The sequence below is a fragment of the Bacteroides sp. 1_1_30 genome, from assembly GCF_020982715.1.
Taxonomy (GTDB): Bacteria; Bacteroidota; Bacteroidia; order Bacteroidales; family Bacteroidaceae; genus Bacteroides; species Bacteroides xylanisolvens.
Window position 1 is genome coordinate 1 of sequence record NZ_JAJKHN010000020.1, and the last position, 84,190, is coordinate 84,190.

The window sequence follows — 84,190 nt, forward strand, 5'->3', positions numbered from 1 at the left end:
AGATGTGTATAAGAGACAGCTATTTTGCTTTATTTCTAACCCTTTTTGAATGATAATTATCCCCTCCTTTTTAGGTGAATCGCCTACCTTTGCCGTATACTATTAAAATTCTATTTTTGAATAAACCATGAAAAACAAAATCATTGCTTTACTGGTACTTTTTACAGTTATTCTCTTTAGTAGTGCACAGGCGCAAACCACTGCCCACAAATTTGAGGCGGGCAAGAACACATTCCTGCTTGATGGAAAACCATTTGTAGTGAAGGCGGCTGAATTGCATTACACCCGTATCCCACAGGCTTACTGGAGTCATCGCATAGAGATGTGCAAAGCATTGGGAATGAATACGATTTGCATTTATATTTTCTGGAATATCCACGAACAGGAAGAAGGAAAGTTCGACTTCTCCGGTCAGAATGATATTGCCGCTTTCTGTAAACTTGCGCAGCAACATGGAATGTATGTTATTGTCCGTCCCGGTCCGTATGTGTGTGCGGAATGGGAGATGGGAGGACTTCCCTGTGGCTGTTAAAGAAAAAAGACGTAGCCTTGCGCACGCTTGATCCTTATTATATGGAACGGGTAGGTATTTTTATGAAAGAAGTCGGCAAACAACTGGCTCCGTTGCAAGTGGATAAAGGAGGAAACATTATCATGGTTCAGGTGGAGAACGAGTATGGCTCTTACGGAACCGATAAACCATACGTTTCTGCCGTGCGTGATTTGGTTCGTGAATCCGGTTTCACCGATGTACCTCTGTTTCAATGTGACTGGATCAGTAACTTTACCAATAATGCACTCGACGATTTGATTTGGACTGTGAATTTCGGAACTGGGGCTAATATCGACCAGCAGTTTAAGAAACTGAAAGAGCTTCGTCCCGAAACTCCATTGATGTGTAGTGAGTTCTGGAGCGGGTGGTTCGACCATTGGGGACGGAAACACGAAACACGTCCTGCAAAAGATATGGTACAGGGCATCAAGGATATGCTCGACCGGAATATCTCTTTCAGTCTCTATATGACTCACGGAGGAACGACTTTCGGTCATTGGGGAGGTGCAAACAACCCTGCTTATTCCGCTATGTGCAGTTCGTACGATTATGACGCTCCGATCAGTGAAGCCGGATGGACCACCGAAAAGTTTTTCTTGCTTCGCGATTTATTGAAAAACTATCTTCCGGCCGGTGAATCATTGCCTGAAGTCCCCGCTGCTTTGCCTGTTATTGAGATTCCCGAAATTCATTTCAATAAAGTGGCTCCACTATTCTCGAATTTGCCGGAAGCCAAACAAACAGTGGATATTCACCCGATGGAACAATTCAATCAGGGATGGGGAACTATTCTGTATCGGACCACATTGCCTGAAGCAACCCCCGCAGGAACCGTTTTGAAGATTACGGAAGTGCACGACTGGGCGCAAATCTATGCCGACGGCAAACTTCTGGCGCGTTTGAACCGTCGTAAAGGAGAATTTACTACGACTTTGCCCGCACTGAAAAAAGGTACGCAACTGGATATTCTAGTGGAAGCAATGGGACGTGTCAACTTTGACAAATCCATCCACGACCGCAAAGGTATCACGGAAAAGGTGGAACTTGTTTCGGGCAATCAGGCTAAGGAATTGAAAAACTGGACTGTGTACAACTTCCCGGTAGATTATTCTTTTATTAAAGACAAGAAATATAACGATACAAAAATACTACCGGCTATGCCTGCTTACTACAAGAGCACCTTTAAACTGGATAAAGTAGGAGATACATTTCTGGATATGAGCACATGGGGTAAAGGTATGGTTTGGGTGAATGGTCATGCAATGGGGCGTTTCTGGGAAATCGGTCCGCAACAGACCCTCTTTATGCCGGGTTGCTGGCTCAAAGAAGGAGAGAATGAAATTCTCGTATTGGATTTGAAAGGTCCTGCCAAAGCCTCTATCAAAGGCTTGAAGAAACCTATTCTTGATGTGCTTCGTGAAAAAGCTCCCGAAACACACCGCAAGGATGGAGAAAAACTGAAACTGACAGGTGAGAAAGTAACACACGAAGGAGCTTTCACTCCGGGTAACGGCTGGCAGGAAGTGCGATTTGCCACTCCGGTGAAAGGACGTTATTTCTGTCTGGAAGCACTTTCTCCACAAGCAAATGATAACATCGCAGCTATAGCAGAGTTTGATGTCCTGGGAGCTGATAGTAAACCGGTATCCCGCGAACATTGGAAGATTCGTTATGCCGATAGTGAAGAAACACGTAGTGGCAACCGTACAGCTGACAAAATATTCGACTTGCAGGAATCCACTTTCTGGATGACAGTGGACAATGTTCCTTATCCTCATCAATTGGTAATTGACTTGAGCAAAGTGGAAAATGTGACCGGTTTCCGCTATCTGCCCCGCGCCGAAAAAGGGTATCCGGGTATGATTAAGGAATATCGTGTATATGTGAAACCTGCTGATTTCAACTACTAAACAGTGAATGGACAAGAATAAAACAATGGATGAAAAAGCATTGAAATGATGATGAATATGAAGAAAAATATAATTCTTTTCGCATTCCTATTTGTGGGAGTGTTGACTGGGTATTGCCAGCAATCTGCTTACCTGTTTGTTTACTTCACCGGCAATCGCATGAGTGAAGAAGCCGTCCGGATGGCTGTTAGCCTCGATGGATATAATTATAAAGCCTTGAATGGAAATCAGCCGGTACTTGATTCCCGTGTGATTAGTTCAACAGGTGGAGTGCGTGATCCCCATATCTTGCGTTGTGAAGATGGGAAGACATTTTATATGGTGGTGACAGATATGGTATCCGGCAATGGATGGAGTTCTAACCGTGCCATGATATTATTGAAATCAAAAGACCTTGTACACTGGACTTCCAATATCGTGAATATCCAGAAAAAATATCCCAATCAGGAGGATCTGAAACGTGTGTGGGCTCCACAAACTATTTATGATAGGGAAGCAGGAAAGTACATGGTTTACTGGTCCATGCAACATGGCAATGGTCCCGATATCATTTATTATGCTTATGCCGACAAAGATTTTACCGATATAGAAGGAGAACCGAAGCCACTGTTTCTTCCGGAAAACAAAAAATCATGTATTGACGGCGACATTATTTACAAAGATGGACTCTATCATTTGTTCTACAAAACGGAAGGGAATGGAAATGGAATTAAAAAGGCCACTACCTCCTCTCTAACCTCCGGCCAATGGACAGAATCGGATGACTATAAACAGCAGACGAAGGATCCGGTAGAAGGTTCGGGTATTTTCCCGCTGGTTGGTTCCGATAAGTATATTTTGATGTATGATGTATATACGAAAGGTAAATACCAGTTTACCGAAAGTTCCGATCTGGAACATTTCAAAGTGATTGACCATGCTATCAGTATGGATTTCCATCCGCGCCATGGCACTGTCATACCGATTACCCCAAAAGAGTTGAAACGCCTCTTCAAGGCCTATGGCAAACCCGAAGGTTTCTGAACTAAAATATCTCGTGGGACAGGAGAAAAACACCTGTCCCTGATTTGTTAAACCAATTGTTTTTCAGGCGGGTAATCTTCGCTTCCCAGTGAGTATTCCCATCCTTTTGTTTTCTTTTGAGTTATTCTGATAAGATGGATTCAACTAGTTGTAATCCAGGAAAACAGTATACGATATGGGGAAAAGTGTATATTTTACCCTTGTTTACTTGTTTCTTATATATTTTTAAGTGTATAATTACCAATTATTATATGAAACACGCTTGTTAGAATGATGAAAATCTTAACTTTGCGATTGATAATCTTAATGCAATATATACCATGAGAAAATTATTCCTCTTTTTAGTTGTCTTGTTTTTGTCGTTCCAGCAGCTCACTTTAGCTGCAATCAAAGAAATGACGAGTACACCCGATTCGGTTTATCTGTTTTCTTTTGCAACTTCCGGAGACGACGGACGCAGCGGACTCCGTTTTGCCTGGAGTACAGATAAAGAAAATTGGTTTGAAATTGGCCGGAACTACGGATATCTCCGGTGCGATTATAGCCGCTGGGGATCACAGAAGAAAATGCTCGATCCTTATTTGAAACAATCGTCCGATGGCGAATGGATTTGTACCTGGAAACTGAATGACCATGATGGATACGGCCAAGCTACTTCCAAGGATTTAATCAACTGGACCAGTCAGAAATATCCCCGTACTACGCCGGATTTTGACGGAGTGAGAGTGAAAGCTATTGTTGCCGGAGAAGAGCAGAAAGGAAATATCAACCGGGTAGTTTGGACCTTGGTGGATGGATTGGATAAAAATTATGGCTGGAATCAATATCGGAACTCATTACATGGAGAACGTCCGATACAGGATGGAGAACGTTTTGCCGGTTTGAAGCCTGTAAAAGCAACGGTCACTGTACAACCGGAAGGCGCAAAAGCCATTAGTGATGTATTGCTGGGCGCTTTTTTTGAAGACATCAATTATTCGGCAGACGGAGGACTCTATGCAGAACTTATCCAAAACCGCGACTTCGAGTACGACCCTTCGGACAGGGAAGGAGATAAGAACTGGAACAGCACTCATTCCTGGGCACTGAAAGGAGAGAAAACGACTTTCACTATTGATACTACCGACCCTATTCATATCAATAACCCACATTATGCCGTGCTGAATGTAGAACAACCGGGAGCTGCATTAGAAAATACAGGTTTTGATGGAATCGCACTGAACACCGGAGAGAAATATGATTTTTCCATCTTCGCCCGGGTTCTGCAGGGTAAATCAAATAAATTGCAGGTTCGTCTGGTAGATGGAAAAGGAAATGTGTGTGGAGAGACTTCTCTAACAGTGTCTTCCCGTCAATGGAAAACATATAAAGCGGTGATAATTGCTAAAGCTACTGCGGACACTCATCTCGAAATCATCCCTCAATCTGTTGGTGAATTGAATCTGGACATGATTTCCCTATTCCCGCAGAATACATTTAAAGGACGTAAGAACGGGCTTCGCAAAGATCTGGCTCAAGTGTTGGCTGATATTCATCCCCGTTTCATCCGTTTCCCCGGTGGCTGTGTGGCTCATGGTGATGGCTTGAAAAACATTTATCAATGGAAAAATACAGTAGGTCCGTTGGAAGCAAGAAAAGCACAGCGTAACCTTTGGGGATACCATCAAAGCATGGGATTGGGTTATTTTGAATATTTCCAGTTTTGCGAAGATATTGGTGCGGAACCGCTTCCAGTGCTGGCGGCCGGTGTTCCTTGCCAGAACTCTGCCTGTCACGGCGACTTGAGAGGAGGACAACAAGGTGGTATCCCGATGAGCGAAATGGGAGCTTATATTCAGGATATTCTTGATCTGATAGAATGGGCAAACGGTGACGCTAAGAAGACCAAATGGGGAAAGGTACGTGCCGAAGCCGGGCATCCGAAACCTTTCAATCTGAAATACATCGGTATCGGAAATGAAGATCTTATCACTGATATCTTCGAAGAACGCTTCACAATGATCTTCAATGCCATCAAAGAAAAATATCCTGAAATGATTGTTGTCGGTACAGTGGGACCGTTCAATGAGGGTACAGACTACGTGGAAGGATGGAAGCTGGCGGACAAACTGGGTATTCCGATGGTCGACGAACATTATTACCAGACTCCGGGATGGTTCCTGAACAACCAGGATTTCTACGACAAATACGATCGTTCGAAAAAGACAAAAGTATACTTGGGCGAATATGCAACTCACATACCGGGACGAAAGGCGAATATCGAAACAGCACTGACAGAAGCTCTTTATCTTGCTGCCTTGGAACGTAATGGAGATGTTGTACACATGACTTCCTATGCCCCTCTTCTCGCAAAAGAAGGACATACCCAGTGGAATCCGGATTTGATTTACTTCAATAACCGGGAAGTGAAACCTACCACCGGCTACTATGTTCAGAAACTCTACGGACAGAATGCCGGAAACGAATATCTGCCGTCAAAGATCACTCTTGATAATAGAGATGATCAAGTGCGGAAACGCATTGCCGCTTCTATTGTCCGTGACTCGGCAAGTGGCGACGTGATTGTGAAGCTGGTCAATTTACTTCCCGTAGAGGTGAATACGAATGTCGACCTTTCCGGAATCGGTGCTATACAGTCTTCTGCAAAAAGAACCGTACTGACCGGCAAACCGGCCGATACCCCGCTACCTGTTGAAGACACAATGGAAGTAGCAGAAAAGTTTGACTATCAATTACCTGCCTATTCTTTTACGGTGATCCGCATAAAGAAGGCAAATGAGAAATAACAGAAAAAAGTGAAGATAATAACGACATAAATAATATGAAGAAGATAATAAGTACCCTGCTGGCTAGTTGCTGTCTGACTTCTCTGATAGCACAGGAAGTGGTAGTGAAAGGGCCGGATGAAAAACTGCAATTGGTTGTATCTGCTTCTCCAGCCGAAAAGCCAAGTTATTCGATTACCTACAATGGAAAGACAATGTTGGAGAAATCTCCTTTGGGTATGAATACGAATATCGGTGAATTTGCAAAAGGAATGAAACTGACAGGACACGCTGTTACTCCGATTGACACTGTCTATCATCAGGATCGTATTAAAACCTCCAAAGTGCATTATCAGGCAAACGAACTGATTTGTAATTTTGAGAATCCGAAAGGGCAGAAAATAGATGTAGTCTTTCGTGTCAGCAATCACGATGTAGCTTTTCGCTATACTCTTCCGCGTCAGGATGGAAAAGGAAGTGTAACGGTAACTGCCGAAGAAACCGGCTTTCGCTTTCCGCAACAAACAACTACTTTCTTATGTCCGCAAAGCGATGCCATGATAGGTTGGAAGCGTACCAAACCCAGTTATGAGGAAGAGTATAAGGCAGATGCTCCCATGAGTGACCGTTCGCAGTACGGGCATGGCTACACGTTCCCTTGTCTGTTCCGTATCGGTGACGATGGTTGGGTATTAGTCAGCGAAACAGGTGTAGACAGTCGTTATTGCGGTTCTCGTTTGAGCGATGTAAGCGAAGGTAATCTGTATACGGTTGCTTTCCCGATGGCAGCAGAAAATAACGGTAACGGAACTTCTGCTCCGGCGTTTGCCCTTCCCGGGGCTACTCCCTGGCGTACCATAACTGTTGGCGAAACCTTGAAACCGATTGTGGAAACAACCGTTATCTGGGATGTCGTACGTCCTCTTTATGAAACGACGCATGACTACCGTTTCGGACGCGGCACATGGAGCTGGATTCTCTGGCAGGATGGTAGTATTAACTATGACGATCAGGTGCGCTATATTGATTTTGCAGCTGCAATGGGGTATGAGTATGCCTTGATCGATAACTGGTGGGATACGAACATCGGCCGTGACCGCATGAAATCTTTGATAGAATACGCACGAAGTAAAGGAGTTGAACTCTTCTTATGGTATAGCTCTTCCGGCTATTGGAATGATATTGAGCAGGGGCCGGTGAATCACATGGACAATGCTATTATCCGCAAACGTGAAATGAAATGGTTGCAAAGTCTTGGAGTGAAAGGAATCAAAGTTGATTTCTTTGGTGGCGACAAGCAGGAAACGATGCGCCTGTATGAAGATATTTTGAGTGATGCTGACGACCACGGTCTGATGGTAATCTTCCACGGTTGTACCATCCCTCGCGGATGGGAACGTATGTACCCGAACTATGTAGGCAGCGAGGCTGTACTGGCCTCCGAAAATATGGTTTTCGGCCAGCACTTCTGTGATGAAGAGGCTTTCAATGCCTGTCTGCATCCGTTTATCCGCAACGCGGTGGGTTGCATGGAATTCGGTGGTTGTTTCCTGAACAAACGGCTGAATCGCAACAATGACGGAGGAACTACCCGCCGTACTACTGATATATTTCAATTAGCCACTACCGTATTATTCCAGAATCCGGTACAGAATTTTGCGCTTGCTCCCAACAACCTGAAAGATGTTTCCCCTGTTTGTGTGGACTATATGAAAACGGTTCCTACCACGTGGGATGAAACACGTTTCATTGACGGATATCCGGGAAAATATGTAGTCTTGGCACGTCGCCACGGTGACACCTGGTATCTGGCTGCTGTGAATGCCGGGAAAGAAATCGTAAAGTTGAAACTGGATTTAGATATGTTTGCCGGAAAAACCGTTTCTCTGTATAAGGATGATAAAAAAGGAGAACCTCAACTTGTGACGTTGAAAGTAAAAGAAAGCGGAAAAGTGCAACTGGAAATCCTTCCACAGGGAGGTGTTGTATTGGTGAACAACTAGATGATATTTCTTTTGGATGTGAGTTCGGGATAAATACCCTTATCCCGAACTCACATTTTTATTTGTTATTTACTTGTGGCTTGGTGGCAACAGTATTTATTGTGCAATAAATAACTGCTGTGTATGAGGAAAATAAACGATTTTTTTGTTGCTCTTTTAGCGTAAAGATGTTATCTTCGTTTATTGTTCAACCTTAAAACGGAAAACCATGCATACAAAACTAGTAAGTCTTTTCATAGCGTTGTTTCTGTGTTTGCCATTGTTTGCACAGAAAGAGTCAGTCCCCAGAATAGATAGTGAGGGAGTTTATTTAATTCCCGATGAGATGCCGAAGTTTCCGGGAGGCATGCAAGCCATGATGAAATACTTGGCAACTAACGTAAAATACCCTGTCGAAGCCCAGAAGAAAGGAGTTTCCGGTCGGGTGATTATCCAGTTCGTAGTGATGGAAGATGGAACACCGGGACAGGGAAAGGTAGTGAGAGGAGTTGATCCCCTGTTGGATGAAGAGGCTTTGCGCGTGGTGAAAACAATGCCTAAATGGTCACCCGGAATGGCGGATGGCAAGGCTGTCAAAGTGCGTTTCACTATTCCTGTAATGTTCAGCCTGTCGAAAAAGCAAAATGGCAATACTCCGAATATGAATATTCCTGAACTTACTGTCCCTAGCGGTCAGGAAGTCACTAATAAGAGTCTGGAGGGAGTATGGCAAAGCTGTCTTGTGCAGCCCGGTGCACATGATTTTCGGATTGCATTATTACCGGTCTTAAAAGTAATTTCTGCCGATAAAACATTTATAAACATCATGACACGTGGCAGGGATGCGAAATCGAATGCCATTATATTTTCCCAGGGAGAGTATCGTTTGCCTTCAGACAGCGTGTATGTCGAGATATTGGGAAAATCGTCCGATCCTGTTTTCGTTCCGGGAACAGAGAATGAAATTAGTGTTGAACGTCTCCACGACAATCTGATTAAGTTATCGTTCTCAATGCCCGATAAAGAAAAACGATGGGTGGAGTATTGGTTCCGTGTTCCGTCGCCTGATGTGAAGATAATGGCTGATTGATAATTTCTCTCTGTATAGATTTGCCATTGTTGAAGGAAGAGTACATTCGTTTTAGAAGACTTATTTGAAACGATAGTTCCCGGAAAGTTCCGTTTTGAATCGTTGCGGGATCTTATGGAAATTCAAGAAAATACCCTTCACCTTTCACAATGCCCTATTCATCGGCATTAGCGGGTGAAGGGTAGGCTTTCACTTTCCTTTCACCTTTCTATCCGGGCTTTTACAGCTTGTCTAGTCTGCTAAATCTTTTATCTATAGTTGGCAGGAGAAGTATTAATAGATGGCTTCCGGACTATTATAGGAAAACTTTTTTTCTATAAGGGATAAACTTCCTTTGTATAGGACCTAAACTTTCTTTGCATTATAAGAAAACTATAAATGTAAGCTTTGATTATATAAATGAAACTTGCATTTATATAATCAAAGCTTTTGTTTTTATAAACGCAACTTGCAATTATAGATTGCATTTAATGAAAAACAAGTTTACATACTGGTAATAGGAAGTTTACCTATAATCAAAAGAAAGTTTGTTATTAATGAAAGAGAGGGTAGTTAGTAATGGATAAGGAAGCAGGTCAGGTATGTCTTCAGAAGCATAGATAGAGAAGTGCCATGTAGGATTAGGAAACCGATGGGTGAAAGACGGGTGAAAGTACAGCCTTCACCCACTAATGCCGATGAACAGGGCATTGTGAAAGGTGAAGGCTGTTCTTGTAAAATTGAGAAATAGGTGTTTGAGGAGATTTCTAGAAATAGCGAATACTCTGGGGAGTAATGATTCAAATAACGGGGAATAATGAATCAAAATCCCTCTGCTTCATTATTCCCCGTTTATTGGAACATATCTATGAATGTATTAATTTAGAATTTGCTTTTCTTTGTTGCAAAGAGATGAGCGGCCGTCATCCTTTTCAGAAGTAAAGAAATTGTTGATTTTAAACTTGATTTCATGAAAAACTATCATTTAAAGAACTTGTCTAAAAAAAGAATCTTTTCTATGATGATGATTTCAGCTCTTTGTACAGCTTATCCGTCATCATCTTTTGCAGATGTAAGTGAGGTACAGATAACTATGCAGACTGTTGCGCTGAAAGGGCAGGTCGTAACAGAAAGCGGAGAGCCGGTGATTGGGGCCAGTGTCATGCTGAAAGGTACATCCAACGGCACTATAACGGATCTGGACGGTAACTTTATCCTTAACGGAACGTCGAAAGGTACACTTGTTATCTCTTTCATCGGTTATATCACGCAAGAAATCCCGATGAACGGAAAAACATCATTGAAAGTCGTACTTAAAGAAGATACGAAAACGTTGGATGAAGTCGTGGTTATCGGCTATGGCACTCAACGTAAAGAAGAATTGACCAGCTCGGTTATGAGTGTGAAAGCGGAAAACTTCGTTCAGGTAACCACTCCCGATGCTGCCGGACTGATAAAAGGTAAAGTAGCCGGTTTATCCGTTATTAATCCCGATGCGAATCCTCTTTCCACTTCCGAAATCGTTCTGCGCGGTTCTACTACCCTGAAGTCGGGAACGAGCCCGTTGATATTGATTGACGGAGTTCCGGGAGAATTGAATTCAGTATCTCCTAATGACATTGAGCAGATAGACGTCTTGAAAGACGGGTCGGCAGCGGCTATTTACGGTACACGAGGTACGAACGGTGTTATTCTGATTACCACTAAAACCAGTAAGGGAGAGATGAAGCCCACGATAGAAGTGAATTCTTATGTCTCCTTTCAGAAGATTGCAAAGAAACTTCCGATGATGTCGGCAGACCAGTACTTGGAGAAGGTGAAGGAAGGATATACCGGAGCCGCTGATTATGGCAGTAAGACGGACTGGCTGGACGAAATAATGCAGACTCCTTTTAATCAGACTTATAGTATCAATTTGCGTGGTGGCTCGAAGAACACTAATTACATAGCCAGTTTTGACTATGCCTCTAACGAAGGACTTGTCAAACGCTCTAAAGTGGAGACTATATTTCCGCGTCTGAACGTAACGCACCGGATGTTTGATAACAGGTTGAAGATAGACGCGGGGTTGAGCGGGTACCAGCAAAGTTACGGTATTCCTTATAATACCAATGTATATCAGAGTGCCTTGATTTACAATCCGACAGAACCGATAAAAGATGAAAACGGTAAATGGACGGAAGTTGCACGTGATTTATACTATAATCCGCTTGCGTTGCTGAATGAGACACAAGGGAAAAACGATGCGACCAATCTACGGATGCACGCCACTGTTACGGTTACTCCGATTGAGGGGCTGGATATCAAATGGTTGCTTTCCAGAGAAGTCTATAACAAATTCTCCGGCTATTATGAAACAAAGAATCACCGCTCTACCACTATTCAGAATAAAAATGGTTACGCGTCCCGTGAAACACATAAGAATCAGGCGGATATGACAGAATTCACGATCCAATATAACAAAGCTTTCAAGGGGGGACACAGCCTGAACGCATTAGCCGGTTATAGCTGGAACAAGAATAACAACCAGGAAGCTTTCATGGATAATTATAATTTCCCGACAGATGACTACTCCTATAATAATATGGCAGCCGGTACAGCTTTGAAAGATGGAAAGGCTACAGAGAAAACTTATCAGGAAGAATACAAACTCGTAGGATACTTCGGAAGAATCAATTATAATTATCAGGGTAAATATTATTTGTCAGCAAGCATCCGTCATGAAGGTTCTTCCAAGTTTGGGGCAGATCACAAATGGGGAACATTCCCTGCCGTATCTATTGGTTGGAATTTGAAAGAAGAATCATTCTTGAAGAATGTAAACTTCTTGAGTTTTTTAAAGTTAAGAGCCGGTTACGGAATAACCGGAACGATCCCCGGGAATCCTTATCTGTCTTTAAATACGCTTGACTTGGGCGGATATGGTTATTATGGAGGACAGTGGACTACTTTGCTCCGTGCATCCTCCAATCCGAATCCCGACCTGCGCTGGGAAAAGAAGAAAGAAACGAATATCGGCCTTGATTTTGCATTCTTCAATGACCGGATTTCAGGAAGTATCGACTGGTATAACCGGGATACGGACGATTTGATTTGGGATTATACAGTATCGGTTCCTCCTTATGTGAAAAATACGATAACTGCCAATGCCGGTTCTATCCGGAACAGAGGATTGGAAGTATCCTTGAATTTCATTCCCGTAAAAACGAAATCTTTCACTTGGGATACGGGAATCAACTTCTCTACAAACACCAATGAACTGGTGTCTTTGTCCAACGGCAAGTACTCTTCCAACGGTTATACTGACTTGGGAGATACATACGCCCCCATTCAGCAGAAGACTCATCGTGTGCAGGAAGGTATGGCTATCGGTAATTTCTGGGGCTATAAGAGCATAGACATTGACGAAAACGGTCACTGGATTATCGAAGGGGCCGACGGAAAACCGAAACCGATTGCGGAGCAACAGGCGGATGATAAGAAAGTGCTTGGCAACGGACTTCCTGACTGGTATTTAAACTGGAATAATACTTTTAGATATAAACAGTTTGATTTGTCAATCACTATGCGTGGAGCTTTTGGTTTCCAGATACTGAATATGCCTGAAATGAATTATGCGGCTCCCGTGTCATTAGGGTTGGGAAATGTGATGGAAAAAGCATTTGACAATGTTTATGGCAAACGTCCGTTGGCTGCCGATCAGGAATTACAGTATGTAAGTTATTATGTGCAGGATGGCGATTACTGGAAAATAGACAATCTGACTATCGGGTACACCCCGGTTATCAAAGAAAACAAATGGATTAAAGGGGTGCGTGTTTACGGAAGTATATCTAATCTGGCTACCATTACCAAATATTCCGGCATCGACCCGGAGGTGAACGTGACCGGACTGACTCCCGGTGTGGACAATATGTACCGATATCCTTCTGCCCGTACGTTTTCAATCGGCGTTAACCTGAATTTCTAACTCTAATAAAAAATGACTTATATGAAAAAGAAAAATATACATATCTTATGGATGGCACTGACCGTATGTGTTTCCGGTTGCAATGACTTGGACGAAGTGGTATATTCAGGTGTGACTGAACAGACTTATAGTTACTCGGTCAATGACTTTATTCCTAATATAGCAGGTGCATACGAACCGTTGCACGGCGATTTTGTAGGTGGCTATTGGCAAACCCAAGAGCTGACGGGTTGTTGTGTGGTGACTCCGCCGAATTCTACCGGTTGGGATGACGGTGGTATTTATAAACGCCTGCATTTTCATAACTGGAATTCCGAACTGGGACAGATTTCCAGTCTTTGGAACAACTACTTTAAAGGAGTGATTTTATGTAACGGGGCTATTGAACGTCTGGAAAAAGATATTATTCCCTCGCCTTCGCCCGAAAAGAAGCAGCAGGGAATATCAGAATTAAGAACTCTTCGCGCTTATTATTACTGGATTCTGATGGATAATTTCGGTGATATTCCTTTGGTTACTACCATGTCGCAGGAATTGCCGGGAAAGACTGCGCGTGCGCAAGTTTATGACTTTATTGTGAAAGAACTGGGCGAAGCTATTCCCGATTTGGCGGAGGAACAGGATGCAAGTACTTACGGAAAACTCAATAAGTGGGCGGGAAAAGCGATATTGGCAAATGTATATTTGAATGCGGAGGTATATACAGGCACTCCCCGTTGGGAGGAATGTATTACACAATGCAATGACATAATCACGGAGAATAAGTGTGACTTGTCTCCTGACTACAAAGATTCGTTCCGTGCAAGCGGAGTAGAAGGTTCGAAAGAAGTCATGTTTACTATTGTTTACGATTATAGCCGTGGGATAACCGGGAATTACCTGTTTATGAATTCCTGGCATAGTGAATTACAGAAGAAATATCTGCTCAATGCCGCCCCCAATATGGCTGGTGGCCCGAAGGGGATTACACAGTTTATCAATACCTATCAGGCAGGTGATACACGTTTGGAAGATTCGTGGCTGATGGGACAGCAGTTTGACGCGGAAGGGAATCCTTTGTATGGCGTTTACGATATGGCGGGCGAGCCTCTTGTTTTTACCAAAGAGCTTCCTGACGGAAACTTTACGAGTGAAATGGCTGGTTACCGCATGAATAAGTATGAAGTAGCTGCCGGGTCGGAGTGGAGTTGCGATACGGATATTCCTCTCATCCGTTATTCCGAAGTGCTGTTGATGAAAGCGGAGTGCTTACTACGTACCGGCAAACCCGGAGCCGGAGCACTCGTGACGCAGGTTCGTCAGAGAAACTTTAAGAGTACGCCCGACAAAGCTACGGTGACGGACGAACAACTGAAAGAAAACTCTGCCTACCAATGGGGGTATGTCGAAGATTATAATGTTGCGGAACCGGGAGACCAGACTCCGGTACAATTCGGACGTATGTTTGATGAACTTTGTTGGGAATTTGCTTGGGAAGGGCATACGCGCAGGGATATGATACGGTTCGGACTTTTCACAAAGAAAAGCTGGCTGTCACATAAGCCTATGGGAGACTACAGGAAGGTATTCCCGATACCGGAATCTACCTTGATTGCTAATCCGGAACTGACGCAGAATCCGGACTATGTGAAATGATCATTTATTTTTAGACATAAGAACAAAAGAACATAAAGGCTGCGCTTTGAAACTTATTTCTGTTGCTTATTGAACTGCTATTTTATTTTTTGTTCTTATGTTCTTTTGTCTGAATTATATAACTATTTTAGAATATCACTTATGAAATTAAAAAGCTTTCTAACAATCTTATTAGCTGTTTCGACGGCTACTCACTCTCTTGCTGCCCGCAACCATGATAAAGTAGCGGCACTGGAAAACCCGGTTCCTGTTTCTTTGGTTAAAAATGTAACCGGCTTCTATGGAGAACGTATGAAACTGAATCGTGACGTTTACCTGAAGAATTTCCCTATAGACAAATATGTTGATTTTATCGTGGAACGCCAACATACAACATGGGACTGGACGAAAGCCGAGCAACATGGGAAATGGCTCGAATCCGCTTATTTGTCTGCCATTCAGAGCGGTGACAGTGAATTGATGTCGAAAGCCCGTACCGTACTCAAACGCATTGTTGAATCACAGGAAGAGAATGGTTATCTGGGTGCTACTGCCAGAAGTTATCGTTCGGACAAGAGACCAGTCAGGGGTATGGACGCTTATGAACTCTACTTTGTTTTCCATGCTTTTATTACGGTGTATGAGCAAACTGGAGATAAGGATGCTTTAGCAGCTGTTGAAAAACTGGCGGATTATTATCTGAAATACTTCGGACCCGGCAAATTGGAATTCTGGCCGTCTGACTTGAGAGATCCGGAGAACAAACATAAACAAGTGGATGCCTTGTCGGATTTTGCAGGACACGGAGTACACTATTCATGGGAAGGGACATTGCTCTGCGACCCTGTCGCACGGCTGTATGAACTTACAGGAAAGAAAAAATACCTGGAGTGGAGTGAATGGGTAGTCAGCAACATTGATAAATGGAGCGGTTGGGATGCTTTCTCACGGTTGGATTCTGTGGCCGATGGTACATTGGGAGTAGACAAACTCCAACCATACGTACATTCGCATACCTTCCAGATGAATTTTATGGGTTTTCTTCGTCTATATCGTATCACAGGAGACAAGTCGCTGTTCCGCAAAGTTGCCGGAGCATGGGATGACATTCACAAGCGTCAGATGTATATCACCGGTGGTGTCAGTGTAGCCGAGCATTATGAACACGATTATGTGAAACCAATTTCGGGTCATGTGGTTGAAACGTGTGCTACTATGTCATGGATGCAACTGACACAAATGCTGCTGGAACTGACCGGAGAGTCCAAGTATGCAGACGCAATGGAACGTTTGATGATTAATCACGTTTTTGCCGCGCAAGATTGTGAAACCGGTTCATGCCGTTATCATACCGCACCGAACGGTTCAAAACCTCATGGCTATTTTCATGGTCCCGACTGTTGCACGGCAAGCGGACATCGCATCATTTCCATGTTGCCCACTTTCATGTATGCGGAAAAAGGAAAAGAATTTTATGTGAACCAGTATGTTCCTTCCCAATATGCGGGAAAGGCTTTCTCATTTGAAATCTCCGGCAACTATCCGGAAGTGGAAAATATGGAATTGACCGTCACGTCGGAAAGGGTTGCAGACAGAGTGCTGAATTTGCGTATTCCCAGTTGGTGCGAGAAACCGCAAGTTTCTGTGAATGGAGAGAAAATGGCAGGCGTACAGCCCGGTACTTATCTGAAAATATCCCGGAAATGGGTGAAGGGAGACAAAGTCAGCATCGTTTTTCCTATGGTGGAAAAGTGGGTGATGCGCGAACATCATAGTAAATATACCACTTACACGCTGCCTAGAGGAGAGATTATGTATAGGGAAGAACCGACCGATAAAATACCATACGCTTTCTTACGTGGTCCTGTGGTTTATTGCCTGGATATGGTGTGGAATAAACAGCTTTGTAATGATGATGTAAATATGGAAAGGGATATTCAGGTGGATGTAGATGCAAAGCCTACGATTATGGACAAACCTTACCCCAAGATACTGGGACCTGCCTATCGGACAAAAGCCCTCTATAAGGGGAGTGATGTGGAAGTGGTTCTCACCCCGTTTGTAAATATTGGACAGTGGTTCCGTCCGGACGAACAGAAACCACAGAGAAATGCAGATATGTTTACTTATGGTATTTGGCAGTATAAGAAATAGGTAACTTTCAATAGGTATTAGTCATTAATAGAGAAAAGCTTCAACCTTGCACCTAGGTTGAAGCTTTTTTGATATATTTGCCGTATCAAATATTCAAGAATCAGACTATGAGCACCAGACATATCTATTATTTCCCACGGCTGAACCATATATTTCTTTTCTTATTACTTCGGACTTGGTTCATGAGCACCACTTGCGCGCAGGAAATCGTGGTGAAGGATATCCCCTCATTGGAGAAATTGCCGGTCAAGGCTATTCACCGCATATTTCAGGATAGCGATGGTTATATATGGTATGGCACTTTTAATGGGCTATGTCGGGATGATGGATATGATGTCCGTGTGTTTCGCTCCGACCTGTTTCATTACGGACTGCTGAAGGATAATTACATCACTTACATTAATGAAGACCATGAAAAACATATCTGGTTCGGAACATTCAAAGGGGCTTACATGCTGGATAAGGCAACATACCGGATTACTCCTGTCAATATGGAAGAACTGTCAGACAAAAATGTGTTCTCTATTAATGTAACCAAGGATGGCACGATTTGGGTAAGCGTGGCTGGGGCTTTATTCAGATATAAGGCTAATGGGGAAATGGTCAAACGGTATCCGATGACGTACAACCGTTCTCCACAGTTTGTTTATACCGTTTATGAAGATAAAAAGGATAATCTGCTGATATCCATTACACAGGGCGGAATGTATAAACTGAATAAGGCGACAGATAGTTTCGAACCTTATTTCCATAATGAAGAATATCGGGATATTGAGAAAATCATCTGGGACGAAACACATCAATGTTATTGGCTGGGGACTTGGGGAAAGGGTATTGTCCGTTTTAATCCGGAGGCACCATCTCCGGAACGCGCATATACTCCGCAACCGCTTCCTGTGGACGTGACAGGCGAAACCACGGGAGACACCTATCACATGGTACAGGACGACATCTACCATTATTTATGGGTTACTACCAAAAAAGACCTTTTCGCATTTTGCATCACAGAAGATAAGATGCTCGAACAGGTGGATACCTCTTCATTCCTTATTCCTGGCAATAAGATGCTTTATGAAATCTATAAAGACAGGGACGGAAAATTGTGGGTGTCGGCTTTTGATATGGAGAGTTTCATTATTGATATTCGTAAGCATTTTATAAAGAAATATACTTTACCGGCTTTAAGAGAACAGATAAAGGCAAATCCGGCTATCATCTCATTGTGTATGGATAGTAAAGGAGTGTTCTGGTTTTCGCAAGAACGTTATGGCTTGTATGTCTATGATGCGGGAACTGACCGGATGGGGTATTATTTAAGAAACGGGGGAACTAAGAATCTTCCTTTGTGGGAAGTGCGCAACCTGATTCCTTCTCATGTTCCGGGTATGGTATGGGCTATGCCTTATGGTTCTGTCATTTACGGACTAAGTCAGGAAAATATGGAAATGAAGGAGGAACTCTGCATACAAATCGGTGAGGTAACCGGAAATCCGGGAGAGACATCTTCTTTCTTCGAGGATTCGGCAAAGAATTTGTGGGTGGGTACCACGACCGGTCTATATGTATATCATATACCGACCGGAACGCTTGAAGTCATATCCGATGAACTTGGAAATGTGTCGGGGATTACGCAGACGAGTGACGGACGGATATGGGCGGCAGTCAGGGGAAAAGGAATATATAGAGTAGGACAGGATAAATATACGGAATTGTTTCCTTTGGAAAAGGACTTCACTTGTATGGATGCAACGACCGACGGCAAACTATGGTTGGGGACAAGCGAAGGAGAAATATTGATGTATGATGCCGGGCGCAAAGAAACTGCGGAGCATAGCATTGCTTGCGGCATGAAGGGGAATATCATTAATAATGTGATTGTGGACAACTATAATCATGTATGGATTGTAACGAATCAGGCTGTGAGAGAATATAATCCAAAGAATGGCGCTTATAGAAGTTACCGTACCGGTACTTCTGATTTTTTATTGAATCGTTTATTATCACATGCCTCTTATTATGACAGGAAAGGGGAACTCTATTTCGGAGGGATCTCCGGTATTATTTCTATTCCTTCCTCTCAACAGCTCGAAAGTATTCCGGAACAAGTGACTACTTATATTACAGATATTAAGATAAAGGGAAAGAGCATTTGGGATAACGACAGGAAGGAAAATCCATTGAGGCAGTCCGTTCGTATGAATCCCGATGACCAAAGCCTGGAAATTAATTTTTCTTCTCTTGATTACCATCATTTGCAGCAGGTGCGTTATGCTTATCGATTGGGAAGCGTCGATAATGACTGGGTATATTTGGAGGAAGGTAGAAACTCGGCCTTCTACACCAATTTGAGTAAGGGAGAGTATGTGTTTCAAGTAAAAGCTACTGATAAGAATGGATTATGGAGCGATAAAGTGACGGAATTTACCATTCATCGTTTACCTGCTTTTTATGAGACATGGTGGGCATATACATTATATGTCCTCATTGCTATTGGTATTTTATGGACCATGCTGCATCTCTATCTTCAGCGGATCAAACAGGAAAATAACCGGATGCTGGTAGAAAGGGAACGTATGCAGATACGACCGGAAATCAGTAAAGTTCAAGCGAAGGCCGGTTCGATATCGGATATTGGTTTTGTTTCGTCGGATGAACAGCTTATAGAGAAAGCTTTAAGAATCGTAGAGGAACACATGTCCGACCCTAAACTCGATGTCGTGATGTTGGCGGATAAACTGAATGTGTCACGTTCTACTTTGTCGAGAAAGATAAAAGCGATGACCGGACAGACACCGTTGGATTTTATCAAAGATATCAAGATGAGACATGCCTGCCGGATGTTGGAGAATAAAACGGTTACTATCGCCGAAGTGGTCATGGCGCTGGGATATAGTGATCACAAGCATTTTACGACTTCATTTAAAGAAGTGTTTGGCATTACGCCAAGTGAGTATCAAAAGAAAATGAAAACGCAATAACAAAGTACATTTACCGATAAAGCATCTTATTGGGGAAAGGGTATAAGGTTATGGATTGAGTACTATCCTGTAGATACATTTGTTATTTCCCCGCTGGATAGAAGAAATGACAGTTGCATTTACAGGATGGTTGCATACGATAGTGAACATTCTTTCAGCAAATCCTTCCGAACAATAACATAAGGCCGGGAACTTCTTTTCCTTCTCTTTTTGTAATAATGGACATACACAAAATGGCTTGTCCTCGTCAACAATAAGCACTTGCTTGTTACTGTCTTCATAACTGACTTTCCACCCCCATTTTTCTTCTATAAATTCAATAAAGTTATCCAGATGGCCTTTGAAGGGAGTTAACATAGTGTCCATTTCCAGATTGTGATGGTGCGCGATGGATGATGATTTGACAATTTGGCGCAACTGTGCCTCTGTCAAATGGCTATTCTCCAGATTCTCCAATAATTCAGTGATCCACTTTAGGAACATTATTTCGTTCTTATTGGGTGTTTCACTTGAGGGAGTCTTTGGTGTGAATGTTTCACTTCCAAGTATGGTACTGAATCCACAAAGGCAAATTCCACTTATACAGGCCTTTTTCAAAAAGTTTCTTCTTGTTGTAGTCATAGTTCGACATTTTGTTTGATTCTGTCAAGTACCGTGCATAAGCAAAGGTACTTGACAGAATGGAGTTATATTCATGTCTGGTTTGTAGTCTTTAGTTCTTGAAGAATCCGTTATCTTCCCATTTCTGAACTTCCTGCGGGAGTGCGGAAGCGGCACTTACGTCAATCGGTAGCCATACTTTCATATCGCCTTCGCCACGGTGAGCCCAGGCATAATAAGGAATAAGTGTAAGTTCTGTATCTTTGGTGATTAATTTACCGTTCTTGTCGTAACTTAAAGCCTGCGCGTCAGTTTTTAGTTGGCTGATACCATAGAGAAGTTCCGGTTTCTCAACGACCTTAAATTGGGGATGCTGATTTAAAAGTACGGTATGTACATTGCATTTGTTGTCCGGCCATTCTGCACAATATACAATCGGTCCACGTTCGACGGAGACTCTCCCTTTGTCATCAACTACCTTCTCATTTGCCTTTACGATACGGGGAAGCATATCAAAATGAATTTTCACCACATCTCCCTTTTTCCATTTGCGTTCAATACTTAAATAACCGTTATTTAGCGTGTTTGCAGTCTCTTGTCCGTTCACGATTATTCGATAAGTCGGCTTCTGATTGTCTGCATAGCTATACAAGCCGCTTGGAAGAACTTCGTTGCGTACCCATCCCGGGATACGGAGCTTCAGGGCAAACTCTTGATTGCCTTGTGCCACTTTTACACGGATGTCGCCATTCCAGGGATATCCTGTTTCCTGCTCCAACACGACTTTCTTCTTATTGACTATCAATTCGGCTTTGTTGGAAAGATATAGATTGACATATACCTGATTGTCTTTGACTGCATACACATAGCCGGGAAGTGACGGGATGAAACGGCTGACATTGGAAGGGCAACAGGCGCAACCGAACCACGGCTTGCGACTATATTTACCATTGGAAGCCAGCGGATTAGGATAGAAGAAGGAACCACCGTCCAATGATACTCCGGAAATTAAGCCATTATATAATGTACGTTCCAATACATCGAAATACTTCGCATCGCCGTGCAGCAGGAAAAGGCGATAGTTCATATATACGTTACCGATGGCTGCGCAGGTTTCACAATAGGCAGAAGAATTAGGGAGTTCGTAATTGTTGCCAAAAGCTTCTCCGGCGTGTCGTGCGCCGATGCCGCCTGTGACGTAGATCTTCTTGGAGACGATGTTATCCCAAATCTTGTCAATGGCTTTGATATAGCTACTATCACCTGTAATGGCCGCCACATCTGCCATGCCGGAATACATATAGGCGGCACGGACTGCGTGCCCGACAGCTTCATCTTGTTCTACAACCGGTTTGTGCGCTTGGCTATAGGCATCTTTCCGACTGGTATATCCGCGCGCATCCAAAAAGAACTTGGCTTGGTCGAGATATTTCTTGTCACCTGTCACGAGATACAGTTTAACCAGTGCCATTTCTGCTATTTGATGTCCGGGAACCAGCTTTTTCTGTTGTGCTCCGTCTCCGATTTCCCGGCAGACGCAGTCAGCATATTTGATAGCAATATCAAGAAAATTACGTTTTCCCGTAGCTTGATAATGTGCAACCGCACCTTCTATCATGTGTCCTAAGTTGTAAAATTCGTGACTAAGGTTTTCCACGGCTACCCAACGTTCTTTTCCCGCCCAATTATGCGGGTGTTTGGGATTCATCGTACGGGCAGTATATAGATATCCGTCCGGTTCTTGTGCAGCAGCAACGATCACAAGTACGCTGTCAATGTACTTTTGCAATTTCTTGTCCGGGTAAGTCTGCAACGAGTAACTGGCTCCCTCGATGGTTTTGTAGACATCCGTGTCGTCAAAGGAGAGTCCTTCCACTTTGTATGTATCGCTTGGATGGGCTGCTTTCACGAAATTCTCATATCTTCCGGTTTCTTCACATTTGCTGAATGCCAGAGGTATGGTCACTTCACGGCTTGCTTTGAGGCGTTGTCCCCAAAAACTGTCTGTCACTGTCACGGAAGTGAAGGATACCGGGTCTATCGGATAACCATGATTAAGTTGCGCATTCCCTACCATATTGGTAGAAATAAGTAATGCGATAGTCAGAACATTTTTCATCTGATATTATTTTAGGATTAATATAGTATGATGATTTTAACTTTGCAAATAAAAGGAATATCTATGGAAACGCCGTCTTGTGCTTTTGTCAGATACGGGAGAAGATTTATTCATTTAAAATTTGACTGAATCTTCCCCGCGTTTTGGGCCAAATCCCCCTATTCCTTTTACCATAAAGCTAAATAACGGGATTAGGGTGTAGGAACTACCTGTCTGATTGTTCCGTCTTCATTAAATTCCATCCAATCCATGCACACTTCTCGGTGCCATCCCGGTCCATGTTTCAGATACTCCTTATTAATACGGTGATAGACGATAATCCACCTGTCTTTCTTGTTAGGAATTTGAAGAACCGAGCAATGTGCCGGACCATAAACTTCTTCTTTAGGAGATTGGATCAGGATAATCGGTTCTTTGGCAACTTGGATAGGTCCTAATGGAGAGTCGCTTGTACCGTAAGCTACATGATAATTTGGGGAACCTGTGTCATCCACAGACCATAAGAAATAATAAACTCCTTTTCTGAAGAATACATAAGGAGCTTCCCGGAATGCATACGTTTCTAAAGTCCCGCCTTTGGGAGTCATCACCGTGATGGTTTCTTCTTTGACAGACATCATGTCGTCATTGAGTTCGGCTCCTGCCATATAGCCGTTCCCCCAATAGAGATAACTTTTACCTGATATAGGGTCGGTAAATACGTCCACATCAATTTGCTGTCCCCGCCCTACGGGAGAAGAAGTGATAATTGGTTTCCCCGAATCGGTGAATGGGCCTAAAGGGGAATTTGCCGTGGCTACTCCTATTTGCTTGCCTTTGTTGGTGACAGGATTTGCGCTATAATAAAAGAAGTATTTATATTTTCCGTTTATTTTCTTTTCTTCGATGCAAGGTGCCCATGCATTGCCATTCGCCCATGATACATCTTTGTTCATGTCTAAAATGACTTTCTCCTCTTTCCATGATTTCAGATTCTTCGATGAAAAGACTTTGAAATAACTCCCGCCCCAACCGGGAAATCCATCGCTTGTGGGATAGATATAGTAATGCTTCGTCTGCTGTGAATATAATATTTCAGGATCAGCATGGAAACTGGGTAATATCGGATTATGCGATTTTCTGTTTTGCGCTGTCATTTGTATTGTCCCGATGAGGCATAAGCAGAATAGGAAGAGTTTGAAATGCAAATGTTTCATGTTCAATGTATTGGTTTAATTATTGTATTGCAAAGATAAATGGTCTTTTCTGGAAAAAAGGATGTATATCCGTCAAAGAGGGCTGATTATCGTTCAATTGATGCTAGAAACGATATTTTGACTTAAAATTGGATTTAAATGAACGGTTATTGGACGGAGTTCTGTTTATAAAGCTTTACTTTTGCGATGAATCTAACATTATAAACATATAGCTGCCATGAAAGCAAAACTCGCGTTACTATTATCGTTCTTAATTTTGTCAGCAGGAATTTCTGTCGTTATTGCACAAGAGAATATATTCACTGTTCGGCAACCGGACTATCAAAAAAGCCCTTATACGGGTATGACACGTCGGCACTGGATTCAAGCGGGCGAATATCTGTTAAAAGGCGCATTCGATTATATACATACACTGGACGACCAGATGTATTTCCCGAAACAGCTGGAAAAGACATATCCGCGAAATGAAGAGCAGATTCCGGTAGCAAAACTGGAAGGACTTGCACGTACCTTGTTCGTTGCTGCCCCCCTTTTGAAAGATAATCCCGAACTGGAAATGAACGGGATAAAGGTGACGGATTATTATCGCCATCAACTGATAAATATATCTAATCCGGAAAGCCGGAGCTTTATTCCGCATCGTAAGGGGGGACCCAGTCAGACATTACTGGAACTGGGCTCGTTGGCAATCTCTATGAAAGCGGCACAGGAAGTGTTATGGAATCCTCTGACAAAAGAACAGAAAGATGCGTTGGCTGCTACCATGTTGAGTTATGGAGAAGGACCTACTATCGGTTCCAACTGGATGTTTTTCAATGTATTTATTTTGAGTTTTCTGAAAGACCAGGGATATGTTGTGAATGACAGCTATCTGGAGTCGAATCTGGAGAAACTTCTGGCTCGATACCGGGGTGAAGGTTGGTACAATGATGCTCCGGCATACGATTATTATAGTGCATGGGCTTATCAGACTTACGGACCTGTCTGGGCGGAAATGTTCGGAAAGAAACAATATCCTCAATACGCAGCGCAGTTCTTGAAAAACCAGCATGATATGGTTGGCAATTATCCATTCATGTTTAGTCGTGACGGGCGAATGAATATGTGGGGGAGAAGCATTTGCTATCGTTTTGCTGCAACCGCTCCTTTATCCTTATATGAATATGACGCGACCGGTGATGTAAATTACGGATGGATGAGAAGAATTGCCTCTGCTACGTTGATGCAGTTTTTGGAAAGTCCTGAATTTCTGGAAGAGGGTATTCCGACTATGGGCTTTTACGGTCCTTTTGCTCCTGCTGTTCAGATTTATAGTTGTCGGGGAAGTGTGTATTGGTGCGGAAAGGCTTTCCTTAGTCTGTTGTTGCCGGAAAGTTCCAAATATTGGTCGGCTACAGAAAACAACGGTCCTTGGGAGAAAGAACTGGAAAAAGGAAAGGTGTATAATAAGTTCCAACCGGCAACAAACTTGTTGATAACCAATTATCCGAATTGCGGTGGCTCTGAAATGCGCTCATGGTGTCATGAGACGGTGGCAAAAGACTGGCAGAAGTTCCGTAGTACGGAGAACTATAACAAATTGGCTTATCATACGGAATTCCCTTGGATGGCAGACGGAAAGAACGGAGAAATTTCCATGAATTATGGAACAAAGAATAAGAAAGGAGAATGGGAAGTGTTGCGGCTGTATACTTTCAAAAGCTTCGAGAATGGTATTTATCGTCGTGATGCTGTGCTCGAAACGGATAGTTGCGTGAAATATCAGTTGGCGGATATTCCTCTACCGGATGGAATTCTGCGGGTGGATAAAGTATCCGTTTCGGAACCGACAGAGATTTGTCTGGGACATTATTCACTGCCTCGTTTGGATACGGATATAAAAGAAACCTGTCGCAAGGTGAATAAACAGCGCATTCCGGTACTCTCTAATGGAGAATATGAATTGGCAATGATACCATTGGCAGGTTGGGAGAAAGTACATACGGTATATCCGGAGGGGGTGCATCCTGTGAGTGAGAAATGTGCGTTAAACATGGTTTCCGATCGATTGTCCGGTGAGAAGATATATGTGACGCTTCAATTGTGGAAAAAGGGTGACGGGAAGAGCCGTTTTACTTCAAAAGAACTGAATCCGGTGAAATCTGTCAATGTATCGGAGGATAAAAAACAAGTGACCGTTCGTCTGGCAAGCGGAGAAATAAAAAATATCGCGTTTGAGTAATGGAATATCAGAAAAGCATTTTATGTGTATATATAAATGACCTGCTCGACCAGAAAATCGTTTTGCGTTGAAATCGGGTAAGTTCTTTTTATAGAGTGAACTGATAGGTGGAATCACTATTCCTATCGTATTATATGATAAATGAGAGCTGAAATCGAAGTGCAAATGCTCTGTAATATCGTGCATTTAGCGGAGAATGATTGTTTTTTAGTCCTTTTTTGACACATAAGTGTACCTTTATATTTAATGTATCATCTATCTTTGTAAACAAGAAATCTTATTTAATATCATGAATATGAATAGACATTGCAGAATAATCAAGTGTATATTATCAGGAGTCGTTTGCGCGTTGTTATTGCCTGTATCAATGCAGGCACAGAAGAACACGGCGTTTATCCCCGGACAAGTGTGGAATGATATGGATGGAAATCCGATCAATGCCCATGGTGGCGGACTTCTTTATCACAATGGTACTTACTATTGGTATGGTGAATACAAGAAAGGAAAAACGATTTTGCCGGACTGGGCTACGTGGGAGTGTTATCGTACAGACGTGACCGGAGTAGGTTGTTACTCTTCTAAAGACTTGCTGAATTGGAAATTTGAAGGAATTGTGCTTCCGGCAGTCAAAGACGATCCGAATCATGACCTGCATCCGTCCAAAGTGTTGGAACGTCCGAAAGTCATCTTTAATAAGAAGACCGGTAAGTTTGTAATGTGGGCACATGTGGAAAGTGCCGATTACAGTAAGGCTTGTGCCGGAGTGGCGGTTGCCGATTCTCCTGTCGGGCCGTTCGTCTATCAGGGAAGTTTCCGTCCGAACAATGCGATGAGCCGCGATCAGACAGTCTTTGTGGATGATGACGGACGTGCTTATCAGTTCTATTCTTCGGAAAATAATGAAACCATGTATATTAGTCTTTTGACTGATGATTATCTGAAACCCAGCGGACGGTTTACTCGTAATTTCGTCAAAGAGTCTCGTGAAGCTCCGGCTGTGTTTAAATATAATGGTAAATACTATATGTTAAGCTCCGGTTGCACAGGCTGGGATCCGAATGTGGCCGAAATAGCAGTGGCCGATTCTATTATGGGAACGTGGAAAACGATCGGTAATCCTTGTACGGGACCGGATGCGGATAAAACGTTTTACGCGCAGAGTACTTACGTTCAGCCTGTTATCGGAAAGAAGGACGCATACATCGCTATGTTCGACCGCTGGAAAAAGAAAGACTTGGAAGACTCCCGCTATGTATGGCTGCCTGTACTTGTAAAAGACGGAAAGATAACAATTCCCTGGCATGAAAAATGGACTCTTTCCATCTTTGACAAATAAAAAAGAAGATAAGCATGAAACGGATATTACTACTACTTTGCGGAATAATACTTGTTCCTACTCTTGTCTGTTCCCAGCGTTTGGTGGAAGTAGGAAAGGGATATAGCTGTACTTCGGTCAATACGACGGTCTTTCGGAATAACTCGCTGGTGACGCACGGTGAGGAACAATATATCAGTTATTACGATAACGACGGCTATCTGATACTTGGAAAGCGGAAACTGGATTCGAAACAATGGACTTTACACCGTACCCAATATCAGGGAAATGTAAAGGATGCTCATAATGTAATCAGTATGATGGTGGATGGAGAAGGTTACATACACGTGTCTTTCGATCATCATGGACATAAACTGAATTATTGCCGGAGCATTGCTCCCGGTTCTCTGAAACTGGGAGATAAAATACCGATGACCGGAATTGATGAAGGAAATGTAACCTATCCGGAGTTTTATTCTTTATCCGGAGGAGATTTACTGTTTGTTTATCGTTCCGGTTCTTCCGGTCGTGGTAACTTGGTGATGAACCGTTATTCGCTGAAAGAACATAAATGGACTCGTGTGCAGGATATACTGATTGATGGAGAAAATAAACGGAATGCTTATTGGCAAATGTATGTCGATGAGAAAGGAACCATCCATCTTTCGTGGGTGTGGCGCGAAAGCTGGCATGTGGAAACAAACCATGATATATGTTATGCCCGTTCGTTTGATAATGGAGTGACTTGGTATAAATCAAGTGGAGAGCAATATGAACTTCCTATCAAATTGTCTAATGCAGAGTATGCCTGTCGTTTGCCTCAAAACTGTGAGTTGATTAATCAAACAAGTATGAGTGCCGATGCAGAAGGAAATCCATATATAGCCACTTATTGGCGGGATCCCGACAGTAACGTGCCCCAATACCGTATCGTCTGGAACGATGGGAAAGTATGGCATCAACGGCAGATCACAGATCGCAAAACACCTTTTACCTTGAAGGGTGGCGGTACGAAAATGATACCTATTGCCCGTCCGCGTATTGTGGTAGAGGGTGGAGAAGTCTTTTATATTTTCCGCGACGAAGAACGGGGAAGCCGTGTCTCAATGGCGCATGCGTCCGATGTCGGCATTAGCAAATGGACGATAACGGATTTGACCGACTTTTCCGTAGATGCCTGGGAACCGTCTCATGATACGGAACTCTGGAAGAAACAGCGGAAGCTTCATCTCTTTGTGCAACACACCCGTCAGGGAGATGGTGAACGCACGGCAGAAATTGATCCTCAAATGGTATATGTATTAGAAACAGATATGAATATAAATAAGTAAAGATATGAAGAAACTATCTGCAACTCATCTTTTCGTACTCTTCCTAAGTGGTGTAATTCGTGTCTTAATTCATCATCAAGCTCATATATGGCTTTAACGGCTGGAGTATTCTATCGGTTAGTTCACTAATATTCATCTGTATATGTGTACCGGGCAGTCGCTCGGTACTATACATGCATTTCCCTTTACACAGATAATAATAACCGTTATTTACCGACAGTTGTTTATCCGATAATTCCAACTGCATTTCATCTTCGGGGAAAGCCGCGGCATAGATTTGCAGCACTTCTTTGGCATTGATGATACGTGCCATGCCCAACGGATGTTGAGGCTGTTGATCTTCGGGAGGTAAGAGTTGAACCATGCACTTATATCCGGTGTGTTGCCTGATAGCATACAATAGGCTATATTCCACATCTTTATCTTCAGCGCAAAGCTCATTGATAATGATATGTTTGTCTCCTTTATATATAATAGTCACCCCCTTGATTTCGTTTTCTTGTCTGGCTACAAATAAGTATCCTCCGCTGATGGCAAGATCAGTCATAATAACCTGAAAGTCTTCCAGCGTGTGCTGAATACAGCAAGCCCGTTCGGAAAGCTTCTTATTCAAATAAGAATAGATCTCCTCCTGAAACTCTGATACCACACTGACCGCTATCTCTTTAGCAGGAATAAACTCCGGCAAAACGATCTCTTTAGTTGAATACTTGAATACGGAAGCATATCCCATGCGGGCATAATAGTCGAACAACCAGGGCTCTGCCGGTATCAATGTACTGAAATATACTCCATTCCGCAGCATCCGGGCGAAAGACTGTGATAAGAGCTCTCGCATAACCCCTTTGCTTCGGAAATCGGGATGCGTACAGGCTCCTGAAATATAGGAAGTCTGCACTGTTTCTCCGCCGAAAGTCATCGGATAAGGAAGCAGCTGAAGCGCAGAGATTACCTCATCGCCACTTTGGATGGCGACATTCACCTCTGTTTTATAACGCAGTCTGAAGTACATTTCAACGAATTCTTCACTATCGTCAAAACAGATTTTCCACAATGCTTTTACTTGCTCCTTTAACATCATATTTATAATGGATTTACCATTTAACCATATTCATGGGATGCTCTTTGAGGCAAGCCATATATTTTTCCAGAATCGTCGCCGGCTGGTAAGACAGTTTGGCTTTGCGCAAACCCTCAATACCTAAATCCTCTTCCCGGTTGATATAGATATATTGTTCGGGAATCCGGTTGGCAAATTCATAATTAATCATGGCATACGCACCTTCAATACTGGTATCCGCTTTTTCTACATGTACGCCGAATGTTTCATGATTGATAGGCATACCGAATGTGAATGCGACAATTTTACCGTTCACATGCAAGATACCTCCCGTCAGTCCGAGTGCCTCGAAGTTGTGGAGAGCATAAATCAGGGCGCGACGTTCGTTGCCTGTCCCCTCCTGTTGGTCACAGTTATTCACTTTACACCACTCTGCTTCCAGATCCAGACATTCCTGAATACGGTCCGGGGTAATCGGTGTGTATTCGTAATCCGGATAAGTGTTGCGGAACCGGTTGATATGATTTCTTTTCGCCTGGAATTTCTTCCCTTTCAGCGTAGATAGATCACTTCTCAAATAAATATAATCCGCATAGTCGCGGTCTTCTGTGAAAGTGAACTGTTCCGGAAGGATAGCTTCGAGATCAGCGCGCATATTGCTGCACACTCCCAGCATACAGAAATGCTGGTTCTCTTTGCGGGCATCTTCTATCAGTTCCCACAATACTGCTTTCAAATCTCCTGTGCCTACGGGCATCATATAAGCAAGTTGTTCTCCCGCCCAGAACTTGAATACCAGAAAGTTGTCGACCACTGCGAATTGAGTGTCATATAAGAACCTCCAGCTGCAAAGATTGGAGAATGAAAGATCGCAATTGCGGCGATCACTTTTCATCGTGAATGAGGTGATTGTGTCTTTGTCTGCTAATGTGATATCTTTAAATGGAATCATAAAATTGCTTTTTGCGTTTAACTCTTTATATAACGGAAAATCAAGAGATTTTGTTTTTACAAGACACCTAATAATCGAAGGATCGTAGGTGTGAGTAGTGCAGTGAAGATTCCATTCAGTGTCAGTCCCAGACTGGCGTATGCTCCATATTTACTGCTGATATCCATTGCGGTGGAAGTTCCGACAGCATGAGCGGCTGTCCCCATCGAAAGCCCTTGAGCGATCGGACTGCCTACATGCATGATTTTCATGGTCTTAAAACCACAGATTGCTCCTAATAAACCAACTGCCACAACAACTGCCGCCGTCAGTGACGGAATACCGCCAATGGCTTTGGTTACTTCCATCGCAATCGGAGTCGTAACCGATTTGGGAGCCAAAGACAGGATTACTTCTTGGGAAGCTCCCATGAATTTCGCAATCAGCACTACTGAAATAACTCCGACAATGCAGCCTGCCAGTTGAGACAGAAGGATAGGCAATAACTGCTTTTTTATCATCTCCAATTGAAGATATAAAGGTACGCCTAAAGCAACAACAGCCGGGCGGAGCCAGAACTCGATCAGATGTCCTCCTTTATTATAGGTCTCGTATGAGATATTTGTCATTTTAAGGAAGATGATTAATAGGGCGATGGTCAGCAATATAGGATTTAATAATACCAGTCCTGTTTTCTTCTGAAGCAATTTGGCAAAGAAGAAAATCCCGAAGGTGATAGCCAGCAGGAAGAAATTATTCTCTAAGAAGCTCATTTGTCTTTATTCGTTAAGTTGATTTTATCTTTAAGGTGCAGTTTCTCCGACAGATGGAAATCCGTCAGATGAAGTTTGCGCGCCAGCTTAATCTGACGTGCCAGCCTGAACTTGCGGACGATTTGATGTACCCATCCCGTAACGACAAGTACAAGCGCGGTGCTGACAATGGTCGCTGTTACTATCGGCCAGAACTCTGCCGCAATAACATCAAAGTATAGCATAAGAGCCACACCGGGCGGAACGAAAAAGAATCCTAAGTTGGCAACCAGAAAGTCGGACAATCCCTGTACCCAGTGTAGTTTAATCCAACCTAATTTTAAAAAGAGGGTGAGCAGCAGCATACCGATGATGCTGGAGGGGAGCTTGATACCCGTAAGATAAACTATTAATTCACCCAAAGCCAAACAGCCAAATAAAATGGCGCACTGACGTATCATATACTAATAACCTATTGATTTTGTTTGAAAACACTGCAAAGGTATGAAAAATAGGAGTACAGTGTTAAATATTATAATATTTTAGACTTGGGAGAGAAAAATAGCCGAAATTGTAATGTGGATATTGCAAAATTGAGTACTTTTGCACCGCAAATTACAAATTGTAAGGACGTTTTATAATAATATTCAATATATCTATGCTCAATTTAATCAACCAAATCGTGGCGCGTGCGAAAGCAAATCGCCAACGTATTGTTCTTCCGGAAGGAACTGAAGAACGCACATTGAAAGCTGCCAATATGATTTTGACAGACGAAGTAGCCGATCTAATTTTACTGGGTAAACCGGCAGAAATTAATGAACTTGCTACAAAATGGGGATTGGGAAACATCGGTAAAGCTACTATCATTGATCCTGAAACTTCTCCGAAACACGAAGAATATGCGCAGTTGTTGTGTGAACTTCGTAAAAAGAAGGGGATGACTATCGAAGAAGCCCGCAAATTGACGAGCGATCCTTTGTTCTATGGTTGTTTAATGATTAAGAGCGGTGATGCTGACGGTCAGTTGGCTGGTGCCCGCAACACTACTGGTAATGTATTGCGTCCTGCTTTGCAGATTATCAAGACTGCTCCGGGAATCACTTGCGTATCCGGTGCTATGTTGCTCCTGACTCATGCTCCTGAATACGGAAAGAATGGCATTTTGGTCATGGGTGACGTTGCCGTAACTCCGGTTCCGGATGCTAATCAGCTGGCACAGATTGCTATTTGTACTGCTCAAACTGCGAAAGCCGTTGCCGGTATTGAAAATCCGAAAGTGGCTCTGTTGAGCTTCTCTACCAAGGGTTCTGCAAAACACGAAGTAGTTGATAAAGTGGTAGAAGCTACTAAGATTGCAAAGGAGATGGCTCCTACGCTTGATCTGGATGGTGAAATGCAGGCTGATGCTGCTCTTGTTCCGGAAGTCGGTGCAAGCAAGGCTCCGGGTTCTCCTGTGGCTGGCGAAGCAAACGTATTGATTGTTCCGAGTCTGGAAGTTGGTAATATCTCTTATAAGTTAGTCCAACGTCTGGGACATGCTGACGCTGTCGGCCCGATCCTTCAGGGTATCGCTTGTCCGGTAAACGACTTGTCTCGTGGTTGTTCTATCGAAGATGTATATCGCATGATTGCTATCACGGCTAATCAGGCTATTGCAGCAAAGGCGAATAAATAAGTATTAGGTATAAAGTAGTAAGTATTAAATCGACAACGACATGAAAATTCTGGTATTGAACTGCGGAAGTTCATCTATTAAATATAAATTGTTCGATATGACCAGCAAAGAAGTGATTGCACAAGGTGGTATCGAAAAAATCGGTCTGAAGGGATCTTTCTTGAAACTGACTTTGCCGAACGGCGAAAAGAAAGTATTGGAAAAAGATATTCCTGAACATACAGTAGGAGTAGAGTTTATCCTGAATACATTGATTCATCCTGAATATGGTGCTATCAAATCTTTGGATGAGATTAATGCGGTAGGTCACCGTATGGTGCACGGAGGCGAACGTTTCAGCGAATCTGTATTGCTGAACAAAGAAGTGTTGGAGGCTTTTGCAGCTTGCAATGATCTGGCTCCGCTTCACAATCCTGCTAACCTGAAAGGTGTGAATGCAGTTTCTGCTATTCTTCCTAATATTCCGCAGGTAGGTGTATTCGATACGGCTTTCCATCAGACTATGCCGGATTATGCTTACATGTATGCTATCCCTCACGAACTGTATGAAAAGTATGGTGTGCGTCGTTATGGCTTCCACGGAACTTCTCATCGTTACGTGTCCAAACGTGTATGCGAATTCCTGGGTGTGAATCCGGTAGGACAGAAAATTATCACTTGCCACATTGGTAACGGCGGTTCTATCGCTGCTATCAAAGATGGTAAATGTATGGATACTACTATGGGCTTGACTCCATTGGAAGGCTTGATGATGGGTACTCGCAGCGGTGATATTGATGCCGGTGCAGTAACATTTATCATGGAAAAAGAAGGCTTGAATACTACGGGTGTTTCCAATCTGCTGAACAAGAAGAGCGGTGTGCTCGGTATTTCAGGTGTATCAAGCGATATGCGCGAACTTTTGGCTGCTTGTGCAGCTGGCAATGAGAAAGCTATCCTTGCAGAGAAGATGTACTATTACCGTATCAAAAAATATATCGGAGCTTATGCTGCTGCATTGGGCGGTGTAGACATCATCCTGTTTACTGGTGGTGTAGGTGAGAATCAGATGGAATGTCGCTGTGAAGTTTGTAAGGATATGGAATTCATGGGTATTGAGCTTGACAACGATGTGAATGCTAAAGTTCGTGGTGAGGAAGCAATTATTTCTACTCCTGCTTCTAAAGTGAAAGTAGTAGTGATTCCGACGGATGAAGAACTGTTGATTGCATCCGATACAATGGATATTCTGAAGAAATAATAACAGAATTGATTTATATTGTACGGGGATGTGCCAAGATTGGGACATCCCCGTCTTTTTTTGTCTTAGTTTTACCTCATCGCTCCTTTCATTTACTTCCAAGAAACAACATTGTTATTATTATTGTTATTTGTAACTTACAGGTTTGCTTGTTCTTAAAAATACCTGTATGTTTATTGTGTAATTAAATTAAGTAATAGTAACATGTTAAAAGTAGTAGCATTTATGAGGCAAGTGGCTAATGGGCTACAAATGGGGGGAAACTTTGGGACGGCTCACGTATATCGTAGCAGTCTCAATGCCATTATTGTTTATTGTGGGAAAGGAGATTTCACTTTTGATAAAGTAACTCCGGGATGGTTGAAAGGCTTCGAGATACATCTTCGTAGCCGTGGTTGTAGTTGGAATACAGTTTCAACTTATTTGCGCACATTTCGTGCAGTCTATAATCGTGCGGTCGATCTTCGAAAAGCACCTTATGTGCCGAATTTGTTCCATTCGGTTTATACCGGTACTCGCGCTGACCGTAAGCGAGCTTTATGTGAGGAAGACATAAAAAAGGTATTTGCAAAATTACATTCATCGGTTGCAACTCCGGCTTTGCGATGTACACAAGAGCTATTTACTCTGATGTTTTTACTTCGTGGTTTACCTTTTGTCGATCTCGCATATTTGCGTAAGAGTGATTTGCATGATAATGTGATTACTTATCGTAGGCGTAAGACGGGGCGTACATTGTCGGTGACATTGACTCCGGAGGCAATGCTTTTGGTGAAGAAGTACATGAATTGTGACCCTTCTTCTCCATACCTTTTCTCATTGTTGAAAAGTCGTGAAGGAACAAAAGAAGCATATCGAGAGTATCAGTTAGCATTGCGCACATTTAATCGGCAATTAATGTTGTTGGGTGAATTGTTGGGACTGGGGGATAAATTGAGTTCATACACCGCTCGCCATACATGGGCCACAACAGCGTATTATTGTGAAATTCATCCGGGCATTATTTCCGAAGCGATGGGGCATTCGTCCATTACAGTGACGGAGACTTATCTGAAACCTTTTCAGAATAAGAAAATAGATGAAGCAAACAAGCGGGTTATTGATTTTATCCGATATTCAGTTCGAAATGCAATTTGCTGAATATAAGTCTGTTACTTTGTAGGTAACGGGAATGAATATCGGTGCAAATATGAGCATATTTCTTAAAACAACCAAACGAAATCATACATTTTTTCTAATAAACTACTCAAAATAGGAATTAACCAAATAAAACACGCGGATTCTTTGTATTAGGGCTTTGTTAACTTCTAAATTTTTGCAAAAGATCTCCTTCCCTCTACTGCCTTTCAGAAGCAGGGGTAAAAAAGTTTCATTGCTTATCGTATCATTTTTCAGTATTGACTACTCCCGAAGAGCAGGCACAAAGGTTTCTCCGTTACCTACAAAGTAACGGGTATGCTATTATTGAAACTTAGTGTTTAATAATATATTATTAATGTAATTTTTAAGTAGTTATGAAGAAAAAGTTTGTAAAAGTGATGCTCTTCGGGGCGCTGGCGCTTTCTACTATCAGCTACGTAGGATGCAAAGACTACGATGATGATATAGATGGTTTGCAACAGCAGGTCGACGCCAATAAGAGTAAAATTGAAGAGGTGGATGCTGCAATGAAAGCCGGTAAATTTATTGTCAGTTATACTCCTGTAGCAAATGGTTATGAGTTGTCTCTTTCTGACGGTTCTAAATTGATTATCACCAATGGTAAAGATGGAGAGAACGGACAGCCGGGACTAAATGGTGAAACGGTCATTCCTAAATTTAAAGTATCAAGTGACAACTATTGGCAGGTAAGTACTGATGATGGCAAAACCTATGAGTATGTTTTAGATGCAGATGGAAATAAGGTTAATGCTACTGGGAAGAAGGGAGAACAAGGTGAACCTGGTAAGCCTGGCGAACCAGGTCAGGATGCATCAGCTAACGTGTCTATTAATAAAGATGGGTATATCGTTATCGGTGATGTGGTAACAAGCTTGAAAACTGATACTAAAGTTCCTTCTATTGTTATAAATGAGGTAGATGGTTTGTACGTCATCACTCTTGACGGTAAAGAATATAAAATGTTGGCAGAAGGTTCTGCCTATAATGGTTTGCAAAGCATTATTTACAGAAGACAAGCTGCTAATGATAAAGATGATTTTGTAAAATCAATCGGGTTGATGTCGTCCAATGATCCTGATGCGGAATTATTGGCAACCAGTGCTTCTGTAGCTACTTTCAAAGTATGGCCTACTACACTGGATCTAGGTAAAGCTGTATTTGCATTTACCGATACATATAAAACCAGAGCACTTGTTCCTGCACTGAAATATGTAGAAGGTAGTGCAAAATGGGTGGATAACCGACAAGGTATCTTGAGTGTAAATATGATTTCCGAAAACATTGAAGTTGATAAACCTTACGCTTCTTCTCTGGATGTAACAATTAACGGTTATACAACAGCCTCTGATTATTTCAACTTCAAAGCTGAAAAATGGACTCCGGCTGATTTGAGTTTTGTGCATACAAAAGATGCAGTTGAAGTTCCTACTGATGTTTTGGCTGATGCAACTACCGAATCCGATTTTTCATCTTATGTTGAATATACATTTGTTTATAACAAATCTTATAATTTGAATGATTCTGTAGCATTGGGACATGATGTGGAAGAGGATTTCATTTCAATGGCTGATTTAGGATTTAGTGGTATCACTGTTGAATTCAAACAAACAGCTGATAAGGCAAAAGGTATCTTTGAAATTAAAGACGGTGTTATTACAGCTAAATCTAGTGAGCAAGCTTCGGCTATCAATGAATTATGCTATGTGACAGCAACTTATAAGAATGAAAAAGGTACGGAAATCATTTCTTATGACTTTGCAGTGAAAGCTGTTCGCGAGCAGCAAGTGGCTCCGGCATTGGTTGATATTGATGTAGAAACGAAAGATGCAGCTGCAGCTGATAAGTTAGCTAAATTGCAGTATAGCACAAGTGAACAAACTATTGACTTGAATGTGCGTGCATTCTTGAATTCACTGGGTGGACGTGACTATATGTCTGACAATGAAAACGTAACTCCTGTTAAATATGGTTTGTATTACTTGACTAATGAAGATGGTAAAACTTATGCTAACAAGGTTGATGCATATATTGAATTCACACCGGGTACAAGCACAGATTTGGATAATCTTAAATTGATATTCCCTGCCGGAACTGTTATCAATGGAGATCAGCAATTGTATTCATTCGAAACATGGCCAGGTGGTGGAAACTCAAAATATGAAATTACAAATTCTGAAGAATATGCATGGCGTAAATCCACAACAACTCATCGTGTTAACGGTTCTAACAAACAGTATACTTTGAAATTGAAGGATCTTGTTAAGTGCGAACGTAAAGTAATCATCAAGCAAAATAGTGCATTTGTTGTGAATGGTAAGACAACTATTACCGGTGCATGGACTGAAGCTGATAAGTCATTCAGTATGACGGCTGATTTGACAGTTCTTTATGCTGCATATAATACAGATAACAGTACTTCTAGTGAAGTTATTGAATATTATCTGGCTCCGCAAGTAAAACAGTCTGATGCTGTTAAAGCTGTTTATAGTCAGATAAGCATTGCTGGTAATGTTATTACTGTAACTCCGGATGTAGATGTGAAGACTTTAGGTGCTATCAAGATCGGAGCTAAAATACAAGGAACTGATATTGAAGCTACTATTCTTGATATAAATGGAAAAGAAGTGACTTATTGTGAACCTGTATTGCGTTCTCCGCTTGATGTCTTGTCTTACAAGTCTTCTATTGATTGGAATATAGATGGTGATCAGAATAAGACTATCAATGTAGGAACGAAAGCAGAAATCAAGATGTCTGACAAAGATATCAATGTAACCAAGAAGAATGTAGTTATTGAAAATGGAGTAGCAAAAGCTCCTTGGGCTGCAGCTTATGGCATTGATGCTGCTGGCGCCATTACTTATGCAATTGATGGATATAGTGCTACTGTAAATGAGGGTACCTATACTATTAATCCGTCAACAGGTGTGATTACATGTAACAATACAGCGATTGTTCAGTCATTGGACATCTATGTGAAAGTAACTGTAAATCATAACTGGGGTACAGAAACTATTAATAAGATCACTGTGAAAGCTTCTTTGAAATAGTCCTATTTTAAATAAGAAAGAAAGGGTAACTCTTTTCCTTTGTGTAGAGTTACCCTTTTATTGATAATATAATTGTCCGATATGGTGGTATCGGATATTATTTGTCGAATTATTCATCTTTGTGAAAAGATGAATATGTTATTTCCCACTAAGGATTTTTGACATCCTTAATTTATTAGATGAAAAAAGGTAAAGACTGCACTTGTGAAAGACCAGTCTAATAATAAACCTTTATTTCGAAGGGCGTTCCAATTTTCCCTTATTTCCCAGGAACGCCCTTTTTTATTCTGTAAGATTTATCAAAACTAATATAGTTGGAGAAACTCAATCTCTTTTTATAATGATTCTAACGGAGAATAGAAAACTTTTTGAGGGAATCTTGATAAAAAGTAGATAGGAAATATAGTTAGTTCTTTTGTTTTTCTGGAGATTTGCGAGTAGTTTCCCCTTTTTTGTCTTAATTTGCATCTCAAATTCATTCTTAAAACGAATTTACTATGCGTTACTCCGTCATAATCCCCGTTTATAATCGTCCCGATGAAGTGGATGAATTATTGCAAAGTCTTACCATGCAACACTTTAAAGATTTCGAAGTCGTTGTTGTAGAAGATGGTTCCTCCATTCCTTGTAAAGAAGTAGTAGAACGGTATGCAGATCGGTTGAATATAAAATACTTCTCTAAACCTAACTCCGGTCCGGGACAAACCCGTAATTACGGGGCAGAACGTAGCGAAGGAGAATACCTTATTATATTAGATTCTGATGTCATTCTTCCCGAAGGATACTTCGATGCGGTAGAGAAAGAACTTCTCGCTTCTCCTGTCGATGCTTTCGGCGGTCCCGACCGTGCGCACGATTCTTTCACGGATATCCAAAAGGCGATAAACTATTCCATGACTTCTTTCTTTACGACCGGAGGGATCCGTGGCGGGAAAAAGAAGATGGACAAATTCTATCCCCGCAGTTTTAATATGGGAGTTCGCCGGGCAGTGTATGAGGCTTTAGGCGGATTCTCAAAGATGCGTTTTGGAGAGGATATTGACTTTAGTATCCGTATCTTTAAGAACGGCTATACTTGCCGGCTTTTTCCGGATGCCTGGGTGTATCACAAACGCCGTACTGATTTGAAGAAGTTCTTCAAGCAAGTGCATAACTCCGGCATTGCCCGTATTAATCTTTATAAGAAATACCCGGACTCTCTGAAACTGGTGCATTTACTTCCTGCTGTATTTACGCTGGGAGTGGCACTCTTATTATTAGGAACCCCATTCTGTCTTTTCAGTTTTACGCCGATCATTCTTTATGCATTGCTGGTATGCATGGATTCTACTATTCAGAATAAGAGTCTGGCTATTGGCATTTATTCCATAGCCGCTGCATTTATACAACTTATCGGCTATGGTACAGGCTTTTGGCGTGCATGGTGGCAGCGTTGTGTCAGAGGGAAAGATGAGTTTGAGGCTTTCCAAAAGAATTTTTATAAGTAACCTACTTTTAATTTGTTTACTACCATTCCTATTTTTACTTAAAAGGAATGTTGCATGACACCCGGGTCTCAATACGTCTGACACCCGGGTCTCATGCTACTCAACACCCGGGTGTCAGGTATGCTGAGACCCGGGTGTCGTACAACTTGTCTCTGCATAGAAAAAAGAAGAAGTCTGCAACCAATTTTTTTCCCATTGCCTCTATCATTAAATTAAATAAGCCTACCTTTACACCTTCAAAACATAGCAAATGGAAAGTAAACACAAACTATCCATCAACCAATGGGCACTGGAGGACCGCCCACGGGAAAAAATGATGGAAAAGGGAGCAGCGGCATTGAGTGATGCCGAACTACTCGCTATATTAATCGGCTCCGGAAATACGGAAGAAAGCGCTGTTGAACTGATGCGGCGCCTGCTCCTGTCTTGTGATAACAATCTCAATTCTCTGGCAAAATGGGAAGTCTGCGATTATTCCCGTTTTAAAGGTATGGGACCGGCGAAGAGTATTACAGTGATGGCTGCATTGGAACTTGGAAAGCGTCGGAAACTGCAAAACACAAAAGAAAGGCCTCAAATCACCTGTTCAAAAGATATTTATGATATCTTTCAACCTTTGATGTGCGACCTCGAACAAGAAGAATTCTGGGTTCTTTTATTGAATCAGGCAACGAAACTGATTGATAAGGTGCGTATCAGTACCGGTGGAATAGATGGAACATACACCGATGTACGCACCATCCTTCGGGAAGCATTGCTGCAAAGAGCCACCCAAATAGCTGTGGTCCATAATCATCCTTCAGGGAATATCCGTCCTAGTCAGCCTGACAAAACACTGACAGAACATATTCGTAAAGCGGCAGATACAATGAATATCCACCTGATAGATCATGTCGTCGTTTGTGAAGACGGGTTCTTTAGCTTTGCGGATGAAGGATTGCTTTAATTTTCTCTACATCTTTATTCCCTTTTGCAACAATTTACCATCTGGGTACGTTTTTCATATTAGTGAAGATAGAGAATAGATGTAATATTCTTTAGGTACACGATGCTCATTCCGTACCTAATTTTTTATGTTTCATTTTTTATCTCTATCTTTGCGATACATAACAAAATGAGAAGACGTATGGAAAAGATTGAAATAGAAGAAAAGATTGTAGCCATGCTAAAAACGGTGTACGATCCGGAAATTCCGGTGAATGTATACGATCTTGGACTGATTTATAAGATAGATGTCTCCGATAATGGAGAAGTGGTACTTGATATGACATTGACAGCCCCCAACTGTCCGGCTGCTGATTTTATCATGGAAGATATTCGTCAGAAAGTGGAATCGGTGGAGGGTGTGACTGCGGCTACCATTAATCTGGTGTTTGAACCGGAATGGGACAAAGATATGATGAGTGAGGAAGCGAAACTCGAACTCGGTTTTCTCTAGTTACGAGTGATAACCTCATAATCAATCTCTTATAACTAACAACTCAAAACTCATGAAGAACGTTTATTTCCTTTCCGATGCGCATCTTGGGTCCCGTGCTATTGAGCATGGACGCACGCAGGAACGGCGTTTGGTGAACTTCCTTGATAGTATAAAGCACAAGGCTTCTGCTGTTTATCTGTTGGGAGATATGTTTGATTTCTGGTATGAATTCCGGCTGGTCGTCCCCAAAGGATATACCCGTTTCTTGGGAAAAATCTCCGAACTGACGGATATGGGAGTGGAAGTGCATTTCTTTATTGGCAACCATGATATATGGTGTGGGGATTATCTCACCAAAGAATGTGGTGTCATTATGCACCGTGAACCGCTGACTACCGAAATATACGGAAAAGAGTTCTATCTTGCTCATGGTGACGGGCTGGGCGACCCGGACAAGAAGTTCAAACTGCTTCGTTCCATGTTTCACAGCAAAACATTACAAACATTGTTTTCCGCTATTCATCCCCGATGGAGCGTGGAACTTGGTTTATCATGGGCGAAACGCAGCAGGCAGAAACGGACTGACGGAAAGGAACCGGATTATATGGGGGAAAATCAGGAGCATCTGGTACTATATACAAAAGAGTATTTGAAAAGTCATCCCAATATAAACTTCTTTATTTACGGACATCGCCACATTGAACTTGATTTGATGCTAAGTGTCACTTCACGTGTGCTGATACTTGGAGACTGGATTAATTTCTTTTCTTATGCCGTATTCGACGGCGAGAACCTTTTTCTTGAAGAATATATAGAAGGAGAGACGCAGGTTTGAGGCGGATAGTTTCATCCCGGTTTGAAACAAAAAGTTTCCCGGTGTGAAACGAATGGTTTCTCGGTGTGAAACACTTCGTTTCTCGGTGAGAAACAAACAGTTTCAAGGCATGAAACAACTAGCTCGCTTAAAAGGATTGAAAAAGAGCTCATGCTTGAAGAGAAAAATCTCTACCGATAAGAAATAATTAAAGCAATAAATCCCTGCTCCAACATTGTGGAACAGGGATTTATTACATTATTATGGGTTGTTTTCTATGATAACTCTGATTACAACCGTTCAATCAATTGTTTACTGGAAAGTTGGTGTATAACTTGAAGCTATTAGCAGGTATAACAACAGGCTGTTCAGAACTGTTAGTCACATTCAATGTTTCACCATTCAATTCATACCAATCTCCCGTGTTACCAAAGTACACACCTGTATTAATCTGTTCATTCTTGAAATTGCCTACTACAACCAGTTTCTTTGTAGTGGATTCCAATCTTAGATAACGACCTTTATCCCAATCGGAAACACTTACTTTCCAGTCTTTGAATGCGTTGTCGCTGAATAAGTCCGGATTATCATTGCGTAATTTCAGCAAAGTGCTATAAGTGTCGTATAATCCTTTCCGATATTGGTCAGTAAGATAATCCCATTTCACAGGCTTGGCATCAGTATTCTTTTCAGTTCCCATTGTTCCATCGTACTTATACATTATGGAATAATCATATCCTAGTTCGCCAAACTGCCAAATCATTTTCGGTCCTGGAACGGTCAGGAAGAAGGCTGCATTTGTTCCCAGTTGTTTCATGCGGATATCAAGACCTGCATTTTGAAGATTGCCAAAAGCAGTTTGCTTGTATGCAACTCTTTCTTCATCATGGCTTTCCATGAAATTAACCCATCCTTCGGCAGGCATTCCGCTATTTCGCATGTATGAAAAATCAGAATTGCTTGATTCTCCCATTCCGGATTGGCAATAGCTTTCATTCATATTATGCCATAGTTTCATCCCTGCTTTAGCCAATTCTGACTCTTCATCCAAATTGCAGAAGTGTTCGAGAATCATCACTGCATTAGGATTGGTCGTATTCACTGTTTTATAGTAATCTTTCAAGATAACAACACGGGAGTCATCTTTGTTGCTTGCCGTTGATTCATTGCTCTTGTTTTGAGTAAATCCTTTGGTTAAGTCGAAACGGAAACCGTCAAACTTATACTCTTCCAACAAGAACTTCAAGTTACGTTTTACAAATTCACGTACAAGCGGCGATTCGTGATTGAAGTCATGGAATACGCTGAATGGATGCGGAGCATCGACATTGAACCACGGATTATTCTTGGCTGTCTTGCTTTCTTTCGAATTCCAATAAAGTTTAGCAAATGGATGACTGCCAGTAGCATGGTTGTAGACTACATTCAGTAATACTGCAATGCCTTGTTTATGACATTCATCAATGAATTGCTTATATTCCTCTTTCGTTCCATATGCTTTGTCCATTGCAAAATAATAACATGGATTGTATCCCCAGCTATTATTCCCGTCGAATTCTTGTATAGGCATCAGTTCAATTGCATTCACTCCCAGACTCTTGATGTAGTCCAAATGTTTAGTAGCCTCTTTGATTGTACCTGTAGCAAGTTCGGAACCCGTTTGTGTGAAGTCACGGAACAGTAACTCATAGATTACCATATTGTCAGGATTATCAATCTTGAAATCGGATACTTGCCAATTGTAGGATGCCGGTTTTGTTTGGAATACGGAGACAATGCCTGTCGTCTTTCCATTCGGATACTGTATGGCACTAGCCGGATAAACTCCTTGTTCTACAAGATATTTATCGTTCGAGCCATCCAGCACTTTTTCACAATAGGGGTCGCCAATACGAACATTGCCGTCTTTTTCACTACCCATGTAATATTGGAAACCATACTCTTTGGCGGGGTCGATGCCTGTAACGGTGTACCACCAGAAGTGTTTGTCGTTATCACGCTTCATCTGATATTCAGTACTAAGTTCCCAATCATTGAAGTCGCCAATGAGACAAGCATAATCCTTGTAATTGTTATCCGTATCCAAATCGTATAGTGCGAAAGTCACAGACGTTCCGTCAGCCGATGGATGGATACCCGCTTCTTCTACTGGGCAGGCAGCTATCTCTACCGGAGCCGGTGTGAAAGTCTTGTCTCCTGTTACTGTGATAAAAAAGTCGCTGGTTTTCTTTTCGTCAGTCAACGCTTCATCATTGCGGAAGAGGATGCAGACATTTTGAATGTTTGCTGCATTTTCCGCGCCAAACCATTCGCGTACTGTCGGGGCAAGTGTAAAGCACCAAATATTATCCGCCACTTTCTCTGCCTTGTATTTATCTTCATTTACACCCCATTCCGTAGGAACATACATCCAGTCATTGATACCGATGTGAACATATACATCACCTTCATAGCCGTACAAGTCGTCACCGGCTGCTGCTTTATACCAGATTTTACCTTGCTTGTCGCCCTTGAATTTAGTGGGGTAATTATTGATTCCTTCTACCAATTCTTCGATAGACGGCTCGTGATCCAGTTCGGGGATTTCCGGACCGGTGATTAACATCTCATGGTTTTCGTCGGAACATGCTACTATCGTGAATAGACAGAGCAGCATCCAGAATATATGTTTTATATCTTTTTTCATAATGTATTTTCCATTTATTATTCTTTAATGAGGACTAGTCTACCGTTCAGATAGAATTTGATGGTATAGTTACCGGTTGCGTCCATTGAAATATTATCTCCAGTAAAAGGACTGGGTGTATCTAATGTTCCCCCGAAACTAACACCGGAATCCCAACTGGAATTGACGCGGAGTTTAAATTCACCCACAGTCATTTCAGTCTTTGCAGTCCAGCATTTTTCTGTTGCATCATAAGTTAATTCTTTGCCGTTTTCCCATCCTCCTGTGGCTGTACCTATAATATCCATAGATGTTATTTCTGTTGCAGAGGCATACTTGTCGTCCAAATTGACTACAATGTAATAAATACCCTGTGGTAAAGATAAGTTTCCACCATCATTTGTCATACCTTCTTTCGAGGTAAAATAGTCATATCCATAATCAAGTCCGCCATTCGAACCATCCGGCCAATAGGGCTGTGCGGTAAACTTAAAGCCACCGTTCAATTCCGACATTCCCCAATAAGCATTGTTTCCTTCTGGCTTATATAAAGTCGGTGCTTGTGAAGGCTTCCATTCCTGATGATTTCCTGGTATCCATAAATGAGGTGCATCCATTGTTTTCTCAATCTTGTAAGTGCCTTCCATCATGTTGATGGAGATTCTAACTGATTTATAATCGCCACCGGATATTTTGATAGGATTTGCTGTTTCTGATAAAATGAGATTGCCTTCTGGAGCATCGTTGTCTGCATCAACCGCGCCAAGTGATTTGCCTGAGTTGGATTTAATCAGGAAATAGGCATCTTTTGCACCGGTGTTATCTGTAACCAGAGCAGGAACTGTTGTTGTAAAGACTGAATTGGTATAAGGATCACCACTTGTATTAACAAATGCTACATTCTGTTCCCAAGTCAGAGAGCCATTAATATAATAAGCGCTTTCAATAACCGGTGCTTCCGGAGTAACTTTCAACTCATAGCTTTCAGCCGGTGCCGCATATACTGTCTTTCCGACAGCCACGTATGACGTTAATACTGCATTCATGGTACGTTCTACCGGACGGATACCATATATTTGCGCCACTGCATTCTGCAAATCTTCCGTTGCTACGTATCCTTTGTCGTCTACAATTAAAGTCACTTTATTATCTAACTTCATTTTATAGGATAAAGTGGCTTCTTCTTCAACGGCAGGAGCTGTAAATACGGCAACCGCTACGGATTCTTCCTCGACATTTCCAATATTAATCGGGGCTACACCTGTAGCTGTAAAAGTTATTTTGCCGGCAGCTTCTTCCTGTCCGTAAGACTGTGGGGAAGCTACCCCTTCATTAAAATCTTCGTTGCAGGCTGTTAGTGCGGCAGCCAGTAACACGGTTATATATATTGATAATTTTTTCATATCTATCTGCATTTAAGATTAATCTATTTTGCTTTGAAGTAATAGCACTCGTCCAGTTCGTTGAACAGTACAGTATAATCACCCGGTTTGCAACTGATGGTAGCTCCATCAACAAATGAGCCGAATGGGAATACCTCTCCACCCCAAGTCTTGTCGCCGGAAGTAAATTTGGCTTTGCAGCTTGCCGCGATTGTTATGTCGGCATACCATACATGTGAATGCTCCATGGTAACTTTGGTCATGTTTACAGATTCCGAACCATAAATCAATGTGACGGCATCATATTCTGTCGGTTGAGTTTCAAAAGTAGTAGCTTTCATTGTCAGTTTATTTTCAAGCGTATTGAGATGAAGTGTGTACCAGCCGGCCGCATTCACTTTAATATTTTGAGAGTTCTTGTCATTTACCAAATTGGTGAATCCTTCGCTGTCAGCATTTCCCCATTGGTCGTCCCATGCACCGGGAGTAGCCACTACCTTAAATCCTTTATCTGCTGGGATATATCCTGTGTAGGTAAATTCTCCTTTACCAGTATTGGCATCATACGCATATCCTTTTACCAGTGACATCGGGAAATAAGCGGTACCTGCTGCCATTGTCGGATTTCCCCAGGGAACTTCACCGATGAAATCGCCCAGTAAATAATAAGTGGCAGGAACGGCATCAGATATATCCATATAATAAGGTATAACTTTCAATTCAATCGAATTGGAATGTATAGGATACCCTTTATCTCCGATATGTGCGTACAAACGTACAAATACACTCATCGGTTCGCCGTCATAATCATTCTCCGATGTCCAGCCGGCAAGTTTTACGATTGCCTTATTCAATTCCTGTGTGTTGGCATCCACTTTGGCTGATGTAGATATGGAAGGTAGTGTCAGATAAGAGGCGTCTGCCGTTTCCGTTTCATCAGTCCATTTGTCTGTTAAATCCGCTTGCACGGTGTAAGTCACTACGGCAGGATAGCCGTAGTCCGGTTGCGTACAAGTCAACTCGATATTCTTGGATTGATTTAGGTCATAGACGTTGTACGTTGCATTGGCAGGGGTGTTCAATACAAAAGTTGTAGGTTCCTGTATGGTAGGATTTGAGTCCCTGTCATCCTCGCAGGCGGTCAGCAGGGCTGTCGCTACTAGTATGGACGTCAGTATATTTATTTTTTTCATATTACTCTGTTTTTATAAAAGTATAACTTCGGTCTGGTTTAATATTCCGGGTTTTGCTCCAGATTCGTATTCGCATTGATATCATTGGCAGGAATAGGATAAATGTTGCGGAACTCTTTTATTTCAGTACCTTGTTTTTCTCCACCTTTCCAATCCCAGTTATAGTCGGTGTGTCCGCCGAAATCGCCGAAACGAATCAAGTCAATGCGGCGGCGACCTTCAAACCAGAACTCACGCGCCCATTCGTCACGGATGTCCGTCAATGTATATGAAGCAGATTCGGCGGCGTTCGCACGCTTACGGATTTCATGCATAGCGTCTATGGTCTCCTGAGTAGAAACACCATTGTTGGCACGGATACTGGCTTCTGCTACAATCAGATAAGCTTCTGCCATACGAAGAAGAGGTATATCCATATCAGGATTATCCGTATCGCTTGTCAGTCCGTTGTCTGCACGGATGTTCGAGAATTTGGCACATGCGAATCCGTCCGTAAAGCTCATATTGTCTCCTGTCGACGTACTTCTCTGCACTCCGCACATCAAGGCACGGTCATCTTTTGCTGCCACTACCATCTGGTCTTCCAATACGGAAGGAGCATCATTTACGTTTGGGAAGAATTTGGCTACCATTGCCTGACGACAATGCGGGCCGCCCCATCCTTGCTTACTTCCCCAGGGATTCATGCCTGTGTCACTTTTGTGCGTACCTGCAATCAAGAACAGCGAACCACCCCAACTCTTGGTTCTCACACCATCCTGCAAAATGGGAAGTATCACTTCCTGTCTTGCCTTGTTGACATTGCTGCCATCATTATCTGCCATGAACAGGTGTTTGTAGACGGGAGCCAGTTTATAGCCGGAACCAATCACTTTTTGGGCATATTCCTTGGCTTTTCCCCATTGAGGCGTGCCGGTATAGACTTCTGCGTTGAGATACATACGTGCCAGCAATAACCAGGCGGCAACACGGTCTACACGGCCGTAAGTCGTTTGAAGCGGCTGTGCCAGTGTGGCGGTAGCGTCGTCACCGATTTCTTTCAACTCTTCTTCAATCTTCGCGAAAAGATCCGCACGTTGTATTTGCTGAGGCTTCTCTGTCGATACTTTATCGCAATAAGGCGGATTGCCGAACATATCCATCAGGTAATAGTTATTCAAAGCACGGATAAAACGTACTTCTGCACGTTGGCGTGTCGTTTCATCATCTGTCAGTCCTTCCGTTTGTTCCAGGAAGTAGTTGCACAATGTGATGTCAAATGTCAGACGGTAATAGAGTCCTGTCACGATTTCATTGGAAGAACTCCAACTGCAATCGGCAATAGTAGCGACACCGGCATCGTTCCATGAATTGACAATCGCTTCATCTGTCATCAATTGGTTGGCACACCAAGTCATACGGTAGAAAGAGGAAGTACCTTCGTCGATGTCGTCCAAGTCACCGCTTCCGTCGGGGCCTTTCTGACCTGTCAGTCCGAGGGTTCCATATATCTTGTTAAAAACGCTTGCCTGGTCGAATGTCATCACTATATTCGGGTCGATAGGAGTCGCATCCAGGTCACCGATACATGAAGTCACGCTGACTGCCAGTAATAGTGAGGCAGCCGATAGGATTGATTTTATATATCTGAATTTCATAATTGGTATTTTTAGTAGGTTTAGAAATTAAGGCTTAAACCGATTAATGTAGTCAGAGGACGCGGATAAATATTGTTATCCAATCCCTTTTCTACTTCAGGGTCAAGTCCTTTGTATTTGGTGATAGTGAATACGTTCTGTACGGCTGCATATACGCGTCCGCCAATCGGAGCGCCGAACAGCTTTTTGAACGAGTATCCCAAAGTGATGTTGTCACATTTCATGAAGGAAGCATTCTGTACGAAGTAATCGGATAATAAGGTGTTGTCTTTCAGGTTCTGGATATTATTTGCCACTCCCATCAACGGACGGTTGTTGAGTGCGCCGAATGAATAGACAGAGGTTGGGTTGCAGTCGGAACCACCTGCTTCGACAGAGTTATACACATAGTTGTTCAGGCTGGCGCGCAGTGAGAAACTGAAATCCCATGACTTGTATGAAAGACGGGAAGTAAGTCCCATAAGTACGTCGGCTGTCGGCTTTTTGTAGAAGTAGCGGTCGTCGCCGTTAATCGTTCCGTCTCCGTTGCGGTCTACAAATTCGTTCTCGATAGGCTTTCCATTCTCGTCATACACTTGCTGGTAAACATAGAAGGAAGAAGCCGGATGCCCTACGGCATGCGCCATTGCTTTCATATCACGTCCGCCACCGATATTGTCTCCGGCAGCAACATAATAATTTTCGCTATCTCCGGTAGTTAATTTGGTGATTTCGTTTTTGTTGTAAGTGATATTGAAGCCAAGGTCCCATGTCCAGTCGGTAGTTACAACCGGTTTTGAATTAATAGAGAATTCGATACCTGAATTTTCTAATGAACCGACGTTGGACAATACCTTGTTTTTGAAGTTCGTTCCGGCAGAAACGAATACGCTGTTCAGCAAATCGGTGGTCTTGCGATAGTAATAATCCACAGCACCGTTGATGCGGTTGTTCAGGAATCCGAAGTCCAAACCTACATTATAAGTGGTCGTCTTTTCCCATTTCAAGTCCGGGTTGTATGCATTCGGGCGGTAAGTGGTTCCTTCTCCCAGGATAGGATAGTAAGCCCCGTCTTTGTTTGTCTCATAAACAGCCAGATACGGATAGTCGCCCGAATTGATATTCTGCTGACCGGTAATACCATAGCCAAGACGAAGTTTTAAATCAGAAAGTACATCAACGTCTTTCAGGAAAGCTTCTTCTTTCAACTTCCATCCCAAGGCAAAAGACGGGAACAATCCCCAACGGTTGTTTTTGTGGAAACGGGAAGAACCATCCTGGCGTACGGTTGCCGTAAACAGGTAACGGTCCAACAGTGTGTAATTGACACGACCGAAGAAAGATACCAGATAACTTTCCGTAGCCGAACCACTTGAGGTATTGTTGTAACGCTGACCTCTGTTCTCTACCACGTTGTTCGACAGCGGATAGAGTCCCCAATATTCCTGGTCGGACGTATCATGGAAGTGCTGCCATTCATAGCCTGCCATTACATCGAAACGATGTTTGTCGGTAAAATCTTTGCTGTATTGCAGGTAAGCATTCAAAGAGAGGTTGTACTTGTCTTTCTGTTCCCAGCCATAGCTGCCATAATAGTTGTTGGTCGAAGAATAGGGAGAGACATCCGTATATTGCTTACCCGTAGAGAGGTCCATACCACCGTTCACGTGTGCGTGCAAGTCCGGCAAGAAATGAAACTTATAATCCAGTTCCAGATTACCGATTAAAGATTTGGAGATGGCACGGTCGTCCTTTTCTTCCAACAAGGCAACCGGATTACCCGGAGCATTGCTGTTGAAAGTACGTTTCCATGTGTCGTCATTCAAAGAAGAAGCGTCCGTATTCCATTGGAAATATCCGTCGAAATAATATTGATGGTAAGGATCGTCGGAGCGGACGGACTGTGTAGGGTCAAAGCTGACCGCAGAACCTACCGCACTACCGTCAGCGTAGCGGTTCTTGGCAATCATACCTTTCAGGTTGGCATTTACTTTCAGATGGTCTTCAAAGAAAGAAGGAGCCAAGCTGACAGAAGCCGTATAACGTTCGAACTTGGATGTTTTCACAATACCGTTCTGGTTGGTATAACCGAACGATACACGGTAAGGCATATTCTTCAATCCACCGGAAATGGTGAGGTTATGGTCTGTACTTACGGCTGGGCGGAATATTTCTTTCTGCCAGTCGGTGTTGGCATTTCCTAATTTGCTATAAGCTTCGCTGTCTTCTCCCCAAATGTCTTTGATGAAAGAACGGAACTGGTCTCCGTCCATTACGTCGACGGTAGATTTTACAGTGCTGACAGATACATTGCCGTCATAAGAAATGGTAGGACGTGCGCCTGCCTGACCTTTCTTCGTTGTAATGATGATAACGCCATTAGAAGCACGCGAACCGTAGATGGCGGTAGCCGAAGCATCTTTTAATACGGTAAAGCTTTCAATATCATTCGGATTGACCATAGACAGAGGATTGGCCAAACCTTTCACTCCCTTATTATCCATTGCCAGACCGTCGATTACAATCAGCGGGTCGTTTTCTGCAGTCAGTGAAGAACCGCCACGAATACGAATCGTTGCGCCCTCGCCCGGAGCTCCGCCTTTGCTGATAACGCTTACACCGGCAATCTTACCAGTCATCATATCCTGTGCGTTGGTAATCAAACCTTTGTTTAGTTTGTCCGGTTTGATGGCCGTAACCGAACCGGTCATATCGTTCTTTTTCACCGAGCCGTAGCCGATAACGACTACTGCGTCCAGTACTTGAGAATCATCTTCCAATGTAACCATTACAGTAGAAGCCGCTTTCACTTCTGCTGATTTATAGCCGACGAATGAAACGGAAAGAATGGCATCTTTCGGTACATTCAACATAAAGTTACCATCGAAATCAGTTATTGTTCCATTGGTTGTACCTTTCACCAGTACGTTAGCACCGATGACAGGCTCACCCGTTGTGTCTTTCACATGCCCCTTGACAGCTATTTGCTGAGCAAATGCTCCAATGGAAAGGAAGAGTCCCACCAATAATGTGAGCAGGGCTTTTAGTCTTAAGCTCTTTTTCATGTCTCTAATTTAAAGTTATTTTATCAAAATCAAATATATCTCTCTAAAAAATACCTACTGAAAACTATATTCTCCCAATCTTATTCCCTAAAATTTCTTTAGTCCTTTTACTTCCGCTTTATCCTTTACTTCCTTGATACTGATGGCATAACCGCCACCGTTGGCAGCGCGCAAGTTCAGTTTGCTTTTGTTTGTCAGGATACCTTTTTTGATGGTATAAGCTTGCGGATTTTCTTTCCAGTCGGCATCTTTAGCATCCGCATAAACAGTGGCAATGTATTGTTTTCCCGGTGTGAGGAAGTCGAATACCAGTTTGGAAGTATGACCGTTCTCACCGGCTGTACAACCTACATACCAGTCGCCTGTACCTTTTGCCTTACGGGCGATAGTGATATATTCTCCCGGTTCTGCTTCCAGATAGTTTGTTTCGTCCCAGTCGATTGCCACGTCTTTGATGAATTGGAAAGCATCCATGAAACGTTCGTAGTTTTCAGGAATATCGGCAGCCATTTGCAGCGGGCTGTACATGGTCACGTACAAGGCTAACTGGCGGGCGATGGTAGAACGTACCTGTGAATTGTTTGCAGGATTCATCTTGTTACAATGAGTTTCGAAGATACCCGGAGTGTAATCCATCGGGCCGCCGACCAAACGGGTGAAAGGAAGTATAGTTGTGTGATATACTTTGTTTCCGCCGAATGATTCGTATTCGGTTCCGCGTGCGGATTCGTTGCCGATTAAGTTAGGATACGTGCGGCAGATACCTGTCGGGCGGGTTGCTTCGTGAGCATTTACCATGATTTTGTAGTCGGCTGCTTTCGTCACTGCATACAGGTAGTGGTTGTTCATCCATTGTCCGTAGTGGTGTTCGCCGCGCGGAATGATATTGCCTACATAACCGCTCTTTACAGAATTGTAACCGTTGTCTACCATAAACTGGTAAGCCTTGTCCATATGGCGTTCGTAGTTGCGGACAGATGCGGAAGTTTCGTGGTGCATCATCATCTTGATACCTTTGCTCGCTGCGTAACGATGTACTTCTTTTACATCGAAATCCGGATACGGAGTGACGAAGTCGAATACATAGTCCTTGCTATTGCCGAACCAGTCTTCCCAACCTTCATTCCAGCCTTCTACCAATACAGCGTCGAACCCGTTTGCTGCGGCGAAGTCAATATAGCGTTTCACGTTGGCAGTGTTGGCAGAATGTTTGCCGTTCGGTTTGGTTTTAGAGTAATCCGTTTCTCCCAGTTTTACGCTAGTCAGTTCGTCGGTATAAGCCCATGAACCTTTTCCGGTAATCATATCCCACCATACGCCGATATATTTCACAGGCTTCACCCATGAAGCGGCATCTGCGATTTTGCATGGCTCATTCAGGTTCAGAGTGATGCGGGATGCAAGAATATTGCGGGCATCATCGCTGACGATAACGGTACGCCACGGAGTATTACAGGGAGTTTGCAGATAACCTTTGTCTCCTTTAGCATCCGGAGTCAGCCAGGATTCGAATACCATATTTTTGTCGTCCAGATTCAGGTGCATACATGAGTAATCGATGAGAGCAGCTTCGTGAAGATTGATATATAAACCGTCATCCGTTTTCATCATCAGTGCAGTCTGTACGCCTGTCTGTGAGAAAGGAGTCTGAGAAGAGTTCGGAGTAATGGCTTCTTTCATCAAACCTCTGATTTCTGACAGGCGGGAGATAGTGTAATCATATTCCTGAGTGTCATAGTCGCCCGGTATCCAGTAAGCGATGTGGTCGCCTGCCATTGCAAACTGGGAATGTTCTTCTTTGATGATGAAGTAGTTCAGAGATTTCTGCTGCGGGAATTCGTAGCGGAATCCTAAACCATCGTTGAACAACCGGAAACGGATAAGGATAGAACGGTCGTTCATGGGCTGATACAGCGTGGCTGCCAGTTCGTTATAATGATTGTGGATTTCTTTTTCTTCTCCCCATACCGGTTGCCAAGTTTCGTTGAATGTGGAAGTCTTGACGTCTTTCACTTCGAATCCGTTATAAAGATTAGTCTTTGAATCAAGTTTTGTCAGATCCCGGCGGTCTACCCAGTCGAAATCTGTGCGGGTATTATCTTCTTTCTTTAATTCCAGTCCCAGGGTACTTGGTTTGATAACCGTTTTGCCTTTATAAATCAAGTCGTACGTTGGAGCACCTTCTTTGTTAACCTGGAAGGTCATTACTAGATTTCCATCCGGCGAAGTGAGTTTCTGTTGTGCATTCGCTATAAACGAGATACAGAAAAATGCGATAAGCAAAAGATTCTTTTTCATTTTATTTTTATGGTATTAAATTGTGAGCTAACCTATGTTTTTATTCCTTTTGTTTCGGATATTGCAAATGTAGCGACCGTCTGAACTGAGTTTTCCAATTAGAATAAAAATACAAGTTAGTATAAACTTTATTATTTTGATTTATAGCTAAATAACTGCTTGGGTACTTCGGATAAATATAAGTCGTAGTGAACTTCTTTAAAAGGATAAAAGGTATATCCCACGGCTCGGAAGTGTTAAATCCTTTCCTAATTCTACTTTTTTATCTTCCAATACATTGTATGCAGAAGTATCAGGCAGTATTTCCCGGTAAGTATCCAAACTGATAGTCTGTTCCCGGTCTGTTCCATTCAGGAGAACAACGACTGATTTATCACCCTGTTTCCTTTCGTACGCATAGATACCTTTACTCGGTGCGAAGTGTTTCAGTTTTCCTTTGGCTATAACTTCGTTTCCTTTTCTCCATTGGAGCAGTTTCTTCAGATAAGAGAAAGCTTCATTTTGTAGCGGAGTGCGGTTTGCCGCATCGAAGTAATTATGAGTATCATTTTGCCAGCCGCCCGGAAAGTCACAGCGAAGTAATCCGTCACCGTTGGCTTTATCGGCAGCCATCAGGATTTCTGTTCCGTAATATATTTGTGGAATTCCGCGTGTTGTCAGAAGGAACACTAATGCTTGTTTGTATCGGTTCAGGTTTTTAGTATCCGCTTCCGAACGATAAAAACGGGAAGTGTCGTGATTATCCAGGAAAGTCAATAGATTCATCGGGTTGGCAAAGACGATATCTTGCGACAGGTATTCGTAAAGTCGGCACAGTCCGCCGTTCCAGTCGGTTGTTTCCTCATCGAAAGCTTTGTTCATATGTTCCATCAATGGGAAGTCCATAACAGTGGGCAGGTAGGTGTTTTTAGGATAGGTCAGTTTGCTGTCTTTCTGCCAATAAGAGATAAGTACATTGCTGCCTAACCAAGTTTCGCCTACAATATTGAATTTGGGATATTCTTCGTTCACTGCCTTGCACCAATGAGCCATCATGTCAAAGTCCGCATAAGGGTGCGTATCCTGGCGGATTCCGTTAATACCGGCATACTCTATCCACCAGATACTGCTCTGAATCAGATAAGTAGCTACATGGCGGTTCCGTTGGTTGAAATCTGGCATAACCTGGCTGAACCAACCGTCAACTGCTATTTTCTTTTCGTAATCAGAAGCATACGGGTCTAGTTGGGTGGCAGTCTTAAAAGTTGTCTGCACATAGTTGCCTTTGAAGTTGAACCAGTCTTTGGATGGCATATCCTTATATAGATAGTTTTCACTACCGCAGTGGTTGAAAATCATATCCATGACTACTTTCATCCCTTTGGCATGTGCCTGGTCTACAAGGTTCCGGAATTCTTCATTATTCCCAAAGCGGCGGTCTGCCTGATAATAATCAGTGATGGCATAACCGTGGTAAGAGCCTTCCTTCATGTCATTCTCCTGAATCGGATTCAGCCATATGCTCGTCACACCTAAGTCCGCGATATAATCCAGATGCTTTTCTATCCCTTTGAAATCACCGCCATGGCGGGCGAAGGAGTCGTTACGGTCTACTCTGGCTTCCAACATTCCGGAAATTATATCATTAGAAGAATCACCGTTAGCAAAACGATCCGGCATAATGAGATAAAGCACATCGCTAGAGTTGAAACCTTCTATCTGAGAAGAATCCGGCTTTCTTTCTTTGAGTTCATAAGGAATTACAGTCTGTTTTTTACCTTGTTTCAGAATCATGTTGAATGTCTGCGGGGCTGCTTCCGAGATATTCAGATAGACAATCAGATAATTTGGATTTTCTAGCTTGACAACCTCTTGCAAGGTGATGTCTTCGGAAGAGATACTGACTTCTGCAAATGCTATATGTTCTCCATATAGCAAAACCTGCAACTCCGGATTTTTCATACCTGCCCACCAAAAAGCAGGGGCTACTTTTTTTATGACAGTTGCGGCATATACCGGGCTGCAACCAAATAGTAGTACAAGTAAGATTACAAATAGAAAATTCTTTTTCATGGTAACATAGATTTTAAATGTTTGCTCGGCGAACCGATGTTGCAAATGTAGGGGGATAGGGGAAAGCATTTGGGGACTAGAATATAAATATAAATACTTGTGATGCTCATTTTGTTGAAAATGAATGCATTGCTTGTGAAAAGACTATGAGAAAATACAACTAGGAATTAAAATTATTTTGACCGTCTGTTTCATAATCATTACTATATTCATTATATTTGTGACATCTTTAAAAAGTAACCTATGAGAAATATAGCCTATATCTTAGCTTTTCTTTTAGTTTGTCCGACTTTACTGTTTGCGACACAGACGGATGATAATGCGGCAGTCCTTAAAAGACTGGATGATATTATAAATAAGAAAGAGACTTTTCAGGTTCAGAAAGAGAAAGCTATTGATGCGCTGAAAATGCAGCTCGCTCATTCGGTTGCTCCTGCTGATAAATATCGCTTGTATGGTTCTTTGTTCGATGCTTATCTTCATTATCAGGCAGATTCTGCACTTTATTATATAAACAGGAGACAACAGCTTCTCCCCCAACTGACCCGTCCAGAATTGGCAGATGAGATAATAATTGACCGTGCAACAGTATTGGGAGTGATGGGAATGTATATTGAAGCCATGAAAGAACTGGAGAGCATAAATTCGGAGAAGCTGGACAAACAAACATTACTATCCTATTATCAGACTTATCGTGCCTGTTATGGTTGGCTTGCAGACTATACCACTAATAAAGAGGAAAAGAAGAAATACCTGACAAAGACAGATTTATACAGGGACTCTATCATTGGTATAATGCCGCCCGAAATAAACCGTACGATTGTACTGGCTGAGAAATGTATCGTTACAGGTAAGGCTGATACAGCTTTGGTGATGCTCAGCGACGCGTTGAAGGATGCGGTTGACGAACGTCAGAAAGTCTATATCTACTATACGCTGTCCGAAGCATATGGCATGAAAGGCGATATGGAAAAAGAAGTATATTATCTGATATTGACAGCTATTGCCGATTTGGAATCTTCGGTCAGGGAATATGCTTCATTGCAGAAACTGGCACACTTGATGTATGAACTGGGCGATGTAGACCGCGCTTACAAATATCTGAGCTGTTCGATGGAAGACGCCGTAGCTTGCAATGCCCGCCTGCGTTTTATTGAGGTGACGGAGTTCTTTCCTATTATCGACAAGGCTTATAAACTGAAGGAAGAAAAAGAACGTGTGGTTTCACAGGCAATGCTTGTCAGCGTCAGTCTGTTGTCTTTCTTTCTCCTTATTGCTGTTTTCTATTTGTATCGTTGGATGAAGAAACTGTCTGCCATGCGGCGTGACTTAAGCTTGGCGAACAAACAAATGCAGGCAGTAAACAAAGAACTGGAACAGACGGGGAAAATTAAAGAGGTGTATATCGCCCGCTATCTGGACAGATGCGTCAACTATCTGGATAAGCTGGAAACTTACCGTCGTTCACTGGCGAAGCTGGCTATGGCGTCACGTATTGAAGACTTGTTCAAAGCCATCAAGTCCGAGCAGTTTATCCGTGACGAGCGGAATGAATTCTATAATGAGTTTGATAAGTCTTTCCTGAAACTGTTCCCGAACTTTATTACCGCCTTTAATGAACTGCTGGTAGAAGAAGGGCGCATATACCCGAAATCCGATGAACTGCTGACAACGGAACTCCGCATTTTTGCCCTTATTCGCCTGGGAGTGATAGATAGTAACAAGATAGCCCATTTTCTGGGCTACTCTTTGGCGACTATCTATAATTATCGTAGCCGGATGCGTAACAAGGCTGCCGGTGATAAGGACAGGTTTGAGCAAGATGTGATGAATTTGTAATATGGCATCCGGATAATTTCTTCTTTTTTTTCTACCTTTGTAGACAAATAATCTAATAATAAACTTACTAAAAAATGAAAAAGTTAATCTACACACTGTTCTTTGTTCTTATCTCCGTTGTTGCAAACGGTCAGGCAAAGTACGTATTCTATTTCATCGGGGATGGGATGGGAGTGAACCAAGTAAATGGTACGGAGATGTATCAGGCGGAAATTCAAAATGGCCGTATTGGTGTTGAACCTTTGTTATTTACTCAATTCCCGGTTGCTACTATGGCAACTACTTTCTCAGCTAAAAATTCAGTAACCGACTCTGCTGCTGCAGGTACTGCATTAGCAACAGGCAAGAAGACTTATAATCATGCAATTTCTGTGGGAGAGGACAAGAATGCTATTCAGACTGTAGCTGAAAAGGCAAAGAAAGCTGGTAAGAAAGTTGGTGTAACTACTTCTGTTAGTGTAGATCATGCTACTCCTGCCGCATTCTATGCACATCAACCCGATCGTAATAGATATTATGAAATAGCTTTGGATTTGCCAAAAGCAAATTTTGATTTTTATGCAGGTGGTGGTTTTCTTAAACCGACTACATCTTTTGACAAGAAAGAAGCTCCAAGTATTTTCCCTATTTTTGAAGAAGCCGGATATACAGTAGCACGTGGCTACAATGACTATAAGGCAAAAGCTGCAAAAGCAGAAAAGATGATCCTGATTCAGGAAGAAGGTGCTAATCCATCTTGTTTACCTTATGCTATCGATCGTAAAGAAGGTGATTTGACTTTAGCACAGATTACAGAAAGTGCCATTGATTTTCTTACTAAAGATAATAAGAAAGGGTTTTTCTTGATGGTAGAAGGTGGCAAAATAGACTGGGCGTGTCATGCGAATGATGCTGCTACAGTGTTCAACGAAGTAAAGGATATGGATAATGCTATCAAGGTAGCTTATGAGTTTTATAAAAAGCATCCGAAAGAAACCCTTATTGTCGTTACTGCCGACCATGAAACAGGTGGTATCGTGCTGGGTACAGGAAAATATGAATTGAACCTGAAAGCATTGCAGCATCAGAAACATTCTGCTGACGGACTTTCACAACGTATCAGCGAATTGAGAAAATCAAAAGGCAATAAAGTGACTTGGGAAGATATGAAAACATTCTTGGGCGAAGAAATGGGTTTCTGGAAACAATTCCCTATTTCTTGGGAACAGGAAAAGAAATTACGTGATGAGTTTGAAAAATCATTCGTGAAGAATAAAGTCGTATTTGCTGAAAGTATGTACTCTAAGAGTGAACCGATGGCTGCACGTGCTAAGGAAGTGATGGATGAGATTGCTATGGTAGGTTGGGTAAGTGGCGGTCACTCTGCCGGTTATGTACCTGTATTCGCTATCGGCGCAGGTTCTCAACTGTTTGGAGAAAAGATTGATAACACGGAGATTCCTAAAAGAATTGCGAAAGCAGCCGGATACAAATAAATATCGGTAAAGACATAAAAAAACCGGGAGTCCAAAAACTTCCGGTTTTTTATATATGTTCTTGTCAATTATGCTTTTACACGTCCTACGTAAGAACCATCGCGAGTGTCGATTTCAATTGTTTCACCTTCGTTGATGAACAACGGAACACGTACGGTTGCTCCTGATTCTACAGTGGCAGGTTTCAGCGTGTTGGTAGCTGTATCACCTTTCACGCCCGGTTCTGTATAAGTCACTTTCATTTGAACCTTGATCGGCATATCTGCATAAAGAACAGTTTCAGTAGAAGCGTCAGAAACAACTTCCAATACTGCACCTTCGAGCAGGAAGTCAACCCCGTTAATCAAATCGTGAGCGATAGGGTGTTGGTCGAATGTTTCTTGGTTCATGAAGATATAATCTTCTCCTTCTTTATACAAAAATTGGTACGGACGACGTTCTACGCGTACATCTTCCAACTTTTCACCGATGTTGAAACGGCGTTCAAGAACGTAACCGCTGACTACATCTTTCAGTTTAGTACGCATGAAAGTATTACCTTTACCTGGTTTTACATGCAGGAATTCGATACAGAAATAGAGCTTTCCGTCCATACGGATACAAGTTCCGTTTTTGATGTCTTGAGCATTAATCATACTGCTATTTTTCTTAATATATTATTGTTATTTAATTGTTTTCGCAGGAATTCGACTGCAAAAGTAATCTAAATCAGTAAAAAACACAAAAACTTTTGAGCAAAAATGAGTTATCTCTTGGTTAATTTAAAAAAAGTGCCTATTTTTGCAGCCCGATTACGTAGAATAATAACATAAAAACAAGATACAGTAATGAAAAGAACATTTCAACCCTCTAACAGAAAGAGAAAGAACAAACACGGTTTCCGTGAGAGAATGGCATCGGCTAATGGTCGTAGAGTATTAGCTGCTCGTCGTGCAAAAGGCAGAAAGAAACTGACTGTTTCTGATGAGTACAACGGACAAAAGTGATAATCACTTGTCATCAGGAAACAAAAAAGGCGGGGAATTTAATCTTCGCCTTTTTTGTTTCCTGATTTTCAGGAGAATAGTATGTTAAAAAGCGCTATTGTTTGCTCTTGTTTATGACTTTTTGCTTTTCTTTGTGGAATAGAACAAGACTCATAAACAAACATACGTAATAGAAGAGCGGATTCGGGGGATTTGAAAACCCGCATAAATATAATAAGGTTGTTGAAATCTATAGGAGTGGGGATTATAGTTGCAGCAATTCTGGCGATGATAAGCGTTCTTGCATAATAGATGAGGACATTTTTCATCGCCTACTTTTTAAAAGTTCAACTATTTTGTCGTATCTTTGGCGCATATTAACAGCAATGCGTATGACTATTAAAGAATTCTTTTCTTTTAAAACAAATAAATTCTTCTGGGTGAATATGATCGCCATGATTGTTGTGGTGGTAGTGATGATATTCGGTGTATTGAAATGGCTTGATATACATACTCATCATGGTGAAACTGTTGCCGTTCCCGATGTGAAAGGGATGACGGTGGACGAAGCAGCGAAAATGTTCCGGAATCACGGTTTGGTATATGTGATTTCCGATACCAAATATGTAAAGGATAAAGCAGCAGGTATCATTCTCGAACTGAAGCCGGGAGCCGGCGAGAAAGTGAAAGAAGGACGCACAGTATATCTGACTGTCAATACGTTGGATGTCCCTTTGCGTGCTATTCCCGATGTGGCGGACAACAGCTCGCTCCGCCAGGCGCAGGCTAAATTGCTGAATGCCGGTTTCAAACTGAATCAGGTTCAATTGGTAAATGGTGAGAAAGACTGGGTATACGGCGTGAAGTACCAGGGACGTCAGTTGGCTGCGGGTGAGAAAATTCCTGTGGGATCTTCGTTAACATTGATGGTCGGAAACGGCTCCGGTGATACGTCAGAAGAAGATTCAGCCGATGTTTCCGTAGATACGGACCAGCCGGTTACGTCAGAATCGTCATCTACTCAAGATGATAGTTGGTTTTAATAGATAAATAACAGAAACGGACTCGCATGATAGAGGAAGAACTTCCGGATGAACTGGAGAATGATTTGGACGATATAGAACCTGTCGGTGACGAATCCCAGCTTTACGAACACTTCCGCGTGGTTGTAGATAAGGGACAGGCGATGGTCAGAGTCGACAAATATCTGTTCGAACGTATTGTCAATGCTTCGCGCAACCGTATTCAGAAGGCTGCCGAAGGCGGATTCGTTATGGCCAATGGCAAGCCGGTGAAGAGTAGCTACAAAGTGAAACCGCTGGATGTCATAACGGTGATGATGGATCGCCCCCGTTATGAAAACGAAATTATTCCTGAAGATATTCCCCTTACTATTGTTTATGAAGATCCATACGTAATGGTGGTGAATAAACCGGCAGGGTTGGTAGTGCATCCGGGACACGGAAACTATCACGGCACGCTTGTCAATGCGCTCGCCTGGCACATGAAGGATATACCGGATTACGATGCCAATGACCCGCACGTGGGACTTGTTCATCGCATCGACAAAGATACTTCGGGCTTGCTGGTGATTGCCAAGACACCGGATGCCAAAACAAATCTGGGACTCCAATTTTTTAATAAGACTACCAAACGCAGATATCGTGCTCTGGTGTGGGGCGTTGTGGAACAGGATGAAGGAACGATTGTCGGTAATATCGCCCGCAATCCGAAAGACCGGATGCAGATGGCGGTGATGTCCGACCCGACAGTGGGCAAACATGCCGTTACGCACTACCGTGTATTGGAAAGACTGGGATACGTAACCCTTGTGGAATGTATACTTGAAACAGGACGTACCCATCAGATTCGTGTCCACATGAAGCATATCGGCCATGTATTGTTCAATGACGAACGCTATGGCGGGCATGAGATACTGAAAGGAACTCATTTTAGTAAATACAAACAGTTTGTAAATAATTGCTTTGACACTTGTCCCCGACAGGCTTTGCATGCTATGACGTTGGGGTTTGTGCATCCCGTCACAGGTGAGGAGATGTACTTTACTTCCGAACTTCCGGATGACATGACCCGGCTTATCGAGAAGTGGAGAGGCTATATAAGTAATAGAGAATTAGAATGAAACGCAACATCGCTATCGTAGCAGGAGGGGATACCTCTGAAATCGTAGTTTCCCTGCGTAGTGCACAGGGCATTTATTCCTTTATTGATAAGGAAAAGTATAATTTGTATATCGTGGAGATGGAAGGCCGTCGCTGGGAAGTACAATTGCCGGACGGAAATAAAGTGCCGGTAGATAGAAATGACTTTAGTTTTACGAACGGAACGGAAAAGGTTGTGTTCGACTTTGCTTATATTACCATCCATGGTACGCCCGGTGAGGATGGTCGCCTGCAAGGCTATTTTGATATGATGCGTATACCGTATTCCTGTTGTGGAGTATTGGCAGCTGCCATTACATACGACAAGTTTACCTGCAATCAATATCTGAAAGCTTTTGGAGTGCGCATTGCCGAATCATTGTTGCTGCGCCAGGGACAATCGATTTCTGACGAGGAAGTAGTGGAAAAGATCGGTCTGCCTTGTTTTATCAAGCCTAGTCTGGGAGGTTCGAGCTTCGGAGTTACGAAAGTAAAAACAAAAGAACAAATACAGCCGGCCATTGTTAAAGCTTTCGGAGAGGCGCAAGAAGTACTTGTAGAAGCGTTTATGGATGGAACGGAACTGACTTGTGGCTGCTATAAGACCAAAGAGAAGACAGTAATCTTACCGCCTACGGAAGTGGTGACGCACAATGAGTTCTTTGATTATGATGCTAAATATAATGGACAGGTAGATGAAATCACTCCTGCGCGTATCTCGGACGAACTGACCAAGCGTGTGCAGATGTTGACTTCGGCTATCTATGATATATTAGGTTGCTCCGGCATTATCCGTGTAGATTATATTGTGACTGCCGGTGAAAAACTGAATCTTCTCGAAGTAAACACTACTCCGGGAATGACTACTACCAGCTTTATTCCCCAGCAGGTGCGTGCAGCCGGACTGGATATAAAGGATGTGATGACCGATATTATTGAAAACAAATTTTAATCACGTGATGGATCTGACAGAGTTTAATGAAATTCGTCCTTACAATGATGAGGAACTTCCTCAAATCTTTGAGGAACTGATTGCCGATCCGGCTTTTCAGAAAGCTGCTACCGGGGCTATACCGAACGTTCCATTTGAACTTCTGGCGCAGAAAATGCGTGCCTGTAAGACTAAACTTGATTTTCAGGAGGCATTTTGCTATGGTATTTTGTGGAAGATAGCGGCAGATCATACCGCCGGGCTGACACTGGATCATACCGCCATACCGGATAAAAGTAAAGCTTATACGTATATATCGAATCATAGAGACATTATTCTCGATTCGGGCTTTCTCTCTATTTTGTTGATTGACCAGGGGATGGATACGGTAGAAATAGCGATTGGAGATAATTTGCTGATTTATCCCTGGATTAAGAAACTGGTACGTGTCAATAAATCATTCATTGTACAGCGGGCATTGACAATGCGGCAGATGTTGGAATCTTCAGCACGTATGTCCCGTTATATGCATTACACCATTTCGGAGAAAAAACAGTCTATTTGGATTGCGCAGCGTGAAGGACGTGCAAAAGATTCGAATGACCGTACACAAGACAGTGTGTTGAAAATGCTGGCAATGGGTGGTGAAGGTGATTTGATAGACCGTTTGATGGAAATGAATATTGCTCCGCTTGCTATTTCATACGAATATGACCCGTGTGATTTTCTGAAAGCGCAGGAGTTTCAGTTGAAGAGAGACATCGAAGGGTATAAGAAGACGACGCAGGACGATTTGATTAATATGCAAACCGGTCTTTTCGGATATAAAGGCAGGGTACATTTTCAGGTTGCCCCTTGTCTAAATGATGGTCTGAAAGAGTTGGACCGTTCGTTGCCGAAACCGGATTTGTTTGCCCGTATCTCTGCCTGTATTGACCGCCGCATTCATCGTAATTACCGGATATATCCGGGAAATTATGTGGCGTACGATTGGCTGAATGGCACGACGGAATTCGGGTCCAATTACACGGAAGAAGAGAAACAACAGTTTATGAACTATATTGAACAACAATTGGCAAAGATCAAGATTCCGAATAAGGATGAAGACTTTTTGCGTGAGAAGTTGTTATTAATGTATTCCAATCCGTTAGTTAATTATTTAGCAGCTTGCCGATGAAAAGAAGAAAATTACATGTTATTTGGTTGTGGGGATTGCTTTTCCTGATGACTGCCTGTGGAGATGATGATTATTATTATCCTTCGGTGAAACTGGAATTTGTGACTGTAGAGGCCGGGGAAGACGGTCGTATACAAACGCTTATTCCTGATAAGGGAGAGGCTTTGCCTGTGGCGGAAGATCGTACGGGTTCTACTATTGCCGCAAATACCTCCAGACGTGTAATGAGTAACTATGAAGTGCTTCCGGATGGAAGTGCGGCTACTATATATTCTTTGCAATCGCTCATTGTGCCGGTGCCTAAGCCGGAAGATGATCCGGTGTATAAAGACGGTATAAAGCAAGATCCGGTAGAGGTGGTCAGTATCTGGCTGGGGCGGGATTATCTGAATATGATTCTGAATCTAAAAGTCAGTACAGGCAAAGGACATACTTTCGGCATAGTGGAAGATGTGTCTGAACTTAAAACAAATGGTATTGTGAATATGTTATTATACCATGATGCGAACAGTGATGAAGAATACTATAATCGGCGTGCTTACATTTCTGTTCCTTTGGCGCAATATATTGATGAGGAGCATCCTGGTCGGACCATAAATATTAAGTTTAAATATTGTACGTACGATAAGGATGGATCTGCAGTAGTATCTGAAAAGTATTGTGATCCCGGGTTTGACTATACTCCTGGGCAGAATTGAATAATAGAGTATATATGTTTAAATTGAATCAATTAGTCGTGGGGATATTTTTATTTCTCTCTTCCCTTTTCTCTTGTCAGCAGAAAGGAGATTTTCAATCCATGAATGTAGAGGAGTTTGATTCTCTTATTCAGAATGAGGATATACAACGTCTGGATGTCCGCACACTTGCGGAATATTCGGAGGGGCACATCACGAAGACAATCAACATCAATGTGATGGATGATTCTTTTGCTTCAATGGCTGATTCATTATTACAGAAGGATAAACCGGTGGCTGTGTATTGTCGTAGTGGTAATCGGAGCAAGAAGGCTGCGGCAATTTTGAGTGAGAAGGGCTATAAGGTCTTTGAGCTTGATAAAGGATTTAATTCCTGGCAGGAGGCTGGCAAAGAAATAGAGAAATAAGGTAAAGAGCGGGGTAAGTAATAGCCCGCTTTTATTTTAAATACAATAAGAACAAAAGAACATCTCAATTTTCAAATCCTGTTTTTATATTTATAAGTAGGATTTTAAGGAGATGTTCTTTTGTTCTTATGCGTTGATGGAAGAGGCTTTTCGGCCTCTTTATTTTTCGGTTATTTCAGTCCTTCCAATAGTCTCTTCAGAACGACAGTTGCCGAGATTTCACGATTAGCAGCTTCCGGAATAACGATTGATTGCGGGCTTTCGATCACATCGTCTGTCACAATCATATTTCTGCGAACCGGAAGACAATGCATGAAATAAGCGTTGTTGGTAACTGCCATTTGACGGTCGCTGACTGTCCAATCACGATCTTTACTTAATATCTGTCCGTAATTGTCGCCGGAATAAGCTGCCCAGTTCTTGGCATATATAAAGTCGGCTCCTTCGAAAGCCTTCATCTGGTCGTATTCTACTTTTGCGTTGCCTACAAATTGCGGGGCGAGTTCATAACCTTCGGGGTGGGTGATGACAAATTCGTAATCCGTTGCGTTCATCCATTCGGCAAAAGAATTGGGAACAGCTTGTGGCAATGGACGTGGATGTGGAGCCCAGGTCATGACCACTTTAGGACGTGCTGTTTTCTTGTATTCTTCAATGGTAATCAAGTCGGCAAAGCTCTGCAATGGGTGGCGTGTTGCCGCTTCCATCGAAAAGACGGGACGTCCGGAGTATTGGATAAATTGATTGATAATCGTTTCCTGATAGTCAAAGTCGCGGTTTTCGAAACGGGCGAAAGAGCGTACTCCGATGAGATCACAATAACAGCCCATCACCGGAATGGCTTCTAAGATATGTTCCGGTTTATCGCCATCCATAATTACGCCACGTTCGGTTTCCAGTTTCCATGCACCTTGATTGATATCTAGTACCATTACATTCATTCCCAAGTTGATTGCAGCTTTCTGTGTGCTAAGGCGGGTGCGCAGACTGGAGTTGAAGAAGATCATCATCAAAGTCTTGTTTCGTCCCAGTTCTACATATTTGAAACGATCTTTTTTAATTTCGAATGCTTCTGCAAGGGCTGATTTTAAATCGCCGATGTCCTGTACGCAAGTAAATTTATTCATATCATTTATCTTTTAATTCTTAATTTTCAATTAGTTTCGTTCAATACCTTGTTTGATTTTTAACGATAAAGGTATCGTCTCAATTTCTTCTCGTTTGCCCGTCTCCTTCGATGACCCATTTGTAAGAGGTGATCTCTTCCAGTCCCATCGGACCGCGCGCATGTAGTTTTTGCGTACTGATTCCGATTTCTGCTCCTAATCCGAATTGCGCTCCGTCAGTGAAGGCAGTAGATACATTGGTATATACGCAAGCTGCATCCACAATCTTTGTGAATAAGGCTGCACGTTCCTTGTTTTCGGTAACAATACACTCGCTATGTTTGGAGCTGTTTTCCTGAATATGTCCTAAGGCATCTTCGAAGCTTTTTACGGTCTTGACAGCCATTTTATAATCCAGAAACTCTGTGCCGAAACTTTCTGCTTTGGCGTGTTCCAGAAGTTCGGTAGGATAGCTGCCTTCTAATGCTTGATAAGCCTGTGCGTCAGCATAGATAATGACATGGCTGTCTTTTAGTTTCTCGCAAAGCATAGGGAGATCGGTCAGTCTCTTCTCATGTATAATGGCGCAGTCCAGCGCATTACATACGCTAACCCTGCGTGTCTTCGCATTATGAATAATAGCTGCCCCCTTGTTTACATCTCCAAATTCATCAAAGTAAGTGTGACAGATACCTGCCCCTGTTTCAATAACGGGAATTTTTGCATTCTCGCGTACGAAATGGATCAGGCTGCTGCTGCCTCTGGGGATAATCAGATCTACGTAACCCACTGCATTCAGCAATGCTGCCGTAGCTTCTCTGTCGGCCGGAAGTAGTTCTACAATGTGCGGATTGATATTGAATTTCCTCAATACTTCATGAATCACACTGATGATAGCCCGGTTGGAACAATCGGCATCACTTCCTCCTTTCAATATGCAGGCATTTCCACTCTTTAGACAAAGGGAGAAAACATCAAAACTGACATTCGGACGGGCTTCATAAATGATTCCTATCACTCCGAAAGGAACGCTGACTTTTGTCAATCTCATCCCATTGGGGCGAACACTTTCTTTCAACACTTTACCCAAAGGAGAGGGGAGTGTAGCTACATTGCGTGTGTCGGCAGCAATGCCTTTTAAACGTTCTTCCGTCAATTTTAACCGGTCGTACTTCGGATCATTTTTGTCCATCCGTGCGAGGTCTTTTTCATTCTCTGCAAGAATGAAAGGTGTTTCTGCAATTGCTGCGTCAGCTACTGCATTTAAAATCTGATTGATGATGTCATCATTCAGCAAGGCTAATTCCCGACTTGCCACCTGTACGGCAGCAAAGGTTTCGTTTAAATTTGTAGTCATTTGCTCCTTTTTTGCATTAAATGGAAAGATAAACTATGCAAATATAGTGAATGATGTGAATAAAACTTGTTGAAAGCAGAAATAAATGTTGCTTTTGTGGTGGTATATCAGCAATATACGGGCGTCTCAATGCAGATGTTTTATCTACAATACATTATACAACCGAAAATAAACGCTTTCCTTCAATCAAGATGCTAATATTCTCCTGAATAATAGCTTCAATTTCTTATCACTGCTTCGGGTTGACTTGCAATATTACTAACCCTATCTACAGTTGACCTTATTATTGATTATTCAATGTATAGATAGTCATAATGTACTACCGGTTTCTTTCCATGCTTACCGATTGCTTCTTGTGCCTGCTTGGAATCGCAGTTCACCTTTCCAACGCCCACTTGATTTCCTTGAAAGTCCATGATACGCACAATGTCATCTTTCTCAAATTCACCTTCAACGTGAGTAATTCCGATGGGGAGGATACTGACAGCCTTTTCAGAGTTTAGAACTTCTGTCGCACATTCGTTGATGTGAATTTCTCCTTTGGCAAACCCCTCGCTATGAGCAATCCATTTCTTGACACTGGATACCGGTTCGTTTGAAGGAACAAAACGTGTACAAAGCGTTTCTTTCGGATGCTGAAGCAAATCTACCAGAATATTATCCCGTTTCCCGTTGGCAATAATCACTGTAATTCCTTCATCAGCTACTTTGCGGGCAATATTTGTTTTCGTCAACATTCCCCCCCGTCCGAAACTGGACTTCGTTGCCTGAATATAATTGGATAAATCTTTTCCGTGATCGATCTCCCGGATAACAGAAGAACCCGGATCGGCAGGAGAACCATTGTAAATTCCGTCGATGTTGCTTAGGATAATGAGAGCCTGTGCATCCATCATGGAAGCGATGAGTCCGGACAATTCATCATTATCAGTGAACATAAGCTCGCTGACGGAAATTGTATCATTCTCGTTGACAATAGGAATAACATTGTTTTCAAGCATTACCGTCATACAGTTTTTCTGATTCAGATAATGGCGGCGGGTACCGAAACTTTCTTTCGTGGTTAACACCTGACCAACAGGAATACTATGCTCGCGGAAAAGTTCGTAGTAACGGTTGATGAGCTTAGCTTGACCTACGGCAGAAAACAACTGGCGTTGGTCTACACTATCGAGTTTTTTCTGTGGATGCACTTCACTGCGCCCGGAAGCAACAGCTCCCGAAGAAATCAGAATGATTTCCACCCCGGATTTATGTAATTCCGCTATCTGGTCAACAAGTGCCGACATACGGGTAACGTCCAGCGTTCCGTCTCGGCGTGTCAATACATTGCTTCCTACTTTTACTGCGATTCGTGTAAATTCCTGTTTCATTCCTACTAACGATTTGAAAGCACAAATATAGAGCTTTTTACCGATATGTTACCAAAACAGGCTAAAAAGAATTATCTTTGCAGTCAGATAGAGAAAAGATAAGCAATGAAACATACAAACCCACAAGTAGAACAGATGACCTCTTTCATCGTAATGGATGTGTTGGAGAGGGCGAACGAATTGCAAAAACAAGGCATTGATATTATTCATCTGGAAGTTGGCGAACCTGATTTTGATGTGCCGGCCTGTGTGGCGGAAGCGGCAAAAGCGGCTTATGATCGTCATCTGACTCATTATACACATTCTTTGGGTGATCCGGAACTGCGACGGGAAATTGCCGCTTTTTATCTGCGCGAATATGGGGTAACGGTAGATCCGGATTGTATTGTCGTGACTTCCGGGTCTTCTCCGTCTATTCTTCTTGCATTGATGTTGCTCTGCAATCCGGATAGTGAAGTGATTCTTTCCAATCCGGGGTACGCTTGCTATCGCAATTTTGTGTTGGCAACGCAAGCCAAACCTGTTTTGGTTCCTTTGTTTAAAGAATATCTGCAATACGACATAGAGGCTATCCGTAAGTGTGTGAATCCGCATACTGCGGCTATCTTTATCAATTCTCCGATGAATCCGACCGGAATGTTGTTGGATGAAAAATTCTTGAAGGACGTAGCTGCATTAGGAGTTCCTGTCATTTCAGATGAAATTTATCACGGCCTTGTGTATGAAGGACGTGCGCACAGCATCCTTGAATATACGGATCAGGCTTTTGTCCTGAACGGATTCTCTAAACGTTTTGCGATGACGGGGCTTCGGTTGGGCTATTTGATCGCACCTAAATCTTGTATGCGATCTTTGCAAAAGTTACAACAAAATCTGTTTATCTGTGCGTCCAGTGTTGCCCAGCAGGCAGGGATTGCCGCATTGCGGCAGGCTGAACCGGACGTGGAACGGATGAAGCTGGTTTATGATGAGCGTCGCCGATATATGATTGCCCGTCTCCGGGAAATGGGTTTTGAAATAAAAGTAGAACCTCAAGGGGCATTTTACATTTTTGCTGACGCGCGCAAATTTACTACCGACTCTTATCGTTTTGCATTCGATGTACTCGAACATGCACACGTCGGCATTACTCCCGGGGTAGATTTTGGTACGGGAGGCGAAGGATATGTACGTTTCTCCTATGCAAATTCATTGGAGAATATCCGCGAAGGGCTCGACCGCATCAGTCGTTATCTTTCTCGGCCCGGCTCCTGATAAGTGCGGTGGCCGCTTCGTATTGGTCCTCGGTGACAAGAACGGATACGGAAGGAGCGATATAGGGTGCCAGTGTACCCATAATCCCATCTTTGATTACGCAACGGATGTCATTGCTTTCTAATAGCCCTTTGATGATCTCGGCTTCCCATGGGGATCCGGAGAATACTTCTATTGCTTTGCTATAATCTTCTTCTTTCATGATCTTGCTTATTAGGGGTTATCTACAAATATAACAAAAAAGAGAGAGAAACGGTTACTTTTTTTCTTAAATTTTATTCGAGCGTGATGTGTTTTACACTAATCTGCTGTTTCAGGAAAGTAGAGGCCGATTCTGAAAACTTTTCTTCCGCTTCGGTCGTGTAAAACTGACAGTTCCCATTCTTCGTGCATTTTGCATCCATTTCGGGATGTCTTTTCAGATAGTCTTTCAGACTTTCCGCAACATACTCACCTTGCGCAATTACACTGATATGCTCCGGAATATATTGCCGGATTTTGGGTAGAAGTATGGGGAAATGAGTACATCCGAGAATGACAGTATCTATTTGAGGATCCTTTGATAGCAATTGGTTGATGTACTTCTGGATAAAATAGTCTGCTCCTTCGTCCTGTGATTCATTGTTTTCAACTAGTGATACCCACATCGGACAGGCTGTGCCGCTGACCTGGATTTCAGGAAATAGCTTGTGTATTTCCAACGGATACGATTCGGATTTGATGGTGCCTGCTGTTGCCAGTACACCGATATGCTGATTTTTGCTTATCTCTCCGACACACTCTACGGTAGGGCGGATGACTCCGAGCACACGGCGAGCCGGATCGATGCCTGGTAAATCATTCATCTGAATACTGCGCAAAGCTTTTGCGGAAGCTGTATTGCAAGCTAATATAACCAGGTGGCAGCCCATATCAAATAGTTTGTTGACCGCTTGCCGGGTAAATTCGTATACGACCTCAAAAGAACGTGTTCCGTAAGGAGCACGTGCATTATCTCCCAAATAGATATAATCATATTCCGGTAATACTTCTCTTATTTTGTCTAAGATGGTCAGACCTCCGTAACCGGAGTCAAATACTCCGATCGGTCCGGGCGTATTGGATAGATGTTGCTTCATGACACACTTGATTTATATACGCAAATGTACGCCAAAAAAAGGGAAAGAGAAAGAAGTTGATCCTTCTTTCTCTTTCCCTTTTGGTATTTCTTTATTCTTGGTCAGTTCTTATTTGATACCAAGATTTGCTTTTACCTTGCTAGTCAAGTTGATGCTCTGTGATTCGTTTACGTATGGAATCGAAGTTCTTGCCAGGTCGAAGATGTAGATTACACCTTCAGCAGCGCCTACGGCTTTGATAGCATTGTCCAACTTCTGATAGATAGGAGCCATGGCATCATTTTGTGCTTTCGCCATTTGCTGTTGAGCATCTTGTTGGAATTGCTCTTGTCTTTGCATCATATCTTGCAATTCTTTTTGTCTTCTTTCAGCGATGTTGGGAGGAAGAGAATCCTTAGCGATAGCTTGTTGGAATTCCTGATATTTCTTGTTGAATTCTTCCTGCGTTCTCTGAAGTTCAGCAGTAAGTTGTTTTTCTAAAGTCTGAATGTCATTTTGAGCTTTGGTGAATTCCGGCATCACAGTGATGATTTCCTGTGCATTAATGTGGCCGAATTTCAGGTTCTGTGCAAATACACCCATTGGGAGTGCAAGCAACATTACAAGTGCAATTTTTTTTAGCATAGTTCTATAATTTATTTGAATGATTTTTAGTTATTTCCAGCTGCAAATGTATGAAATTAATTTGAATATCCTAATTTTCTTAGGATTTCATCACTAATATCTATGCGTGGATTTGCAAATATTATACCTGTAGCAGAGGCTCTGTCGATAATCAAATCATATCCATGTTGCTGTGATATAGCTTTCACGGCTTCATAAATATCGTCCTGAATCGGAGTAATCAACTTGTCTCTCATCTTGGCTAATTCGCCTTCCGGACCGAAGTAGTTACGCTTCAACTCGGCTGCTGCTTTTTCTTTAGCTACGATTGCATCTTCTGTCTTTGTCTTTTGTGCGGCAGAAAGAGTGGAAGATTTTGCCTGGTAGTCCTGGAACATCTTTTGTGCTTCTTTTGCCAGGGCTTCTACTTCGCTCTGGTATTTCTTCGTAGCTTCTTGCATTTGCTCATTAGCGCTTTGAGCTGCCGGAATATTCTTCATGATATATTCCGTATCGATCAGTGCAAACTTCTGTGCATTTGCCGCCATGCTGACAGCAAACAGCATCATGATTAATAGAACAGACTTTCTCATAACGTTTAGTTTTTGATGATACATTAGAATTCTTGTCCTAAGATAAAGTGGAATTGACTTCCTCCGTATTGTTTAGAACCAAATACTTTGTCGAAACCGTAACCCCAGTCAATACCCATCATACCAATCATCGGCAGGAAGATACGAACACCGACACCGGCAGAACGTTTCAATTCGAATGGATTGAATTTCTTGATATCGTGCCATGCGTTACCAGCTTCTAGGAAACCTAACACATAAATGTTAGTACTTGTTTCCAGCATCAACGGATATCTTAATTCAATGCCGAGGCGTGCGTAAGCATAACCTTCAGATCCGTATGGAGTTAATGAGCTGTTTTCGTAACCGCGCAAAGCGATACTTTCAGTTGCATAAGTTGAATAACCGGTCATACCGTCACCACCCACGTCGAATGTTCCGAACGGAGATTTCTTGTATTGGTTGTAGTGACCTAACAAACCGAATTCAGTACGTGTCATTAACACCAGACATTTCGGATGTGCAATCGGGTCCATCAACGGAGTATACGTTTTGCCTTTGAATTTCCATTTGTGGTATTCTATCCATTTATGAAGTTTATTCATGTTGTCCTGGGTAATGCTACCTGTTTCAGGGTTACTATAATATCCCTTATAGTCTTTACCGTCCATCAATGAGTAAGGCGGTGTAAGCTGAACTGACAATGAAAAATCTGAACCTGAACGGGGGAAGATCGGGTTGTCAATAGAGTTACGTGCCAAAGTCAATGAAATGCTAAGGTCATTACATTTACCGTTGGTTACCGGGAAGTATTGCCAGTCGCTCAAGTTGTAGCGTTGATAAGCTAATTCTGCAGAAAGAGTGAAATAGTCATCCGGCCATTTCAGACGTTTACCCCAACCTACGGAAAGTCCCCACATCTTGATAGACTTGTCCGGGTCATAATAGTTTTCGTAGTTGTTGTAGTTACCGTAATTGTACATACCATAACCACCGTAACCACTATACATGCTGTTGTAGTAGTTGTTGAAATAGCTGGAATTGTAGTAACGGCTACTGATGTCTGTCTGTACAGAGAAGAATGCTGATACAGAGAATGAGTTCGGACGTTTACCGCCAAACCATGGATCGAAGAATGAAATACTGTATGATTGGTAGTATTTAGCATTCGTCTGTCCGCTGATAGTCAATGTCTGTCCGTCACCTTGCGGCAGGATACCACGGTAGTTTTCACCCGGGTGTAACAGGTTGGCTACAGAGAAGTTGGTAAACTTCAAACTCAACTTACCAATGATACCCGTTTGTCCCCAACCGGCAGAGAACTCTACCTGGTCGTTGGCTTTGGAAGTCAAAGGCAAGCCTATGTCAACAGTTCCATTCATCGGATCCGGTTGAATATCCGGTTGCAGTTTTTCCGGGTCAAAGTGGCCCATTTGCTGGATTTCACGCAAAGAACGCATCAAGTCTTCTTTGCTGAACAGCTGTCCCGGGCGGATACGAAGTTCACGGCGAACGACGTTTTCATACAAACGGTCGTTACCACTGATCTTAATCTTATTGATAGTGGCCTGACGACCTTCATAGATTCTCATTTCGAGGTCGATAGAGTCGCCTACGATATTTACTTCTACCGGATCAAGGTTGTAGAAGAGGTAACCGTTATTGTAATATAAGTTACCGATAGCATCGTCGTCTGTAGAAACACGCTCATTCAACAACTTTTGGTTGTATACATCGCCTTTCTTCATACGAAGCAGGAAGTTCAACTGTTCCGACGGATAAAGAGTATTACCTACCCATGTCACGTTACGGAGGTAGTATTTCTGACCTTCGTCTATATCCAAATATACATCTACCGTCTTTTCATCATATTGTGAAACGCTGTCTTTAACGATCATTGCATCACGATATCCCAGCTCATTATACTTGTCGATGATAAGTTGTTTATCTGCTTCAAAGTTTTCCGGCACGAATTTCTTGGTGCGGAACAAGTTTAGAAGTTTACCTTTCTCATTGGTTTTCTTCATTACTTTTTTCAGCTTGGAAGCCTTGATTGCAGTGTTTCCTGCAATGGTGATTTTGTGTACTTTGATTTTCTCCTTTTTGTCTATATCAATGTCCACAATCACCTGATTCTCGCTGGAAGGATCGTCTTTCTGTGCGATGATTACTTCGGCATTTTTAAATCCCTTGTCATCAAAATAACGTTTAATCAATGTTTTGGCACGGTCTACGGTATTCGGAGTAATCTGCATGCCTTTTACCATTCCTAGTTTGGCCTCAAGGTCGGTACGTTCTGACTTTTTCACACCGTGGTAGCGTACATCTGCGATACGTGGGCGTTGTGTCAGACTGATTTTTAACCAGATTTTGTTGCCTTCTATTTTCTCGGCTGTGATTTGTACATTTGAGAACAAACCATGACGCCAATAACGTTTGATTGCTCCAGTGATTTCGTCACCCGGCACAGTAATTGTTTGTCCTACCGATAGTCCGGATAGCCCAATCAATACATAGTCTTCATAATTCTTTACGCCTTCAACTTTAATATCTGCTATCTCATACTTTTTGGGTGTTCCGGAGTATAAGATGACAGGTTTTGAGTCTTCATCAGTATTAGCATTTTGCGCAACGCCTGTTGTCGCAAAGCAGCACAGGCAGACAAACGTTATGAATATAAAGGAAATACGATAATGCATTTATGTTATAATTTGATGTTTCGAGTTATATTAGCTGATCTGTTCACTGGTTTTGCCGAATCGGCGTTCCCTTTGTTGGTATTCCCAAATGGCTTTGTAGAGTTCTTCTTTGTCGAAGTCCGGCCAGAAGGTATCACAAAAATAAAGCTCCGAATAAGCACATTGCCATAGAAGGTAATTGCTTAGCCGGATTTCTCCTCCCGTTCGGATCAGTAAATCCGGATCGGGCATAAAATTAGTATCCAGATGAGATGAGATACACTCATCGGTTATTTGCTCGGGAGATATTTCTCCCGTTTTTACTTGCGTTGCTATTTGCCGTACCGCTTCTGTTATTTCCCAACGGGATGAGTAACTAAGAGCTAGTACCATATACATTCCACTATTTTTGGACGTGCGTTCTATACATGACGTCAAACTTTTCTGAACTTCAACCGGTAACTTCTTGAAATCACCGATTACGTTGAAGCGAATATTGTTCTTCATCAGTGTCTCTTCTTCAATAGATTCTAGCAATAGATTCATCAAAGCCGCTATCTCGTCTTGCGGCCGATTCCAGTTCTCGGTTGAGAAGGTATAAAGTGTCAAGTACTTAATCCCCAGTCTGGCAGCATCTTCAGTAATATTCTGTACCGTTTCTGCGCCAGCACGGTGACCGTAAGTACGTTCTTCCCCTCGTTGTTTTGCCCATCGTCCGTTTCCATCCATAATGATGGCTACGTGTTGTGGTATCCGAGTTTTGTCTATTTGTTCTATATAGGACATCTTTTTATTTTAAACGTATACGTTTTTATTTCCCGGCATTTGCCAAATCAAACCATAGCTGATTAAGACGACCACGCCAAACTTCTGAATCATGACTATAAGGTCCCCTGACTTTAGATTCGGTAGCTCGAGTTTCTTCAGCTTTTTCTACTTCTTCAGTGAAAGTAATGTTTTTTTCTTTACCGAATAAAACATAGATAAACTTATTTTCTGTATCTTGCACTATAGAATAGTTCTTTCTTCCTCTGAATTCCGGTTTTTCTATACTCGGAGTAAAACCAGATTCATTCCAGTCCTGATGGGGGAAGGAGAATTTTTTATTTGCTTTTTGCCAGGCTATTCCTTCGTTTGGAGAAACATAGATTGATTCGAACTCGTTTCCAAACACATAAAAAAGTTCGTTATAATAAATAACGGTTGGATTATCAAATGCCGGACAGTAAGCTGTTGTAGATTTTGTTCCCAACTTAGCCCAAACATTACCGTCATATCCCCATGCAATAGTAATAGGAACTTTCTTATTATTAATATCGATCTCTATTGCAGGTTCATGCTTTCCTACGATGATATTACGATAGTAACTACTTCCTTTATTAAAGGTTGTGTAAGAAATGTTGTCCACAGGGAATTCCTTGTCCGCTTCTTCGATTTCTTTTTCTGAATCCGTTGAACCTAGCTCTGATTCTAATATTGAATAAATATATTGTTTTCCGCTTTCAGTTTTGATATAGGTTATTTTAGTATCAGTATCTACAGGTATTTTTGAGATAAATGTTTTTACATTGCCGGAGAATTTATCAGAAACTGCCCAAGCAACACCATCTGTTGATTCATATACTTTATTATTAGCGGTCGCTAATATGATTCCATTCAGAGGAAGTATAGAATTAGGTAGTGTACTGGTAAGATCACCTGTAGTATTGGTCCCTGCCGCTGTCCAATTTGAATAGTTGCTGTTTTGGTATACTTTCAAATTTCCTCCTTCTACTATGGAATAGGTAAGGATTTTATTGTTGAATTCAATCGTTTTTTGTTCTCCAATGATCTCGTCCTGCATTTTACCTACATAATCCCATCTCAACGAATCCGGATCATGCTTGTGCACATTTACTTTGATCTTGTATTCCTTAGTCTGATTAGGAGATATACCCGCTAATGCTTCTGTTGACCATACTTTTATAGTAAGTTCTTTCCGAAGATCGATCGAATCATTGATGTTTAAAACGGAATCGTTTCCGCTTTTGTCCTTCATCGTAACGACACCTGATGCCGTTGTTAATGTTTTGATTAAAATCTTGTCAATGATGGTATCGGCATGAACAGGAAGAGAGTCTTCGTTATAGATTTCACGTGATAATTGGTCAATAGTGAATTTATAACTCCCAAGGCCTGCTGTGTCAAGTGCAAACGCATGTATAGTTGCATCCGGGCTATATTCGATGTTATTATCGTCATCAAGACATGACGTTATAACAAATGACACCATGAAAAAACTCGCAATGAATGATAAAAACTTTATTTTCATTTGAAAGATTGTGTTTATTTACAAGTTGCAAAAATAGAAACATTTTTTCCGATAATGAACATTACAGGTAAGTTTTATATAAAATTATAGATAATAACACTGTTTTTATCGACGTAAAACCCCCTGAATAGAACTATCTTAGCTATATTCGACGAACATAATGCCAAATTTGTCTTTCGAAGTGTTCTTCTATCGAATAACTAAAATTATCGTCCATTTGAGGTGCTTTAACACCGGAGTGTAACCGGCCGGGGCACTTTTCGATATAGGCTTCATCCCATAGCTCATTATCAATGAATGATTGCAGCAATTGTCTGCCTCCTTCCACCAATAATGATTGTATTTTTCGTTGATACAATGCTTCCATGATCTGTTTCAATGGGTTATGGTTAAAGTTGATGGTGATATATGTGATGTTCTTTTTTTCTGGCTGTTGCTTTTCAGTAAAGATAAATGTAGGCACGTTGCCATCGAATATTTGTAAATCATTAGGGAGGGATAGCGTGCGATCTAACACAACGCGTATCGGGTTGTGCCCATACCAGTTGCGTACCGTAAGTGACGGATTATCCAATAAAGCAGTTCGCCTGCCTACCATAATCGCATCCGCCTCCGCTCTTTTTTTATGCACTAACATGGAAGTAAGAGGAGAGGAGAGGACTACCGGTTTTCCGTCTGTACGTTCTATATCAATAAAGTGATCGGCTGATTCTGCCCATTTCAGTGTAATGAAAGGACGGTGAAGCGTATTAAAAGTGATAAAACGGCGAATCAGCGATTTACATTCTTCCTCTAATACACCAACTCTCACTTCTCGTCCGGCATCCCGTAATTTCTGAATTCCCCGTCCGGCCACTTCTGAAAAAGGGTCTTGGCAACCGATAACAATGCGTGGTATCTGCTTCTCTATAATAAGATCGGCACAAGGAGGCGTTTTCCCATAGTGGGAACAAGGCTCCAGACTGACATAAATCGTAGAACGTTTCAACAATGACTCATCTTTGACAGAACGGATCGCATTAACCTCCGCATGCGCCTCGCCACAGCGAATGTGGTAACCTTCGCCGATAATTCGCCCGTCACATACGATAACGGCCCCTACCATCGGGTTTGGAGATACGTTGCATAACCCATTCTTTGCAAGCTCAATGCAACGTCTCATGTATTTTTCTTCTTCCATTTTGGTGCTCTTCGCCATATTATTCTTACTTTTGCACTCCGAAATTGTGAAAATATGAATCGTATCACCGCTTACATTCGCCAATCTTTGCAGGAAATCTATCCACCGGAGGAGGTAAAAGCCCTTTCGATGCTGATTTGTTGCGACATGTTAGGTTTAGATGCGCTTGATATTTACATGGGCAAAGATATAATTTTATCCGAATGCAAACAGCGTGAATTAGAAAACATTATATTCCGTTTACAGAAAAATGAACCTATACAGTACATTCGTGGTATTGCGGAGTTTTGTGGAAGGAATTTTAAGGTTGCTTCCGGCGTACTGATTCCCCGGCCGGAGACCGCGGAGCTTGTGGAACTAATAGTAGAGGAGAATCCAAATGCTCGTCGTCTATTAGATATAGGTACGGGAAGCGGATGTATTGCGATCTCTTTGGATAAAAAACTTCCGGATGCAGAAGTAGAAGCTTGGGATATTTCGGAAGAAGCATTGGCTATTGCTCGTAAAAACAATGACGCCTTGGAAGCTCGGGTGAGATTTCTACAAAGAGATGTTCTGGCCGATGACTGGGAAAAGATACCGTCTTTCGATGTTATTGTCAGCAATCCGCCTTATGTGACCGAAATGGAAAAGAACGAAATGGACGCTAATGTCCTTGAATGGGAACCGGGGCTGGCCCTGTTTGTTCCTGACGAGGATCCTTTACGGTTTTATAATCGTATAGCCCGTCTGGGAAGTGAATTGCTCTTGCCGGGTGGGAAACTTTATTTTGAAATCAACCAGGCCTATGGCCAGGAAACAGCACACATACTTGAAATGAACCAATATCGTGATGTTCGTGTTATAAAAGACATATTTGGAAAAGATAGAATAGTTACAGCTAACCGATGAGTGCACAATTAACTGATGAAGAGGCTTTAAATCGCGTAGCCTCTTACTGCTCCACTGCCGAGCATTGCCGGGCAGAAATAAATGAGAAGTTACAACGTTGGGGAATTGCCTATGATACCATTGCGCGTATTCTTGACCGACTGGAATCAGAGAAGTTTATCGATGATGAACGTTTCTGCAGAGCTTTTGTGAATGACAAGTTCCGCTTTGCCAAGTGGGGGAAAATGAAAATAGCCCAAGGGCTTTATATGAAGAAGATCCCATCTGATGTGGCATGGCGTTATTTGAACGAGATTGATGAAGAAGAATACCTTTCTATTCTGCGTGACCTGTTGGCTTCCAAACGGAAAAGTATCCATGCAGCAGACGATTATGAATTGAATGGAAAGTTGATGCGATTCGCTATGAGTCGTGGCTTTGAACTGAAAGATATTAAGCGTTGTATCGACATTCCCGATGAAGAGGAACAAATTGACTGAAAAAATAAACGGATTCTTCTTTTTATTCTCGTTCAATTTCTGTACTTTTGCGGCAAATAATTAATAGTTAGTTTAGTTATGAAAAACTTAGAGAGACTATTTGCGGAGAAACTGTTGAAGATTAAGGCTATTAAACTTCAACCCGCTAACCCTTTTACATGGGCTTCTGGATGGAAATCCCCCTTTTACTGTGACAACCGTAAAACTCTGTCCTATCCTTCTCTTCGTAATTTTGTGAAGATTGAAATTACACGTCTGATATTGGAACGATTCGGACAGGTGGATGCGATTGCTGGTGTGGCTACAGGTGCTATCCCGCAGGGAGCTTTAGTGGCTGATGCATTGAATCTGCCGTTCGTGTATGTTCGTTCTACCCCCAAAGATCATGGATTGGAGAACCTGATTGAAGGTGAACTTCGTCCGGGTATGAAAGTCGTAGTCGTAGAGGATTTGATTTCTACAGGTGGTAGTAGTTTGAAGGCTGTTGAAGCAATTCGTCGCGATGGTTGCGAAGTGATCGGTATGGTTGCAGCTTATACGTATGGATTCCCGGTAGCAGAAGAGGCATTCAAAAATGCGAAGGTGACTTTGGTAACGTTGACCAATTATGAAGCAGTGCTTGATGTTGCTCTTCGTACAGGTTATATTGAAAAAGAAGACATACAGACATTGAACGAATGGCGTAAAGACCCTGCTCATTGGGATGCTGGAAAATAAGATTCATTTTTTGATCAAACATATTTGGTAAAAAGAACTGTTCGGACAATATTTGGCCGGATTGTTCTTTTTTTGTTTTATACTAATAGAAGTTTATGAGTAATTTTGAGAGTAGTGTCAAGGTAATACCTTACAGCCAGGAGCGCGTATATAATAAACTTTCGGATTTAAGTAATCTGGAAGCAGTCAAAGACCGTTTGCCAAAAGATAAGGTGCAGGATTTGAGTTTTGATTCGGACACGTTGAGTTTTAGTGTTTCCCCTATTGGGCAATTGACTTTGCAAATTGTAGAGCGCGATCCTTGTAAATGTATAAAGTTGGCGACAACTAACTCTCCTCTTCCTTTTAATATGTGGATTCAACTGGTTGAAACTGCAGAAGAAGAGTGTAAAGTGAAGGTTACTATCGGAATGGATCTTAATCCATTTATGAAAGCAATGGTGCAGAAACCTCTCCAGGAAGGTTTGGAGAAGATGGTTGATATGCTGGCAGTTATTGAATATTAAACTTTTTTTTATGGCACAGAAACTTTGGGAGAAGTCCGTACAGGTAAATAAGGATATCGAACGTTTCACGGTAGGTCGTGATCGTGAGATGGATCTTTATTTGGCCAAGCATGATGTGCTTGGTTCTATGGCTCATATTACGATGCTTGAAAGCATTGGGTTGTTGAAAAAAGAAGAACTGGACCAGTTGCTGGTGGAATTGAAGAGTATTTATGCCTCGGCCGAAAAAGGTGAATTTGTGATAGAAGACGGGGTGGAAGATGTACATTCGCAGGTAGAATTGATGTTGACCCGTCGTTTGGGTGATATCGGAAAGAAAATACATAGTGGCCGTTCCAGAAATGATCAGGTTCTGTTGGACTTGAAACTTTTTACCCGTACGCAAATAAAAGAGGTTGCCGAAGCGGTGGAACAACTATTTCATGTCTTGATCCGTCAGAGCGAACGATATAAAAACGTTTTGATGCCGGGGTATACACACTTGCAGATTGCAATGCCTTCTTCTTTTGGCTTGTGGTTTGGTGCCTATGCCGAGAGTCTTATGGACGATATGCTGTTTTTGCAGGCAGCATTTAAAATGTGCAATCGTAATCCATTAGGTTCAGCAGCCGGATATGGTTCGTCTTTTCCTTTGAACCGTACCATGACGACTGACTTATTAGGTTTTGATTCAATGAATTACAATGTTGTATATGCTCAAATGGGGCGTGGAAAGATGGAACGCAATGTTGCTTTTGCATTGGCTACGATTGCCGGAACAATCTCCAAATTAGCTTTTGACGCCTGTATGTTTAACAGTCAAAACTTCGGTTTCGTCAAGTTGCCCGATGACTGCACCACAGGATCCAGCATTATGCCTCATAAGAAGAATCCTGATGTGTTTGAATTGACACGTGCTAAATGTAATAAATTGCAATCGCTTCCCCAACAGATTATGATGATTGCGAACAATCTGCCTTCCGGCTATTTCCGTGATTTGCAGATTATCAAAGAAGTTTTCCTTCCTGCTTTTCAGGAATTGAAAGACTGTTTGCAGATGACAACCTATATCATGAATGAAATAAAGGTAAATGAACATATTCTTGATGATGACAAATACCTTCTTATTTTTAGTGTGGAAGAGGTAAATCGTTTGGCACGTGAAGGTATGCCTTTCCGTGATGCATATAAAAAGGTAGGTTTGGATATTGAAGCAGGTAAATTCTCGCATACTAAAGAAGTACACCATACTCATGAAGGTAGTATTGGTAACCTTTGTAATGCAGAAATCTCCGCATTGATGCAGCAAGTGATTGATGGATTCAACTTTTGTGGAATGGAGAAAGCGGAGAAAGCACTGCTTGGAAGATAAAATAAACTTTCGGAGGATAGTTTTTTAAACTTTCCTCCGAAAAGATTTGGCAGAAACAAGTAAACTACTTATCTTTGCACCCGTTGAAAAAACGCGGAAATAGCTCAGTTGGTAGAGCATAACCTTGCCAAGGTTAGGGTCGCGAGTTCGAGTCTCGTTTTCCGCTCTTTCTTTGAAAGGATGCTCGAATGGTGGAATGGTAGACACGAAGGACTTAAAATCCTTTGGCCATTGCGGCTGTGCGGGTTCAAGTCCCGCTTCGAGTACGAGTATTCTTTATAAGGCTTTATGAATCATTGATTCATGAAGCCTTTTTTGTTTTTATGGGTGTATAATATACATTTTATTTATTTTCTGGAAAGCTCTATATGATAGC

General features: G+C 42.2%; 60 protein-coding genes, 2 tRNA genes and 1 pseudogene. 37 read left to right on the forward strand and 26 right to left on the reverse strand.

Annotation, left to right across the window (positions count from 1 at the left end; all coding sequences use genetic code 11):
* The first annotated feature begins 127 nt into the window (after positions 1 to 127).
* The 9 genes and pseudogenes from LPH68_RS07485 (at position 128) to LPH68_RS07525 (ending at position 20,018) form a co-directional block, all read left to right on the forward strand.
* Positions 128 to 2,463: pseudogene (locus tag LPH68_RS07485) on the forward strand (beta-galactosidase).
* Between the two features lie 45 nt (positions 2,464 to 2,508).
* Entirely contained in the window at positions 2,509 to 3,486 is a 978-nt protein-coding gene (locus LPH68_RS07490) for a glycoside hydrolase family 43 protein (RefSeq protein WP_008649558.1), read from the forward strand.
* A gap of 320 nt (positions 3,487 to 3,806) precedes the next feature.
* Positions 3,807 to 6,272, forward strand: coding sequence for an alpha-L-arabinofuranosidase C-terminal domain-containing protein (locus LPH68_RS07495; protein ID WP_230296895.1), 2,466 nt, complete (start codon positions 3,807 to 3,809; stop codon positions 6,270 to 6,272).
* Positions 6,273 to 6,307: 35 nt separating this feature from the next.
* Positions 6,308 to 8,254: a glycoside hydrolase family 97 protein gene (locus tag LPH68_RS07500; protein ID WP_055167519.1), complete on the forward strand. Its 1,947-nt coding sequence runs from the start codon at positions 6,308 to 6,310 to the stop codon at positions 8,252 to 8,254.
* Positions 8,255 to 8,462: 208 nt separating this feature from the next.
* Positions 8,463 to 9,323, forward strand: a complete 861-nt coding sequence (locus LPH68_RS07505) for a TonB family protein (protein ID WP_004299723.1) — start codon at positions 8,463 to 8,465, stop codon at positions 9,321 to 9,323.
* Positions 9,324 to 10,272: 949 nt separating this feature from the next.
* Positions 10,273 to 13,272, forward strand: coding sequence for a TonB-dependent receptor (locus tag LPH68_RS07510; RefSeq protein ID WP_151923111.1), 3,000 nt, complete (start codon positions 10,273 to 10,275; stop codon positions 13,270 to 13,272).
* Between the two features lie 21 nt (positions 13,273 to 13,293).
* Positions 13,294 to 14,907 (forward strand): RagB/SusD family nutrient uptake outer membrane protein, encoded by a 1,614-nt coding sequence (locus LPH68_RS07515; RefSeq protein WP_008776459.1) that lies wholly within the window; start codon positions 13,294 to 13,296, stop codon positions 14,905 to 14,907.
* A gap of 141 nt (positions 14,908 to 15,048) precedes the next feature.
* Complete coding sequence (locus tag LPH68_RS07520; RefSeq protein WP_192923074.1) at positions 15,049 to 17,040, forward strand: beta-L-arabinofuranosidase domain-containing protein; 1,992 nt, start codon at positions 15,049 to 15,051, stop codon at positions 17,038 to 17,040.
* A gap of 107 nt (positions 17,041 to 17,147) precedes the next feature.
* Positions 17,148 to 20,018, forward strand: coding sequence for a two-component regulator propeller domain-containing protein (locus tag LPH68_RS07525; RefSeq protein ID WP_230296896.1), 2,871 nt, complete (start codon positions 17,148 to 17,150; stop codon positions 20,016 to 20,018).
* 48 nt (positions 20,019 to 20,066) lie between these two features.
* Here the strand turns inward: LPH68_RS07525 and LPH68_RS07530 are convergent, their stop codons facing one another.
* The 3 genes from LPH68_RS07530 to LPH68_RS07540 all read right to left on the reverse strand — a co-directional run bounded on the left by LPH68_RS07530 (position 20,067) and on the right by LPH68_RS07540 (position 23,933).
* Positions 20,067 to 20,501 (reverse strand): hypothetical protein, encoded by a 435-nt coding sequence (locus tag LPH68_RS07530; protein ID WP_229085988.1) that lies wholly within the window; start codon positions 20,499 to 20,501, stop codon positions 20,067 to 20,069.
* 229 nt (positions 20,502 to 20,730) lie between these two features.
* Entirely contained in the window at positions 20,731 to 22,737 is a 2,007-nt protein-coding gene (locus LPH68_RS07535; RefSeq protein ID WP_008776455.1) for a glycoside hydrolase family 127 protein, read from the reverse strand.
* A gap of 191 nt (positions 22,738 to 22,928) precedes the next feature.
* Entirely contained in the window at positions 22,929 to 23,933 is a 1,005-nt protein-coding gene (locus LPH68_RS07540; RefSeq protein ID WP_032849592.1) for a family 43 glycosylhydrolase, read from the reverse strand.
* 217 nt (positions 23,934 to 24,150) lie between these two features.
* Here LPH68_RS07540 and LPH68_RS07545 point away from each other — a divergent pair, with 217 nt between their 5' ends.
* The 3 genes from LPH68_RS07545 to LPH68_RS07555 all read left to right on the forward strand — a co-directional run bounded on the left by LPH68_RS07545 (position 24,151) and on the right by LPH68_RS07555 (position 28,800).
* Positions 24,151 to 26,154, forward strand: a complete 2,004-nt coding sequence (locus LPH68_RS07545; RefSeq protein WP_151923113.1) for a DUF2264 domain-containing protein — start codon at positions 24,151 to 24,153, stop codon at positions 26,152 to 26,154.
* A gap of 295 nt (positions 26,155 to 26,449) precedes the next feature.
* Entirely contained in the window at positions 26,450 to 27,490 is a 1,041-nt protein-coding gene (locus tag LPH68_RS07550; protein WP_117809409.1) for a glycoside hydrolase family 43 protein, read from the forward strand.
* 14 nt (positions 27,491 to 27,504) lie between these two features.
* Entirely contained in the window at positions 27,505 to 28,800 is a 1,296-nt protein-coding gene (locus LPH68_RS07555; protein WP_195436115.1) for a BNR repeat-containing protein, read from the forward strand.
* Between the two features lie 64 nt (positions 28,801 to 28,864).
* On the opposite strand, the gene LPH68_RS07560 is transcribed toward LPH68_RS07555, so the two are convergent.
* Genes LPH68_RS07560 through LPH68_RS07575 form a run of 4 tightly spaced genes read right to left on the reverse strand, consistent with a single transcriptional unit; the run spans position 28,865 to position 32,004 of the window.
* Positions 28,865 to 29,881, reverse strand: coding sequence for a GNAT family N-acetyltransferase (locus LPH68_RS07560; RefSeq protein ID WP_015532276.1), 1,017 nt, complete (start codon positions 29,879 to 29,881; stop codon positions 28,865 to 28,867).
* A 13-nt stretch (positions 29,882 to 29,894) separates the two neighbouring features.
* Positions 29,895 to 30,812, reverse strand: a complete 918-nt coding sequence (locus LPH68_RS07565) for a DUF2156 domain-containing protein (protein ID WP_004305058.1) — start codon at positions 30,810 to 30,812, stop codon at positions 29,895 to 29,897.
* Positions 30,813 to 30,868: 56 nt separating this feature from the next.
* Positions 30,869 to 31,564, reverse strand: a complete 696-nt coding sequence (locus tag LPH68_RS07570) for an LrgB family protein (protein WP_007755031.1) — start codon at positions 31,562 to 31,564, stop codon at positions 30,869 to 30,871.
* Positions 31,561 to 32,004 carry a CidA/LrgA family protein gene (locus LPH68_RS07575; protein ID WP_008024417.1) on the reverse strand — a complete coding sequence of 148 codons (444 nt, stop codon included), beginning with the start codon at positions 32,002 to 32,004 and terminating at the stop codon, positions 31,561 to 31,563. Before LPH68_RS07575 ends, LPH68_RS07570 begins: the two co-directional genes overlap by 4 nt.
* Positions 32,005 to 32,201: 197 nt before the next feature.
* On the opposite strand from LPH68_RS07575, the gene pta reads away from it, so the two are divergent.
* The 8 genes from pta to LPH68_RS07615 all read left to right on the forward strand — a co-directional run bounded on the left by pta (position 32,202) and on the right by LPH68_RS07615 (position 42,414).
* Positions 32,202 to 33,221 carry a phosphate acetyltransferase gene (gene pta / locus LPH68_RS07580; RefSeq protein ID WP_008024419.1) on the forward strand — a complete coding sequence of 340 codons (1,020 nt, stop codon included), beginning with the start codon at positions 32,202 to 32,204 and terminating at the stop codon, positions 33,219 to 33,221.
* 40 nt (positions 33,222 to 33,261) lie between these two features.
* Positions 33,262 to 34,461 (forward strand): acetate kinase, encoded by a 1,200-nt coding sequence (locus LPH68_RS07585; protein ID WP_151923115.1) that lies wholly within the window; start codon positions 33,262 to 33,264, stop codon positions 34,459 to 34,461.
* Positions 34,462 to 34,665: 204 nt separating this feature from the next.
* On the forward strand, positions 34,666 to 35,601 hold the full coding sequence (locus LPH68_RS07590) for a site-specific integrase (protein ID WP_004314426.1): 936 nt from the start codon (positions 34,666 to 34,668) through the stop codon (positions 35,599 to 35,601).
* Positions 35,602 to 35,975: 374 nt separating this feature from the next.
* Positions 35,976 to 38,672: a PL29 family lyase N-terminal domain-containing protein gene (locus LPH68_RS07595; RefSeq protein ID WP_230296897.1), complete on the forward strand. Its 2,697-nt coding sequence runs from the start codon at positions 35,976 to 35,978 to the stop codon at positions 38,670 to 38,672.
* A gap of 497 nt (positions 38,673 to 39,169) precedes the next feature.
* Positions 39,170 to 40,159: a glycosyltransferase family 2 protein gene (locus tag LPH68_RS07600; RefSeq protein ID WP_151923187.1), complete on the forward strand. Its 990-nt coding sequence runs from the start codon at positions 39,170 to 39,172 to the stop codon at positions 40,157 to 40,159.
* A gap of 250 nt (positions 40,160 to 40,409) precedes the next feature.
* On the forward strand, positions 40,410 to 41,105 hold the full coding sequence (radC, locus tag LPH68_RS07605) for a DNA repair protein RadC (RefSeq protein WP_004314429.1): 696 nt from the start codon (positions 40,410 to 40,412) through the stop codon (positions 41,103 to 41,105).
* 180 nt (positions 41,106 to 41,285) lie between these two features.
* Positions 41,286 to 41,597, forward strand: coding sequence for a metal-sulfur cluster assembly factor (locus tag LPH68_RS07610; protein ID WP_074909760.1), 312 nt, complete (start codon positions 41,286 to 41,288; stop codon positions 41,595 to 41,597).
* Positions 41,598 to 41,649: 52 nt separating this feature from the next.
* Positions 41,650 to 42,414: a UDP-2,3-diacylglucosamine diphosphatase gene (locus LPH68_RS07615; RefSeq protein WP_004314435.1), complete on the forward strand. Its 765-nt coding sequence runs from the start codon at positions 41,650 to 41,652 to the stop codon at positions 42,412 to 42,414.
* A gap of 283 nt (positions 42,415 to 42,697) precedes the next feature.
* Here the strand turns inward: LPH68_RS07615 and LPH68_RS07620 are convergent, their stop codons facing one another.
* The 7 genes from LPH68_RS07620 to LPH68_RS07650 all read right to left on the reverse strand — a co-directional run bounded on the left by LPH68_RS07620 (position 42,698) and on the right by LPH68_RS07650 (position 56,664).
* Positions 42,698 to 45,079 (reverse strand): alpha-amylase family glycosyl hydrolase, encoded by a 2,382-nt coding sequence (locus LPH68_RS07620; protein WP_230296898.1) that lies wholly within the window; start codon positions 45,077 to 45,079, stop codon positions 42,698 to 42,700.
* A gap of 17 nt (positions 45,080 to 45,096) precedes the next feature.
* On the reverse strand, positions 45,097 to 46,461 hold the full coding sequence (locus LPH68_RS07625) for a DUF5115 domain-containing protein (RefSeq protein WP_225450259.1): 1,365 nt from the start codon (positions 46,459 to 46,461) through the stop codon (positions 45,097 to 45,099).
* A 23-nt stretch (positions 46,462 to 46,484) separates the two neighbouring features.
* A complete protein-coding gene (locus LPH68_RS07630; RefSeq protein WP_015533046.1) occupies positions 46,485 to 47,633 on the reverse strand; it encodes a SusE domain-containing protein in 1,149 nt (382 codons plus the stop codon).
* A gap of 38 nt (positions 47,634 to 47,671) precedes the next feature.
* Positions 47,672 to 49,270, reverse strand: coding sequence for a RagB/SusD family nutrient uptake outer membrane protein (locus LPH68_RS07635; RefSeq protein WP_008645150.1), 1,599 nt, complete (start codon positions 49,268 to 49,270; stop codon positions 47,672 to 47,674).
* Positions 49,271 to 49,290: 20 nt separating this feature from the next.
* Positions 49,291 to 52,314, reverse strand: coding sequence for a TonB-dependent receptor (locus LPH68_RS07640; RefSeq protein ID WP_004312984.1), 3,024 nt, complete (start codon positions 52,312 to 52,314; stop codon positions 49,291 to 49,293).
* A gap of 87 nt (positions 52,315 to 52,401) precedes the next feature.
* Complete coding sequence (locus tag LPH68_RS07645) at positions 52,402 to 54,612, reverse strand: glycoside hydrolase family 97 protein (RefSeq protein ID WP_008776434.1); 2,211 nt, start codon at positions 54,610 to 54,612, stop codon at positions 52,402 to 52,404.
* A 198-nt stretch (positions 54,613 to 54,810) separates the two neighbouring features.
* On the reverse strand, positions 54,811 to 56,664 hold the full coding sequence (locus tag LPH68_RS07650; protein ID WP_151923188.1) for a glycoside hydrolase family 13 protein: 1,854 nt from the start codon (positions 56,662 to 56,664) through the stop codon (positions 54,811 to 54,813).
* Positions 56,665 to 56,907: 243 nt separating this feature from the next.
* On the opposite strand from LPH68_RS07650, the gene LPH68_RS07655 reads away from it, so the two are divergent.
* Together LPH68_RS07655 and LPH68_RS07660 are read left to right on the forward strand one after the other, a co-directional pair.
* Entirely contained in the window at positions 56,908 to 58,503 is a 1,596-nt protein-coding gene (locus LPH68_RS07655) for a DUF6377 domain-containing protein (protein ID WP_004312987.1), read from the forward strand.
* Positions 58,504 to 58,577: 74 nt separating this feature from the next.
* The gene (locus LPH68_RS07660) at positions 58,578 to 59,978 is read left to right on the forward strand and encodes an alkaline phosphatase (RefSeq protein WP_008776432.1); all 1,401 of its coding nucleotides are present in this window, start codon (positions 58,578 to 58,580) and stop codon (positions 59,976 to 59,978) included.
* Positions 59,979 to 60,046: 68 nt separating this feature from the next.
* Here LPH68_RS07660 and efp read toward each other — a convergent pair whose 3' ends face one another.
* Complete coding sequence (gene efp, locus LPH68_RS07665; protein WP_004312989.1) at positions 60,047 to 60,613, reverse strand: elongation factor P; 567 nt, start codon at positions 60,611 to 60,613, stop codon at positions 60,047 to 60,049.
* A gap of 192 nt (positions 60,614 to 60,805) precedes the next feature.
* Between efp and rpmH the strand changes: the two genes are divergently transcribed.
* The 7 genes from rpmH (at position 60,806) to LPH68_RS07700 (ending at position 66,318) form a co-directional block, all read left to right on the forward strand.
* A complete protein-coding gene (gene rpmH / locus LPH68_RS07670) occupies positions 60,806 to 60,964 on the forward strand; it encodes a 50S ribosomal protein L34 (RefSeq protein WP_004299762.1) in 159 nt (52 codons plus the stop codon).
* Between the two features lie 371 nt (positions 60,965 to 61,335).
* Positions 61,336 to 61,986 carry a PASTA domain-containing protein gene (locus LPH68_RS07675; protein WP_008016764.1) on the forward strand — a complete coding sequence of 217 codons (651 nt, stop codon included), beginning with the start codon at positions 61,336 to 61,338 and terminating at the stop codon, positions 61,984 to 61,986.
* Positions 61,987 to 62,012: 26 nt separating this feature from the next.
* Positions 62,013 to 63,086: an RluA family pseudouridine synthase gene (locus LPH68_RS07680; RefSeq protein ID WP_004312991.1), complete on the forward strand. Its 1,074-nt coding sequence runs from the start codon at positions 62,013 to 62,015 to the stop codon at positions 63,084 to 63,086.
* The gene (locus LPH68_RS07685) at positions 63,083 to 64,057 is read left to right on the forward strand and encodes a D-alanine--D-alanine ligase (protein WP_120067093.1); all 975 of its coding nucleotides are present in this window, start codon (positions 63,083 to 63,085) and stop codon (positions 64,055 to 64,057) included. The genes LPH68_RS07680 and LPH68_RS07685 overlap by 4 nt, the downstream gene beginning before the upstream one ends.
* 7 nt (positions 64,058 to 64,064) lie before the next feature.
* Positions 64,065 to 65,213, forward strand: coding sequence for a 1-acyl-sn-glycerol-3-phosphate acyltransferase (locus tag LPH68_RS07690; protein WP_120067092.1), 1,149 nt, complete (start codon positions 64,065 to 64,067; stop codon positions 65,211 to 65,213).
* Positions 65,210 to 65,911 carry a NigD-like protein gene (locus LPH68_RS07695; RefSeq protein WP_004312994.1) on the forward strand — a complete coding sequence of 234 codons (702 nt, stop codon included), beginning with the start codon at positions 65,210 to 65,212 and terminating at the stop codon, positions 65,909 to 65,911. Before LPH68_RS07690 ends, LPH68_RS07695 begins: the two co-directional genes overlap by 4 nt.
* Positions 65,912 to 65,925: 14 nt before the next feature.
* Complete coding sequence (locus LPH68_RS07700) at positions 65,926 to 66,318, forward strand: rhodanese-like domain-containing protein (RefSeq protein WP_074707149.1); 393 nt, start codon at positions 65,926 to 65,928, stop codon at positions 66,316 to 66,318.
* Between the two features lie 170 nt (positions 66,319 to 66,488).
* Here LPH68_RS07700 and LPH68_RS07705 read toward each other — a convergent pair whose 3' ends face one another.
* From LPH68_RS07705 to proB, 3 genes are all read right to left on the reverse strand, one after another.
* Complete coding sequence (locus LPH68_RS07705) at positions 66,489 to 67,445, reverse strand: acetylornithine carbamoyltransferase (protein WP_004312996.1); 957 nt, start codon at positions 67,443 to 67,445, stop codon at positions 66,489 to 66,491.
* A 79-nt stretch (positions 67,446 to 67,524) separates the two neighbouring features.
* The gene (locus LPH68_RS07710) at positions 67,525 to 68,781 is read right to left on the reverse strand and encodes a glutamate-5-semialdehyde dehydrogenase (protein ID WP_004312997.1); all 1,257 of its coding nucleotides are present in this window, start codon (positions 68,779 to 68,781) and stop codon (positions 67,525 to 67,527) included.
* 290 nt (positions 68,782 to 69,071) lie between these two features.
* Positions 69,072 to 70,154: a glutamate 5-kinase gene (gene proB, locus LPH68_RS07715; RefSeq protein WP_004312998.1), complete on the reverse strand. Its 1,083-nt coding sequence runs from the start codon at positions 70,152 to 70,154 to the stop codon at positions 69,072 to 69,074.
* 105 nt (positions 70,155 to 70,259) lie between these two features.
* Between proB and LPH68_RS07720 the strand changes: the two genes are divergently transcribed.
* Positions 70,260 to 71,408 (forward strand): pyridoxal phosphate-dependent aminotransferase, encoded by a 1,149-nt coding sequence (locus tag LPH68_RS07720; protein ID WP_151923190.1) that lies wholly within the window; start codon positions 70,260 to 70,262, stop codon positions 71,406 to 71,408.
* Here LPH68_RS07720 and LPH68_RS07725 read toward each other — a convergent pair.
* The 8 genes from LPH68_RS07725 to ribD form a co-directional block, all read right to left on the reverse strand.
* Positions 71,377 to 71,610, reverse strand: coding sequence for a DUF2007-related protein (locus tag LPH68_RS07725; protein WP_004313000.1), 234 nt, complete (start codon positions 71,608 to 71,610; stop codon positions 71,377 to 71,379). The two genes, LPH68_RS07720 and LPH68_RS07725, sit on opposite strands and share 32 nt — an antisense overlap.
* Before the next feature lie 73 nt (positions 71,611 to 71,683).
* Entirely contained in the window at positions 71,684 to 72,526 is an 843-nt protein-coding gene (gene murI, locus LPH68_RS07730; protein ID WP_151923191.1) for a glutamate racemase, read from the reverse strand.
* Between the two features lie 108 nt (positions 72,527 to 72,634).
* Positions 72,635 to 73,150, reverse strand: a complete 516-nt coding sequence (locus tag LPH68_RS07735) for an OmpH family outer membrane protein (RefSeq protein ID WP_004310501.1) — start codon at positions 73,148 to 73,150, stop codon at positions 72,635 to 72,637.
* Between the two features lie 56 nt (positions 73,151 to 73,206).
* Entirely contained in the window at positions 73,207 to 73,722 is a 516-nt protein-coding gene (locus tag LPH68_RS07740) for an OmpH family outer membrane protein (RefSeq protein ID WP_008776422.1), read from the reverse strand.
* Positions 73,723 to 73,745: 23 nt separating this feature from the next.
* Entirely contained in the window at positions 73,746 to 76,400 is a 2,655-nt protein-coding gene (gene bamA / locus LPH68_RS07745) for an outer membrane protein assembly factor BamA (protein ID WP_004313003.1), read from the reverse strand.
* A gap of 30 nt (positions 76,401 to 76,430) precedes the next feature.
* Positions 76,431 to 77,165, reverse strand: coding sequence for an isoprenyl transferase (locus LPH68_RS07750; protein ID WP_004313004.1), 735 nt, complete (start codon positions 77,163 to 77,165; stop codon positions 76,431 to 76,433).
* A 25-nt stretch (positions 77,166 to 77,190) separates the two neighbouring features.
* Positions 77,191 to 78,690 (reverse strand): DUF6242 domain-containing protein, encoded by a 1,500-nt coding sequence (locus LPH68_RS07755; RefSeq protein ID WP_151923192.1) that lies wholly within the window; start codon positions 78,688 to 78,690, stop codon positions 77,191 to 77,193.
* 142 nt (positions 78,691 to 78,832) lie between these two features.
* Positions 78,833 to 79,888: a bifunctional diaminohydroxyphosphoribosylaminopyrimidine deaminase/5-amino-6-(5-phosphoribosylamino)uracil reductase RibD gene (gene ribD / locus LPH68_RS07760; protein ID WP_151923193.1), complete on the reverse strand. Its 1,056-nt coding sequence runs from the start codon at positions 79,886 to 79,888 to the stop codon at positions 78,833 to 78,835.
* Between the two features lie 36 nt (positions 79,889 to 79,924).
* On the opposite strand from ribD, the gene prmC reads away from it, so the two are divergent.
* From prmC to LPH68_RS07795, 7 genes are all read left to right on the forward strand, one after another.
* Positions 79,925 to 80,761: a peptide chain release factor N(5)-glutamine methyltransferase gene (gene prmC, locus LPH68_RS07765; RefSeq protein WP_151923194.1), complete on the forward strand. Its 837-nt coding sequence runs from the start codon at positions 79,925 to 79,927 to the stop codon at positions 80,759 to 80,761.
* Positions 80,758 to 81,240 carry a regulatory protein RecX gene (locus tag LPH68_RS07770; protein ID WP_004299786.1) on the forward strand — a complete coding sequence of 161 codons (483 nt, stop codon included), beginning with the start codon at positions 80,758 to 80,760 and terminating at the stop codon, positions 81,238 to 81,240. The genes prmC and LPH68_RS07770 overlap by 4 nt, the downstream gene beginning before the upstream one ends.
* A gap of 78 nt (positions 81,241 to 81,318) precedes the next feature.
* Entirely contained in the window at positions 81,319 to 81,957 is a 639-nt protein-coding gene (gene pyrE / locus LPH68_RS07775) for an orotate phosphoribosyltransferase (RefSeq protein ID WP_004313008.1), read from the forward strand.
* 95 nt (positions 81,958 to 82,052) lie between these two features.
* A complete protein-coding gene (locus LPH68_RS07780) occupies positions 82,053 to 82,463 on the forward strand; it encodes an SRPBCC family protein (protein WP_008024483.1) in 411 nt (136 codons plus the stop codon).
* Positions 82,464 to 82,473: 10 nt separating this feature from the next.
* Positions 82,474 to 83,814, forward strand: a complete 1,341-nt coding sequence (gene argH / locus LPH68_RS07785; protein WP_151923195.1) for an argininosuccinate lyase — start codon at positions 82,474 to 82,476, stop codon at positions 83,812 to 83,814.
* Between the two features lie 93 nt (positions 83,815 to 83,907).
* Positions 83,908 to 83,980 (forward strand) — tRNA-Gly (locus tag LPH68_RS07790).
* 16 nt (positions 83,981 to 83,996) lie between these two features.
* A tRNA-Leu gene (locus tag LPH68_RS07795) sits at positions 83,997 to 84,080 on the forward strand.
* Positions 84,081 to 84,190 lie beyond the last annotated feature (110 nt).

What these genes read in the sequence shown, in the direction of transcription:
- LPH68_RS07490 (WP_008649558.1), top strand. Translation starts at nt 2,509, where the DNA reads ATGATGATGAATATGAAGAAAAATATAATTCTTTTCGCATTCCTATTT.
- LPH68_RS07495 (WP_230296895.1), top strand. Translation starts at nt 3,807, where the DNA reads ATGAGAAAATTATTCCTCTTTTTAGTTGTCTTGTTTTTGTCGTTCCAG.
- LPH68_RS07500 (WP_055167519.1), top strand. Translation starts at nt 6,308, where the DNA reads ATGAAGAAGATAATAAGTACCCTGCTGGCTAGTTGCTGTCTGACTTCT.
- LPH68_RS07505 (WP_004299723.1), top strand. Translation starts at nt 8,463, where the DNA reads ATGCATACAAAACTAGTAAGTCTTTTCATAGCGTTGTTTCTGTGTTTG.
- LPH68_RS07510 (WP_151923111.1), top strand. Translation starts at nt 10,273, where the DNA reads ATGAAAAACTATCATTTAAAGAACTTGTCTAAAAAAAGAATCTTTTCT.
- LPH68_RS07515 (WP_008776459.1), top strand. Translation starts at nt 13,294, where the DNA reads ATGAAAAAGAAAAATATACATATCTTATGGATGGCACTGACCGTATGT.
- LPH68_RS07520 (WP_192923074.1), top strand. Translation starts at nt 15,049, where the DNA reads ATGAAATTAAAAAGCTTTCTAACAATCTTATTAGCTGTTTCGACGGCT.
- LPH68_RS07525 (WP_230296896.1), top strand. Translation starts at nt 17,148, where the DNA reads ATGAGCACCAGACATATCTATTATTTCCCACGGCTGAACCATATATTT.
- LPH68_RS07530 (WP_229085988.1), bottom strand. Translation starts at nt 20,501, where the DNA reads ATGTTCCTAAAGTGGATCACTGAATTATTGGAGAATCTGGAGAATAGC.
- LPH68_RS07535 (WP_008776455.1), bottom strand. Translation starts at nt 22,737, where the DNA reads ATGAAAAATGTTCTGACTATCGCATTACTTATTTCTACCAATATGGTA.
- LPH68_RS07540 (WP_032849592.1), bottom strand. Translation starts at nt 23,933, where the DNA reads ATGAAACATTTGCATTTCAAACTCTTCCTATTCTGCTTATGCCTCATC.
- LPH68_RS07545 (WP_151923113.1), top strand. Translation starts at nt 24,151, where the DNA reads ATGAAAGCAAAACTCGCGTTACTATTATCGTTCTTAATTTTGTCAGCA.
- LPH68_RS07550 (WP_117809409.1), top strand. Translation starts at nt 26,450, where the DNA reads ATGAATAGACATTGCAGAATAATCAAGTGTATATTATCAGGAGTCGTT.
- LPH68_RS07555 (WP_195436115.1), top strand. Translation starts at nt 27,505, where the DNA reads ATGAAACGGATATTACTACTACTTTGCGGAATAATACTTGTTCCTACT.
- LPH68_RS07560 (WP_015532276.1), bottom strand. Translation starts at nt 29,881, where the DNA reads ATGATGTTAAAGGAGCAAGTAAAAGCATTGTGGAAAATCTGTTTTGAC.
- LPH68_RS07565 (WP_004305058.1), bottom strand. Translation starts at nt 30,812, where the DNA reads ATGATTCCATTTAAAGATATCACATTAGCAGACAAAGACACAATCACC.
- LPH68_RS07570 (WP_007755031.1), bottom strand. Translation starts at nt 31,564, where the DNA reads ATGAGCTTCTTAGAGAATAATTTCTTCCTGCTGGCTATCACCTTCGGG.
- LPH68_RS07575 (WP_008024417.1), bottom strand. Translation starts at nt 32,004, where the DNA reads ATGATACGTCAGTGCGCCATTTTATTTGGCTGTTTGGCTTTGGGTGAA.
- pta (WP_008024419.1), top strand. Translation starts at nt 32,202, where the DNA reads ATGCTCAATTTAATCAACCAAATCGTGGCGCGTGCGAAAGCAAATCGC.
- LPH68_RS07585 (WP_151923115.1), top strand. Translation starts at nt 33,262, where the DNA reads ATGAAAATTCTGGTATTGAACTGCGGAAGTTCATCTATTAAATATAAA.
- LPH68_RS07590 (WP_004314426.1), top strand. Translation starts at nt 34,666, where the DNA reads ATGTTAAAAGTAGTAGCATTTATGAGGCAAGTGGCTAATGGGCTACAA.
- LPH68_RS07595 (WP_230296897.1), top strand. Translation starts at nt 35,976, where the DNA reads ATGAAGAAAAAGTTTGTAAAAGTGATGCTCTTCGGGGCGCTGGCGCTT.
- LPH68_RS07600 (WP_151923187.1), top strand. Translation starts at nt 39,170, where the DNA reads ATGCGTTACTCCGTCATAATCCCCGTTTATAATCGTCCCGATGAAGTG.
- radC (WP_004314429.1), top strand. Translation starts at nt 40,410, where the DNA reads ATGGAAAGTAAACACAAACTATCCATCAACCAATGGGCACTGGAGGAC.
- LPH68_RS07610 (WP_074909760.1), top strand. Translation starts at nt 41,286, where the DNA reads ATGGAAAAGATTGAAATAGAAGAAAAGATTGTAGCCATGCTAAAAACG.
- LPH68_RS07615 (WP_004314435.1), top strand. Translation starts at nt 41,650, where the DNA reads ATGAAGAACGTTTATTTCCTTTCCGATGCGCATCTTGGGTCCCGTGCT.
- LPH68_RS07620 (WP_230296898.1), bottom strand. Translation starts at nt 45,079, where the DNA reads ATGAAAAAAGATATAAAACATATATTCTGGATGCTGCTCTGTCTATTC.
- LPH68_RS07625 (WP_225450259.1), bottom strand. Translation starts at nt 46,461, where the DNA reads ATGAAAAAATTATCAATATATATAACCGTGTTACTGGCTGCCGCACTA.
- LPH68_RS07630 (WP_015533046.1), bottom strand. Translation starts at nt 47,633, where the DNA reads ATGAAAAAAATAAATATACTGACGTCCATACTAGTAGCGACAGCCCTG.
- LPH68_RS07635 (WP_008645150.1), bottom strand. Translation starts at nt 49,270, where the DNA reads ATGAAATTCAGATATATAAAATCAATCCTATCGGCTGCCTCACTATTA.
- LPH68_RS07640 (WP_004312984.1), bottom strand. Translation starts at nt 52,314, where the DNA reads ATGAAAAAGAGCTTAAGACTAAAAGCCCTGCTCACATTATTGGTGGGA.
- LPH68_RS07645 (WP_008776434.1), bottom strand. Translation starts at nt 54,612, where the DNA reads ATGAAAAAGAATCTTTTGCTTATCGCATTTTTCTGTATCTCGTTTATA.
- LPH68_RS07650 (WP_151923188.1), bottom strand. Translation starts at nt 56,664, where the DNA reads ATGAAAAAGAATTTTCTATTTGTAATCTTACTTGTACTACTATTTGGT.
- LPH68_RS07655 (WP_004312987.1), top strand. Translation starts at nt 56,908, where the DNA reads ATGAGAAATATAGCCTATATCTTAGCTTTTCTTTTAGTTTGTCCGACT.
- LPH68_RS07660 (WP_008776432.1), top strand. Translation starts at nt 58,578, where the DNA reads ATGAAAAAGTTAATCTACACACTGTTCTTTGTTCTTATCTCCGTTGTT.
- efp (WP_004312989.1), bottom strand. Translation starts at nt 60,613, where the DNA reads ATGATTAATGCTCAAGACATCAAAAACGGAACTTGTATCCGTATGGAC.
- rpmH (WP_004299762.1), top strand. Translation starts at nt 60,806, where the DNA reads ATGAAAAGAACATTTCAACCCTCTAACAGAAAGAGAAAGAACAAACAC.
- LPH68_RS07675 (WP_008016764.1), top strand. Translation starts at nt 61,336, where the DNA reads ATGACTATTAAAGAATTCTTTTCTTTTAAAACAAATAAATTCTTCTGG.
- LPH68_RS07680 (WP_004312991.1), top strand. Translation starts at nt 62,013, where the DNA reads ATGATAGAGGAAGAACTTCCGGATGAACTGGAGAATGATTTGGACGAT.
- LPH68_RS07685 (WP_120067093.1), top strand. Translation starts at nt 63,083, where the DNA reads ATGAAACGCAACATCGCTATCGTAGCAGGAGGGGATACCTCTGAAATC.
- LPH68_RS07690 (WP_120067092.1), top strand. Translation starts at nt 64,065, where the DNA reads ATGGATCTGACAGAGTTTAATGAAATTCGTCCTTACAATGATGAGGAA.
- LPH68_RS07695 (WP_004312994.1), top strand. Translation starts at nt 65,210, where the DNA reads ATGAAAAGAAGAAAATTACATGTTATTTGGTTGTGGGGATTGCTTTTC.
- LPH68_RS07700 (WP_074707149.1), top strand. Translation starts at nt 65,926, where the DNA reads ATGTTTAAATTGAATCAATTAGTCGTGGGGATATTTTTATTTCTCTCT.
- LPH68_RS07705 (WP_004312996.1), bottom strand. Translation starts at nt 67,445, where the DNA reads ATGAATAAATTTACTTGCGTACAGGACATCGGCGATTTAAAATCAGCC.
- LPH68_RS07710 (WP_004312997.1), bottom strand. Translation starts at nt 68,781, where the DNA reads ATGACTACAAATTTAAACGAAACCTTTGCTGCCGTACAGGTGGCAAGT.
- proB (WP_004312998.1), bottom strand. Translation starts at nt 70,154, where the DNA reads ATGAAACAGGAATTTACACGAATCGCAGTAAAAGTAGGAAGCAATGTA.
- LPH68_RS07720 (WP_151923190.1), top strand. Translation starts at nt 70,260, where the DNA reads ATGAAACATACAAACCCACAAGTAGAACAGATGACCTCTTTCATCGTA.
- LPH68_RS07725 (WP_004313000.1), bottom strand. Translation starts at nt 71,610, where the DNA reads ATGAAAGAAGAAGATTATAGCAAAGCAATAGAAGTATTCTCCGGATCC.
- murI (WP_151923191.1), bottom strand. Translation starts at nt 72,526, where the DNA reads ATGAAGCAACATCTATCCAATACGCCCGGACCGATCGGAGTATTTGAC.
- LPH68_RS07735 (WP_004310501.1), bottom strand. Translation starts at nt 73,150, where the DNA reads ATGCTAAAAAAAATTGCACTTGTAATGTTGCTTGCACTCCCAATGGGT.
- LPH68_RS07740 (WP_008776422.1), bottom strand. Translation starts at nt 73,722, where the DNA reads ATGAGAAAGTCTGTTCTATTAATCATGATGCTGTTTGCTGTCAGCATG.
- bamA (WP_004313003.1), bottom strand. Translation starts at nt 76,400, where the DNA reads ATGCATTATCGTATTTCCTTTATATTCATAACGTTTGTCTGCCTGTGC.
- LPH68_RS07750 (WP_004313004.1), bottom strand. Translation starts at nt 77,165, where the DNA reads ATGTCCTATATAGAACAAATAGACAAAACTCGGATACCACAACACGTA.
- LPH68_RS07755 (WP_151923192.1), bottom strand. Translation starts at nt 78,690, where the DNA reads ATGAAAATAAAGTTTTTATCATTCATTGCGAGTTTTTTCATGGTGTCA.
- ribD (WP_151923193.1), bottom strand. Translation starts at nt 79,888, where the DNA reads ATGGCGAAGAGCACCAAAATGGAAGAAGAAAAATACATGAGACGTTGC.
- prmC (WP_151923194.1), top strand. Translation starts at nt 79,925, where the DNA reads ATGAATCGTATCACCGCTTACATTCGCCAATCTTTGCAGGAAATCTAT.
- LPH68_RS07770 (WP_004299786.1), top strand. Translation starts at nt 80,758, where the DNA reads ATGAGTGCACAATTAACTGATGAAGAGGCTTTAAATCGCGTAGCCTCT.
- pyrE (WP_004313008.1), top strand. Translation starts at nt 81,319, where the DNA reads ATGAAAAACTTAGAGAGACTATTTGCGGAGAAACTGTTGAAGATTAAG.
- LPH68_RS07780 (WP_008024483.1), top strand. Translation starts at nt 82,053, where the DNA reads ATGAGTAATTTTGAGAGTAGTGTCAAGGTAATACCTTACAGCCAGGAG.
- argH (WP_151923195.1), top strand. Translation starts at nt 82,474, where the DNA reads ATGGCACAGAAACTTTGGGAGAAGTCCGTACAGGTAAATAAGGATATC.